96 protein-coding genes and 1 tRNA gene (2 of these 97 running past the window's edge) are annotated in these 115,343 nt (G+C 62.8%); 26 read left to right on the top strand and 71 right to left on the bottom strand.

Translation table 11 applies throughout. The annotated features are described in order from the left end of the window. Positions 1 to 613: the beginning of a S9 family peptidase gene (locus KY494_RS25625; protein WP_219888664.1), read on the bottom strand. The gene continues 1,400 nt to the left of window position 1, outside the view; only the first 613 of its 2,013 coding nucleotides appear in the window; its start codon is at positions 611 to 613; its stop codon lies off the left edge, out of view. A gap of 276 nt (positions 614 to 889) precedes the next feature. Here KY494_RS25625 and KY494_RS25620 point away from each other — a divergent pair, with 276 nt between their 5' ends. Continuing rightward, the gene (locus tag KY494_RS25620; protein ID WP_219888663.1) at positions 890 to 1,651 is read left to right on the top strand and encodes a tyrosine-type recombinase/integrase; all 762 of its coding nucleotides are present in this window, start codon (positions 890 to 892) and stop codon (positions 1,649 to 1,651) included. A 564-nt stretch (positions 1,652 to 2,215) separates the two neighbouring features. Here KY494_RS25620 and KY494_RS25615 read toward each other — a convergent pair. The 6 genes from KY494_RS25615 to KY494_RS25590 all read right to left on the bottom strand — a co-directional run bounded on the left by KY494_RS25615 (position 2,216) and on the right by KY494_RS25590 (position 9,425). Then, a complete protein-coding gene (locus tag KY494_RS25615) occupies positions 2,216 to 2,527 on the bottom strand; it encodes a hypothetical protein (protein ID WP_219888662.1) in 312 nt (103 codons plus the stop codon). 196 nt (positions 2,528 to 2,723) lie between these two features. Then, positions 2,724 to 2,800 (bottom strand) — tRNA-Pro (locus KY494_RS25610). A gap of 103 nt (positions 2,801 to 2,903) precedes the next feature. Continuing rightward, entirely contained in the window at positions 2,904 to 3,518 is a 615-nt protein-coding gene (locus KY494_RS25605; RefSeq protein WP_219888661.1) for a TetR/AcrR family transcriptional regulator, read from the bottom strand. 68 nt (positions 3,519 to 3,586) lie between these two features. Continuing rightward, positions 3,587 to 5,035, bottom strand: a complete 1,449-nt coding sequence (gene adeC / locus KY494_RS25600; RefSeq protein WP_219888660.1) for an AdeC/AdeK/OprM family multidrug efflux complex outer membrane factor — start codon at positions 5,033 to 5,035, stop codon at positions 3,587 to 3,589. Position 5,036: 1 nt separating this feature from the next. Next, a complete protein-coding gene (locus tag KY494_RS25595; protein ID WP_219133756.1) occupies positions 5,037 to 8,201 on the bottom strand; it encodes an efflux RND transporter permease subunit in 3,165 nt (1,054 codons plus the stop codon). A gap of 15 nt (positions 8,202 to 8,216) precedes the next feature. Further along, entirely contained in the window at positions 8,217 to 9,425 is a 1,209-nt protein-coding gene (locus tag KY494_RS25590; protein ID WP_308836401.1) for an efflux RND transporter periplasmic adaptor subunit, read from the bottom strand. Positions 9,426 to 9,847: 422 nt separating this feature from the next. Here KY494_RS25590 and KY494_RS25585 point away from each other — a divergent pair, with 422 nt between their 5' ends. Together KY494_RS25585 and KY494_RS25580 are read left to right on the top strand one after the other, a co-directional pair. Continuing rightward, positions 9,848 to 11,371 carry an ATPase domain-containing protein gene (locus KY494_RS25585; RefSeq protein ID WP_219891743.1) on the top strand — a complete coding sequence of 508 codons (1,524 nt, stop codon included), beginning with the start codon at positions 9,848 to 9,850 and terminating at the stop codon, positions 11,369 to 11,371. An 8-nt stretch (positions 11,372 to 11,379) separates the two neighbouring features. Beyond that, complete coding sequence (locus KY494_RS25580; protein ID WP_219888659.1) at positions 11,380 to 12,906, top strand: ATP-binding protein; 1,527 nt, start codon at positions 11,380 to 11,382, stop codon at positions 12,904 to 12,906. A 9-nt stretch (positions 12,907 to 12,915) separates the two neighbouring features. Here the strand turns inward: KY494_RS25580 and KY494_RS25575 are convergent, their stop codons facing one another. Next, the gene (locus tag KY494_RS25575) at positions 12,916 to 14,802 is read right to left on the bottom strand and encodes an MFS transporter (protein WP_219133761.1); all 1,887 of its coding nucleotides are present in this window, start codon (positions 14,800 to 14,802) and stop codon (positions 12,916 to 12,918) included. Positions 14,803 to 15,047: 245 nt separating this feature from the next. Between KY494_RS25575 and KY494_RS25570 the strand changes: the two genes are divergently transcribed. Together KY494_RS25570 and KY494_RS25565 are read left to right on the top strand one after the other, a co-directional pair. Further along, positions 15,048 to 18,254: a DUF2339 domain-containing protein gene (locus tag KY494_RS25570; protein ID WP_219888658.1), complete on the top strand. Its 3,207-nt coding sequence runs from the start codon at positions 15,048 to 15,050 to the stop codon at positions 18,252 to 18,254. Further along, positions 18,251 to 19,693, top strand: coding sequence for a DUF3999 family protein (locus tag KY494_RS25565; protein WP_219888657.1), 1,443 nt, complete (start codon positions 18,251 to 18,253; stop codon positions 19,691 to 19,693). Before KY494_RS25570 ends, KY494_RS25565 begins: the two co-directional genes overlap by 4 nt. Before the next feature lie 4 nt (positions 19,694 to 19,697). Here KY494_RS25565 and KY494_RS25560 read toward each other — a convergent pair whose 3' ends face one another. Further along, positions 19,698 to 20,441: a helix-turn-helix transcriptional regulator gene (locus KY494_RS25560; RefSeq protein WP_258194462.1), complete on the bottom strand. Its 744-nt coding sequence runs from the start codon at positions 20,439 to 20,441 to the stop codon at positions 19,698 to 19,700. 160 nt (positions 20,442 to 20,601) lie between these two features. Between KY494_RS25560 and KY494_RS25555 the strand changes: the two genes are divergently transcribed. From KY494_RS25555 to KY494_RS25545, 3 genes are read left to right on the top strand one after another with little or no spacing between them, the layout of a single operon-like run. Next, positions 20,602 to 21,024 carry a hypothetical protein gene (locus KY494_RS25555; protein WP_219133767.1) on the top strand — a complete coding sequence of 141 codons (423 nt, stop codon included), beginning with the start codon at positions 20,602 to 20,604 and terminating at the stop codon, positions 21,022 to 21,024. Positions 21,025 to 21,049: 25 nt separating this feature from the next. Then, positions 21,050 to 21,460, top strand: a complete 411-nt coding sequence (locus tag KY494_RS25550; RefSeq protein WP_219888656.1) for a hypothetical protein — start codon at positions 21,050 to 21,052, stop codon at positions 21,458 to 21,460. Positions 21,461 to 21,465: 5 nt separating this feature from the next. Continuing rightward, positions 21,466 to 22,251 carry a DUF2145 domain-containing protein gene (locus KY494_RS25545; protein ID WP_219888655.1) on the top strand — a complete coding sequence of 262 codons (786 nt, stop codon included), beginning with the start codon at positions 21,466 to 21,468 and terminating at the stop codon, positions 22,249 to 22,251. On the opposite strand, the gene KY494_RS25540 is transcribed toward KY494_RS25545, so the two are convergent. The 27 genes from KY494_RS25540 to KY494_RS25410 all read right to left on the bottom strand — a co-directional run bounded on the left by KY494_RS25540 (position 22,248) and on the right by KY494_RS25410 (position 48,970). Next, positions 22,248 to 22,871: a 4'-phosphopantetheinyl transferase superfamily protein gene (locus KY494_RS25540; RefSeq protein WP_219888654.1), complete on the bottom strand. Its 624-nt coding sequence runs from the start codon at positions 22,869 to 22,871 to the stop codon at positions 22,248 to 22,250. The genes KY494_RS25545 and KY494_RS25540 overlap by 4 nt on opposite strands. 145 nt (positions 22,872 to 23,016) lie before the next feature. After that, complete coding sequence (locus tag KY494_RS25535; RefSeq protein WP_219888653.1) at positions 23,017 to 23,466, bottom strand: excinuclease ATPase subunit; 450 nt, start codon at positions 23,464 to 23,466, stop codon at positions 23,017 to 23,019. A gap of 393 nt (positions 23,467 to 23,859) precedes the next feature. After that, on the bottom strand, positions 23,860 to 24,501 hold the full coding sequence (locus KY494_RS25530; protein ID WP_219888652.1) for a hypothetical protein: 642 nt from the start codon (positions 24,499 to 24,501) through the stop codon (positions 23,860 to 23,862). 37 nt (positions 24,502 to 24,538) lie between these two features. Beyond that, a complete protein-coding gene (locus tag KY494_RS25525) occupies positions 24,539 to 25,699 on the bottom strand; it encodes a serine hydrolase (protein WP_219888651.1) in 1,161 nt (386 codons plus the stop codon). Positions 25,700 to 25,743: 44 nt separating this feature from the next. After that, positions 25,744 to 26,976, bottom strand: a complete 1,233-nt coding sequence (locus KY494_RS25520) for a beta-ketoacyl-ACP synthase (protein ID WP_219888650.1) — start codon at positions 26,974 to 26,976, stop codon at positions 25,744 to 25,746. Next, positions 26,973 to 27,698 carry a 3-oxoacyl-ACP reductase FabG gene (fabG, locus tag KY494_RS25515; RefSeq protein ID WP_375143408.1) on the bottom strand — a complete coding sequence of 242 codons (726 nt, stop codon included), beginning with the start codon at positions 27,696 to 27,698 and terminating at the stop codon, positions 26,973 to 26,975. The genes KY494_RS25520 and fabG overlap by 4 nt, the downstream gene beginning before the upstream one ends. Beyond that, the gene (locus KY494_RS25510; RefSeq protein WP_219888648.1) at positions 27,691 to 28,164 is read right to left on the bottom strand and encodes a hotdog family protein; all 474 of its coding nucleotides are present in this window, start codon (positions 28,162 to 28,164) and stop codon (positions 27,691 to 27,693) included. The genes fabG and KY494_RS25510 overlap by 8 nt, the downstream gene beginning before the upstream one ends. Continuing rightward, the gene (locus tag KY494_RS25505) at positions 28,161 to 29,351 is read right to left on the bottom strand and encodes a beta-ketoacyl-ACP synthase (RefSeq protein ID WP_219888647.1); all 1,191 of its coding nucleotides are present in this window, start codon (positions 29,349 to 29,351) and stop codon (positions 28,161 to 28,163) included. The genes KY494_RS25510 and KY494_RS25505 overlap by 4 nt, the downstream gene beginning before the upstream one ends. Continuing rightward, the gene (locus KY494_RS25500; RefSeq protein ID WP_219888646.1) at positions 29,352 to 29,906 is read right to left on the bottom strand and encodes a DUF3261 domain-containing protein; all 555 of its coding nucleotides are present in this window, start codon (positions 29,904 to 29,906) and stop codon (positions 29,352 to 29,354) included. It abuts the gene before it with no gap. Further along, entirely contained in the window at positions 29,906 to 32,290 is a 2,385-nt protein-coding gene (locus KY494_RS25495) for an MMPL family transporter (protein ID WP_219891741.1), read from the bottom strand. The genes KY494_RS25500 and KY494_RS25495 overlap by 1 nt, the downstream gene beginning before the upstream one ends. Positions 32,291 to 32,295: 5 nt before the next feature. Next, positions 32,296 to 32,907, bottom strand: a complete 612-nt coding sequence (locus KY494_RS25490) for an outer membrane lipoprotein carrier protein LolA (protein WP_099762893.1) — start codon at positions 32,905 to 32,907, stop codon at positions 32,296 to 32,298. Continuing rightward, positions 32,904 to 33,359, bottom strand: coding sequence for a thioesterase family protein (locus KY494_RS25485; RefSeq protein ID WP_034750379.1), 456 nt, complete (start codon positions 33,357 to 33,359; stop codon positions 32,904 to 32,906). Before KY494_RS25485 ends, KY494_RS25490 begins: the two co-directional genes overlap by 4 nt. Then, positions 33,352 to 34,920, bottom strand: a complete 1,569-nt coding sequence (hutH, locus tag KY494_RS25480; RefSeq protein ID WP_219888645.1) for a histidine ammonia-lyase — start codon at positions 34,918 to 34,920, stop codon at positions 33,352 to 33,354. Before hutH ends, KY494_RS25485 begins: the two co-directional genes overlap by 8 nt. Continuing rightward, entirely contained in the window at positions 34,907 to 35,878 is a 972-nt protein-coding gene (locus KY494_RS25475) for an acyltransferase (protein ID WP_219888644.1), read from the bottom strand. Before KY494_RS25475 ends, hutH begins: the two co-directional genes overlap by 14 nt. Then, positions 35,875 to 36,630: a glycosyltransferase family 2 protein gene (locus KY494_RS25470; RefSeq protein WP_258194461.1), complete on the bottom strand. Its 756-nt coding sequence runs from the start codon at positions 36,628 to 36,630 to the stop codon at positions 35,875 to 35,877. The genes KY494_RS25475 and KY494_RS25470 overlap by 4 nt, the downstream gene beginning before the upstream one ends. Beyond that, positions 36,623 to 37,711 (bottom strand): class I SAM-dependent methyltransferase, encoded by a 1,089-nt coding sequence (locus KY494_RS25465; protein ID WP_219888643.1) that lies wholly within the window; start codon positions 37,709 to 37,711, stop codon positions 36,623 to 36,625. Before KY494_RS25465 ends, KY494_RS25470 begins: the two co-directional genes overlap by 8 nt. Beyond that, positions 37,705 to 39,534, bottom strand: coding sequence for an AMP-binding protein (locus KY494_RS25460; RefSeq protein WP_258194459.1), 1,830 nt, complete (start codon positions 39,532 to 39,534; stop codon positions 37,705 to 37,707). The genes KY494_RS25465 and KY494_RS25460 overlap by 7 nt, the downstream gene beginning before the upstream one ends. After that, on the bottom strand, positions 39,527 to 40,072 hold the full coding sequence (locus tag KY494_RS25455; protein ID WP_219888642.1) for a hypothetical protein: 546 nt from the start codon (positions 40,070 to 40,072) through the stop codon (positions 39,527 to 39,529). Before KY494_RS25455 ends, KY494_RS25460 begins: the two co-directional genes overlap by 8 nt. A 3-nt stretch (positions 40,073 to 40,075) precedes the next feature. Beyond that, complete coding sequence (locus KY494_RS25450) at positions 40,076 to 40,333, bottom strand: acyl carrier protein (protein WP_034750398.1); 258 nt, start codon at positions 40,331 to 40,333, stop codon at positions 40,076 to 40,078. Positions 40,334 to 40,362: 29 nt separating this feature from the next. Beyond that, positions 40,363 to 40,617 (bottom strand): phosphopantetheine-binding protein, encoded by a 255-nt coding sequence (locus KY494_RS25445; RefSeq protein WP_071322591.1) that lies wholly within the window; start codon positions 40,615 to 40,617, stop codon positions 40,363 to 40,365. Then, a complete protein-coding gene (locus KY494_RS25440; protein WP_219888641.1) occupies positions 40,610 to 41,401 on the bottom strand; it encodes a 1-acyl-sn-glycerol-3-phosphate acyltransferase in 792 nt (263 codons plus the stop codon). The genes KY494_RS25445 and KY494_RS25440 overlap by 8 nt, the downstream gene beginning before the upstream one ends. Beyond that, positions 41,394 to 42,155 carry a beta-ketoacyl synthase chain length factor gene (locus tag KY494_RS25435; protein WP_219888640.1) on the bottom strand — a complete coding sequence of 254 codons (762 nt, stop codon included), beginning with the start codon at positions 42,153 to 42,155 and terminating at the stop codon, positions 41,394 to 41,396. Before KY494_RS25435 ends, KY494_RS25440 begins: the two co-directional genes overlap by 8 nt. A gap of 657 nt (positions 42,156 to 42,812) precedes the next feature. Beyond that, the gene (locus KY494_RS25430) at positions 42,813 to 43,886 is read right to left on the bottom strand and encodes an ABC transporter ATP-binding protein (protein WP_219888639.1); all 1,074 of its coding nucleotides are present in this window, start codon (positions 43,884 to 43,886) and stop codon (positions 42,813 to 42,815) included. A gap of 22 nt (positions 43,887 to 43,908) precedes the next feature. Beyond that, positions 43,909 to 45,699 carry an iron ABC transporter permease gene (locus tag KY494_RS25425; RefSeq protein ID WP_096237142.1) on the bottom strand — a complete coding sequence of 597 codons (1,791 nt, stop codon included), beginning with the start codon at positions 45,697 to 45,699 and terminating at the stop codon, positions 43,909 to 43,911. A 69-nt stretch (positions 45,700 to 45,768) separates the two neighbouring features. Then, positions 45,769 to 46,866, bottom strand: a complete 1,098-nt coding sequence (locus KY494_RS25420; protein ID WP_219133786.1) for an ABC transporter substrate-binding protein — start codon at positions 46,864 to 46,866, stop codon at positions 45,769 to 45,771. Between the two features lie 46 nt (positions 46,867 to 46,912). Next, positions 46,913 to 47,893: a tripartite tricarboxylate transporter substrate binding protein gene (locus KY494_RS25415; protein WP_219133787.1), complete on the bottom strand. Its 981-nt coding sequence runs from the start codon at positions 47,891 to 47,893 to the stop codon at positions 46,913 to 46,915. Positions 47,894 to 47,902: 9 nt separating this feature from the next. Then, positions 47,903 to 48,970: a porin gene (locus KY494_RS25410; RefSeq protein WP_219888638.1), complete on the bottom strand. Its 1,068-nt coding sequence runs from the start codon at positions 48,968 to 48,970 to the stop codon at positions 47,903 to 47,905. A gap of 200 nt (positions 48,971 to 49,170) precedes the next feature. Here KY494_RS25410 and KY494_RS25405 point away from each other — a divergent pair, with 200 nt between their 5' ends. Genes KY494_RS25405 through KY494_RS25395 form a run of 3 tightly spaced genes read left to right on the top strand, consistent with a single transcriptional unit; the run spans position 49,171 to position 51,781 of the window. Then, a complete protein-coding gene (locus KY494_RS25405; RefSeq protein WP_219888637.1) occupies positions 49,171 to 49,893 on the top strand; it encodes a response regulator in 723 nt (240 codons plus the stop codon). After that, positions 49,890 to 51,404 (top strand): sensor histidine kinase, encoded by a 1,515-nt coding sequence (locus KY494_RS25400; RefSeq protein WP_258194458.1) that lies wholly within the window; start codon positions 49,890 to 49,892, stop codon positions 51,402 to 51,404. Before KY494_RS25405 ends, KY494_RS25400 begins: the two co-directional genes overlap by 4 nt. A 23-nt stretch (positions 51,405 to 51,427) precedes the next feature. Further along, positions 51,428 to 51,781 carry a ribonuclease E inhibitor RraB gene (locus tag KY494_RS25395; protein WP_219888636.1) on the top strand — a complete coding sequence of 118 codons (354 nt, stop codon included), beginning with the start codon at positions 51,428 to 51,430 and terminating at the stop codon, positions 51,779 to 51,781. A gap of 156 nt (positions 51,782 to 51,937) precedes the next feature. Here KY494_RS25395 and KY494_RS25390 read toward each other — a convergent pair whose 3' ends face one another. Next, positions 51,938 to 53,260: a homoserine dehydrogenase gene (locus tag KY494_RS25390; RefSeq protein ID WP_219133791.1), complete on the bottom strand. Its 1,323-nt coding sequence runs from the start codon at positions 53,258 to 53,260 to the stop codon at positions 51,938 to 51,940. Positions 53,261 to 53,346: 86 nt separating this feature from the next. Further along, positions 53,347 to 54,576 (bottom strand): pyridoxal phosphate-dependent aminotransferase, encoded by a 1,230-nt coding sequence (locus KY494_RS25385; RefSeq protein WP_219133792.1) that lies wholly within the window; start codon positions 54,574 to 54,576, stop codon positions 53,347 to 53,349. Positions 54,577 to 54,996: 420 nt separating this feature from the next. Here KY494_RS25385 and KY494_RS25380 point away from each other — a divergent pair, with 420 nt between their 5' ends. The 10 genes from KY494_RS25380 (at position 54,997) to KY494_RS25335 (ending at position 65,757) form a co-directional block, all read left to right on the top strand. Beyond that, positions 54,997 to 55,389 (top strand): Mth938-like domain-containing protein, encoded by a 393-nt coding sequence (locus KY494_RS25380; RefSeq protein ID WP_071076138.1) that lies wholly within the window; start codon positions 54,997 to 54,999, stop codon positions 55,387 to 55,389. After that, entirely contained in the window at positions 55,386 to 57,059 is a 1,674-nt protein-coding gene (locus tag KY494_RS25375) for a glycosyltransferase family 39 protein (protein WP_219888635.1), read from the top strand. The genes KY494_RS25380 and KY494_RS25375 overlap by 4 nt, the downstream gene beginning before the upstream one ends. Before the next feature lie 127 nt (positions 57,060 to 57,186). Next, complete coding sequence (locus KY494_RS25370) at positions 57,187 to 58,323, top strand: DegT/DnrJ/EryC1/StrS aminotransferase family protein (RefSeq protein WP_219888634.1); 1,137 nt, start codon at positions 57,187 to 57,189, stop codon at positions 58,321 to 58,323. Between the two features lie 11 nt (positions 58,324 to 58,334). Further along, positions 58,335 to 59,330 (top strand): glycosyltransferase, encoded by a 996-nt coding sequence (locus KY494_RS25365; RefSeq protein WP_219133796.1) that lies wholly within the window; start codon positions 58,335 to 58,337, stop codon positions 59,328 to 59,330. After that, positions 59,330 to 60,247, top strand: a complete 918-nt coding sequence (locus KY494_RS25360) for a formyltransferase (protein WP_219888633.1) — start codon at positions 59,330 to 59,332, stop codon at positions 60,245 to 60,247. The genes KY494_RS25365 and KY494_RS25360 overlap by 1 nt, the downstream gene beginning before the upstream one ends. 21 nt (positions 60,248 to 60,268) lie before the next feature. Continuing rightward, on the top strand, positions 60,269 to 61,321 hold the full coding sequence (locus KY494_RS25355; RefSeq protein ID WP_099762873.1) for a bifunctional UDP-4-keto-pentose/UDP-xylose synthase: 1,053 nt from the start codon (positions 60,269 to 60,271) through the stop codon (positions 61,319 to 61,321). Then, a complete protein-coding gene (locus KY494_RS25350) occupies positions 61,321 to 62,280 on the top strand; it encodes a polysaccharide deacetylase family protein (RefSeq protein ID WP_219888632.1) in 960 nt (319 codons plus the stop codon). The genes KY494_RS25355 and KY494_RS25350 overlap by 1 nt, the downstream gene beginning before the upstream one ends. A gap of 124 nt (positions 62,281 to 62,404) precedes the next feature. Beyond that, complete coding sequence (locus tag KY494_RS25345; RefSeq protein ID WP_258194989.1) at positions 62,405 to 62,827, top strand: peroxiredoxin; 423 nt, start codon at positions 62,405 to 62,407, stop codon at positions 62,825 to 62,827. A gap of 301 nt (positions 62,828 to 63,128) precedes the next feature. Then, on the top strand, positions 63,129 to 64,946 hold the full coding sequence (locus KY494_RS25340) for a PhoH family protein (RefSeq protein WP_219888631.1): 1,818 nt from the start codon (positions 63,129 to 63,131) through the stop codon (positions 64,944 to 64,946). A 136-nt stretch (positions 64,947 to 65,082) separates the two neighbouring features. After that, positions 65,083 to 65,757 carry a site-2 protease family protein gene (locus tag KY494_RS25335; protein WP_219888630.1) on the top strand — a complete coding sequence of 225 codons (675 nt, stop codon included), beginning with the start codon at positions 65,083 to 65,085 and terminating at the stop codon, positions 65,755 to 65,757. Between the two features lie 25 nt (positions 65,758 to 65,782). On the opposite strand, the gene KY494_RS25330 is transcribed toward KY494_RS25335, so the two are convergent. Both KY494_RS25330 and KY494_RS25325 read right to left on the bottom strand, forming a co-directional pair. Further along, positions 65,783 to 68,194: a TonB-dependent siderophore receptor gene (locus KY494_RS25330; protein ID WP_258194457.1), complete on the bottom strand. Its 2,412-nt coding sequence runs from the start codon at positions 68,192 to 68,194 to the stop codon at positions 65,783 to 65,785. A gap of 146 nt (positions 68,195 to 68,340) precedes the next feature. After that, a complete protein-coding gene (locus tag KY494_RS25325; protein WP_219888629.1) occupies positions 68,341 to 70,023 on the bottom strand; it encodes a serine hydrolase in 1,683 nt (560 codons plus the stop codon). 452 nt (positions 70,024 to 70,475) lie between these two features. On the opposite strand from KY494_RS25325, the gene KY494_RS25320 reads away from it, so the two are divergent. Together KY494_RS25320 and KY494_RS25315 are read left to right on the top strand one after the other, a co-directional pair. Further along, positions 70,476 to 71,417, top strand: a complete 942-nt coding sequence (locus tag KY494_RS25320; protein ID WP_219888628.1) for a bestrophin family protein — start codon at positions 70,476 to 70,478, stop codon at positions 71,415 to 71,417. An 82-nt stretch (positions 71,418 to 71,499) separates the two neighbouring features. Then, positions 71,500 to 71,700, top strand: a complete 201-nt coding sequence (locus tag KY494_RS25315; protein WP_077407505.1) for a heavy-metal-associated domain-containing protein — start codon at positions 71,500 to 71,502, stop codon at positions 71,698 to 71,700. A 46-nt stretch (positions 71,701 to 71,746) separates the two neighbouring features. On the opposite strand, the gene KY494_RS25310 is transcribed toward KY494_RS25315, so the two are convergent. From KY494_RS25310 to KY494_RS25275, 8 genes are all read right to left on the bottom strand, one after another. Then, positions 71,747 to 72,469, bottom strand: a complete 723-nt coding sequence (locus KY494_RS25310; protein ID WP_219888627.1) for a glutathione S-transferase — start codon at positions 72,467 to 72,469, stop codon at positions 71,747 to 71,749. Positions 72,470 to 72,489: 20 nt separating this feature from the next. Continuing rightward, positions 72,490 to 72,909, bottom strand: a complete 420-nt coding sequence (cueR, locus tag KY494_RS25305) for a Cu(I)-responsive transcriptional regulator (RefSeq protein WP_219133806.1) — start codon at positions 72,907 to 72,909, stop codon at positions 72,490 to 72,492. Between the two features lies 1 nt (position 72,910). Next, a complete protein-coding gene (locus tag KY494_RS25300) occupies positions 72,911 to 75,304 on the bottom strand; it encodes a heavy metal translocating P-type ATPase (protein WP_219888626.1) in 2,394 nt (797 codons plus the stop codon). A gap of 72 nt (positions 75,305 to 75,376) precedes the next feature. Then, positions 75,377 to 76,096 carry a FecR family protein gene (locus KY494_RS25295; RefSeq protein ID WP_258194455.1) on the bottom strand — a complete coding sequence of 240 codons (720 nt, stop codon included), beginning with the start codon at positions 76,094 to 76,096 and terminating at the stop codon, positions 75,377 to 75,379. Between the two features lie 19 nt (positions 76,097 to 76,115). Continuing rightward, on the bottom strand, positions 76,116 to 84,068 hold the full coding sequence (locus KY494_RS25290; RefSeq protein ID WP_219888624.1) for a YDG domain-containing protein: 7,953 nt from the start codon (positions 84,066 to 84,068) through the stop codon (positions 76,116 to 76,118). Between the two features lie 27 nt (positions 84,069 to 84,095). After that, positions 84,096 to 85,682: a ShlB/FhaC/HecB family hemolysin secretion/activation protein gene (locus tag KY494_RS25285; protein ID WP_219888623.1), complete on the bottom strand. Its 1,587-nt coding sequence runs from the start codon at positions 85,680 to 85,682 to the stop codon at positions 84,096 to 84,098. 116 nt (positions 85,683 to 85,798) lie between these two features. Then, positions 85,799 to 88,030: a CHASE2 domain-containing protein gene (locus tag KY494_RS25280; RefSeq protein ID WP_258194454.1), complete on the bottom strand. Its 2,232-nt coding sequence runs from the start codon at positions 88,028 to 88,030 to the stop codon at positions 85,799 to 85,801. Between the two features lie 17 nt (positions 88,031 to 88,047). Then, positions 88,048 to 89,670, bottom strand: a complete 1,623-nt coding sequence (locus KY494_RS25275) for an HD family phosphohydrolase (protein WP_219888621.1) — start codon at positions 89,668 to 89,670, stop codon at positions 88,048 to 88,050. Positions 89,671 to 89,868: 198 nt separating this feature from the next. Here KY494_RS25275 and KY494_RS25270 point away from each other — a divergent pair, with 198 nt between their 5' ends. Beyond that, positions 89,869 to 90,765, top strand: coding sequence for an MBL fold metallo-hydrolase (locus KY494_RS25270; protein WP_219888620.1), 897 nt, complete (start codon positions 89,869 to 89,871; stop codon positions 90,763 to 90,765). Between the two features lie 59 nt (positions 90,766 to 90,824). Here KY494_RS25270 and KY494_RS25265 read toward each other — a convergent pair whose 3' ends face one another. The 7 genes from KY494_RS25265 to rpsF all read right to left on the bottom strand — a co-directional run bounded on the left by KY494_RS25265 (position 90,825) and on the right by rpsF (position 95,627). Further along, positions 90,825 to 91,835, bottom strand: a complete 1,011-nt coding sequence (locus KY494_RS25265; protein WP_219133816.1) for an inorganic phosphate transporter — start codon at positions 91,833 to 91,835, stop codon at positions 90,825 to 90,827. A 42-nt stretch (positions 91,836 to 91,877) separates the two neighbouring features. After that, positions 91,878 to 92,504, bottom strand: a complete 627-nt coding sequence (locus KY494_RS25260; protein ID WP_010400015.1) for a DUF47 domain-containing protein — start codon at positions 92,502 to 92,504, stop codon at positions 91,878 to 91,880. 93 nt (positions 92,505 to 92,597) lie between these two features. Then, the gene (locus KY494_RS25255) at positions 92,598 to 93,983 is read right to left on the bottom strand and encodes a replicative DNA helicase (RefSeq protein WP_071076107.1); all 1,386 of its coding nucleotides are present in this window, start codon (positions 93,981 to 93,983) and stop codon (positions 92,598 to 92,600) included. Positions 93,984 to 94,118: 135 nt separating this feature from the next. After that, a complete protein-coding gene (gene rplI, locus KY494_RS25250; RefSeq protein WP_034783456.1) occupies positions 94,119 to 94,574 on the bottom strand; it encodes a 50S ribosomal protein L9 in 456 nt (151 codons plus the stop codon). Positions 94,575 to 94,601: 27 nt separating this feature from the next. Beyond that, entirely contained in the window at positions 94,602 to 94,892 is a 291-nt protein-coding gene (rpsR, locus tag KY494_RS25245; RefSeq protein WP_010400024.1) for a 30S ribosomal protein S18, read from the bottom strand. A 25-nt stretch (positions 94,893 to 94,917) separates the two neighbouring features. Then, complete coding sequence (gene priB / locus KY494_RS25240; RefSeq protein WP_034783455.1) at positions 94,918 to 95,217, bottom strand: primosomal replication protein N; 300 nt, start codon at positions 95,215 to 95,217, stop codon at positions 94,918 to 94,920. 20 nt (positions 95,218 to 95,237) lie between these two features. Then, on the bottom strand, positions 95,238 to 95,627 hold the full coding sequence (rpsF, locus tag KY494_RS25235) for a 30S ribosomal protein S6 (RefSeq protein WP_116745195.1): 390 nt from the start codon (positions 95,625 to 95,627) through the stop codon (positions 95,238 to 95,240). Between the two features lie 276 nt (positions 95,628 to 95,903). Here rpsF and lexA point away from each other — a divergent pair, with 276 nt between their 5' ends. Continuing rightward, on the top strand, positions 95,904 to 96,539 hold the full coding sequence (gene lexA / locus KY494_RS25230; RefSeq protein WP_219133915.1) for a transcriptional repressor LexA: 636 nt from the start codon (positions 95,904 to 95,906) through the stop codon (positions 96,537 to 96,539). A 66-nt stretch (positions 96,540 to 96,605) separates the two neighbouring features. On the opposite strand, the gene KY494_RS25225 is transcribed toward lexA, so the two are convergent. From KY494_RS25225 to leuC, 16 genes are all read right to left on the bottom strand, one after another. Then, positions 96,606 to 97,847 carry a cystathionine gamma-synthase family protein gene (locus tag KY494_RS25225; protein ID WP_219888619.1) on the bottom strand — a complete coding sequence of 414 codons (1,242 nt, stop codon included), beginning with the start codon at positions 97,845 to 97,847 and terminating at the stop codon, positions 96,606 to 96,608. A gap of 109 nt (positions 97,848 to 97,956) precedes the next feature. Further along, the gene (purF, locus tag KY494_RS25220; RefSeq protein WP_219133818.1) at positions 97,957 to 99,480 is read right to left on the bottom strand and encodes an amidophosphoribosyltransferase; all 1,524 of its coding nucleotides are present in this window, start codon (positions 99,478 to 99,480) and stop codon (positions 97,957 to 97,959) included. 38 nt (positions 99,481 to 99,518) lie between these two features. Continuing rightward, positions 99,519 to 100,007 carry a CvpA family protein gene (locus tag KY494_RS25215; RefSeq protein WP_219888618.1) on the bottom strand — a complete coding sequence of 163 codons (489 nt, stop codon included), beginning with the start codon at positions 100,005 to 100,007 and terminating at the stop codon, positions 99,519 to 99,521. 20 nt (positions 100,008 to 100,027) lie between these two features. Continuing rightward, positions 100,028 to 101,038 (bottom strand): SPOR domain-containing protein, encoded by a 1,011-nt coding sequence (locus KY494_RS25210; RefSeq protein ID WP_219888617.1) that lies wholly within the window; start codon positions 101,036 to 101,038, stop codon positions 100,028 to 100,030. Positions 101,039 to 101,062: 24 nt separating this feature from the next. Then, complete coding sequence (folC, locus tag KY494_RS25205; protein WP_219888616.1) at positions 101,063 to 102,361, bottom strand: bifunctional tetrahydrofolate synthase/dihydrofolate synthase; 1,299 nt, start codon at positions 102,359 to 102,361, stop codon at positions 101,063 to 101,065. A gap of 108 nt (positions 102,362 to 102,469) precedes the next feature. Next, positions 102,470 to 103,342 (bottom strand): acetyl-CoA carboxylase, carboxyltransferase subunit beta, encoded by an 873-nt coding sequence (gene accD / locus KY494_RS25200; RefSeq protein ID WP_010400390.1) that lies wholly within the window; start codon positions 103,340 to 103,342, stop codon positions 102,470 to 102,472. Between the two features lie 195 nt (positions 103,343 to 103,537). After that, complete coding sequence (trpA, locus tag KY494_RS25195) at positions 103,538 to 104,335, bottom strand: tryptophan synthase subunit alpha (protein WP_219888615.1); 798 nt, start codon at positions 104,333 to 104,335, stop codon at positions 103,538 to 103,540. 86 nt (positions 104,336 to 104,421) lie between these two features. Then, positions 104,422 to 105,672, bottom strand: a complete 1,251-nt coding sequence (trpB, locus tag KY494_RS25190) for a tryptophan synthase subunit beta (protein WP_219888614.1) — start codon at positions 105,670 to 105,672, stop codon at positions 104,422 to 104,424. Beyond that, positions 105,665 to 106,348 (bottom strand): phosphoribosylanthranilate isomerase, encoded by a 684-nt coding sequence (locus KY494_RS25185; RefSeq protein WP_219888613.1) that lies wholly within the window; start codon positions 106,346 to 106,348, stop codon positions 105,665 to 105,667. Before KY494_RS25185 ends, trpB begins: the two co-directional genes overlap by 8 nt. 22 nt (positions 106,349 to 106,370) lie before the next feature. Continuing rightward, on the bottom strand, positions 106,371 to 107,201 hold the full coding sequence (gene truA, locus KY494_RS25180; RefSeq protein WP_219888612.1) for a tRNA pseudouridine(38-40) synthase TruA: 831 nt from the start codon (positions 107,199 to 107,201) through the stop codon (positions 106,371 to 106,373). Between the two features lie 46 nt (positions 107,202 to 107,247). Next, complete coding sequence (locus KY494_RS25175; protein WP_308836400.1) at positions 107,248 to 109,650, bottom strand: FimV/HubP family polar landmark protein; 2,403 nt, start codon at positions 109,648 to 109,650, stop codon at positions 107,248 to 107,250. 303 nt (positions 109,651 to 109,953) lie between these two features. After that, positions 109,954 to 111,081, bottom strand: coding sequence for an aspartate-semialdehyde dehydrogenase (gene asd / locus KY494_RS25170; protein WP_219888610.1), 1,128 nt, complete (start codon positions 111,079 to 111,081; stop codon positions 109,954 to 109,956). 45 nt (positions 111,082 to 111,126) lie between these two features. Continuing rightward, on the bottom strand, positions 111,127 to 112,197 hold the full coding sequence (gene leuB, locus KY494_RS25165; protein WP_219888609.1) for a 3-isopropylmalate dehydrogenase: 1,071 nt from the start codon (positions 112,195 to 112,197) through the stop codon (positions 111,127 to 111,129). A gap of 11 nt (positions 112,198 to 112,208) precedes the next feature. Continuing rightward, complete coding sequence (gene leuD / locus KY494_RS25160) at positions 112,209 to 112,856, bottom strand: 3-isopropylmalate dehydratase small subunit (protein ID WP_096237214.1); 648 nt, start codon at positions 112,854 to 112,856, stop codon at positions 112,209 to 112,211. A gap of 51 nt (positions 112,857 to 112,907) precedes the next feature. Further along, complete coding sequence (locus KY494_RS25155; protein ID WP_010400408.1) at positions 112,908 to 113,030, bottom strand: lipoprotein; 123 nt, start codon at positions 113,028 to 113,030, stop codon at positions 112,908 to 112,910. A 94-nt stretch (positions 113,031 to 113,124) separates the two neighbouring features. Next, the gene (gene leuC / locus KY494_RS25150; protein WP_219888608.1) at positions 113,125 to 114,528 is read right to left on the bottom strand and encodes a 3-isopropylmalate dehydratase large subunit; all 1,404 of its coding nucleotides are present in this window, start codon (positions 114,526 to 114,528) and stop codon (positions 113,125 to 113,127) included. 329 nt (positions 114,529 to 114,857) lie between these two features. Here leuC and KY494_RS25145 point away from each other — a divergent pair, with 329 nt between their 5' ends. Then, positions 114,858 to 115,343, top strand: partial view of a S41 family peptidase gene (locus tag KY494_RS25145; RefSeq protein WP_219888607.1) — the 5' portion only. It continues 651 nt past the right edge of the window; only the first 486 of its 1,137 coding nucleotides appear in the window; the start codon lies at positions 114,858 to 114,860; the stop codon falls past the right edge of the window.

Genomic DNA, 115,343 nt, shown 5'->3' with positions numbered 1-115,343 from the left:
AATACTGCATGCCGCCATCGGCGCGCGCCTTGCTGGCCATACGCAAATTGAGCAATTCATCGGCCAGGTAGCCGCCATAGCCATCGTTCTGCTGCACCAGGGTCAGCTTGCCGCTGGCCAGCTCCAGGCTGTACACGTCGTGCCAGCGCGCATCGCGGTTATTGATGCCCACCAGGATGCGGTCCTTGACCTTGCTGCTGATCTGGACGATCCGCACGCGCGTCTTCTCGAACGGCGTGTAATTGATCTGCTTGCCCGTTGCCACGTTCACGCCATACAGCAGGAAGTTTTCATCGCCGCCCTTGTCCTGGATGAACAGCAGGGTTGTCGAGTCGGGCGACCAGAAGCTGCCGCGGATGGGCCGCACCTTCTCTTGCGTCAGCGGGCGCGCCTGCGCCGGGTCGCTGGCCGGCGCCACCCACACATTGAGCACGCCATCGCGCGGCGCGATCCACGACAGCCACTTGCCATCCGGGCTGATGCGCCCGCCGGACTTGCTGGGATTACCAAAGATCTTCGCCCGCTCGATCAGCGGCGTGTGATTGACAGGGGCTTGGGCGTGCGCCGGCAGCGCGGCGGCAAACAACAGGGCAGGCAGGGCATAGCGAATCATGGACACCTCATGGTTACTGGATGAAGGGAAACATCACACGTGCATGTGCCAGCAAATCATAGGCGAAAGCCGTGTTGCCAGGTTGATGACAGCGACAGGGGACGGAAATCGGGGGATAGAATGGCGAAAACGGGGGCTGGCAGGTGCGTCAAATCACTGACGCGAGCGCGGCCAGGGGCTTGCTTAGCAAACGCCGCCAGCCTCGCTGGTGCCTGTAAGCAGGTCAAGCCCAAGCAGGCAGGTGTAGCCGTTTTCCCTGCTGTAGACGCATAGAAGATGCCCTCGGCGCCGCTCGCGGTCTTCAGGGTCGCCGCTGCAAGCATGCTCGCGCCGCACGTCAGGCCCGAGACCATTGAACAAATCCCGTGCACTCTGAGCCTGCGCCAGGACAACCCAATCGATCAACTCGACATGTCCAGCTACAAGACCGGACGGCGCGAGGTGCTGGCCACGCATACGCAAGTGCAGGCGATACGGGAAGCCGGCATGATGAGCAAGGAACGCAAGGGCACAGGTTTGAGCATCCCGACGGCCAGCGGTCCCATGTTCGCCTGCATCATCGATATGTCCTATCTGCTATGGGCGCGCGGCATTGATATCCGCATGCTAAAAGAATCACAGATTGAAGATGGGCGGATCAGAATCAAGCCAAGCAAGACACAAAAAACCAGTGGCAAGGCGGTCGATATCGTCGTTACGCCTGAGATTGCCGAAGTGATCGCCCGCGCCCGTGGACTGAAAATCAAGTATGGGCTGATCAGCCAGTTCGTGTTCCCGACGCAAAAAGGCGGCGCCTACACCCGCTCGGGCCTTAGTTCAATGTGGGATCGCGCAAAGGAGCGAATTGGAATGAAGGATGACGTGGTATTCCGCGATATCCGGGCCTTGGCGGCCACGGATGCGGCACGGCGCGGCGAGAACCGCAGCGACATTCAAAAGCGCCTGGTGCACACGTCAGGCAAGACCACGGATATCTACATCAAGGAAGTGATTGCGGATGTTTCCGAGATTCCGATGGACTTACCCTGGCTTGAGTAAAGCCCGACTTTTGCAAATAGCCGCCATCCTCTGTCAACGCTGGATGGCTGCTTTCGCCCCTTTGCGGTCGGTCAGAGTTCGGTTGTACATGCAAGGCGCTCGACCTACATGTCTTGCCTTTGAGATCGTTTAGCATTCAAAACAGTTCATCAGGTGGCTGTTCAATTGAGCCGCCTGAGCAACTAACAATGAATTGCGTAGCGCGCGCGCAAAGGGCCTCGCTAGGTGAGCGAACGACCAGAACGAGGGGGCCATGAGGGAGAAGGTCTATGCTCAATTGTTCATCTTGCCCTGCCCCGCGCAAGGCTACAGTGAGTTCTGTCCATTCGCTATCTAGGGCCGTCATACTATTTCCGTCTGAGTCATAGTCGCAACCCGCCCCCCACAAGTGTTCAGCCACAAGGTGGAACGCAGGCCTAGGACCTGGACGCCTAATATAGAGAACGTGTTCGGAGTCCATACTCATTATCCTAAGAACGTGTTATTACGATCATGCATGATATATCTCGATTGCCAATGTCGGGTTCTGGCCGATTGCAGCCGCCAAATCTTCCGGGTTGCCAGCTACGCGACCAAAAAATCATCAGTTGAGCCATCCGGCCAAATGGTTGTGTAGATATCATCAGAAAGCAATCGGTATCCAGCTTTTACATCATGTAGCAATTTGAACCTATCTAGGATGGGTTTGCTCGCTTCAAACACGGCCGTCGGATTTGTGGCCAGAATAAAAATATTTATCTCGCCACAGCCCATATCATGGCCGTCGACGTCAACAATGTCATTCAACTCAATGGAAAGTTCCTTTTCCAAATTCATCATTACGTCGAAGTCACCTAGAGAGTCGCCACGTACCTGCAGTACCAACTGATAGCTCATATCACCTCGTAAATCCCATCACACTGAAAATTTTCGGCCGTTCGAAGGGCTGCTTCTGGCCGATAGGGGACATCAGCATGCGGCACTGAAAATCATACGTCATGTAAACGGGAAAACCCAGCACCGATATTATACAAACGTATAATATACAGTACTGGGTTTCTATACAGCTTGCGCTGTAACTCCTTGAATCTAATGGTCGGGACGGGAAGATTCGAACTTCCGACCCCATGCACCCCATGCATGTACGCTACCAGGCTGCGCTACGCCCCGACGAGGTGGGAATTATAGCAGAGGCTTTTAGGTTTTTGCCATGCTTTGCGCTTGATTCATATCGAACTGCGCAAAGTTTTTTTCAGCCTGGGGGCAAAGCGTTCTACTCGCCCAGCAGCAATGCGGTCAGGACGATGCGGAAACCGGCGATCAGGGGTTCGACCTTCATGTCAGGATTGTGCACCGCTCGCACGGGCAAGCCTTGGTACATGGCGATCATGGCGTTCAGGCGCCCTTCCAGCATCCCTTCGTCGGCCGGCAAGCCGCGCTTGATGCGCGCATCGCGTATGATCGAAAGAAACAGCTTGCGCGAACGCACATCCGCGCAGTGCAACATTTCCGCGATGGCGGGGTTGCGCGACGCTTCGGCAAAAATTTCCAGCGGCATCACCCAGGTTTTCGGGTCCAGGCTTTCCAGCACATGCTCGCCAGCATTATCGACCACGGCCTGCAGCGGGTCTTCGCGCTGCGCCAGGTCCTGCATCAGGTTGGTGACCCGCTCCATGTTCTGCATGACGAAGGCGGCGATGATCGCATCCTTGCTGTCAAAATAATTATAGATGTGGCCCGCGCTCATGCCGGCCGCCTTGGAGATCTCGGCCATGCTGGCGCCGTGGAAGCCGCGGCGGCTGAAACAGCTTTCGGCCGCATCGAGCACCTGCTTGCGCCGCGTGTTGGCGCGCTCGGGATCCGGATGCTTCTTTTCAACTTGGTTCATGATTTTCCAGTAGCGCGCCGGCCCTGCCCCTGCGGACAAGGGCAAGGCCGGCGTCGGCGTCCCCGTGATTATTGGACGCCGCCAGCCGCCGCGACGGCTGTCTGCTCAGGCTGCCAACCGCCGCCCAGCACCTTGTACAAGGTCACCAGGTTGGTCGACTTGGCCAGGCGCGCCGTGATCAGGCTTTGCTGCGCCGTGTACAGCGCGCGCTGGGCCACCAGGGCGTTCAGGTAGGACTCGGCGCCCTGCTTGTAGCGCGCATCGTGGATGGTGTAGCTCTTCGTCGACGCTTCGACCAGCGAGACCTGCGATTGCAGGCGCTCGTCGATGGTGCCGCGCTGGGCCAGCGCATCGGACACTTCACGGAAGGCGACCTGGATCGCCTTTTCGTATTGTGCCACAGAGATTTCACGCTGCACCTTGGCGATATCGAGGTTGGCGCGGTTCACGCCGCCATCGAAGATCGGCAAGCTGATCTGCGGCAGGAAACTCCACGTGCCGCTGCCGCCCTTGAACAGGCCCGACAGGTTGTCGCTGACCGAACCGGCCGTGGCCGTCAGCGAAATGCGCGGGAAGAAGGCCGCGCGCGCCGCGCCGATGTTGGCGTTGGCGGCGCGCAGGGTGCGCTCCGCCGCCAGCACGTCGGGACGGCGTTGCAGCACGTCCGACGGCACGCCGGACGGAATGTCCGTCAGCGCCGTCACGGTGCCGAACTCGGCTGGCGGCAGCATATCGGCCGGCACGGGGCCGCCCACCAGCAAGACCAGCGCGTTCTGATCCAGCGCCACCTGGCTCGTGAACACAGCCACGTCGGAACGGGCCGATTCGACACTGGTCTGGGCATCGTACTTGTCCAGGCCGGAAGTAGCACCGGCACTGAAGCGGCGCACGGCCAGGTCATACGACGACTGCTGGCTCTTCAGGGTATCTTGCGCCACGCGCAGGCGCTGCTGGTCGGCCACCAGGTTCAGATAGGTGCTGGCCACTTCGGCCACCAGGCTGATCTGCTGTGCACGGCGTGCTTCTTCCGTGCCCAGATACTGTTCCAGCGCGCTGTCGGACAGGCTGCGCACGCGGCCGAAGAAGTCCAGCTCGTAGGCCGACACGCCCAGGTTCGCCGTGTACTGGCGATTGATCGACGCTTCGCCCGTCGGGCTGGCGTTTTTCGAAATGCGCGTGGCCGACTGGCCACCCGACGCCGACAGGGTCGGGATCAGCGCGGCGCGTTCGATGCCATACGTGGCGCGCGCCTTCTCGATGTTCAGGATCGAGACGCGCAGGTCACGGTTGTTGGCCAGCGCCAGTTCCAGTACCTGGCGCAGGCGCGCATCGGCAAAGAACTCGCGCCAGGCGACGTCCGCCACCGGCTTGGCGTCGGCGGCGGCCGCGTCGGCCTTGTAGGAAGGACCGGTCGGCCACGCCGTGGGCGCCGGCGCTGCCGGACGCTCGTACGTGGGAGCCAGGCTGCAACCGGCCAGCAAGGCCAGTGCCGCCATGGAGAGTAGTGATTTTTTCATATTAATGTGCATCCTTGGAAAGCGTGACGGCTGGCGCGCCAGGCGTCGCCGGCGTGGTTGGCGCGTCCGACTTCGAGAAGAAGCCGCGCACCAGCACGAAGAACACCGGCACGAAGAAGATACCGAGGAACGTGGCCGTCAACATACCGCCCAGCACGCCGATACCGATGGCGTTCTGGCTGCCGGAACCGGCGCCGCTGGAAATAGCCAGTGGCAACACACCGAGGCCGAAGGCAATCGAGGTCATCAGGATCGGACGCAGACGCAGACGCACCGCATGCAAGGTCGCGTCCAGCAGCGACATGCCCGATTCCTGCATTTCCTTGGCAAACTCGACGATCAGAATCGCGTTCTTCGCCGACAGGCCCACCACCGTGAGCAAGCCCACCTGGAAGTACACGTCGTTCGACAGGCCGAACATCCACGTCCCGAGCACGGCGCCGATCACGCCCAGCGGCACGACCAGCAGCACCGAGAACGGAATCGACCAGCTCTCATACAGCGCGGCCAGGCACAGGAAGACGATCAGCAGCGACAGCGCATACAGCTGCGGCGTCTGCGAACCGGATTCGCGCTCTTCCAGCGACACGCCGGTCCAGCTGAAGCCGATGCCAGGCGGCAGCTTGGCCACCATCTCTTCCATCGCGTTCATGGCGGCGCCCGTGCTTTGGCCCGGCGCCGGCGTACCCAGGATTTCTACCGACGGCAAGCCGTTGTAGCGTTCCAGGCGTGGCGATGCGTAAATCCATTTGCCGGTGGCAAAGGCGGAGAACGGCACCATCTGGCCAGCCGTGTTGCGCACGAACCACTTGTTCAAGTCTTCCGGCAGCATGCGCGATTCGGCATTACCTTGCATGAACACTTTCTTCACGCGACCACGGTCGAGGAAGTCGTTCACATACGAACTACCCCAGCCGACGCTCAGCACGCGGTTGATTTCCGAGAGCTGCAAGCCCAGCGCGGTGGCTTTCTGCTGGTCGATGTCGATCTTGTACTGCGGCGTGTCTTCCTGGCCGTTCGGGCGCACGCCCACCATGGCCGGATTCTGCGACGCCATGCCCAGCAACTGGTTACGCGCCGCCATCAGGGCGTCATGCCCGACACCGCCGATATCCTGCAACTGCATGTCGAAACCGGTGGCGTTACCCAGTTCCAGCACGGCAGGCGGGGCGAACGTAAACACCATCGCATCCTTGATCTGCAACAGCTTGCCCATGGCGCGACCGGCCACGGCAGGCGCTTTTTGCGCCACGTCCTTGCGCAGCGACCAGTCTTTCAGGCGCACGAAGGCGATACCCGTGTTCTGACCGTTACCACCGAAGCTGAAACCGGCGACGGCAAACACGGAAGCGACGTTGTCTTTCTCGCTGTTCATGAAGTGGTCTTCGACCTGTTCGATCACTTTCAGGGTGCGCTCTTGCGTGGCGCCCGTCGGCAATTGAATCTGCGTAAACAGGATGCCCTGGTCTTCTTCCGGCAGGAAGGAGGTCGGCAGGCGCATGAAGACAAATACCAGGCCGGCCAGCAGGATGACATACAACAGCATCGAACGGCCGCGGTGGCGGATCATGCTGCCAACCAGGCCCTGGTACTTGTTGCTGCTGCTGTCGAAACTGCGGTTGAACCAGCCGAAGAAACCCTTGTTCGTCGCGTGATGGCCTTTTTCGACCGGTTTGAGCAGGGTGGCGCACAAGGCTGGCGTAAACACCAGCGCGACGATGACGGACAGCACCATCGACGAGACGATGGTGATCGAGAACTGGCGGTAAATCACGCCCGTCGAACCGCCGAAGAAGGCCATCGGCACGAACACGGCCGACAGCACCATGGCGATACCGACCAGCGCGCCCGTGATCTGCGTCATGGACTTGCGCGTCGCTTCCAGCGGCGACAAGCCCTCTTCGCTCATCACGCGCTCGACGTTTTCCACCACCACGATGGCATCATCAACCAGCAGACCGATGGCCAGCACCATGGCGAACATGGTGAGCGTATTGATCGAATAGCCGAACGCGTTCAGGATGCCGAAGGTACCGAGCAGCACGACCGGCACGGCCATGGTCGGGATCAGCGTGGCGCGGAAGTTTTGCAGGAACAGATACATCACCAGGAACACCAGGATGACCGCTTCGACCAGCGTCTTGACCACTTCTTCGATCGACAGTTTCACGAACGGGGTGGTATCGAACGCCACCTGGTAGCTCATGCCTTCAGGGAATTGCTTGCTCAGGTTGCCCAGCATGGCTTTCGCCGCATTGGCCGTATCGAGCGCGTTCGCGCCCGTCGCCAGCTTGATCGCCACGCCGGTGGCCGCATGGCCGTTGTAGCGGGCCACGGTGTTGTAGTTCTCGCGGCCCAGTTCCATGCTGGCCACGTCCTTCAGGTACACCATGGCACCGTTGGTCGTGGTTTTCAGCAAGATGGCGCCGAACTGCTCCACCGTTTGCAAGCGGCTTTGCGCCGACACGGTCGCGTTCAGCTGCTGGCCCTTGACGGACGGCGTGCCGCCCAGCTCACCGGCCGACACTTCGGCATTCTGCGCCTGCACGGCCGTGATCACGTCCGCCGGGGTCAGATTAAAACTTTGCAGCTTGGCCGGGTCGAGCCAGATACGCATGGCGTACTGCGAACCGAACAGGGTCACATCGCCCACGCCGGCAACACGGCTGAGCGGATCGACGACGTTGGCGGCCACATAGTCGCTCAAGTCGGTCTGGTCCATCTTGCCGTTTTCGGAAATGAAGCCGAACACCATCAGGAAGTTCTTCGTGGCTTTCGACACGACCAGGCCTTGCTGCGTGACAGCCGTCGGCAGCAGTGGCGTGGCCAGCTGCAGCTTGTTCTGTACCTGCACCTGGGCGATGTCCGGGTTGGTGCCGCTGCTAAACGTCAGCGTGATGCTGATGCCGCCAGTGGCATCGCTCGACGAGGCCATGTAGCGCAAGCCGTCGATACCCTTCATCTTTTGTTCGATGACCTGGGTGACCGCATCTTCCACGGTCTTGGCGGAGGCGCCAGGGTAGGAGCCGCTGATCGAAATCGACGGCGGGGCGATGCTCGGGTACTGCGCGATCGGCAGGCTGAGGATCGAAATCACGCCGGCAAGCATGATGACGATCGCGACCACCCAGGCAAAAATCGGGCGGTCAATGAAAAAACGGGCCATTAATATTCTCCTGAATTAGTGGGCGCTGGCGGCCGATGCGGCGGCGGAAGCGGCAGCGGCAGGAGCAGCGTCGGCCTTGGCCGGCACGGTGACGGCTGGCGCGCCTGGCTTGACTTTTTGCAAGCCTTCCACGATCACGCGGTCGCCTGCGGCCAGACCGGACGTCACCAGCCAGTTGGTGCCGACGGTGCCGCTGGTGGTCAGCACGCGCTGCTCGACCTTGTTTTCCTTGTTCAGGATCAAGGCGGTCGCCTGGCCCTTCTGGTTGCGCGTCACGCCCACTTGCGGCACGGTGATGGCTTTTTCATCGACGCCCGTTTCCAGCTGCGCGCGTACGTACATGCCTGGCAGTAATTCACCTTTCGGGTTCGGGAACAGCGCGCGCAGGATCACGTTGCCGGTGGTCGGATCGACCGTCACGCCGGCGAACTGCAGCTTGCCCGACTCGCCGTACTTGCTGCCGTCCGGCAAGATCAAGTCAACCTTGGCCTGGCCTTCGCCGACTTTCTTCAGCGAACCGTCGGCCATCTGGCGTTTCAGGCGCAGCAGGTCGGTGCTCGACTGGGTCACGTCGACATAGATCGGGTCGAGTTGCTGTACCGTGGTCAGCGCTTCAGCCTGGCCCGCCGTCACCAGCGCGCCGGCCGTCACGGACGAGCGGCTGGTGCGGCCGCTGATCGGCGCCGTCACGGTGCTGTATTTCAGGTTGATGTTGGCCGATTCCAGCGCCGCGGTGGCGGACTCGACGTCTGCCTTGGCTTGCTCGAACGCGGCGACGGCATCATCGTATTCCTGTCGGCTCACGCCTTCGATGGCAACCAGTTCCTTGTAGCGCGACGCTTTCGGGCCGGCCGTCAGCAGGTTGGCCTTGGCTTTCGACAGCGCGGCCTTGGCCGAGTTGTATGCCGCCTGGTAGGTGGCCGAGTCGATCTGGTACAGGGCCGTGCCTGCTTTCACATCGCTACCCTCGACAAACAGGCGCTTCTGGATCAAACCGCCGACTTGCGGACGCACATCGGCGACCTGGTAGGCATTCGTACGGCCGGGCAATTCGGCGCTCATCGGCAACGCGGCCGGATTAACAGTAAACACGACCACCTGTGGCGCTTGCTGCGCGCGAGGTGCTTCCTGTTTTTTACTGCAGCCGGCCATGATTACAGTGGCGCACAGAACGGCAATAGCGCCGCTCGTACGCGGCGACGTCAATGAAAAGGTTGGTTGCATCTTGGACTTTCTGAAAAAGAAGCTGGCTAGTGTCGTTAGAAATGACTAAATTTATTAACGCAGATCAAAGAATGAACGATCATTCTAAAATCGTCAAGCATCGTTACAATTGAAACAAAGCAACTATCAAGTGAATTAAATTATCAATGAGGCAATAAAATGAGGACAGCAACAGCGGCGGCACACCAGCAAAGTTGAGCAGGAACCTGGCGGACGGTGGCAAAAACGGCACGGCGGAAAAGGTGGATTGCGTGATTACTTTAGCAGGGTCAAGATTTCTTTGCTGAACTGGCCGACAAGGACGCAACACTGGCCCTCATGCGAGGCGTGGCAAATAATTATTTACCAATGGTATCGAAAAGACATGCGGAGGCAGACGCGCTACTATGCTGTCCACGGCGTGGCGAAGCGGGGGCGCGATGATGACAGCACAGGCGCAAGGGCAGGTGCAAGGAACGGCGCAACACGGGGGCGTGAGCGGCCCGGACGCGGCCCCACTGCTGTCGACGGGCGTTCCCGGCCTCGACACCGTACTCACGGGCGGCTTGCTGGCCGAGCGCCTGTACCTGCTCGAAGGCGTGCCCGGCACAGGCAAGACCACGCTGGCGCTGCAATTTCTGGCCGAAGGGGCACGCAATGGCGTACCCGTGCTGTATCTCGCCCTGGCCGAATCCGAGGTCGAGCTGCGCGGCGCCGCGCTGTCGCACGGCTGGGACCTGGCCGGCATCGCCATCGAAGAGGTGGCGCCCAGCGACGACATGCTCGACCCCGGGCGCCAGTACACCATCTTCCATCCGTCCGAAATCGAGCTGGCCTCGACCAACCAGCGCATCCTGGCCGCCATCGACAAGCACCGCCCGGCGCGCCTGGTGCTCGACTCGCTGTCCGAACTGCAACTACTGGCGGAAAACCCCCTGCGCTACCGGCGCCAGGTGCTGGCGTTGAAGCGCTACCTGGCCAGCCGGCACTGCACCACCGTGCTGATCGATGACCGTTCCGCGCTCGACGACGGCTTGCAGGTGCGTAGCGTGGCCCATTGCGTGATCTCGCTGGAACTGCAAAACCAGGCGTATGGCAATGACCGGCGCCGCGTGCGCGTGGTGAAATACCGGGGCGTGCCGTTTCGCAGCGGCACGCACGACTACAAGATCGCCCGTGACGGCCTGGTCGTCTATCCGCGCCTGGTGGCGGCCGACACGCGCCGCGATGGCGACCATCGGCGCCTGTCGAGCGGCGTGCCCGAACTCGACACCATGACAGGCGGCGGCCTGGAAGAAGGCATGAGCACGCTCATTTCCGGCCCCGCCGGCAGCGGCAAGTCCACCCTGGCGGCGCAATTCGTGCACGCGGCAACAAAGCGCGGCGAACAGTGCGCCATGTTCCTGTTCGAAGAAGCGCGCAGCAAGCTGCTGAAACGGGCCGACAACGTGGGCATGCACCTGCAGGCGGCGCTCGACACGGGCTTGCTGAGCGCACAGCAGATCGATCCGGCCGAGCTGACACCGGGAGAATTTGCCCAGGCCGTGGTCGACGCGGCGGAGCAAGGCGCCCGCGTGATCGTCATCGATAGCCTGAACGGCTACATGCATGCGGTGCCCGACGAACGCTTCCAGAGCACCTACCTGCATGAACTGCTCAATTATCTGAGCCAGCGCGGCGTGTCCACCCTGCTGGTCGGCGTGCAGCAAAACATGCTGGGCACCGCGATGACCACCTCGGCCGACGCCAGCTACTTGGCCGACGGCGTCATCATGCTGCGCTATTACGAAACGGAAGGCGAGGTGCGGCAAGCCATTTCCGTCTTCAAGAAACGCGGCAGTGCGCACGAACGCAGCATCCGCCGTTTCGAAATCAGCGCGCAGGGCATCCGCATCGGCCCGGCCCTGGCCGGCTTTCACGGCATCCTGTCGGGCTTGCCCACCGTCGGCGGCACGCCCTTCCCCTAGGAAACGCCATGGAGCAGCGCATCCTGATCTACGCGCCTGCCGGCCAGGATGCCGCCCTGGCCGGCACCGTCTTGGCGGGCAGCGCCATCGCCAGCCATGCCTGCCGCTCCGCCGACGAGCTGGCCGAGCAGCTGGCGTTGGGTGCCGGCGGCGTGCTGACGGTGGACGAGGCGCTGCATGCGGGCGTGTATGCCGTGCTCGACGCATATGCCCGGCAGCAGCCGGACTGGTCCGACTTGCCCATCATCCTGCTGACGCACGCGGGGCTCGATTCCCTGCCCTTGCGGCAAGCCATTGCCACCCTGGGCAACCTGACCCTGCTGGAACGCCCCGTGCACATCCTGACCCTGATCACGTCGGCGCACGCCATGCTGCGCGCGCGCCAGCGCCAGTACCAGGTGCGCGAGACGCAGCGGCGCAAGGATGAATTCCTTGCCAGCCTCGGGCATGAACTGCGCAACCCGCTGGCGCCCATCAAGTCCTCCGTGGCCCTGCTCAAGCACCTGTTCCCTGCATCGGAACAGGTCGGCAAGGTGAGCGACGTGATCGAACGCCAGGTGACGCACCTGACGCGGCTGGTGGATGACTTGCTCGACGTGGCGCGCATCACTAGCGGCAAAGTAGTGCTCCAACGCAAGGACATTGCGCTACAACAAGTCCTCAGCCATGTAATCGAGCTGTGCCAGCCGGCCGCCAGCAGCCGCAACATCAGCATCGCGCTGGACTTGCCGCCGCACACGGTGATGCTGCACGCCGACTATGCGCGCCTGGTGCAGATCTTTGCGAATATCGTCTCGAACGCCGTCAAATTCACGCCGAGCGGCGGGCACATCCACATTACGGCCCGGCTGGCCGACGGTCAGCTGCAGGTGGCAGTGGAAGACAATGGCATCGGCATCGAGCCGGACGCCATCGCGCGCATCTTTTCCATGTTCGAACAGGGACGCACGGTGGCGGGCGAAATGACCAGCGGCCTGGGCATCGGCCTGAGCCTGGCGCGCCAGTTTGCTGAAATGCATGATGGCAAGATCGAAGCGCATAGCGCCGGACCCGGGCAAGGCAGCCGCTTCGTCGTCACCCTGCCCGCCAGCATGCCCGCAGGGCCGGCCGCCACGCCGGCCAGCGATGTGCCGGCCGGGCCGGCCCAGGCCGTGCAAGTGCTGGTGGTGGACGACAACCACGATGCGGCAGATTCACTGCAGACGCTGCTCCAGCTGGAAGGCCACGCCGTGCGGGTCGCCTACGACGGCGCACAGGCGCTGGCCGCCGTCGATGCCCTGTGGCCGCAACTGATCGTGATGGACCTGGGCATGCCGGGCATGGACGGCTACGAAACGGCGCGCCAGATCCGCCTGAAAGCACGGGGGCGCGACGTGCTGATGCTCGCGTTGACGGGCTGGGGCGATGCAGGAGGGCGCACGGCGCAAGCGGGGTTCGACCATCACCTGACCAAACCCGTCGATTTCGACGCCATCGCCGCCCTGCTGCAGCAGCACCTGGCGCAGCGGGCGGCGGCCACTACGCAGGCGGAGTGACTGATTTCCTTACTTCCACTTGCCGCGCAATTCCTGCACCTTTTGCTGCAGCAATTCCGGCGTGGCGGCCTCGGGCGCCACAGGCATGCCCACGGCCAGCGACAGACGCGAGCGCAAGCCCGCCTTGAAGGCGCGCTCGAACAAATGGCCATTGCGGTGGCTCAACAGATGGCCCCACAAGCCGCGCAGCGCCAGCGGAATCACGGGCACCTTGCTGCGCTCGAGGATTTTGGCGATGCCACCCTTGAATTCGCTGATCTGGCCCGTGCGCGTCAGTTTGCCTTCAGGGAAGATGCAGACGAGTTCGCCTTGATGCAGCGCTTGCGCGATATCGATGAAGGCCTTTTCCATCAGGAAAGGGTCTTCCTTGGCCGGCGCGATGGGAATCGCCTTGGCCGTGCGGAAGATCCAGCCCATCAGCGGCATCTTGAAGATGCGGTGGTCCATGACGAAGCGGATCGGGCGCGGGCTGGCCGCCATGATGACGATGGCGTCCACATAGCTGACGTGATTGCACACCAGCACCGCCGCGCCTTCCGCGGGGATGCGCTCGCCATCGACGACTTTCACGCGGTGCACGGTCTGGATCAAAATCCACGCCAGGAAGCGCATGAGGAATTCCGGTACCAGCGAGAAGATGTAAGCGGCCACCAGCGCGTTCAGAATCGCCGTGACGAGGAACAGCTGCGGTATGGTAAAGCCCTGGCCCAGCAGCACGATGGCGACACCGGCCGCCGCCACCATGAACAGGGCATTCAGGATATTCATGCCGGCAATCGTGCGCGAAATGTGTTTCGGGTCGCAGCGCGTCTGGATCAGGGCAAACAGGGGCACGATGAAGAAGCCGCCGAATACGCCGATCATGACGATGTCGAGCAGAATGCGCGGCACGCCCGCCTGGCCCACAAAAGCCAGCGCGTCGACCACTTGCGTGTTCACATACGCATTGCTGGCGAAATACAGGTCGATGCCGAACAGCGACAAGCCGATGGAGCCGAACGGCACCAGGCCGATCTCGATCTTGTGGCCGGACAGCCGCTCGCACAGCAAGGAACCCGTGCCGATGCCGACGGAAAACACGGTCAGCAACAGCACGAAGACGCTGTGGTCGCCATGCAGGAAATCCTTCGAATACACGGGAAACTGGGCCAGGATCAGGGCGCCGTAAAACCAGAACCAGGAATTGCCCAGCATGGCCAGGAAAACGGGACGGTTCTTGCGCGAAAAATTCAGGTTGCGGAACGATTCAGCGACAAAGTTCAGGCTCACCTTCAAGTCCGGCTCGGGGGCGGGGGTGCGCGGCACGCGGTAGCTGGCGATCAGGCCAAACACGGCCACGGCGATCGTCGCGCCGGCCACCAGTTCCACGCCCAGCGGCTTGTGCACGATCAAGACGGCGCCGAGGATTTCGCCCAATAAAATGCCGACAAAGGTACCCATCTCGATCAGGCCATTGCCGCCGACCAATTCCTCCGGTTTCAGCTGCTGCGGCAGATACGCATACTTGACGGGGCCGAACAGGGTCGAATGCACGCCCATGCCCACCACGGCCGCTACCAGCAGCCACAGGGTATGCGTCATCCAGCCGGTGGCGGCCACGGCCATGATGGCCAGCTCCATCCATTTGACGAAACGCGCCAGGCCCGCCTTTTCGAACTTGTCGGCCAGCTGGCCCGCCGTGGCCGAAAACACGACGTAGGGCAGGATGAACAGGCCAGGGATCAGGTTGGTGATGGTGGACGGGTCGAGCGTGGTCCAGCTCAGCGCGTCATAGGCGAGAATCACCATCAGCGCTGTCTTGAACAGATTGTCGTTGAAGGCGCCAAAGAACTGGGTCCAGAAGAACGGCCCGAAACGGCGCTGCGACAATAAGGAAAACTGGCTGCTTTGACTCATGGCATGGGGAACTGGCAATTAAGGAATTGCTAAAATACAGCACTATCCTGCGCACGACAATCTGAATGTCGTCATCTTGCTTGGCATCAATACGGAAAACAGCCTGCCGCGTCATGCTCGCCTTGCCGCTGCACGCACTGCCTGGCTCTTACTCTGACACAACAGAAATCGCTTGTTTCTTAATAATAAGGTAATGTGCGCATACCGCTGGCGCCCCTGCCTGCCCCTCCCGGAAAGCTGCCTCCATGTTTGGATTGATATCGCTGATCATCTTTGGCTTGCTGATCACCGCCTTTGTGCAGGTGCTGCAGTACCGCAGGAAAGTGGCGGATCTGGAATTGCTGACGGCGCGCTTGCGCAAGGAAGTCGACGGCATCGGGCAGCGCCTGCGAGCGCTGGAAGGCCAGGCCGAAGCGCCTGCGGCCACGCCCGTCGTGCCCATCGCACCCGCCGTACCCGCCAGCGTGGCGCCAGTGGCAGTGCCGACGCCTTTGCCGACACCCGCCCCCGTGCCGCAAGCGGCCACGATCAAGCTGGCCGAGCTGGCGAAGGTCGCGCCGGCTGCGGTCCCCGCTCCTGCCACGCCCGTGCCACCGAAACCAGCGCCACCGCCCCCCTCCAGGCCCGCCCCTGCCGTCCCCAACACCCCGTCCTGGATCGCCCACCCGGATGGCCTCGTTGCCAAGGCGAAGAACTGGTTATTTACCGGCAACCTGGTTGCCAAGCTGGGCTTGCTGATCCTCTTCCTCGGCGTCAGCTTCCTGCTCAAATACGTGTCGGCGCAAGTCACGCTGCCCATCGAGCTGCGCCTGGCCGGCATCGCGCTGGCCGACATCGCCCTGCTGGCCTGGGCCTGGCGCATCCGCCTCAGCCGTCCCGGCATCAGCTTGCCGCTGCAGGGCACGGCGCTGGCGATATTGATGCTGGTGACGTTTGGCGCCTTCCGTCTGTATGAACTGATCCCGGCTGGCCTGGCGTTTGCCGTGCTGTTCGTGCTGACGGCGTTCACGTGTTTGCTGGCCGTGCTGCAAAACGCCGTCTGGCTGGCTGTCTTCGGCATCGTCGGCGGTTTTGCCGTGCCCTTACTCGTGTCGACGGGCAGCGGCAACCATATCGGCCTGTTCAGCTATTACGCGCTGCTCAATGCGGGCGTCTTCGCCATCGCCCTGAAACGCGCCTGGCGCGTCCTGAATGTGCTGAGCTTTGGCTTCACCTTCGTCGTCGCCACCACCTGGGGCCTGCTGCGCTACACCCCGGACAACTACCTGTCGACGCAGCTGTTTCTGATCCTGTTCGTACTGTTCTATATCGGCATCGCGATCGCCTACTGCGCGCGCCAGGCGCCGCGCCTCAAGCATTACGTGGATGGCACGCTCGTGTTCGGCACGCCGCTGGCGGCCATGGGCCTGCAATACGGGCTGGTGCGGCACTTTGAATTTGGCCTGGCGTTTTCCGCGCTGCTTGCCGGTTTGACCTACACGGGACTGGCCGTGGCGCTCTGGCGCCGCGTTGGCTTCCGCCTGCTGGCCGAAGCCTTCCTGGCGCTGGGCATCGTCTTCGGCACGCTGGCCATCCCGTTCGCCCTCGACGGCCGCTGGACGTCGGCCGCCTGGGCGCTGGAAGGCGCGGGCATCGTCTGGGTCGGCTTGCGCCAGCGCCAGACGCTGGCCTGGGCCTTCGGCTTGCTGGTGCAGGGGGCCGCCTGGCTTGCCTTCCTCGGCGCCATGCAGGAACTCAACATGGCAGCGGCGCTGGACGCCAACATCTGGCTCGGCTGCGCTCTGCTGGCCGCCGCCGCGCTGGTGATGGCCTACAATTTCCGCCGCCATGCCAGCCACCTGTATCCGGAATTCATGAGCAGCCTGTCCGTGCTGTTCCTGACGGCCGCCACGGCCTGGCTGCTGGGCGGCCTCTGGAGCGAAATCCTGCTGCGCACGGATGCCACCACGCAACTGAACCTGCTCACCGTCAGCGCCCTGGGCGTGGCCGCCCTGCTGGCGGCGCTGGCGCGGCGCGAACAATGGCATGCGCCGCGCGCCCTGCTGCTGGCCGTGCAGGTGCTGGCCGGCATGGTCATGCTCAGCCGCGCCAGCTGGATCTGGGACCAGCACCCGGCCAGCCTGTTCGACGGTTCCTTCCTCAGCGCCCTGCTGCTGGGCGCCGCCGCCTTTGCCAGCGCCCGTTTCCTGGCGCTGCGCGCGCGCGGCGGCGACGAACTGCTGGCCCTGGTCGCACGGCCCCTGCTGGTCTGGAGCGGCTTGCTGTGGTTTGCCGCCATCCTCGTGCCCTTCACCAGCTGGTTGCTGCGCCTGATCGACGGCGACCTGAGCATGCAGCCGCACGCGGGCGAGCACTGGCTGGCGCTGTACCTGATCGCCGTGTGCGTCACGACGCCCGCGTTCGCCATCCTGGCGCGGCGCCTCGATTGGCCGCAACTGCGCTGGTTCACTGTTGCCGCCTGGCTTGGTTTGGGCTTGTGGAGCGCCAACCTGCTGCTGGCGCTGTACCTGCGCGATTACCTGCCGACGGGTTTGAGCTGGCTGGCGCTGGCCTGCGCCCTGGCCGCCGGCGAATACCTGCTGCGTGCCTGGCCGCAAGCGGGCTGGCAACTCGACGGGCGGGCGCTGCGTTTCTTGCATACGCTGCGCACGGCCGCGCCCTGGCTGATGCTGTGGCCCGTGGGCGCCATGCACGTCAGCGCCTGGCTGGCACAGCATGAAGACAGCGTCAGCCCCGCCTGGGCCCGTTACTTGCCCGCCTGGGCCATGATGCTGGCACTGGCCTGGCTGATCCGCCGCTGCCGCGCGGGCGCCTGGCCGGTGGCGCCGGTTGCCGCGTGGTACCAACGCACCCTGATACCGCTGGGCGCGCTGTGGTCGCTGCTGCTGATCGCCGCGTGGAACGTCTTTGACGACGGCGCCATGGCACCGCTGCCGTACTTGCCGGTACTCAATCCACTGGGCCTGAGCACGGGCTTTGCCGTGCTGCTGGCCATTGCCAGCTACCGTTTATTCCCGGCCGGCCAGATCCCGCTGCCCGCCTTGTGGCAAGCGCGCTTGCCCGTTGTGGCCGCGTGCTTGCTGTATGGCTGGTTCAACCTGATGCTGCTGCGCACGGTCTCGCACTATCTGGGCGTGCCATACACCTTTGACGCCATGCTGGCCTCGCAGTTCGTGCAAGCCATGCTGTCGCTGGTGTGGAGCGTCACGGCCCTGCTGCTGATGCGCCACGCGGCGCGCCAGCAGCGGCGCCAGCAATGGAGCATGGGTGCCGTGCTGCTGGGGCTGGTTGTCGTGAAGCTGTTCCTGATCGACCTGTCGAACGTGGGCGGCATCGAACGCATCATCTCCTTTGTCGGTGTCGGCTTGCTGATGGTCTCGATCGGCTACCTGGCGCCCTTCCCCAAGGCTGCCGCGCCAGCGCCAGCCGAACCTCAGCAAGGAGCCGCATGAAAGCCTCATTGATCTGCTGCGGCCTGCTGGTGGCAGGCGCCGCGCTGGCCGCGCCTGGCCAGGACCGGCCACAGGACTATGCCTGGAGCATGCCGGTGACCGTGCCGGCCGGCGCCGGCATCGTGCAGCTAACATTGCCCAGGGACGTCTACCTGCACGCCAGCTCGGCCAGCCTGGCCGACCTGCGCCTGTTCGACGCCGACGGCAAGCGCCTGGCCTACGCCATCGGCGCGCCACCCGCGCAATCGGCCACGCAACGGACAGCCATTCCAGCCCGCATTTTCCCCGTGACGGGCGCGCCGGCAACTGGCGATGGCATGCAAGGCATCGACATCCGCACGGCCGACGATGGCCGCCTGCTGTCGGTCAGCACGCGCGCCGGCACGGCAGCGAGCACGGCGGCGCTGCAAGCGCTGATACTCGACCTGGGCAAGCAGACGCAAGACAAGCGCATCGCCGCTTTGCGCTTCACGCCACCGGCCCGCACGGACAATTACAGTGCGCAAGTGCTGCTGGAAGTAAGCGATGACCTGAAGCAATGGGACGCCATCGGCACCACCACCCTGAATTGGCTTAGCAACAGCGACACGCAAACCCTGGCCAACGACAGCATCGCCTTTGCGCCGCGCGCCTTCCGCTATGCGCGCCTGAGCTGGCAAGCGGGCGAACCGCTGGCCTTTGCGGCGATTACGGCGCAAGCCGTCAGCGAAACGGACATCGCCCCACCGCGCGCCTCCATCGTGCTGCAAGGCTTGCCCGGCAAGCAGGCGAATGAATGGCGCTACGCCACGCCCCTCGCCATTCCCGCCGACAGCATTGCCCTGCAATTGACGCACAACAATGTGGTACTGCCCGCGACTCTGGGCGTGTATCGCCAGAACAGCTATGTTCCCCGGCACCGGCTGCACCTGCGCCAGCAGGAACGTCCCGCGCAAGGTGCCTATTTCGATCCCCTGCTGCGTACGACGTTTTACCGCATCGGCCTCGATGGCAAGGAGCGCATCTCGGGCGACCTGGCCATGCCCGTGACGCAGACGGGCGAATGGGTGCTGCAGACGACCACAGAACACCCGTTCTCCGCCAGCGATGCGCCGGCCTTGCGCCTGGGCTGGACACCGGCCACCGTGATCTTCCTGGCCAGCGGCAAGCCGCCCTATCAGTTGGCGTTCGGCAACAGCAGCGCCGCCGCCGTGGCGCAACCGCTGTCGCAGGTGGCGCCCGGCTTCAGAGCGGACGAATTGCTGGCGCTCAAGACGGCCAGCGCCGGCGCACTCAAACCCAACGGGGGCGTGGCGGCGCCCGCACGCGTCACCAAGGATGGGGCAACATGGCGCCTGGCCGCGCTGTGGGCCGCACTGCTGCTGGGCGTGGCCGTGCTGGGCTTTTTTGCCTGGCGCTTGCTGTCGCAGATCAAGGACGAGCAGCCGCCCGCGCAGTAAGCTGCTACTGACGCAGCAGCGCCTTGAACGTCTGCGGCATCCACGGCCGCGCCGCCAGCATGAAGCTGATGGCCAGGCGCTCATCGCCGGGCAGGCGCGCGTCTTCCTGGTGTTGCTGCGAGAATTCCACCGTCACTTGCTTCAAACGCTCCAGCAAAGCCGCCGTGGATTTTTTCGACAGCATCACGTTCACCAGGCGCAGCAATTCCGTTTCACCATCGAACTGCGAATTCAAATAGTCGCCATACGCTTCCTTTTTGAAATACGTGTGGATGGGGCCGTTTGGTATCCACGCAAACGTGCGTGCCACCAGCAGTTTGACCCGGTTATTCGGCAGCAGTTCCAGGAAACCGATCTTGTCGAGGCGCAGCAAATATTTGACGGCTTGCGCCTCGCTGATGTCGTAAGTGGCAACGATCTGTTCCAGCGGCAACAGGTTCAGGGCGGACACGGCCACCACGAACAAGCGGGTGTCGTCGATGATTTCCTTTTCCTGCGCATACGTCAGCCCCGTGATCAGGGTCGGCGCGGCCTGCGCCGTCTGCACGGCCAGCGCCAGCTGCTGGAAATCGCTGCCGATGGCGACCAGTATCTGGTCCAGGCGCTGCAGGGTAAACTGCTTCTGCGAAAACATCCGCTTGACGCTGGCTTCGGACACGCCGATGCGCTGGGCCAGCTCGGCATACGTGACGGAACGCGCTTTCAACAGGCGTTTCAAGGCTTCGATCAAGGCGTGGGTTTGCGGCATGCACTTCCTTTATAAAAATAGCATCGGTTCCAGCGGCAAGAAAGTAGCGCAATACGCTACCTGCGGTATGCCTGCCCGCTACGAGTAGCGTTTTCATTGACCAATTGCCCTCAGTCTACAATGATGGCGTTGCCACTTGGCACACTTGAAGGAGAAACACATGAAACGCCTGCTGCCCCTCTGCCTGTCCCTGTCGCTGTTGACGCTCTCCGTGGCCGCTCCCGGCCTGGTCCATGCCGCCGCCTCGGAGAACCTGTCGAAAGGCTCGCAAAACCTCAGCCAGGGCTCCGCCATCGTCGTCGCCGGTTCCATGTCGATGCTGGTCGCTTCCGGCCAGGTGGTCGTCGCCAGCGTGGAAACGGTGGGCGAAGGCATCGTCATCGTGCTGAAAGGCGCGTCCGAAGCGGGCGGCGCTTCCATCCAGATGAGCACGCAAGCGGCCAAGGGCCTGTCGCTGGCGGCCGGCACCATGGTCAACGTGGTGGCGCTGTCCACCGGCCACATGCTGGTTCTTTCCGGCAAGGCCATCGCCTTTATCCCGAACGAACTGGGCAAGGCCCTGCTGCACCACTCCAAAGTGTAAGTCACCGATGAAAAGCCACTATTCCATGCAACATCTGCTCGCCACCGCCGTGCTGTGCGCCGCCACGCTGCATGTCCAGGCCGCCAACTCCGACACCACCAACGCCTCCGACAACGCCAGCATGGCCTCGGCCATCGTGCTGGTCGGCTCCATGTCGGTGCTGGCCGCCGCCGGTGAAGTCGTCATCGATAAGGTGGAAGACGTGGCCGACGGCAGCGTCCTCGTGCTGAAAAGCGCGGCCAGGGGCGCGTCCACCGCCGCCACGGCCTCCGTCAAGCTGAGCCAGAAGGCCACGCAAGGGCTGTCGCTGGCAGCCGGCACGGTGATCAAGGTGGTGGCCGTCTCGACGGGCCACATGCTGCTGCTGTCGGGCAAGGCCATCGCCTATGTGCCGAACGCGGCCGGCAATGCCATCCTCCACCATTCGAAAGCGTGAACCCCATGAAACGCCTGACCGTGATGATCATCAGCCTGGCCCTGGCCGGCGCCGCCCATGCGGGGCGCTCGTGCGAGGAAAAACCAACGGACGCGAGCACCCTCGTCAAATCGATGGACCTGGCGCAAAAGACCCTGCAGGCGCTCGATGCCTCCGGCGCGCAAGTGGCGCTGGTGGCGCGCGCGGGCCAGGACCTGTCGAAGTACAATTTGCGCTATTCGCACATGGCGGTGGCCTGGCGCGACCACCCGAAAGGGCGCTGGCTGGTGGTGCATGAACTCAATGAGTGCGGCACGGCGGAATCGTCGCTGTACAACGAAGGCTTGGGCAATTTCTTCATGGATGATGTGTTCATGTATGAAACCCTGATCCTGATTCCCGGCCAGGATACGCAGCAGCAACTGGCGCGCCTGCTGACCAGCAACACGCCCAAGCGCCTGCATGAGCCGCACTACAACATGCTGGCCTATCCGTTTTCGACCAAGTACCAGAACTCGAACCAATGGGTGCTGGAAACCCTGGCCGCGGCCAGCAACGAGCCTGGCAAGATCGAGACGCGCGCCGAAGCGCAAGGCTGGCTGCGCAGCGCCAGCTACGCGCCGCAAACGCTGAGCATCCCCGCCGCCACGCGCCTGGGCGCGCGCATGTTCCGCGCGAATATCGCTTTTGACGATCACCCGTTCGAGCGCCGCATGACGCGCCAGATCGACGTCGTCACCGTCGACTCCATCGTGCGCTTCGTGCGCCAGCGCGAACCGAAGGCGCAGGAGATCGTCGTGCGGGGAAATTAGTCTGGCGCCAGGCCGGACAATAGCAAGGCGGGCGCCTGTGCCAGCGGCGCCGCGCTGCACAGCACGATGGACAGCTCCGCATGTGCGATCGTCACACAAACGGCGGCATCCATGCCCAGCTTGTAGCGCGCCTCGGCCTCGCTCCAGCGCTGGTAGAACTGCGCCAGCCGCAGATCCTCCGGCAAGCCTTGCAGCTCGGCGACCACAGCAGCGCCAAACGCCTGGCGCGCCAGCGCCAGCACGTCTCGGCCAGAATCGCGCAGCTCAATATCGAGTCCCAGCCGCGTAGTACCGCTCAGCGCGCAGGCGACCCAGTGGCCGCTGTGCGAAATGCTGAAATGCCCACCATCGACAGGCGACAGCAGCAGCGGCGCCTGGCCCGGTCGCTCTTCCAGTGCGATGGATTCCGGCGCCACTTCCAGCATTTCCCCCATCGCCGCGCGCAGCAGGGCGCGCCCCAGCAGGAACTGGCGCTGGCGCAGCGGCCGCGCAAAGCGCGCGTAGCGGACCGCTTCCGCTGGCCCGAGCCACGTTTCATACTGAGTCAGCTGCGCGAGATCAAGGCTGCGGGAATCGAGCAGCCAGATGCTGGCGCCGGTGCTGGGCAGGGCTGAGGACATGAAAGCGAATCGATAGACAAAGGCGCAGTCTGCCACAAATGACCAGCATGCATGCAGCAAAAAAATGGCAGCGCGGTTGCCCGTCGCTGCCTATGCGTTGACCGCCTTGCAGACGCTTGCGCGCCGCGCCAGCATTCCCTGCTGCTTACTTCGCTGCTTTTAACTTCACGAACTCGCCCTTCAAGGCCACGCCCGACATTATGTTGCCTTCATGGCATTCGAATTCCGTAGCACTGGAATTTTCAATATTTTTGTAATTGCTGACAATATTAACGACCGCATCGGCACCTACCGAATGGGCGCGTTTTTGCAGCGCAAGCATGGCCGACAGGAAGGCCCAGTTGCATGACGTTTCAGCGGACTTGCCGACGGCATTGGTTTTCTGGCTGGTCTTGTCACTGCTGATGCGATTGGCGATCGGCGGCGTTGGCTGATCACCAAAGAAGAACTGCACGCTATCGCCAAGGCGAGCCTGGGCGTCGTTGGCGGCCATGGCGCCAGCGATCGGCATCATATGTTTGGTATCGGCTGCCTGCGCAGGCAGAACCACCGCCAGAGTTGCCGTCATTGCCGCCAGGATCATCGTTTTTTTCATGCTGTTTTCCTCAATAAGATAGAGATAGTACAAAAGAAGCCACACTTGCCGCTTGCGCCAACGGGCATTACGGTCGGTACCGATTGAAAATCAGCGACATGTTGATACCGTCAAAGGCAAAGTTATTCGACCTCACGTACTCGCATTCGATCGCCCTGCCTTCACCCGCGATATAGGCATGTGGCGCGCATTACGGGGGGCGACCTGCTGTAAGTTTATGGTGGGCGCAAACCAACTTTCGGCGCACCATCAGGAACTGGACTGCGACAGCGGCCACACAAAGCCTGCATGACGGGCTATTTCCGCCTAAAGGCAGCCAGAAGAGAACCAGGGCTAGCTGAGCCGCGTCGATAATCTGCACATTGGCAAGAAAGATCACGACGCAGCCGCACTTCAATCAAATCCTGCCAGGACTTTATAGCTAATTTCAGTATTACTCGCGTGCAGCACTTCCAACCTTGCTCCTTTGTAACCCAGGATCATGGACTCGGACAAATCGTAAGTCACATCATTACTAAACGCCGGCCGTGCCATGTTGCGATCGAATTCACGATAACCCAGGGTGATCCTGTCGCCGATACGACCACTGTAAATCAAAGTGCTCTGGAAACTCGCCTGTTGGTAGTTCGTCGTGACGCCCATCACGTAATCGACCTTTGCACACGGCGCACGTCCAATACATACGGAGCCATCCTTGCTAAACAGATGCAGCTTATTATGCTTGGCAACGGTACCCTGCGCATTCGCGATCACCACGCCGCCGAAGGTTTGATATTCTTCCTTGTCTGCAATTTGCGGATACGTTCCCTTACGCACAACAAACTCGCCGAGAGGCTGGTCCTGCGCAAGAATCAGCGCCCGCGTTTCCGACGCATCGCTCTTGGTCAACATTCTTTCACCAATGCCGATGGTCACCACCGTGCCCACTTGCGGCAAGGTCGTCTGGTAAGCGGAACGCGGCACCGGCCGGCTCTTGCATCCTGCAATGGCGAGACTACACATCATCACGAATAACAGCTTAAAAACATGTTTCACAATTACTCCATTAGTTATCTGAACTGTAATTTTACATTTAAATGGATTTCCGCTTGGAAATTCTCAACAACAAACGGTGGCCGATGCTATTGGTCCAGTTGAAACTGTTTTGCAATACCACCACGCCCGTGCGATTCTTTACATCGAGACCGATATAGCTTGAGTAGCCCGCCACAAAACCCACCTGATAGGTGATCTTAATGCCATCAATATCATCCACCAGCCAGGCCAGTGCCGCCGCCTCGACTGGCCGGTCGACACGCACGCTCAAAGTGTCTTGCAAGGCACGGTCCAGCACGGGATCGTCGCTACCCCGGATATTCGCCCGTGCATAGCGCAACAAATCATTCGCCGTCGAATACAAGGCAGCCGAGCCCGTCAACACATCGGTGAACTCCCAATCCGGCGCTTCGCTCCCGCGCCGCATGAATTTAGGCTGATCGCCCACATGACCATGGGCTCGTGCGGCAAAGCCAGGCAAGCCCTGCGGGCGGTAACCGGTGCTATCGAGTGCCAGTGGTTGCAATATGGTTTCCTGCACCAGCGCATCCATCTTTTTTCCGGTACGCAGTTCAAGCACATGTCCCAGCAAGCCATAGCCGATATTCGAATAATTGGGCGCCGTCGTTGCGGGCGCATCAAAATCGGCAAGGTAGGCCAGCAGGTAGTCACGGTCAAAATGCCGGTAAAAGCTGGCCCCCGTAAACAGATACTCCACGAAGTACAGCAAGGTTTGCGGCGTAAATGGCTGCCGCGGCAAGCCCGATGTATGCGTGACCAGTTGCAGCAAGGTGATCTTGCGTGCAGAGTCGCTCAGTGACGTACCAGGTGGCAGCAACTGTTCGAGAGTGTCGTTCCATGCAAACACGCCCTGCTGTACCAATACCGCCGTCGTTGCGCTCAAGAAACCCTTGCTGACCGAGCCAACGGCAAACAGGGTGTCGCCGTCGGGTCGATGGCCGCTCACCGCATGTTCGGTCGTACCGTATCCAAAGCTCTGCGTGCTGCCATCTGGCAGCACAACACCGACCACCAGCCCTGGCGTGGCGCCGCTGTCGATCAATGGCTGTGCCAACGAATCGACTTCCTTGCGCAGATCGCCGCTGATGGCGTAGCGCTCGCTCGATGCATTGTCAGAATCGATTTCCATCCGTGACAGCGTGCCACATGCCGTCAGCGCTGCCAGCGTCGCCACCATGCATGCACAGCGAGCATATCGCCGGCAAATTATCGCCAGCGAAGTCACGGCCGGTAACGCCTGAAAATCAACGACGTATTGATGCCGCCAAAGGCAAAATTGTTCGACATCACGTATTCGCATTCGATGGCCCGGCCTTCGCCGGTGATGTAATCGAGCGGCGCGCATTGCGCGTCGACTTGCCGCAAGTTGATGGTGGGGGCAAACCAGCCTTCGCGCATCATCTCGATGCTGATCCACGCTTCCAGCGCGCCGCAGGCACCCAGGGTGTGGCCCATGTAGCTTTTAAGCGAACTGATAGGGGTGCTGTCGCCAAACACTTCGAACGTGGCTTGCGACTCGGCGATATCACCCTGCTGCGTGCCGGTGCCGTGCGCATTGATGTAGCCGATATCGGACGGCTGCAAGCCCGCGTCGGCCAGCGCCAGCAGCATCGCCTGGCGCATGGTGGCGGCGTTCGGCTGGGTCACGTGGCAGCCATCGCTGTTCGTGCCGAAGCCCACCAGCTCCGCATGGATGGTGGCGCCGCGCGCCTGCGCGTGTTCGAACTCTTCCAGGATCAGGCAACCGGCGCCCTCGCCGATCACCAGGCCATCGCGGCTGGCGTCGAACGGACGCGGCGTCGTGTGGCCCGCGTCGTTGCGCGTGCTGGTGGCGAACAGGGTGTCGAAGACGGCCGCCTCGGTGGCGCACAGCTCCTCGGCGCCGCCGGCGATCATCGCCAGCTGCTTGCCGCCGGCGATCGCCTCGTAGGCATAGCCGATGCCCTGGCTGCCCGAGGTGCAGGCGCTCGATGTGGTGATGACCCGTCCCGTGACGCCGAAAAACACGCCGATATTCACGGGCGCCGTGTGCGCCATCATCTTGATGTAGGTGGTGGCGTTGATGCCCTTGGTGGTGCGCTCTTCCATCATGCGGCCAAAGTCGCCGATGGCGCTGGGCGTGCCGGCGGACGAACCGAAGGAAATGCCCATCTGCCCGCTCTTGACCACGGGATGTTCCGCCAGGCCCGCGTGTTCCAGCGCCAGTTCGCTGGCGCGCGTGGCCATCAGCGCGATGCGCCCCATGCTGCGCACGGCCTTGCGGTTGTAACGGTCCGTCAGCGCGAACGGCGCGGCCGGCGCGCCCAGCTGCGTGTTCAAGCCTTCGTAATCGGCCCATTCGTCCATGCGCACGATGGCGTTGCGGTACTCGCCCAGGCGCTGGCGGATGGCCGGCCAGTCATTGCCGATCGGGCTGATGCCGGCCATGCCGGTCACGACTACCCGGCGGCTCATGCCATGCCTCCATTCACGGAAATGACCTGGCGCGTGATGTAGCCCGCCTCCTCGCCGACAAGGAAACTCACGGCGGCGGCCACCTCTTCCGGCGTGCCGACCCGGCGCGCGGGGATCATCTTCAGCGCTTCGTCGAGCGGCACCTCGCTGATCATGTCCGTCTCGATCAGGCCCGGCGCCACGCAGTTCACGGTGATGGCGCGCTTGGCCAGTTCCAGCGCCAGCGCCTTGGTCGCGCCGATGATGCCGGCCTTGGCCGCGCTGTAATTGACTTGCCCCCGGTTGCCGATCAGGCCAGAAACGGACGCCATGGTGACGATGCGCCCCGGTTTGCGGCGCTGTACCATCGGCATCACCAGCGGGTTCAGCACATTGTAGAAACCATCGAGGTTGGTCTGCAGGACGATGTCCCAGTCCTCGCCCGACATGGCGGGAAACGCATTGTCGCGCGCCACGCCGGCGTTGCACACGACGCCGTAATAGCAGCCATGTTCGGCGATGTCCGCTTCCAGCGCGCTAGCCGCCGCGGCACGGTCGCCGATATCGAACTGCAGCACGCGCGCCGCGCGTCCCAGCGCCCGCACCTGCTGCGCCACCGCGTCGGCTTCGCCGCGCGCGCTGCGGCAATGCAGCACCACGTCAAAACCGTCGCGCGCCAGTCGCAAGGCGATGGCCTTGCCGATGCCGCGCGACGACCCCGTCACCAATACACTTTTACTCATGCTGCGCTCCATTCATACTCTCCTGCAGAAATTGCTTTGCATCCTCGGGCTGGTATACCGTGATCGTCGCCTGCGCCAGCACGGCGCCCGCCATCTCGATACGGCACTCGAACGCACCCAGTCCATTCTCGCCTTGCAAGGCCTGCTGCACATGCACCAGCAGCACGCTGCCATCGACAAACAAGGGCACTTGCGCTTCGTAGCGCCGCGCCCCCAGCAAAAAACCGATCTTCACGGGCGCGCCGGCCAGCCGCGCCAGGTAGCCCGCATGCGCGGCGATCGCCTGCGCCATGTATTCGATGCCGACCCAGCTGCCGACGCCGGCCGACGGCGCGTCATAAAACACGCTGCCGGCATGGATGGCCACTTCGGCGCACAGGTTTTCCGCATCGGCCGAGAGCACCCGGTCGAGCAGCACCATGGCGCCGGAATGGGGCACCAACTCGCCGATATCCGGAAAACTCATGCTCCCCTCCCGAACAGCAAGGCGGCGTTCGAGCCGCCGAAGGCAAACGAATTGCTCAAGGCCCAGTCGAGCGGACGCCCCAGGCGCGCGCCGGGCAAGGCCAGGCGCAACGGCGGCAGGGATTCATCGGGCACGCCATCCCACAGGTGCGGCGGCAGCAAGCCCTCGGCGTTATCGTCCTGCATCGCCAGCCAGCAAAGCGCGGCCTCGATGGCCGCCGCCGCGCCCAGCGCATGGCCTGTCAGCGGCTTGGTGGAGCTGCTCATCGCCGTGGCGCCGAACAGCTCGGACACCACGCGCGCTTCCATCGCATCGTTTTGCGGCGTGGCCGTGCCGTGCAGGTTCACATAGTCGACTTGCGACGCCGCGATGCCGGCGCGCGCCAGTGCCTGGGCGATGGCCAGCCGCGCGCCGCCGCCTGCGGGATCGGGCGCCGACATATGGTGGCCGTCGGACGACTCGCCCCAGCCGCGCAAGGCCACTGCGGCCGGTTGCGCCGTCATCAGGAACAGGGCCGCGCCCTCGCCGATATTGATGCCGTCGCGGTTCGCGCCGAACGGATTGCAGCGCCGCGCACTGACAGACGCCAGCGCGGAAAAACCGGCCACGGTAAAGCCGCACAGGGTATCGACGCCGCCCGTCAGCACGGCGTCGCACAGGCCCATGCGGATCAGGCGCGCCGCGCTGGCCATCGCCTTGGCGCTCGACGAACAGGCGCTCGAATGCACCAGGGCCGGGCCGTCGATGCCCAGTTCCCCGGCCAGCATCAGCGCCGGCGACGCCATCTCCTGCTGGCCGTAGTGGAAGGCAGCCGGCAAGCCGTCGCCCGCCACATGCTGGCCGATCGCGCCTTCCGTCTCGGCGATGCCCGACGTGCTGGTGCCGATCACCACGGCCACGCGGTCCGCGCCGTAATGGGCGATGGCCTGCTCCACGGCGGGGCGGATCTGCGCCAGCGCCGCCAGCGCCATCCGGTTGTTGCGGCTGCGCGCGGCGATGCCGTGATGCGCCACCGATGGCAAGGCCGCGTCGACCACGCCCAGCGGCAGCATGCGCCCCGGCGTGTAGGTATCGACGGACACCACGCCGCTGTGCGCGGCAAACTGGCGCGCGCGCACTTCTTCGCGGCCGGCGCCCAGCGCGCAGACGATGCCGCAGTCATTCAGATACACAGTCAAGCCGGTCATTCAGCTTCCTTCCGGGGCGTTCTGTATCGTCAGGCGATAGCGGTAGCGCAGGTTGTCGAGCACCACCGTGCCGCTCCAGCGCGGCATGCCGCTGTAGTCGATCACCGTCACCGCCTCGTCATGCAGGAACAGGGTACGGCGTAAGCCGCTGTCCTCGATGCGCCAGCCGGCCGGCAGGGCTTGCGCGATCGCCTCGCGCGGCCACAGGGTCAGCTGCATGTCTTCCAGCACGTCCTCGGCGCGCACCTGCGCCGGCAGCATCAGGTGGCGCCACGAGGTCATGTCCTTGCCGTCGTAATGCAGCGACAGCACGCGCTGGCCGAACGCCAGTCCCACCAGGTCGAGATGCGACGGCTCCACTTCCAGCGCCGCATCGAGTTCGTCGATGCGGCCCGCCCGTTCGACGACCAGGTGCTGCTGCACGCTGACCGTGGCGCCCAGCGCTTGCGGCGCCAGTTTCAGGCCCAGGCGCGCGGGTGCCGAAGGCGGCACGCTGGCGCAGCCGGCCAGTGCCAGCAGCAGTGCCGGCGCCCATCGTTGACATTGCAAAAACATCAGATTTCTCCTGCGGCATCGGCCGCGCTACGATGATCGGCTTCGGCAAAGCACGGCGACAGCAGCCATACCAGCGCCGTGCCGATCAGCATGGTCAGGCCGAATGCCTGCAATGCGGCCGTCTTGCTCAGCGCCAGCAAGCCGAAAGACAGAATGGTATTGGCCGCCGACAGACCCACGGCCAGCCATGGCGTGTCGTTGCGGCGGTCAGGGTGCTCCTGCATGAAGATGCCGTAATCGACGCCCACGCCCAGCAGCAGCATCAGCGCCAGCACGTGGAACAGCTGCAGCGGCAGGTTCAAATAGCCCAGCAAGGCCAGGGCCGCCACGCTGGCCAGCGCCGTGGGCGCCAGCACGCGCCAGGTGCGGCGCCGGTAGCGTGGCAGCAGCAAGCCGAAGACCACCAGATAGGCACCCAGCACCACGGCGCCCATGTAGACGCGGTAGCGGCCCAGCACCGAGGAAATTTCACTCACCTTGTCGACCCACTGCACCCCTGGCATACCCTCGCCCGCCTGCGCCAGCAGGGGAATGGCCGCGTACCGCATGCCGCGCAAGGCGACGATGGAGGCATAGCCGCCTTCCACCTTGCCCAGCCACAGATGGCGCCATGGCTCGCTGGCCGGCACCTTCAGGAAGGCATCGATCGACAGCGGCGCACCGGCTTGCGCCAACTGCGCGCGTACCTTGCCGGCCCACTCGGGACCTTCATCGACGGACTGCGCCAGCAAGTCGAGCGCGGCGCCCGGCTGCAGGATGGCCGTGTCGAGCAAAGCCCGGCGCGCCGCCTGCGTCCGCAGCGACGGCACCCAGTTCGACATGGCCTGGACGCCGCTGATGTGCTTTTGCGCGATCAGCGGCAGCAGGCGCTGTTTCAACGTTTCCTCGCGCCGCAGCACGGCTTCCGCGCTATCGCCGCGCACCAGGTAGAACTGCACCGGCGTGGGCCCATCGAGCAATTTGCTCAATTTGATCTGGTCGCGTATCAGGTGCGCGGGCGGCGTTTGCAGCAGGCGGATATCGTCGTTGACGCCCAGGCGGCTGATGCCGAAGAGCGCAAACAGGGCAAACAGCACGCCGCCAAACAGGGTGGCGCGGTTGGCCCGCAACTGCGGCCAGCGCGCGCGCGCCGCGCCATACTGTTTGACCAGCGCGCCGCTCTTCAATGTGCCGCCACCGATCAGCGCGGGGAACCAGCACACCACCGTCAGCCAGGCAAACACCAGGCCCAGGGCGGAAAATACGGCCATATGGCGCAAGCCGGGGAATGGCGTCAGCGCCAGACCCATGTAGCCGATGACGGCGGCCAGCAGGGTCAGGCACAGGCCCGGCAGCAGACGGCGCAGCAAGGTGCGTGAATCGAGCGCCGGATCGGCGCCCAGGCGGTTGCATAGAAAATAAATGCCGTAATCCTGCGCCACGCCGATCAGGCTGGCGCCAAAGACAAATGTCATCAGGTGTATTTTGCCAAACAGCAGCCAGCACACGGACAGGGAACCGAGGCAGCCGATGCCGATCGACAGCAGGATCAGCGAGATCGGCTTGAACGAGCGGAAGGTGAACCACGTCAGCAGGATGATGCCGGCCAGGGAGCCCAGGCCGATGGTCGACATTTCGCCCGCCGCCTGGCTGCTGGCCGCCGCCGCATGCAGGATCACGCCGGCGCTGATGATTTCCACGCCGGGCACGGCTTGCCGCGCCGCCGCTTCGGCTTGCGCCAGCGCAGGCATCACGCTTTCCTGCGCGCCCAGCGAAAAGGCGGGCAGGCTCAAGGTCATCGGCAGCAGCACATACTGGCGCTCGCCGTCGGCGACGAACAAATGGCCGTCGCGCGGACGCACGGGCGTTTCCTGCGCGCGTTCCTGCACCCAGCCGCCAAACAGGCCAAAGGGATCGTCCTGCCAGGCGCCCAGCTTCGGACCACCAAACGGGCTGTAAAGCTGACTGAGCGCCGAATCGCGCCAGAATTGTGGCGTCTCCTGGCGCAGCTGCGTTTCCTGCGGCGCCGTCAGCAAGGTCAGGCGATGCTGCTGGAACAGCGCCAGCCAGTCGTTCTGCGCCTGCTCGTCGAGCGGCGTGGACTGGAACAGGCCCGCATGGCGCGCCAGCACGGCGCCGTAGGCGTCCGCCGCGCGCTTCGCATCGCTCCATTCGGCGGCGCCGACCAGCACCACCAGACGCTGCTGCGCCGCGTCGACCATGTGTGTAAACGACGCCTGCAGCACCGGATCGCGCTCCTGCACCGGCAGCAAGGCGAGAATGTCGGTTTCCGGCGCGATGCGCTTGCCCAGCCACAGATAGGCGTTATGCGCCAACAGCAGCGCCACCACCAGCGCCCAGGCGATGGCCAGCAGGCGCCCGGCGTTGCGGCCGCGCTTCGTCAGTGCATTCAAAACAGGGCCGCCTCTTGCGCCGTGATGGCGGACGGTCCCGTCTCAATCGCCGAGAACACGATGCTCGTGCGGTCGCCGCTCGCCTCGCTGATGCTGATGTTTTTCACGAAGGCGCCGCCATCGAGGCGGATGCTGCCGATGGCCTTGGCCAGCGCCGGCTGGCGCGCCTTCAGCGCCACCTGCCAGGTGCCGCCATCGATGCTGCCGTCCACTTCAAACAGCGTATCGAGTTGCGCCAGGTCGCCGGCCAGCAGCGAAAACAGCACGCTGTTGATCATCTTGACCACCGGCTCCGTCTTCGCGTCGAGGCGCATGGCCACGCGCTCGCCCTGGAAATGCACGATCTCGTCGCGCGTCAGGCGCAGGGTATTCGGAAACGGCTGCAAGGTGCGCCACAAGACGCCTTTGCCGGCCACCACGCAAAAGCGGCCATTCGACGCCAGCGCCTTCTTCATGCCGGCCAGCTGCTTGCTCTGGTCGAAACGGCCGCACAGCTGCTGCGGCTTGGCCAGCATGGCCTCGATCTTCGCCACCGGTGCGGCCGCGTGCAGCGGCGCCATCGCCATCAGGCACAGGCCCGCCAGCAGGATTTTGAATTGTTTTTTCATACGGCCTTCAATCCCAATTTTTCAAACAAGATGGGCGGCGAGGCAAAACACATCTCGCCGCTGGCGATATCGACAGCCACCTGCGTCGTGCTGGCGCGGTTCAGGCGCTTGCCCGTCGCGCTGTCGCTGACCAGGTACTCGATCTTCAAGCGGTCTTCCCACTCCACCAGGTCGGCGCGCAAGGTCAGGCGCTGGCCAAAGGTGGCCGGCGCCACATAGCGCAAGTGCATGTCGATCACGGGCCAGGCATAGCCGGACGCCTTCATGTCGACGTAGTTGTAGCCGATGCTGTCGAGCAGTGCGCAGCGCACCACTTCGAGGTATTTCACGTAGCGGCCGTGCCAGACGATCTCCATCGGATCCAGGTCGAAGAACTGCACCTGCATCTCCACTTCGGCATGCCAGCGGCTGGGCGTGGCTTTCTTGCCGCGCACTTTATGCGTCTCAGTCATTCCCCGCTCCGTACAGTGGCCAGGCTTGTGCGCGCATGCGTTCGAGCAGCACGCGCAGTTCAGGGTCGAGCCGGCGGTCTTCCTCGACGGGCGCGATATCGGCGGCCAGCGCCGCCATCATCGCCGCCAGCGCCGCTTGCGGCGGCACGTCAGGACTGACCTTGCAACGCAGCCAGACGCCCTGGCGCACGGTAATGAGCAGGGCCGCGGCGACCTGCTCGCACAGTTCCAGCACGCGCAGGCAGTCGCGCGCGGCGATGGTGCCCATGCTGACCTTGTCCTGGTTGTGGCATTCGGTCGAGCGCGAAAACACCGAGGCGGGCATGGTCAGCTTCAGCGCTTCGGCGGTCCAGGCGGAGGCGCTGATCTGCAATGCCTTCAGGCCGTGGTTGATGGCCACGCGCGGGCCGGTGGCGCCCGACAGGTTGGCCGGCAAGCCCTGGTTGTAGCGGCTGTCGACCAGCAAGGCCATCTGGCGGTCCAGCAAGTCGGCCAGGTTGGCCACCGTGTTCTTCATGCTGTCCATGGCGAAGGCGATATGGCCGCCGTAGAAATGCCCGCCATGCAGCACGCGCTCGCCTTCGGCGTCGATGATGGGATTGTCGTTGGCGCTATTGAGCTCATTCTCGATCGACGAACGCAGCCACGGCAAGGCATCGGCCAGCACGCCGATCACGTGCGGCGCGCAGCGGATCGAATAGCGGTCTTGCAGCCGCTTGCCGTTGCGTTCCCAGGAATCGGTGGGCAGATCCTCGCGCAGCCAGGCCGCCACTTGCTGCATGCCGGGATGGGGTTTGACGGAAAACAGGGTTGCATCGAAGTGGTGCGCGTTGCCATCGAGCGCAAACGAGGCCATGGCCGTGATGCGCGTCGTCAGGCGCATCAGATACTCGGCGCGCTCATACGCCAGGCAGGCCAGCGCCGTCATGACGGCCGTGCCGTTCATGATCGCCAGGCCTTCCTTCGGACGCAGGCGCAGCGGCGTGATGCCCGCTTCGCGCAGCGCCTGTTCCGCCGGCACCTGTATCCCGTCGCGCCAGACTTCGCGTTCGCCGCACAGCACCGCCGCCAGGTAGGACAGCGGCGTCAGGTCGCCGCTGGCGCCGACCGAACCTTCCGACGGGATCAACGGCAGCAGGCCCGCATCGAGCAGGCGCGCGATCTGCGCCAGCAGTTCCACGCTGACGCCGGAAAAACCTTTGGAGAGCGACGCCAGGCGCGTGGCCATGATCGCGCGCGTCTGCGCCGGCGTGAAGAATTCGCCCAGGCCGCAGCCATGATAGGTGTACAGGTGGTGCGGCAGTTCGGCCACCAGTTCCGGCGGCACGGTCACGGTGCACGAATCGCCGTAGCCGGTGGTCACGCCATAGATGGTACCGTCCTCGCGCAGCAGGCGGTCGAGGAAATCGGCGCCGCGCGCGATCGCCGCCAGAAAGACGGGATCGCTGGACAGTTCGGCGCTGGCCCGGCCATGCGCGATGTCGGTAATGTCTTCGATGCGCAGGCGTTCGCGGTCGAAGCGGACGGCGCGCCGGGTGTTTTTCAGGTCAGCGAGGTGCATCGGGAGTATCCAGTCTTGAAGTATCGGGGAGTTGCCAAAAATCGTAGAAGTTGAACCATTCGAGCGGCGCGCGCAGGCAGTGGTGCTGCAGGCGCGCCGCATAGGCGGCCGCCAGTTCGGCCAGCATCGGCTCGCGTGCCTTGCGCGGCAGGTGCAGCGACTGGCGGAACAGTTCGAAATGGATTTCGGAGCGCTGGCCGATGCGCATGGAAAACAGCAAATACACGGGGCATTGCAGCACGCTGGCCAGCACATACGGACCGACGGGAAAGGCGGCTGGCTGGCCCAGGAACGGCGCCACGGCCACGCGCGGCTGGGGCGAGACGGGAACGCGGTCGCCGGCGATCACCACGAACTCGCCTTGCGCCACCTTTTCCGCCAGCAGCATGGCCGTGGCAGGCGTGATTTCCGTCACCTGCATCAGATTGAGCTGGCTGTCGGGATTGAGGCGCTCCAGCATGCGGTTGAACGCCTGCGCATGGCGCGTGTGCACGAGCACCGTCAGCTTCAGGCGCGCATTGCGCTGCGACAGCACGCGGCACAAATCCAGGTTGCCCAGGTGGGCGCAGATCAGCAAGGCGCCGCGCCCCTCGTCCAGGCAGCGGTTGACGCCCTCATCGCCGTCGACGCCGTGCAGGCTCACGCCGCGCGTGTCGTACAGCCCGCCCCATAGCAGCATTTTATCAAGGATGGTTTCGGCAAACGCGGCGAAGTGCCGCAGCACGCTCAGGTTTGCCGGACCGCCGCAGGCCGCGACGCAACGCAGGTAGCTGCGCGACACGCGGCGCGCGCGCGGCTTGGTCAGCACGTACCAGGCCAGCACCGGATACAGCACGATGCGGAAAGGCCAGCGGCCGAAGACGCGGCAGATCCAGAACAGCAGGCGCATGCCGGCCACGAAGCTGACTTCATTGAAGCCGGACCAGTGTCCGCGCGGCTGGTTCGACGCCGCCGTCATCGCACGCGCCAGTGGCGGGCCAGCAGGCGCGGTGCGCGCCACAGCATGCCGAAAAACAGGCGCGCATGCATGCGCGAAATGAGCACGTTGTCGCGCCACAGCTGAAAATGCGAGACGCCGTCGCTGGGATAACCCACGCGCGTGGGCAGATTCGCCATCGACAAGCCATCCCAGTACAGGCGCACCAGCACATCGGTGTCGAAATTCATGCGCTGCCCCAGCACGCCACGCTGCGCCAGCGCCGTCAGCGGCGCCAGCGGATAGACGCGAAAACCGCACATGGAATCGCGGATCTGCAGCGACAGGGTATTGATCCATACCCAGACGTGCGTCGCATAGCGGCCGTAGTAGCGCGCCTTCGGTACCGATTCATCGTACACGGGATAGCCGATCACCACGGCCGCCGGCGTGGCTTGCGCCTGCGCCAGGAAGCGCGGCACATCATCCGTTTCATGCTGGCCGTCGGCGTCGATCTGCAACGCATGGCTGTAGCCGTGCGCATGCGCGTGGCGGCAGCCCGTCAGCACCGCCCCGCCCTTGCCCTGGTTGTGCGCATGGCGCAGCAGGGTCACGCGCGACGGGTGCGCGGCGGCCAGCGCATCGAGGGTGCGCGCGCCGGCGCCGGCGCTGCCGTCGTCGACGAGGATCAGCGGCACGCCATGCGGCAGCAGGCGCTGCACCACGGCGCCGATCGCGTGTTCATGGTTGAACACGGGGATCACGATGCAGGGGCGAAAATGCACTTCAGTCACTGCCGGCTCCGGCGCGGCCAAAGCGCAGCAGTGAATGACAATAGCCGATGCCGTCGCGCGTGGTCAGCAACTCCAGGCCGGCCTCCTGCGCCAGGCGGATATAGTCGGCGCTCTGGTAAATCTTGCTGTTACCGCTGGCCATGGCCGTGAAGTACGGCGAAGTGTTGATCAGGCAGTAGGCGGCGATATCGTATTGCTGGCGGTCCCAGAAGGTATCCATGATCAGCACCTGGCCGTTCGGCCCCAGCGCCTGCGCCACGCGGCGCAGGATGCTGGCGATGGCCGGCTCGGAAAAGCAGCTGAGGAATTGGCTCATCCAGATCAGGTCCATGCCGGCCGGCAGCGGCGCAGCATCGTCGAGCAGGTCGCAGGCGTGCAAATGGGCCCGCTCGCGCACCCCCGCGTCGGTCAATGTGCGGTCGGCCACCGCCAGCTGGCGCTCTAGGTCGACCAGGTGCAGTTCCACGCCCGCACGGTAGGCCAGCGCCGCGCTGGCGAACTTGCCCGTATTGGCGCCGATATCCATGATGCGGCGCGGTGCCGTGGCGAAGACGTCCGGGAAAATCTCGGGGAACGAGGTGTCGGAATAATGGTGGTCGAAGGCGAACCAGCTGCCCTTGGCCGGTTCCGACAGCGCCGACAGACCCTGGTACAGGGTGGGCCAGTCACCCAGCGCGGCCAGTCCCAATGGCTGCTCGGTGTCAAGCGAACGGTCCAGGTCAAACAAGCCCTGGTAGCAGACGTCATGCATGAAGTCCAGGTTGACCTGGGTGATACTGTCCGTCAGCATGCAAAAACCGACTTTATCGAGCACGTACGCGCCATCGCGCAGCGAGACGACACCGGCCGACAGGCACGATTCGAGCGCCACCTTCAGCGCATATTCCGTCCAGCGGCCGCTGGCGGCCATGTCGGAAACCGTCAGGCCGCTGTGGCCCGTGTCGGCCAGCGCCTGCAGCATGCCGCGCTTCCATGCATAGCGCACGCATTGAAAGACGACGGGACCGAAAGCGATTTTTTGCGCCTCGTAACGGGCGGCAAAGGCGGTCTGGCGTTCGGGTGAGAATTTTTTATCTAACATGCGCTCGCTGCTGGAATGGGTGTATCGGCGCCGCTACCGGGAACGGCAGCGGCATTCGGGTGAAACAGGATGCGGCCGCTGGCATGCTGGCCGGCGTCCGACAGATAACGAAACTGCAGGCTGGCCTTGAGCGCGTCATACTCGAGCGCCAGCCGCACCGGCCGGTCCGGCAGCACCGGCTGCTGGAATTTCAGCGCATGCATGGCGCGGAACCGCGCAGGCAGCGCCAGGTGCTGGCGCGCAAAGTGCAGCGCCCACTCCACTTGCACCACGCCGGGCAGCAAGGGCGCGCCCGTGAAATGGCCATCGAAATAGAACAGGTTCGCGGGTATGCGCAGCTCGAACAGCAGCCGCGGCGTTTCGCCTTCGGCCGAACGTTCGATCAGCTGCACCTGCGGCAAGCGGGGCGGCTGGTCCACCTGCGCCAGCAAGGCCAGCAGCAGCGCCTGCGTCGTCTTGCCCTGCGCATTGATGGGCAGTTGTTCCAGGTAGCGCCAGCGGCGCGGCAAGGCAACGGCGTCGACCTGGCCGCCCAGCGCCGTTTGCAGCTGGCGGTTCAGCGCCAGCTTGCCTTCCGCGTCGAGCAGAGCCCGGCCGGCAGCGCTGCAGACGATAAAGGCGGCCACTTTCTGACGCTCGCCAGCCGGCGCATCGCACAGCAGTACGCGCGCGTCCAGCACCAGCGGTGTGGCCAGCAATGCCGCTTCGATGGCATTGAGAGAAATACGTTTTTCTTCGATCTTCACGATGCGGTCACTGCGGCCCAGCAACTGGAAGCGTCCTGGCGCCGTTTGCCGCGCGCGGTCGGCCAGGCATAGCCAGCCGTCATCGGCCAGGTGCGCCGAACGCACTTCCAGCGCGCCGTCGTCCAGCAAGCGCCAGTCCACGCCGGGAAAGCCTTGCCAGCTCTCGTCGTCAGAACGCTCTGGAGCACGCTGGCGCCAGGCCACGCCGCCCGTCTCCGAGCTGCCATAGATTTCGCGCGGCACGCGGCCAAGCAGATTGCCCGCCGCCAGCGCACTGTCCAGGGCCAGCGGCCCACCCGAGGAAAACACGGCGCGCAGATGCGCACGGGCGCCAGACCAGTCCAGGTGTTCCGGCAGGCGCTTCAGGTGCGCGGGACTGGCGGCCAGCACGCATGGACCGCGTGCCAGCAAGGCTGCCAGCTGCTCAGGATAGTCCACGCTGTGCGCATGCACGGCACGTCCCGCACACAATGGCCACAGGACCTTGAACAGCAAGCCGTAGATATGCTGGTGCGTGACGGTGGCGACGACGGCTGCGCCATCGGCGTGCTCGCCAAACAGCTGCTCCAGCGTGGCTACCTCGCTGGCCAGCTGCGAGATTTTTTTCGGCATGGCTTGCGCCGCGCCCGTGCTGCCGGAGGTATGCACCACCAGCGCCGGAAAATCGTCAGCGAGCACTGTCCATGCGCGCTCGGCCAGGCTGTCGGCAGGCAGGGGCAACGGCGCATGCGCGACCGGGAACTGCCCCAGGAAACCATCCACGGACGCAGCCAGCGAGGCGCAGCTGGCCGGCAGCGTATCGGCCGTCAGCCAGATGGTCTTGCCGACCTGCCAGGCGCCCAGCAAGGCGGCGCCAAACTCGACGCTGTCATCCAGGTACAAGGCAAAATGGCGGCCTGCCTGGCGCTCCAGCAAGCCGGCCCACGCCTCCATGCGCGCGGCAAAATGCGCGTGATCGAGCACGTCGCCATCGCGCCAGCCGACCGGCATGGCTGGCGTACGGCCACGCATGGCCAGCGCAAGGCGGGCAAGGGAATCAATCGGAGAATGGGTTTCCGGCATGAGGACTTCAGGCATGATGCAAACGCTTAAAACGCAGGCGGACGAGATACTCGCCGCCAAATAACAGGGCCATCAGGATATACGCGATGACGCCCGTATACAGCGACCAGACGGCTTCGCTGGCCCACAGTGCCGTGCCCAGCGCGATGCCGCCATTGACGATGAAAAAGCCGCACCAGACCTGCGTCACGCGGCGCGTATAGCGCACGGCCGAGGGGGGGAAATCTTTCTCGCGCAGACGCGCCATGCGTTCCACCACCGACGGCGGCACCCACAGGCTGTAGCCGAAAGTGGCCAGCAAGACGGCGTTAACGAGTACCGGATACAGTTTCAGCGGCAGCAGCAGGTTGCTCCACAGGGCGACGGCGACCAGCAGCAGCGCGGCGGCCACCGACCAGCGCGCGGCGCGCTGCAACTTCAGCGCCGGCAGGCGGCAGCCGACGGCCAGCAGCAGCAACAACGCCAGCCAGCGCGGCTCGACCTGTCCATGCGCGAACCAGATCGCCAGCGGATACAGTACTGTCAGCAGTAGCGCGACGGCATTGAGCAGCACGCTTTATGCCGCCTGTTCCGACACCGACATCGCACGCAGCGCCTCGACCACGTCGTCGATCGTGCGGATGGTCTTGAACACTTCCGGCTGCAGGCGCTTGCCCGTCAGCTGCTTCAGCTTGACCGCCAGGTCGACCGCGTCGATGCTGTCGATATCGAGTTCGGCATACAGATTCGACTGCGGCGTCAGCGCCGCCGGATCAAGCTCGAACATTTCGGCCAGCAGCTGCACTACCCATGCGTACAGTTCATCGCGGCTCATTGCGCTCATATCTACCATTTTGCTGCTCCTTACTTCTTTCTGTGAGTGTCAACCATGGCCGCCAGCGCCCGTACCGAGGCAAAGTGGCGGCGCGTATCGGCCGAATCGGCCGACAGGGAAATGCCGTATTTTTTTTGCAGGGCGACGCCCAGTTCCAGCGCATCGATCGAATCGAGTCCCAGGCCCTCGACAAACAGGGGCGCATCCGTATCGATATCGGCAGCGCTCATGTCTTCCAGTTGCAGCGCCTCGATGATCAGTTCCTTCACTTCTTGTTCAAGCATGTTGTTCCTGTTTCCCGCTAAAGTAATGTTGCAGATGAGTGGTCAAGGTACGCGCCGCCATGACGTCGCTGGCGCCACCGCCGGTAAACTCGTCGATCGCCAGGTCGTCCTGCACGGCGATCTCGAAATGCGCGCGGCGAGCCGGCACGCGCCACCACGGTTCGCCCTTGCCCAGGGTTCTGGGCAGGCAACGTATCAGCACGGGCGTCACGTCGCGGCGGCCGCGCACGGCGATATTCGCCGCGCCCCGCTTCAGCACGACCTCGCCGCTGCATGGCGTGCGCGTGCCTTCCGGAAAAATGATCAGGTTATTGCCGCGTGCCAGCGATGCCAGGCAGGCGTCCACCAGTTCGGCGCCGCCCGTGTTGTTGATATAGCCGGCCGCGCGCACGGGACCGCCCGTAAACGGGTTATTCCACAAATCGGACTTGACGATGCAATCGGCCTGCCTGACATACGCCATCAGGAAAATCGTGTCGATCAGGGTCGGATGATTGGCCAGGATCAGCAAGCCGCCCCGCTCCAGCTTATCCAGACCGCGCAAGTCATAGCGCAACACGCCGAGAAAACGCATCAGGCCGATATACAAGCGAAAACTCCAGCGGATGATGGCGCGCGCGCAGGCAATGCGCGTCTCGCGCCGCCACACCAGCACCTGCAGCACGGGGAACACCAGCACGCGCAGCAGCAAGCCACCGAGGCCGAAGGCGACAAAACTGAGCGCGGTCGCGATGGTACGCCAGCCTATCGATAGGCCGGCGCGAACAACCTCCAGCTTATGCATGGCGGCTCCAGCACCATGTCTGGCGGTTGGCCGCATGCTCGAACGTGCTGACCTCACCGAGCATGAATCGCAACACGGCCAGACTGCCCGGCATGGCGCCGGCGGCTGCCGCCAACGCATCATCGCTGCCGCGGGCGCGCCACGTCAGGCTGAACGCCGTGCCCGGGGAATCCTCGGCCTGCAGCAGCCAGGCAAACGCATGCGGCTGCTCATGACAGTCTTCAAAGGCCTCGAATGGCACTGGCAAGGGACACTCCGCCAGCACCAGCAATACCTGCGCCGCGCCATCGGCCAGCAAGCCGCACGCTTCGATCACCGCAGCCTCGAGGCTGGCCGCACCGGCGGCGACGGCCAGCTGATTGGCCGTATCGGCGCGGGCGATGGAAAACAGGCCTGCGCTGGCATTGTGCACGGCCATGCCGAACGCCGTCGGCGACAAGGGTTCGCCCTGGGCCAGCGCCGACAACAGTTCGACGGCGCGCGCCACCTCGCCATGGCGAGAACAAAAGACGAGCGCAATATCGCGCTGTTCGCCGAGGCAGGCGTACGCCACTTCGAGCGCCATCTTGCCCAACTGACCGGCGCGGCGGCGCTGCATCGGCGCCATCGCACGCACGCCTGGCTCGCCAGCGGCAGCAATCGGCGCGACGGGCAAGGCGCTTTGCGCCCACGCCTGCCATTGCTGCGGCGTTTCCAGGCCTGGCGCCCAGGCGGCATGTCTGACAATTGAAAAACGGACACCATCGGTGCGCATATGCATTTTCCTGAGCTCAAAAAAAGGGCGAACTCACGTCAAAACTGCGCAAAAAGCCCCGCCGGCGTTCTTTTCAAATTATAAACGAAGGAAGTAAAAATAACTAAAATAAATGGCCGTGAGGCAACTTTTTAAATGCAAATACAAAACGTTTTTAAAAAGGATGTACCGCTTTAGTTACTATTTGTAACACCTTCATCCATTGTCTTCGATGGAAAGTCGGCATTCTCAGAAATAGTATTTTTTATCAATAATCAAAATAAGCTGCACATGCCGCCCATACGAGCGTTGTTTTTAGATAACACACGCAGCATGGCGCAGCGGCGCGGCAAACGCAGCCAACGGGTATGACTGGCCAGCAGGCGGCCGAGAAGGAAAGCCCAAAAAACGGGGACGCACATATTGCCCACCCGTGGCGGCCGCGAGGATTAATGGGGTGTGCAGCAAGGACAATACAGAGCGTTTGCTTTATGCCAGTTCCAGCCGGCCAATTCAACTGTGGCGGCCTTGCCTGGTCAGCGGAGAAAAGAATGGAGCGGTCAGCAATGCCAGCGGCATCAAGAAGCGGCACAGGGCAACGCCGACCAGGCGGCCAGGCGGCCAGCGCCGCGCAGCAAGAACACTACACTGCGCGCCAGCGTGGCCACCTCGGCACCGTTAAAACACCCAGAGTTTATCGGCCGGCATGTGCAGCCAGTACTTGCCCGCTTCGAGCTTGTGGCGCGAATACGCGCGCAGGCTGATATTCTCGGCACCGCCGCGCTCGAACAGGCATTCCCAGCGGTCGCCCAGGTACATGCAGGTCAGCAGCGGCAGTTCGATGGCGTTGTCCACCTGCGTGGCGCTGATCTTCACCTCCTCGACGCGGATCATGGTCGTCACTTCCGTGCCCACGTTGGCGCCGCGCGCCACGCCCTGCATCGAGGCGCCGTCGATCAGCAACCGCACCTGATTGCCGTCGCGCTGCACCACCTTGCCGGGCAGGCGGTTGTTACTGCCCATGAATTCGGCCGTAAACAGGGTGTCGGGCGTTTCATACATGCTTTGCGGCGTGCCTTGCTGCTCGATCTTGCCGTTATTGAGCAGCAAAATACGGTCGGAAATGGCCATCGCCTCACCCTGGTCATGCGTCACCATCAGGGCCGACAGGCCCAGGCGCACGATCAGTTCGCGCAGGAAGGCGCGCGCTTCCTCGCGCAGCTTGGCATCGAGGTTCGACAGCGGTTCGTCGAGCAGGATCACGGGCGGGTTGTACACCAGCGCCCTGGCGATCGCCACGCGCTGCTGCTGGCCGCCGGACAGCTGATGCGGATAGCGCTCGCCCAGGTGCCCCAGGCCCAGCTGCGTCAGCACTTCCTTGATGCGCGCGGCGATCTCCGTGCTGCCCATCTTGCGCAACTTGAGGCCGTAGGCGACGTTGTCGAACACGGTCTTGTGCGGCCACAGCGCATACGACTGGAACACCAGGCCCAGGTTGCGATGTTCGGCCGGCATCTCGAAGTGTTTCGCGCCATCGTAGACATTGCGCTCGCCGATCTGGATCGTGCCCGCCTTCGGACTTTCCAGCCCGGCGACGGCGCGCAGCAAGGTGGTCTTGCCGCTGCCCGAAGGCCCCAGCAAGGCGACCACTTCGCCTCTTTGCAGGTGCATCGAGACACCTTTCAGGATCTGGTTGGCGGCAGCGCCGGTGCCGTAGTCCAGGTACAGCTCATTGACGGTCAGTTCATTCATGATGTGGTCTCAGTCTTTGTATTTAGTTATGCAGCTTGACGCCGAAGCGCAGCGCGATGCCCAGGCCGATGGCCACCAGGGTGATATTGATGAAGGACAGCGCCGCCACCAGGTCGGTCGAGCCGCCGGCCCACAGCGATACCAGCATGGCGCCAATCACTTCCGTGCCCGGCGAGAGCAGGTACACGCCCGTCGAATATTCGCGCTCGAAGATCAGGAACACCATCAGCCAGGCGCCCAGCAAGCCGTATTTGATCAGCGGCAGGGTGACGTCGCGCGTCACCTGGCCGCGATTGGCGCCGACGGCGCGCGCCGCCTCTTCCAGTTCCGGCCCCACCTGCAGCAGCGCGGTGGAAATGAGGCGCATGCCATAGGCCATCCACACCACCGAATACGCCAGCCACAGGGCGAAGATGGTCGAACGCACTTCGCGCAGCACGGGGATCACATGGCCGCTCAGCCACAGGGCCACGCCGTTGTCCATGCCTTTCAACATGCCGTCCAGCCAGGCCGGCACGAACAGGAACACCCACAGGAAGGACAGGCCGGCCAGGAGACCCGGCACGGCGCGCGGCACCAGCACGCTGTAATCGAGCAGGCGCGTGATGCCATCCTGCTTGCGGTGCATGGCCAGCGCGATGAAGCTGTAGCAACCCACGGCCAGCGCGCCGCCGACGACGCCGATCAGGATGGTGTTGACGATGCCGCGCACCAGCGACGGCTGGTCGAAAATATCGCGGAAATGCTGCAGGGTCAGCACGTCGGCCAGGTGCACGCCTTCGCCCCAGTACTGCACGAAGGAGCGCAGCACGATGCCCGTCAACGGCAGGATGATGGTAAAAATCAGCCAGCCCGCCAGCAAGGCAAAGGCCAGCCACTTCCAGCGGCCCAGCGGCATGGCCTTGCTGCGCGCGCCCTTGCCCTTGATCGACACATACTTGTTGGCGGACTTGAGCAGCCAGCGCTGTATCATCACCAGCGGCATGGTCACCATCACCAGGCAGACGGCGACGGCGGCCATCAGGTGGTACGACGGCGTGCCCAGTTTGTTCGTCAGCTTGTACAGATAGGTCGGCAGCACCAGATGGCCTTCCGGATCACCGAGCACCAGCACCAGGCCGAATACTTCGAAGCCGAGGAAGAACACCAGCACGCCCGCATACGCCAGCGCCGGCATGATCATCGGCAGCGATACATTCAGCATCACCTGGATCGGCGAGGCGCCCGCCACGCGGGCCGCTTCCTCGACATCGGAACCGAGGCTTTTCAGTGCCGACGAGGCATACAGGTAGACGTGCGGCACGTGCGTCAGGCCGGCGATGATGACGATGCTGGTGAAGGAATAGATATTCCAGGGCACGAAGCCGAGCAGTTCCTTGGCCCAGATCGAGTAAAAGCCCACAGGCCCCATCGAGACGACATAGCCAAAGCCCATCACCATCGGCGACACAAAAATGGGCACCAGCAGCATAGGGGCGACCCAGCCGCGTCCCGGCAAATCGGTGCGCACCATCAGGAAGGCCAGCATGCCGCCCAGCGGCACGGCGATGACGGTCAGGCCGAAGGCCAGCATCAGGCCATTCTTGAAGGCCATGGCGAAATCGGGATCATCGAAGATGAAACGGTAAGAGTCAAAGCCGAATTCGCGCACCGGCATGAAAAACGGCGCGTTCAAAAAGCTCTGGTAAAAAATCAGGAACAGCGGCAGGAAAATGGCGATCAGCGTGATCGTCACGACCACGCCGCGCGACCAGTTCAGGCGCGACAAGGGAGAGCGCGACCGTGCAGGCAGCGGCAAGATGGCAGTTTGCATGATGAATCCAATGAATGAAGGGTGCGGCATCCGTCCGCAGGCATGCGCCTGCGGACGGCCAGGACGGCATTATTTTTTGCCGGCTGTCTCTTTCCACTGCTTCAAGAAGGCCATGCGCTTGGCAGGTCCCAGAAATTGCAGGATGATCGGGTGCACGGGAATCGGCTTGACGTTGGATGCGCCGATTTGCTTGATCAGGTCAGCCGACGTGGTTTCGCCCGTGACGTCGGCGCGGATGGCGAACAGCTTGGCGCCGTTGGCAATGATGGTCTGGCCGCGGTGCGACAAGATGTAATCGAGCCACAGCTTGCCGGCGTTGACGTTCTTCGCGTTCTTGTTGATGAACTGCACGCGCGACAAAATCAGGGTGTAATCCTTGGGCAGCACCACGCCGATCGACGGATCGGTCTTGGCGCGCACCAGGGCATAAGAGCCCAGCACGTTGTAGCCGATCAGGTTTTCACCCGACGAGATGCGCTCCATCATGGTGCCCGTCGACGATTGCACGCGTACCTTGGCGGCACCGAACGCGTTTTGCAGCGCCAGGAATTGCGGGTACTCCTTGGCATCCTGCGCCATGAACATGAAGCCCACGCCCGATTTTTCGATGTCGTAGGTGGTGACCTTGTCCTTGAATTTCGGCGTGGCGATCAGCTTGACGAAGTCGTCGTGATTCTTCGGCACTTCCTTCGGATCGAGCAGGCGCTTGTTGTAGACGATGGCGGCCGGCTCGAACGTGGTGCCGTAAGCCTGGTCATCCCACATGGCCCAGCCGGGAATCTTCGCCGCTTCGACGGATTTGTACTTGAGCGCATAGCCATCGGAGGCCAGGCGCATCTGCAAGTCCATCGCCGACGACCACATCACGTCGGCCGTGTTGCCACCCGCCGCCACTTCGGAAATGAAGCGGTTGTACACTTCGGTGGAATTCATGTCGTTGTATTCGACCGAGATGCCCGGATACAGGGCGCTGAAATCCTTGATCAGCGGCGCGGCGGCCTTGCTGTCGGTGGCGCTGTAGATCACCACCTTGCCTTCCTTCTTGGCCGCGTCGATGATCTTCTGGTAGTCGGCCGGATAGCCGGCCGGTACTTGCGCGAAAGCGGCGCCGGCCAGGCTGGCAAACGCGGCGGCAATGGCGACTTGAAGCAGGGTCTTGTTTTGCATGGGGTTGTCTCCGTCTGTGAAATAGTTTTTTTAAATGGGATGCCGTTCAGCGCATTAATCCGAGTTCGGTGGCCTGCCGCGCATACTCGTCGACCGCCTTCCTGACATACGCGGTCAGCTTCGGCCCCGTCAGGGCGAACGGGTACAGGCCGGCCTGGGCGCGCCATTCGGCGAACTGCGGCGTGGCCATCGCACGCTCAAAGGTGGCCACCCAGCGCTGGTAGTCCGCCTCGGGCACCTGCGGCCCCATCCACACGCCGCGGATGATGGGCCAGACCACGTCGACGCCCTGCTCGCGCGCCGTCGGCACGCCGGCCAGCACGCCGGGCAGGCGTTTTTCCGACAGCACCGCCAGCACGCGCGCATGGTTGGCGCTGGCGTTCAGGGTGGCCTCCGACGTGTCGCCCGAGACCACCTGCACATAATCGGCCTGCATCGCCGTAAACACTTCGCCGCCGCCTTCGAGGGCGACGAAACGCAGCACTTTCGGGTCGATGCCGGCATGCCGCGCCACCAGCGCCATCTTCAGCCAGTCCTGGCTGCCGATGGTGCCGGAGACGCCGATCAGCACCTTGTCAGGATGCTGGCGCAATGCCGCGATCAGGTCGCCCAGCGTCTTGTAGGGCGAATCGCTGCGCACGGCGATCATGCCGTAGTCGGCGCCCAGCGCAGCCACCCAGCGCACGTCGCCCGCCTTGGCATTGCCGAACTTGCCCTGCGCCAGATTGAGCAGCGAGCCGCCCGAAAAGGCCACCAGGGTGTTCGCTTCCGCGCGGCGGCGCTGCGAGCCCATCGAATGCCAGGCCACCGCGCCGATACCGCCCGGCAGGTAGCTGATGCGCATGGGACCTGCCGCTGCTGCCGCGCCCTCCTGCGCCAGGCCTTTTTTCGCCAGCTTGCACGTCAGATCCATGGCGCCGCCCGGCTTGGACGGCACCACGCATTCGACCGGCGCTGGCGTAGCCACCTGTGCCCCGGCAAAAACGGGCAGCAGGCATGGCAGCAACAGGAACAGGGAGCGCGGCATGGTCATGGCTTAGAAGCGGTGCTGCATGCCGGCGATCACGCCACGCTGCGTGTTGCCGAAACCGGCATCGTCGCGCGACAGGCTGACCAGCTGGTTGTTCTTGGCCTTGGCATAGGCGCCAGCCACGTACAGGTCGGTGCGCTTGGACAGCGCATAGCGCACGCGCGCCACGTACATGATCGGATCGGCATCCGTATTGGCGGCCACGTTCTTCACGTCCTGGTAGTAGATGACGCCCGTCAGCGTGACTTGCGGCGTGGTCAGGTAGCTGACGCCACCCCAGTACAGGGTACCGCGCAGGTCAGGCTTGCCGGAGGCGGCCGGATCGAGCTTGTAGTCGCGCGCCACGGCCTGCACCTTCCATGGGCCTTCGTTGTACATCGCGCCCAGGTGATAGGAGGTGGTCTTGTCGCGCGCGCCGCCGACAATTGAATTGCCGTTGACACGCTCATAGGTGGCCAGCAGGCTGACCGGACCGGCCGTGTAGGTCACGCCGGAAGAAAACTTGGCGCTGTCCTGGGCGCCCGTGGCTTGCTCGCCGAAACCATAAGAGGCGCCGAACTTGAAGTCGCCCGCCGTGCCCGAGTACTTGACCAGGTTGTCGAAACCGGTCGTCATGCCGTACTGACCTTGCACAGCCTTGCCGGCCGCCGTCGCCCACGAATAGAAAGGCGCGTAGCCCATCGGATCGAACGGCAGCACGAAGTCGTACACGGTGGTGAACGAGCGGCCCAGCACGAGTCGGCCGTAGCTGCCTTCCAGGCCCACATAGGCCTGGCGCTTGAACAGCACGCCACCATCGATGGCGCCCGTATCCATCAGGATGCCGCCTTCGAGGTTGAAAACAGCTTTCAGGCCGCCGCCCAGGTCTTCATTGCCGCGGATGCCCCAGCGCGAGGTATTCATGCCGCCGGAGCTGACGCGGCTGACCGAACCTTTCGATGCAGATGCGTTGCTGGTGTTGTCGAAGCCGACGTCGAGCAAGCCATACACGGTGACGTTCGACTGTGCCTGGGCAGCGCCGGCTGCGGCGGCGAGAACGGCCATGGCGGCCAGCGAGAATGCGGTTTTTTTCATATTGGGTCTCCCTTAGATATAGTTATTAGTGATATGCCTGATCCATTTCATGAATCAGGATCACACTATATGAGCGCGATCCTTTCAATTGGCTTTCAGCATGACAGGTGTCGCCGGCCAGCCACAAGGGGCGCAAACATATTCATCGCCGCCCCTGCCGCCAGGCTTACACTGCATCATTTCAACGAATGGCGGAGACCATGCGCATATTATTAGTGGAAGACCATCTGGAGCTGTCGCACTGGCTGGCAAAGGCCCTGCGCGACGCGCACCTGACGGTGGAGACCGCCCACAACGGCGCCGATGCCGACGCCCTGCTGCACACGCAGGAATACTCACTGGTGCTGCTCGACCTGACCCTGCCGAAGATGGACGGCCTGGACGTGCTGCGCCGCCTGCGCGCGCGCGGCGGCACGCGAGGCAAGACGCCCGTCATGATACTCACGGCGCGCGGCGGCCTCGATGACAAGGTACAGGGCCTGAACCTGGGCGCCGACGATTACATGGCCAAGCCGTTCGAGCTGGCCGAACTGGAAGCGCGCGTCAAAGCGCTGCTGCGCCGCAGCCAGGGCAACGAGGCGCTGGTGCACACCTGCGGCGCGCTCAGTTTCGACACCGTCACGCGCATGTTCAGCTACGCCGGCGCCCCTTTTCCCCTGACGCCGCGCGAACACGCGGTGCTCGAGGCGCTGATCACGCGCTCCGGGCGCGCCGTATCGAAGGAAAAGCTGTTCGACGAAGTCTTCGCGCTGGCCGACGACGTCAACCTGGACGCCATCGAACTGTACATCCACAGGGTACGTAAAAAACTTGAAAACGGCGTGGAAGCCGGTTCGCCCGACGGCGCCGCCATCACCACCTTGCGCGGCATCGGCTACCTGCTGCAGCCGCGCAGCGCCATGGCGCCGGCCACGCCCAAATGAAGGCGCACGCCCCACGCCGGCCCCTGTCCGAGCGCCTGCGCGGGCGCTGGGCGCAGGGCCGGCCGCTGGGCAGCCTGCGCAGCCAGCTGCTGCGCTGGCTGCTCATCCCGCTGGTGATGCTGGTGTTGCTCGACGCTTTTTTTGTTTACCGCAATGCGCTCGACGCGGCCGACATGGCCTACGACCGCTCGTTGCTGGCGTCGACGCGGGCGCTGGCCGAGCGCGTCTCCATCGTCGGCGGCAAGGTCGTGGCCGAAGTGCCCTACGTGGCGCTCGACAGCTTCGAGACCGACACCCTGGGCCGCATCTATTACAAGGTCACGGGCATCAACGGCGAACTGGTCTCGGGCTATGGCGACTTGCCGCCCGTGCCGAAAAACGTGCCCCGCTCGCAGAACTACCCGGCCCTGGTGCGCTTCTACCATGCCGACTACCACGGCAAGCCGATCCGCATCGCCGCCCTGCTGCAACCCGTGTATGACGACTCGATGCGCGGCATTGCCCTGATCCAGGTGGCTGAAACGCTCGATGCGCGGCGCGGCCTGTCGAACCAGATCCTGTTCGATACCCTGAGCTGGCAGGCGGCGATGATACTGGTGATGGGCGCGCTCGTATGGTTTGCCGTGCGCCTGGTGCTGCGGCCGCTGATGCGCTTGAAAACGGAAGTCGAGACGCGCATCCTGTCCGACCTGTCCGATGTCGATCCCGCGCTGGTGCACAAGGAAATGCGCCCGCTGGTCAGCGCCATGAACGGCTCCATGTCGCGCCTGCAGCAACTGATCGCCAGCCAGCGCCGTTTCATCGCCGATGCCTCGCACCAGCTGCGCACGCCGTTGACGGTGCTGAAAACCCAGGCCGAACTGGCCATGCGCGAATGCGACCGCCAGGCCGGCACGCCATCCGACATGGCCGCCCTGCGCGACATCGTGCGCTCGATCGCCGCCACCACCGATTCGACCGTGCTGCTGGCCAACCGCCTGCTGACCCTGGCGCGCATCGAGCATGGCAGCGACAGCCTGGCCATGCATACCGTCCCGCTGCGCGACGTGGCGCAGCAGGTAGGGCTGGAAATGGCCATGGCCGCCGTCGGCAAGAATATCGATTTATCGCTGGAAGCGCCCGACGACGCGCCGGTGCATGGTCAGGCCGTGCTGCTGCACGAACTGCTGGCCAACCTGGTCGACAATGCCTTGCGCTACACGCCGCAGGGCGGCAGCGTGATCCTGCGCGTGCGCGCTGCACAAGCGGGGCACGGCGCGGTACTGGAAGTGGAGGACAGCGGCGCCGGCATCCCGCCCGCGGAACGCGAACGGGTATTTACGCCGTTCTACCGGGTCGGCACGGCACTCGAGAGCAACCCGGGCGGCGCCGGGCTGGGCCTGGCCATCGTGCGCGACATCGCCGCCCTGCATGGCGCCAGCCTGGAACTGGCCACGGCGGCGAATGGGCATGGATTGAAAGTCGGCGTGTATTTCGCCGCAGCGCCAGTCGATGCTAAGATCGCGCCCTGAGATTTTAATGAAGGCCCACTGCCATGATGACCAAAGAAGACGTAACCGAACTGTTTGCCAATATCGCCGAAAACGCGCCGTGGGACTTGTCCCAGCCGCTGCTGTGGGGCTATTACTTCACCAACCCCACTTCCGAGTCGCTGGAGCAGGCCGCCACCTTGCTGGCGCTGCAGGGCTACCGCCCGGTGGAACTGTATCAGCCCGAACTGGACGACCCGGCCGCCGCACCCGTGTGGGTGCTGCACGTGGAAAAAGCGGAAGTGCACAGCGTCGACAGCCTGCATGCGCGCAATGGCGAACTGATGGCGTTTGCCCAGGAAAACCAGCTGGCCAGCTATGACGGCATGGATGTGGGCCCGGTCGTTACCGCAGCGTAGGTCGGATGAGGTCCGAAGGACCGTAATCCGACAGCACCATCGGCCACGCCAACAATGTTGTCGGATTACGTGCGGCCTTGCCGCACTAATCCGACCTACATCACAAACGAAAAACGGCGCCCGCGGGCGCCGTTTTGCGTGGATCGCTGAAAACGCTCAGCTGAGGTTTTCCAGGCGGATCTTGGTGACCGTGCCCACCACGCTATTGAGCGCTTCCATCTTTTCGATGGCGGCCGTGACGTTCTTTTCCTGCGTCTGGTGCGTCAGCATGATGATGTCCGTATGCGTCTCGCCCTCGGCCGGCTCTTTTTGCAGCATGGCGTCGATCGAGATGCTCCGTTCGGCCAGGATGCGCGTCAGGTCGGCCAGCACGCCCGGCTGGTCGGCCACGTGCATGCGCAGGTAGTAGCTGGTGGTGATTTCCGACATCGGCAGGATGTCGATGTTGGTCATCGCGTTCGGCTGGAACGCCAGGTGCGGCACGCGGTGTTCCGGATCGGCCGTGGCCAGGCGCGTGATGTCGACCAGGTCGGCGATCACCGACGAGGCGGTCGGCTCGGCGCCCGCGCCGCGGCCCGAGTACAGGCTGGCGCCGACGGCGTCGCCGTGCACCAGCACCGCATTCATGGCGCCTTCCACATTGGCGATCAGGCGCTTGGCCGGGATCAGGGTCGGATGCACGCGCAGCTCGATGCCTTCCACGCCATTGACGGTGGCGCGCTTGGTGATGCCCAGCAGCTTGATGCGGTAGCCCAGCTGCTCGGCGTAGCGGATGTCGACGGCGTTAAGGTTGCTGATGCCTTCCACGTAGGCCTTGTCGAACTGCACCGGGATGCCGAAGGCGATGGCCGACATGATGGTGGCCTTGTGCGCGGCATCGACGCCTTCGATGTCGAAGGTGGGATCGGCTTCCGCGTAACCGAGTTCCTGCGCCTGTTTCAGCACGGTGGCGAAATCGAGGCCCTTGTCGCGCATTTCGGACAGGATGAAATTGGTGGTGCCGTTGATGATGCCGGCGATCCATTCGATGCGGTTGGCCGTCAAGCCTTCGCGCAGCGCCTTGATGATGGGGATGCCGCCCGCGACGGCCGCTTCGAAGGCCACCATCACGCCCTTGTCCTGGGCGGCGGCGAAGATTTCGTTGCCATGCACGGCCAGCAAGGCCTTGTTGGCCGTCACCACGTGCTTGCCGTTGGCGATGGCCTGCAGCACCAGGGTTTTCGACAGGTCGTAGCCGCCGATCAGTTCGACGACGATGTCGATCTCGGGATCGTTGACGATCAGGGACGGGTCATTGACGACCTTGCAGGCACCGGCGACCAGCGCTTCGGCGCGCGCCACGTCGCGCACGGCGACGGCGACGACTTCAATGCCGCGGCCCGCGCGGCGCTTGATTTCTTCCTGGTTGCGTTTCAGGACACTGAACGTGCCGTAACCGACATTGCCCAGGCCCAGCAGGCCGATCTTGATGGATTTCATAGTTGTGCTTGACTGCTCATAAGTGGCGCCCCCTTGGGCGGCGCCAGGTTGATCGGTATGGTTGATCGAGATTGCTGCTGGCCGGTTCAGCCCCGGCCGTGACGCTTGCGGTAACCCTCGAGGAAGCGCGCGATGCGCCCCATGGCCTCGGTCAGGTCATCGGAATTGGGCAGGAAGACGACGCGGAAATGGTCGGGCGCGATCCAGTTGAACCCCGTGCCCTGCACGATCAGGACCTTGGCCTCGGCCAGTAATTCATAGGCAAACTGCTGGTCGTCGGCGATCGGGTAGACCTCCGGGTCCAGGCGCGGGAACATGTACAGCGCGGCCTTCGGCTTGACACAGGTGACGCCCGGAATATCGGTCAGCAGCTTGTGCGCCAGGTCGCGCTGTTTCAACAGGCGCCCGCCGGGCCCCACCAGGTCTTGTATGCTCTGGTAGCCGCCTAGCGCCGTCTGGATGGCAAACTGCCCCGGCGCGTTGGCGCATAGCCGCATCGAGGCCAGCATGTTGAGGCCCTCGATGTAATCTTTTGCATGGCGCTTTTCGCCCGAGACCACCATCCAGCCGGAACGGTAGCCGCAGGAGCGGTAATTCTTCGACAGGCCGTTCATGGTGATGAACAACACGTCGTCGGCCAGCGAGGCGATCGACACGTGCTCGGCTTCGTCGTACAGCACCTTGTCGTAGATTTCGTCGGCGAAAATGATCAACTGGTGCTGGCGCGCCAGGTCGACGATCTGCTGCAGCACGGAAACCGGATACAGCGCGCCGGTGGGATTGTTCGGGTTGATGACGACGATGGCTTTCGTTTGCGGCGTGATCTTGCGGCGCATGTCCTCGATATCGGGATACCATTCGTTCTGTTCGTCGCACACATAATGCACGGGATTGCCGCCCGACAGGCTGACGGCGGCCGTCCACAGCGGATAGTCGGGCGCCGGCACCAGCACTTCGTCGCCACTGTTGAGCAGGGCGTTCATCGACATGACGATCAGTTCGGAAGCGCCATTGCCCAGGTAAATGTCATCGATGGTCACGCCGGCGATATTCTTGCCCTGCGTGTAATGCATGACGGCCTTGCGCGGCGCGAACATGCCTTTCGAATCCGTATAGCCGGCCGCATTTTGCAGATTGAGCATCATGTCGCGCACGATTTCGTCGGGCGGATCGAAGCCGAATACGGCCAGATTGCCGATATTGAGCTTGGTGATCTTGTGGCCCTCTTCTTCCATTTGCCTGGATTTTTCCAGGACCGGGCCGCGGATGTCATAGCAGACGTCCGCCAATTTATTCGATTTCTGAATCGGTCGCAAAATAAATCCCTGTCGTGATGCGGCGCGGCCGACCTACGCTTGCAGCATGAACGCCGCGCCAGAACTGTGAACCCGTGAGACTGCAATGCGAAAACAACCATTCTCGCCGAAAGCAGGCCATTTTATCAAATTAAACATGGCAAATTGCAGCATTTCTCGCCGTTTATGCCACGCTGCCCGGCACGCGCGTGCTTTTCCCGGCGGACCCTCTTCATCTTCTCTTAATCTTTGCCTACTACTATGGCAAGCGCCGCCGGCCACTGTTGCGCCAAAAATTTGCCCATAAATTGCAAATTGGAAAGGATGTTGCTTTTTAGTCGCTCTTTTCTGTCATTTATGGCATGCTTACGCCCTTGGCCGCAGCGCGCATCCGCACAGCGCGCGCACCGATCAACCGACACGAACAGCCCCGACATCGCCATGAAACTGCATGCCAGCAGCACCCAACAATACCAAACCGTCACAGGCTACGATGAAAATGGCGTGGAGATCAATGCCCAGCCGTACAACTACAGCCTGATCGTCATGCCGGAAACGCCGCCACGCGCGTGGGAGGTGGACAGTTTCGAACAGCTGAGCGAGGCGCATTTCGCGCAAATCCTGGCCGACGCGCCCGACGTGGTCATCCTCGGCACGGGCGAGCGCCAGCGTTTCGTGCATCCGAAGCTGACGGCCGCGCTGACCATGCGCCGCATCGGCGTCGAGTGCATGGATAGCCAGGCAGCCTGCCGCACCTACAACATCCTGATGGGCGAAGGCCGCAAAGTCACCCTGGCCCTGATCCTGGCTCCCGGCGCAGGCAGCGCCACATGAAAATCAATGTCAACGAACTGCACTCGTCGCGACTGCTGATGTGGTCCCTGCTGGGCATCTTCATCGTCGTCACCCTGTATGCGCTGGGCGTGCGTACCCTGGTGCCGCCCGACGAGGGCCGCTACGCCGAGATGGCGCGCGAGATGTTCGTCACCGGCGACTGGGTCACCACGCGCCTGAACGGCATCAAGTATTTTGAAAAGCCGCCCCTGCAAACGTGGATGAATGCACTCAGCTTCGCCGCCTTCGGCCTGGGCGAATGGCAGGCGCGCCTGTGGACGGGCCTGTGCGGCATCATCGGCGTGTGCATGACGGCCTATGCAGGCAAGAAAGTCTTTGGTCCGCGCGTGGGCTTGTATGCCGGCCTGGTGCTGGCGTCGAGCCTGTTCTGGCTCGCTTCCGGCCAGATCAATTCGCTGGACATGGGCCTGTCGGGCATGATGACCATCGTGCTGACCAGCCTGCTGGTGGCCCAGCGCGACGAGGCCTCCCCCGCCGAGCGGCGCAACTGGATGCTGCTGTGCTGGGCAGGCATGGCGCTGGCCGTGCTGGCCAAGGGGCTGATCGGCATCGTGCTGCCGGGCGCCGTGCTGGTGCTGTATTCGCTGTGCGCGCGCGACTGGCGCATCTGGACCCGCTTGCATCTGATCAAGGGCTTGCTGGTGTTTTTCGCCATCGCCACGCCATGGTTCGTGCTGGTGGCCCTGCGCAATCCGGAGCAACCGCATTTCTTCTTCATCCACGAGCACTTCCAGCGTTTCCTGATGAAGGGTCACAAGCGCGAAGGCGCCTGGTACTACTTCCTGGTCCTGCTCATTCCCGGCATCCTGCCATGGATAGGCGTGCTGCCGCAAAGCCTGGCTGCCGCCTTCAAGCGCCAGGAAGGCACCTTCCAGCCCCGTTTGATGCTGCTGATCTGGGTCCTGTTCATCACTTTCTTCTTCAGCTACTCGACCTCGAAGCTGCCCGGCTACATCGTGCCCATCTTCCCCGCTCTGGCGCTGCTGATTGCGCTATTCCTGGAGTCGGCCTCGCGCCGCCAGCGCCTGTTCGCCGCCGGCCTGCTGTGCGTGCTGGGCGTCGCCATCCTGATCGGTGCGCCGATCGGCTTCAATCACGCCAGCGAACGCGATCCGGCGGAGCTGGCGGCGCTGAAAGGTTACCAGCCGTGGCTGATGGCGGCCGGCTTCTTCGTCCTGGCTGGCGGCGCCCTGGCCTTGCTGCATGCGCGCCAGCTGCGCCGCGACATGACCGTGCTGACGATCGCCGGCGCCGGCTTCCTGGCCACGCACTGCATCCTGGCCGGCTCCGAACTGTATGGCCAGAACCGCGCGGGTACCGACATGCTGCCGCAGATCCAGGCTGAACTGACGGCCGATACCAAGCTCTATTCGGTCGGTATTTATGAACAGTCGCTGACCTATTATCTGCAGCGGCCCGTGATCCTCGTCGATTACTGGGATGAGTTCACGTTTGGCCTGAAACAGCAGCCGGAACTGTCCATTCCGACCATCGAGCCTTTCATCACGCAGTGGACGAACGATGCCAACGCCGGCGTGCACGACATGGCCATTATCAGCCTGTACCGTTACAAGGAATTGCAACAACGTGGCGTGCCCATGCGTGTCATTGCCGAAGATGCACGCCGCATTGTCGTTGCCAATAAATAAATGCTTAACGGGGGCGAGGCGGCATGCATCGCACCCCGGCTGGCCCCGCCCCGCATCAGCAGGATTTTTCACCGCTGAACCGACGATGCCGATATCCTGACAGAATACAGAACCAAAAACCACGCCCATGACCTCTACCCTGCCCTTTTTGCCTTTTTCCAAACCCACCATCGATGAAGCGACCATCGCCGCCGTCGGCGAGGTGCTGCGCTCGGGCTGGATCACCAGCGGCCCGAAAGTACAAGCCTTCGAAGCCCAGCTGTCCGAATATTTCGGCGGACGCCCCGTGCGTACCTTCAATTCGGGTACCTGCACCATGGAAATCGCGCTGCGCATCGCCGGCACAGGCCCCGGCGACGAAGTCATCACGACGCCCGTGTCGTGGGTGGCGACGGCCAACGTCATCATCGAAGTGGGCGCCACGCCCGTGTTTGCCGATATCGACCCGGTCACACGGAATATCGACCTCGACAAGCTGGAAGCGGCCATCACGCCCCGCACGAAAGCGATCATCCCCGTTTATCTGTCCGGCTTGCCTGTCGACATGGACCGCCTGTACGCGATTGCTGAAAAGTACAATTTAAGAGTCGTGGAAGACGCGGCGCAAGCATTCGGCTCGACCTGGAAGGGCAAGCGCATCGGGTCCTTTGGCGACTTCGTCTCGTTCAGCTTCCAGGCCAACAAGAACATCACCACGGGCGAAGGCGGCTGCCTCGTCCTCAACAACCTGGAAGAAGCGAAGCTGGCCGAGAAATACCGGCTGCAGGGCGTGACGCGCAGCGGCGTCGACGGCATCGATGTTGATGTGCTGGGCGGAAAATACAACATGAGCGACATCATGGCTGCCATCGGCCTGGGCCAGTTCGCCAATATCGACGCCATCACGGCCCACCGCCGCGCGCTGGCACGCCATTACTTTGAGCAATTCGGCAGCGATTTTGAAGCGCAGAGCGGCGCCCAGTTGCCCGTGCAAGACTTTGAAAACAGCAACTGGCATTTGTTCCAGATCATCCTGCCCGACAATGGCCCCGGCACGCGCGCCGCGTTCATGCAGCAAATGGCGCAGCAAAACGTGGGAACGGGCTATCATTACGCACCGATCCACTTGTTTACCATGTACCGTGAACGCGGCTTTACCGAGGGCATGTTCCCCGTCTCGGAAAAGATCGGCCGCCTGACCGTGACCTTGCCGATGTTCTACGCCATGACGACACAGGACGTGGAACGCGCCGTCGCCACCGTCAAATCCATTCTCATCAAGTGAGCAGCGCGCCGATGAAACCTGAACTGTCCATTATCATTCCAATCTACAACGAGCAGGATGGCCTGGCCAGCCTGTTCGCGCGCCTGTATCCAGCGCTGGACGCCTTGCAGACGAGCTACGAGATCATCTTCGTCAACGATGGCAGCCGCGACAATTCGGTGGCGATCCTGGCGGAACAATTCCGCCAGCGCCCCGACGTCACGCGCGTCGTCTTGTTCAACGGCAATTACGGCCAGCACATGGCCATCCTGGCCGGTTTTGAAGCCTCGCGCGGGCAAATCATGATCACGCTCGACGCAGACCTGCAAAACCCGCCCGAAGAAATCGGCAACCTGGTGGCGAAGATGCGCGAAGGCTACGATTACGTGGGCTCGATCCGGCGCAAGCGGCAAGATTCCGCCTGGCGCACCCTGGCGTCGAAAATGATGAACCGCCTGCGTGAAAAGATCACGAATATCAAAATTACCGACCAGGGCAACATGCTGCGCGCGTATGGCCGCAATGTGATCGACCTGGTCAACCAGTGCGCCGAAGTCAACACCTTCGTACCCGCCCTGGCCTACACGTTCGCGCGCAAGCCGACGGAAATCACCGTCGAGCACGAGGAACGGGCCGCCGGTGAATCGAAATATTCGCTGTACAGCCTGATCCGCCTCAATTTCGACCTCGTCACGGGCTTTTCGCTGATTCCCCTGCAAATCTTTTCCATGCTGGGCATGCTGCTGTCGGTCAGCTCCGCCCTGCTGGTGATCTATTTGCTGGTGCGCCGCTTCCTGCTGGGCGCGGAGGCCGAAGGCGTGTTCACCCTGTTCGCCATCGCCTTCTTCCTGATGGGCGTGATCCTGTTCGGCATCGGCCTGGTGGGAGAATACGTGGGACGCATCTTCCAGCAAGTGCGTGCCCGTCCCCGCTATGTGGTGCAAACCATCTTGCAGGATGGCATGGTCCAGGCGGAAGCCGAGGCGCCATCGTATGTGCGCCTGGAAAAGCGCCAGGTGGGCCGCTGATGGGCGCCCCACGCGCCGTCGTCTTCGGCTACCACAATGTGGGCGTGCGCTGCATCAAGGTGCTGCTCGCTGGCGGCGTCGATATCGCCCTCGTCGTCACGCACGAAGACAGCCCCACGGAAAACCTGTGGTTCGAATCCGTCGCCAGCCTGTGCCAGGCCGAAGGCATCCCGTACATCACACCTCTGGACGCGCGCGCGCCCGAGTTGCTGGCGCAGGTGCAGGCGGCGGCACCGGACATGCTATTCAGCTTTTACTACCGCCACATGCTGCCCGCCAGCATCCTGGATGTCGCACCCGCCTACAATATGCATGGCTCGCTGCTGCCGCAGTTCCGCGGCCGCGCGCCCGTCAACTGGGCCGTGCTGCATGGCGCCACGCAGACGGGCGCCACCCTGCATGAAATGACGGTCAAGCCCGACGCCGGCGCCATCGTGGCGCAAACGGCCGTACCCATCCTGCCCGACGACACGGCCTTCGAAGTGTTCGGCAAGGTCACCGTGGCGGCGGAACAAACGCTGTGGGGTGTGCTGCCGGCCTTGCTGGACGGTACGGCGCCGCGCCAGTTGAACGATTTGCGCCAGGGCGGCTATTTTGGCGGGCGCAAGCCGGAAGACGGCCGCATCGACTGGAAGTTACCTGCGCAACAGGTATACAACCTGCACCGGGCCGTCGCCCCGCCCTATCCCGGCGCGTTCACCGAAGTCAACGATGTCATTTACATCATCGAAACCGCCCGTTTGAGCAAGCGTTCCGCAGGAAGTTTGCCAGCGGGCTTGGCGGTAGTGGATAATTGCATCTTTGGCGTCTGCGGAGACGGCCGCATGCTGGCCATTTCCGCCCTGAGGGCTGCCGGGGAGCCGATTTCGGCTCAGCAATTGCAAGCAAGTCTGACCGCCCGCGTCAGCACACACTGATATCACTCAAGAGAATCTCACATGAAAAAAGTCCTCATCTTAGGCGTCAACGGCTTCATCGGCCACCACCTGTCCAAGCGCATCCTGGAAACCACCGACTGGCATGTCTATGGCATGGACATGAACACGGACCGCATCACGGAATTGCTGGAAGATGACAACTACAAGTCGCGCATGCACTTCTTCGAAGGCGACATCACGATCAACAAGGAATGGGTCGAGTACCACGTCAAGAAATGCGACGTGATCCTGCCGCTGGTCGCCATCGCCACGCCGTCGACCTACGTCAAGCAGCCGCTGCGCGTGTTCGAACTGGACTTCGAAGCCAACCTGCCTATCGTGCGTTCGGCCGCCAAGTACGGCAAGCACCTGGTGTTCCCGTCGACCTCGGAAGTGTATGGCATGTGCCACGACGAGGAATTCGATCCGGAAAACTCGGAACTGATCTGCGGCCCGATCAACAAGCCGCGCTGGATCTATTCGAACGCCAAGCAGCTGATGGACCGCGTGATCTGGGGCTACGGCATGGAAGGCTTGAACTTCACGCTGTTCCGTCCATTCAACTGGATCGGCGCCGGCCTGGACTCGATCCACACGCCAAAAGAAGGTTCCTCGCGGGTGGTGACGCAATTCTTCGGCCACATCGTGCGCGGCGAGAACATCTCGCTGGTCGACGGCGGCGCGCAAAAACGCGCGTTCACCTACATCGACGACGGCATCGATGCGCTGATGCGCATCATCGCCAACAAGAATGGCATCGCCAGCGGCAAGATCTACAACATTGGCAATCCGGTCAACAATTACTCGATTCGCGACCTGGCCGGCATGATGCTGACCCTGGCTGCCGAATATCCTGAATACGCCGAAGGCGCAAAACACGTGAACATCGTGGAAACGACTTCGGGCGCCTACTACGGTGCCGGCTACCAGGACGTGCAAAACCGCGTGCCGAAAATCACGAATACCTGCGAAGAACTGGGCTGGGCGCCAAGCACCACCATGGCCGATTCCCTGCGCAATATCTTCGACGCCTACCGCAGCCAGGTAGCCCAAGCCAAAGCCTTGATGGATTAATGTTGAGCAAGCCGTTCCTGACCCTGAAAATCGACGTCGATACCTATCGCGGCACCCGTGAAGGCATGGGCAATCTGGTGCGCATGCTGGCCGCGCACCAGGCCAAGGCCACCTTTCTGTTCTCGCTGGGCCCCGACCACACGGGCTGGGCCCTGCGGCGCGCCTTGAGGCCCGGCTTTTTCAGCAAGGTGTCGCGCACCTCGGTGGTCGAGCACTACGGCTTGAAAACATTGATGTACGGCACCTTGCTGCCGGGCCCCGATATCGGCAAGCAATGCGCGGCGCAATTGCGCGCCGTGCGCGATGCCGGTTTCGAGTGCGGCATCCACACCTGGGATCACACCCTGTGGCAAGACAACGTGGCCAAGCGCAACGCCGCGTGGACCATCAACATGATGCGCAAGGCCGCCAACCGCTACGAACAGGTGTTTGGCGCCAAGCCGCACACGCACGGCGCGGCCGGCTGGCAAATGAATGTCAGCGCCTTTGTCGAACACGACACGGCCGGCTACCGCTTTGCCTCCGACGGTCGCGCCATGCTCGACGCGCGCGGCGCCATGGCGCAGCCGTCGCAAGGCCCGCACCGCGTGCGCAACGGCAACACCATCCTGCAATGCGTGCAATTGCCCACCACCCTGCCCACCCTGGATGAATTGCTGGGCTGCGAAATCGACGGCAAGCTGATCACGACCGGCAATGTTGCTGCGCACATATTGTCGCTGACGGCGGACAATCCGCGCGACCACGTGTATACCTTGCATGCGGAACTTGAAGGACAGAAACTCGCCCCCATTTTCGAACAACTGCTGGCGGGCTGGAAAGCCCAGGGCTACCAGTTTGCAGCGATGGGCGATTATTATGAAAAGATAAAAGAGTCGGACTTGCCCGTTTGCCCCATCACCTGGGATGAGTTGCCCGGGCGTTCGGGACGCCTGATTGTGCAGGGCAAAGCGGCCTGAATGCTGTATTGTTGCACCTGGATGCGTTGCCAGATTAAAAAAACAGCGCTGATGATCACCGTTCAGGAGAGAACCTGTGGCTGATAGCCAATCCCTCGTTAGCATACCCGACTTTAGTGCCGCCATGACCAGCGGCAAGACCTTTCAGTTGCTGGGCCGTCCGGCCAAGGCCACGGTGCTGTTTTTCTATCCGAAGGACAACACCCCTGGCTGCACCACGGAAAACATCGCCTTCCGTGACGCGTATCCGCAATTTGTCGCCGCCGGCGTGGAAATCTACGGCATCAGCCGCGATTCCCTGCGCTCGCACGAAAGCTTCAAAGCCAAGCTGGAACTGCCATTCGAACTCATTTCCGACCCGGACGAAGCCGTTTGCCTGCTGTTTAACGTCATGAAGATGAAACAGATGTATGGCAAGACGGTCCGTGGCGTCGAACGCAGCACGTTTGTGATTGACGCCCAGGGCCGATTGGTGAAAGAATGGAGAGGCGTGAAGGTCGCAACTCACGTGGAAGAAGTGCTGGAATTCGTGGCGCGTCTGAATTGATCATCTGTTCTGATCGCATGCGCGTTGTCGGCATCCAGCCAGCTTGGTTCGACATTAGCTCAACCGCAGTTCAGTTCACGGTACCTATCGCCATTTTGAGTCAACGAAGCGCCTCCACCCACTCCGCCAGGCGGGCCTGCAGCCCGCCGATGGCGTCCATGACCAGCCATGTTGCCGGCCTTCCGGCAGTCTCTCGTCCTGTAGCATTGTTGTTCCCCCCGCATCCACCCCATGAGAAGTGCCGCCAGAAGCTGGCTGCCCATGGGCGATTCATTCCAGAAATTTTTTGATTGAGATCCTGATGCCACTGCCAAAATTACCGAGCAAGCCAGCCACCATCCTGGCCACCCAAGATTATCCAACCGCAGGCGCAGCGCGCCCGGCCACCAAAACCCCGGCAGCCAAGAAAGTGGCTGCACCGATCATTGAAGCGGCGATAGCCGAAGTTGCCAAGCCGGTCCGCAATGCGGCCACGAAGATCAAGCAAGTGGCGGCCCTGATGGTCGCCAAGCCGGCGCCTGCGCCAGCCGTTGCCGCGCCTGTTGCCGCCCCCGCTGCCGCACCAGCGGCGCCGGTAAAAGCCGCGCCTGCGGCGAAAGGCAAGGTCACGCCGATCAAGTCCGTCAAGCAGGCCGAGCAGCCGCATCCGGCCAAGCACAAGGCCGTCGAAGTCCAGCTCAAGTCGTCCGCCAGCCGCGCCGCCGACCAGCGCGGCATCCGCAAGCTGTTCGTGCTCGACACCAACGTGCTGATGCACGATCCATCGTCGCTGTTCCGCTTCGAGGAACACGATGTGTACCTGCCGATGATGACGCTGGAAGAGCTGGACAACCACAAGAAGGGCATGACCGAAGTGGCGCGCAACGCCCGCCAGGTGTCGCGCACGCTCGACGCCCTGATCAGCAACACGGACGACGACGCCATCGAGCAAGGCATCCTGCTGTCCAAGCTGGGCAACAAGGACGCCAAGGGCCGCCTGTTCTTCCAGACGCGATTGCAAAACGCCGACCTGCCCGCCGGTTTGCCAGTCGGCAAAGCCGACAACCAGATCCTCGCCGTCGTGCGTTCGCTGGAGTCGGAACAGGATGGCCGCCCCGTCGTGCTGGTGTCGAAAGACATCAACATGCGCATCAAGGCGCGCGCCCTGGGCTTGCCGGCCGAAGATTACTTCAACGACCATGTGCTGGAAGACACGGACTTGTTGTATTCGGGCATCGTGCAGCTGCCGGACGACTTCTGGAACAAGCACGGCAAGGACATGGAATCGTGGCAGGAAAGCAAGAACGGCTACAGCTCGACGTTCTATCGCGTGACGGGCCCGTTCATTCCATCGCTGCTGGTCAACCAGTTCATCTACCTGGAACCGAAAAACGGCGAAACGCCGTTCTACGGCCAGGTGAAACAGATCAATGGCAAGACGGCCGTGCTGCAAACCCTGCGCGACTTCAGCCACACGAAGAACAATGTGTGGGGCGTGACGGCGCGCAACCGCGAACAGAATTTCGCGCTGAACTTGCTGATGAACCCGGAATGCGACTTCGTCACCCTGCTGGGCCAGGCCGGTACCGGCAAGACCCTGCTGGCCCTGGCCGCCGGCCTGGCGCAAGTGCTGGAAACCAAGCTCTACAATGAAATCATCGTCACCCGCGTGACGGTGCCCGTCGGCGAAGACATCGGTTTCCTGCCCGGCACGGAAGAAGAAAAGATGTCACCATGGATGGGCGCCTTCGACGACAACCTGGAAGTGCTGAACAAGTCCGACTCCGATGGCGGCGAATGGGGCCGTGCGGCAACGCAAGACCTGATCCGCTCGCGCATCAAGATCAAGTCGCTCAACTTCATGCGCGGCCGCACCTTCGTCAACAAGTTCCTCATCATCGATGAAGCACAGAACCTGACGCCGAAACAGGTCAAGACCCTGGTCACGCGCGCCGGTCCCGGCACGAAGATCCTGTGCCTGGGCAACATCGCGCAGATCGACACACCGTACCTGACGGAAGGTTCGAGCGGCCTGACCTACGTGGTCGACCGCTTCAAGGGCTGGACCCACAGCGGCCACGTCACCCTGGCGCGCGGCGAGCGTTCGCGCCTGGCCGACCACGCCAGCGAAGTGCTGTAAGTTATAGGGCGGCGCAAGCTGTCCCATTCATTCGAAGCCCCGGCTGCAGCGATGCAGGCGGGGCTTTTTCATGTGCGCGACTTTTTCCTGCGACATGGTCTAATACCGCTCTCTTTCCTCCAGGACACCGTATCCGATGCCTCCCGCCTTCCAGTTGCTGCTTTGCCTCTTCATCTTCATGTTGATCCACATTTCCGTCATGGCGGCCTGCGCCAGGCTGTTCGGCATCACGGTCCGCAGCATCAGCTACGGCGTGGGCCCGACCTTGCTGAGCTGGGGCAAAGTGCGCGTCAAACTGCTGCCGCTGGCCGGCAATGTAGTGCTGAAAGATACGCGTGAAGAAACCTTGTATGACGACGATCCCTGCCTTGACGCGTATAACTTCCAGCCGCTGTGGAAGCAGGTGCTGCTGCCATTGAGCGGCGTGGCCGTCTTGCTGGCCTTGTCGCTGGGCATCATGGGAACCTCGGGCTGGGAGCGCTTTATCGCCGCCTTCGGGCAGATCGTCCACGGTGCGCTGGCACCGTTGTCGACGGCGCAGGAATTGCTGGGTGAAGGGGAAACGTTTGCCCGCACGCACGGCTTTGCGCTGGTGTTCGCCCTGTTCGCATTGAAACTGTGCGCCTTCAACCTGCTGCCGTTCGCCGGCTTGAACGGCGGACAGGCGCTGCTGGCCATCGCCCGCGGCGGCAAGCCGTATGTGGAGTGGGAAGAGACGGCAGCAAAATGGCTGTTGCTGCCGGGGTTGGCGATCTTGCTGGCGTGGGCGGCGGCGCTGGCCGTGTATTGCTGGCGCGCGCTGGGGCTGTAATCGCACGGCCCCGGCTGGCTACCGCCTAGAAATTCACCTTCAGGCTCAACAGGGCTTCGCGTTCGGCGCCACGGAAGATGCCGCCAAAGTATTTTTTGTCGAAGACATTGCCGATATTCAGGGCCAGGCGGTAACGTGCCGTTTCGTAGGCCACGGCGATATCGGCCAGGGTGTACGGATCATTCATGTACTGCGCATTGACCGCGCCATTGTAGGGTGAACTGCCACGGTAGCGCAGGCCGCCGGCGAGCATCAGACCAGGCACGGCCATGGGCCTGTAGTCGAGCCAGACGCTGGCCGCATGGCGTGTCGTCTGCAGGGTCTGGCGGCCGATTTCATAGGCGTGGTTGCTCTTCGTCGTGCGCGGGTCGAGATAGGTGTAGCCGGCCAGCACGCTCAGCTCGGGCAAGGGTTTGAACGTGCCTTCCAGTTCCACGCCCGTCGAACGCACCTCGCCCGTCTGTATCGACGAACGTGGGTGCAGCGGGTCTGGTGTCGTGACATTCGTCTGCGTCAGATCAAACAACGATGCCGTCAGCATGGTCGATGTGCCCGCAGGCTGGTACTTGATACCCAGCTCCACCTGCTTGCCCTTGCGTGGCTGAAAAGCCTTGCCGTCAAAGTCGCGGCCCGTGGCCGGGTCGAACGAAGTGGCATAGCTGGCATACGGCGCCACGCCATTGTCGAACAGATACAGCACGCCGGCACTGCCCGTGGTGGCATTGTCGTCGATGCGCGTCGTCGCGGCATTGACCTGCGTGCTGCGCGCACGGTCGTGGCGCAGGCTGGCGTTCGCCACCCACGGTCCCAGTTTGAACTGATTCAAGGTATAGATGCCCGTCTGCTTGAGGTCAGTATCCGTATGGTCAAGTTCAGGCGCGGCGATCGCCTGATGGTACACCGGCAAATAAATATCCAGGTCCGGTACGTCCCAGCCAAAGCCCAGGCCGTCATTTTCCTTGTATTTCAGGTAGTCGATGCCCGCCACGAACCGGTGTTCGATCTCGCCCCAGCGAAAGTCCTTCTGCGCACGGCTGTCCACCGTCCAGGTCTTGCCATCCACTTTTTCAGCCAGGCTGCCGCGCGTGGCAGTACGCCCGTCCGCCAGCAAAGCCTGGGCGTAGATATGCTGGTAATCGACCTTGATGGTGGCATAGCGCAAGTTTTGCGTCAGCTTCCAGCCATTCCCTGTTGCATGCTCGAACATATAGCCGAGGGCACGCGTATCGCGGTCGAAATAGTCGAAGGACGGATCGCCCGCCGTGCGGCTGACGGGCAAGTCCTTGATTTGCGGATAGGCAAACAGGCTGGGCCACCATGGTTTCGGTGTGCCCCGCTCTTGCGAATACGTGCCCAGCACGGTCAGGCTGGTGCGCGCCGAGATGTCCCAGCGCAACGAGGGCGAGATGGAAACGCGGTTATTCTTCGACGCGATGGGACGGTCGTCGGCATCGCGGCCCGTCAGCGTGACGCGGTACAGCAAGTCATCGTTGCCCGCGACGGTGCCGCCCAGGTCGGCATTCATCTGATAGCGGTGGTAGCGCCCTGCCGAAAAACCCACGCTATTGACGTGGTCGGCGCTCGGCAGCTTGGAAGTGACATTGATCATGCCGCCCGGGCGGCCCTGGCCGTAAAAGACGGACGCGGGACCCTTGATGACTTCGACGCTGTCCAGGTCTTCCATTTCGCTGTTCCAGGAACCATAACTGCCCGCCGACAACAGCTTCAAGCCATCCTGGTAGTACGAACTGCCATCGCTGAAGCCGCGGATGGTGGCGCCCGACATGCGCACGTCAGCGCCCGTCACGTCCGTCAGCACGCCCGCCGTATAGGCCAGCGCCTGCTCGATGCTTTTCGGTGCCTGCGTCTTGATCTGTTCACGCGTGACGACGGAAATGGCGCGCGGCGTCTCGATCAATGGCGTGCCCATCTTGGTGGCGACCACGCTGATGGGCACATAAGCGCGCGACACCGTGCCCTCGCCTGCGTCAGCCGCTGCCTTGACGGTAATCAATGGCATGACGGCGTCGGGCGCCTTGCTGGCCACGGCAGGCGCGGCGCGCAGCACGTAGCTGCCCGCCTCCAGTTCGACTGCCTGCAAACCCGTGCCCTCCAGCAACACAGCCAGGGCAGCCTGCGGCGTGTACTGGCCTTGCAAGCCGGCCGTACTTTTGCCACTGGCCTGGTCGGGCGTGTAGCTGAGCAAGACATTCGCGGCGCTGGCCAGGCTACGCAGCGCGGGTGCCAGCGGACCGGCCGGTATGCTGTAGGCCAGGCGCGTAACGCCAGCCTGCTGGACATTGGCCACTTGCGCCTGCGCCAGGGCTGGCATGGCCGTGTACAGCGCGAGGCTGCACACGGCCAGCGACACGGCACGGGCGATGGGAAGGATTTTCGGTGTGGAAATATGGTGGTGCTGCTTGCGACTGACGGACATGGTGTAAAGCCTCTCAAATGGACTGCTGAAATGATTCCCCTACTTAGCAGGTGCCTTGAGAATGCGAATCGGTCAGGCTAGACACGAAAAAATAATGCCTGCCGGCAGTATCGACTGGCCGGCAGGCATGCGCTGTACTGCGGCGATCAGTTCACGCGCTTGGCCGGCATATCCTGCCCTTCCTGACGCAGCACCAGTTGTTGCGTCTTGCCATCGGCATCCTTGCTGAAGCGCACTTCCGCATCGACTTCATTCGAGAAGAAAGCCGTCTCGCTCATCGGCAGCATGGCCAGCTTGCGGAAACCCGTCACCTGGGCGAAGAATTTATCGCCCTCGCGCGTCACTTCCAGGTAGACCTCGGGCGCCAGCGCATACTTGCCCACGTAGGCATCGAATTGCGCCGTCGTCATGGCAACCACCGTACGCGCCGGCTTGGCGGCGCTGGCGCGCTCGTGCACCGACTTCGATTCGCCGCCATCGTTGAGGATCAGCTGTGCTTCGCCCTTCGGTCCCCGCTCGAATTCGGCTGTGGTGAGCGTATTTTCAATCAAGAAACCATTTGGCGAATATGCCATCATGCGTTGCGCCGGGCCGCCCGTGCGCTGCAGCAGCAAGTTGCCCTCGAAGTTGCGGATCGTATAGCCGGCCTTGTCGTTGATGGCGTACACGCCCGCATAGGCGTCCAGGATGGCGGGCTTGAGCGTAATGACCTTGATCTCGGGATACGGCCGGCCCACGGCGACGGCGGCCGCTTTGCGCGCCACCACGTCCGGGTCGACCAGGCCCGTGTCCGAATTTTCCAGCACGGCCACGTAGACTTTTTCCTTGGGCAAGCGCATCGCATACGTGGCAAAGCCATTGATGCCGCCGCCATGGTGGATGACGGGCGTGTTTTGCCAAGTGCCCAGCATCCAGCCATAGCCGTAGCGGGTGGCCTTGCCATCGTTCAGTTTTACCGGCGTGAACGCCTGCTGCCAGGTGGCGGCCTTGAGCAGCTTGCCGTCCGAAATGGCCGCATCCCAGCGCGCCAGGTCGTCCACGGTGGAGACGAGCGCGCCAGCCGCATACGGCTGCGTCATGCTCAGGGGCAGGTTCGGCACATACGCCTCACCCGAACGGATATGTCCGGCCGCGCGCTTGCCAGGCTGGCGCTCGTGGCCTTCATAGGCTGTGTCGTTCATGCCCAGTGGTACAAAGATCTGCTGTTCCATGAAAGTGGCATACGGCTGGCCCGAAGCCTTTTCAATGATGGCGCCCAGCAGGAAATAGCCGGAGCTGCTGTAGCGCCACTGCGTGCCCGGCTCAAAATCGAGCGGATCGTTCTTGAAGAAATCGATCATCTGCGCCACGCTCAAGTCTTTCGTGCTGTTGGGCACGAATTCAGGCTTGACCGTATAGTCGTGGATGCCGGAGGTGTGCGCGAGCAGCTGCGCGATCGTGATTTTCTTGCCGTGGGTCGGATAGTCGGGCAGGAATGTCGTGATGTCATCGGTGACGGCCAGCTTGCCCTGGTCCGCCAGCAGCAGGATGGCGACGGCCGTGAACTGCTTGGAAATGGAGCCCAGGCGCAGCGACATGTCGGGCGTCAGCGGCTGGCCATCCTGCACGCTGGCCAGGCCATACGCCTTGCGCAACAGGGGCTGTCCCTCCTTGACGACGATGACCACGGCACCGGGTTCGGCAGATTTGTAATACGGCGCGATGCTGGCATCGATTTGCGCTGCCAGCGCCTGCTGCCGGGCACTCAGTGGAGCGGGCTGGCCGGCCCAGCTGGCAGGTGTTTGCAACAGGATCAGGGTGGCAAGGCACAGACTGGAGACTTTAAACATGCAAATCACTTTCACAGGAGGGATAAACAAGCTGACCATGCCCCTGGCGGCGGCTATCGGGATAATGGATTTACTATAGGAAATATTTCCATTTAGCTCAGCCAGCCTAACAGACGCCCCTGCCGCAAATCTCTCTCTTTGTCACGTGTCGCAATGCACGCCAGCTTGCCGCCATGATTTTTTGGCTACCTATCGTATGCTCGACTCAGTGCCGCGCTGAAATTCACACAAATACTTACAAATGAAATATTCATTCATGAAATGAATAACACCTATCGCCACTGTGAATTGGCTGGAAACGGGTCTGCGGCCTATACTCAAACCGTCTCCCCTACATTGTTTCCCATGCACACCCTGCTCAGCCCGCACACACAGCGGGCTTTTTGTTCCCGGCATTTGCCATTCTGTCTTTCCCCCCTTACCGATCACCAGCCCCAAACCGGGAGCACAGCATGATCGTGCGCGAGCGTCCTTCGGCGCTACGGCTGTTCCTGGTGGTGCGCGGCTCCGTCCTGCCGCGCATCCGCACCACCCTCATCGTCAATACCCTGATCGCCACCCTGGTCACCTGGTGCCACGGCACCCTGTTCGATCACAAGGTCATCCTCACGACCATCCCGTTTACCCTGATCGGCTTGCCGCTGGCCATCTTCCTGGGCTTTCGCAACACGGCCGCCTACGACCGCTACTGGGAAGCGCGCAAGCTGTGGGGCGAACTGGTGTTGCGTAGCCGTAATTTCTCGCGCCAGTGCCAGACCATGATCCGCAGCGCTACGCCAGCCCACGCCCGGCTGGGCCTGGACGATGTGCGCGTGCGCATGATCTACCGCACCATCGCCTTTTGCCACGCCCTGCGCCACCAGTTGCGCGACACGCGCGGACCGGACGACTTGCAGCCGCTGCTGCGCCCGGCCGAATGGGAAGCGGCCTGCAAGGCCTCGAACCCGTCCGACTACCTGATGCTGCAGATGGGCCACGACCTGGCCGACTGCATCCAGCAGGGGCGTATCGACAGCATCCTCACCGCACAGATCGATAACACGGTCTCGGCCATGGTAGCGGCGGGCGCCTCGTGCGAACGCATCCGCAGCACGCCGATTCCGTTTTCGTATTCGCTGCTGCTGCACCGCACGGCGTATCTGTACTGTTTCCTGCTGCCTTTCGGCCTGGTCGACTCGCTCGGTTTCATGACGCCGTTCGTCGTCGCCATCGTCGCCTACACCTTCTTTGGCCTCGATGCCCTGGGCGACGAGATTGAGGAACCATTCGGCGAAGATGCCAACGATTTACCGCTGTCGGCCATGTGCCGCGCCATCGAAATCAGCTTGCGCGAATCCGTGCAGGACGAGAACGTGCCGCCGCCCATGCAAGCCGACGATTTCCTGCTGAATTGATCCACACGCCAGCTTTTCCCTTGACCTTCCCATCGGGGGAAGGCTTACAGTGGACGCACTTAATCATTCAAGGAGTGCTTGCATGTATCAGTTACAAGTTGAAAACATGAGCTGCGGCCATTGCGTCGGCTCGGTCACGAAAGCGGTGCAAGGCGTCGATCCGCAAGCGCAGGTGCAGATCGACCTGGCCAGCAAGCGCGTCACGGTGGAATCGCCCGCCGAACTGGGCGCCATCAGCGCCGCGATCGTCGAGGCCGGTTATCCCGTTACCAGCGCGCAATAACAACCACGCAGCAACAAGACAGCCGGCCTATGCGCCGGCTGTTTTTTTATCCGTCCAGCTCGGGATAATGGCGGAAGATGCCTTCCTCATTGAACGCAATTCTGCGCTTCGACCGCAGGTAGCGGGCGATATTCGGCCGCGCCGCCACCGTATCGTGCAGCGCAAACAAGGCAGGATACTGCGGCGCCAGGCGTGCCATGGCTTGCGGAAACGCATAGCGCAGGCCGGCCAGCATCTGGAACAGCGACAGGTCTCCATACGTGAGTCTGGCCCCCACCAGATAACGGCCGCGGCTGTTCAGCAACACGTGCGTGAAATAATCGAGGAACTTGGGCAGGCGCGAGGCGCGGAAATCCGCGCTGCGCAGTATGGCTGCCTGTTTTTGCTCTTCATAATATTGATTCATCGACAGCGGATGGTGCGTATCGTGCACTTCCGTCAGCCAGTCGGCCAGCGTCAGTTGCAGCTGGTTCAGCCACAGGCGGCCGCTTTCCGCGCGCGGCGCCAGGCCCAGGCGCCGGCCCAGGTACAGCAGGATATTCGTGGTCTGGCCGATCAGCACGTCACCATCGCGCAGCACGGGCGGCGCGTAGGCGGCGTGTGGCGTGCAGTCGCCGTCGAGGCAGGCCAGCATGGCGGGCATGCCCTGCCCATGGCGTTCAGGCAAACGGGCGATATCGCGGTACTCGGCGCCCGCCTCTTCCAGTGCCAGGCGGATGAATTCGCCGCGCCCCTGTATCGTGGGCCAATAATACAGTTCATACGCCATACCACCTCCGTTGATTTACCTCAATGGCAGCAAGCCTTCGCTTCCGTTTCACCGGCCAGACCCAGGCTTTGCAGGATGGGGCAATCGGGCTTGTCGTCGCCATGGCACGATTGGGCCAGGTGGGCCAGGGTATCGCGCATTTCCGTCAGTTCCGCGATGCGCTTGTTGAGCTCGGCGACGTGGGCCAGGGCGATGCCTTTCACGTCCGCGCTGGCGCGCTGGTCGTTTTGCCACAGCGACAGCAACTCGCGGATCTGTTCCAGCGAAAAACCCAGTCCCCGCCCGCGCTTGATAAAACGCAAGGCGTGCAAGTCGTTCGGCGTGTAGATGCGGTAACCGGCATCGCTGCGCGCGCTGGGTTTTAGTAAGGTAATGCTTTCGTAGTAGCGTATCATTTTTGCCGATACGCCCGTTTCACTGGCTGCCTGGCCGATATTCATGCTATGACTCCTTGGTATGCGCACTGCGGGCTTTCCAGCGGCGCAGCAACAGGGCATTGCTGATCACGCTGACGGAACTGAAGGCCATCGCAGCGCCCGCCACCATGGGGTTGAGCAGGCCGAAGGCGGCCAGCGGAATGCCGATCATATTGTAGATAAATGCCCAGAACAGATTCTGCCGTATCTTGCTGTAGGTGCGGCGCGAGATATCGATGGCGTCCGCCACCAGGGCCGGATCGCCACGCATCAGCGTGATGCCGGCCGCATGCATGGCCACATCGGTCCCCGTCGACATGGCGATGCCTACGTCGGCGGCCGCCAGCGCGGGGGCATCGTTGATGCCGTCGCCCACCATGGCCACCCTGGCGCCCGCGCCTTTCAGTGCGGTGATTTTAGCGGTTTTATCGGCCGGCAGCATTTTCGCCGCCACCGTGTCGATGCCCAGCAGCTTGCCGACGGCGTCGGCGCTGCCCTGGTTGTCTCCCGTCAACATCACCGTGCGGATGCCCAGGCTGTGCAGATGGGCAATGGCCGCCTGCGCATTCGGCTTGACCTGGTCGCTGAAGGCGAACAAGCCCAGCAGTTCCGATCCCGAGGCCAGCCAGGAAATCGTGTTGCCTGTATTTTCCAGCGACAAGGCTTGCGCCGCCAACGGCGCCATGTCCACGTTTAACTCCTGCATCAGCCGCGTGCTGCCCAATTTCAGTTCCAGGCCATCGACCTGGGCCGCCAGGCCACGGCCCGGCAAGGCCGACAGGCCTGTGGCGGGCAAGGGTTCGATATGGCGCGCGCCGGCCGCATCCAGCACGGCGGTGGCCAGGCTGTGCTCGCTACCACGCTGGATGCTGGCCGCCAGCTGCAACAGCCGTGCATCGTCGATGCCGTGCGCATGCAGGGCCGCCAGGGCGGGCTTTCCTACCGTCAGAGTGCCCGTCTTGTCGAACACGACGGTATCGACGGCGTGCGCCACTTCCAGCGCTTCCGCATCCTTGATCAGGATGCCGTAGCGGGCGGCCACGCCCGTGCCGGCCATGATGGCCGTCGGCGTAGCCAGGCCCAGCGCGCATGGGCAGGCGATGACCAACACGGCCACGGCATTGATGATGGCATTTTCCAGCTCGCCGGTCGCAAACCACCAGCCCAGCATGGTCAGCAGCGCCAGCACCAGCACCACGGGAACAAAGATCGCGCTGACCTTGTCGACCAGGTGCTGGATGGGCGCCTTGGCCGCCTGCGCGTCTTCCACCAGGCGAATGATGCGCGACAAGGTCGTCTCGCCGCCCACGGCTTGCGTGCGCACCAGCAACAAACCATCGGCATTGATGGCGCCGCCCGTGACCTTGTCGCCCGGATGCTTATCCACGGGCAAACTTTCGCCCGTGATCAGCGACTCGTTGACCTGGCTGGCGCCTTCCACCACCACGCCGTCGACAGCCACCCGTTCACCGGGGCGGATGACCACCAGGTCACCCACCTTCACCTGTTCCACGGGCAAATCGATCTCGACGCCGTCGCGGCGCACGCGGGCCGATTCCGGACGCAAGACTTGCAGTGCACGGATGGCCGAAGCCGTCTGGCGCTTGGCGCGGCTTTCCAGCCATTTGCCCAGCAACACCAGCGTGATGACGACGGCTGACGCTTCAAAGTACAGGTGCGGCAAGATCTCGCCCGCCGTCAGCCATTGATAGACGGACAAGCCATACGCGGCGCTCGTGCCCAGCGCCACCAGCAAATCCATATTGCCGCTGCCCGCGCGGGCCGCCTTCCAGCCCGCCTTGTAGAAGCGCGCGCCAAAGTAAAACTGCACGGGCGTGGCCAGCGCGAATTGCAGCCAGCCAGGCAGCATCAGGTGGATGCCGGCCCACTCGAGCAGCATGGGCAGCATCAGGGGGAAAGCCAGCACGGCCGCGAACGCCACTTTCATGCCGTCGCGGTTGGGCACGGCGGCAGGTGCGCTGGCCTGGCTGGCGGCGGGAACTTTGGCTTCATAGCCGGCCTTGTCGATGGCGGCGATCAGGACGCCCGCATTGGCGTCGCCCGTCACCTTGACGCGCGCGCTTTCCGTGGCCAGGTTGACGCTGGCGGCAAGCACGCCCGGCACTTTCAGCAAGGCTTTTTCCACCCGACCCACACACGAGGCGCACGTCATGCCGGCGATGTTCAGGTCGATCTCGCGCTGCGCCACCGCATAGCCGGCCTTGTCCACCGCCGCCTGCAAGATGGCCAGCGGAACGTTCTGGCTGGACGCCACCCTGGCCGTATCGGTGGCCAGGTTGATGCTGGCGCTGGTCACGCCCGGCACGGCCGCCAGCGCTTTTTCAACGCGGGCCACGCACGAGGCGCAGGTCATGCCTTCGACCGTGAACGATTGCAAATAAGGGGAAGCTGGCTGCATGGCGCTGATCCTGTAGATAAGAGGTGATGTCTACAGGATCGTCCCTACCATGATGGGAAGGTCAAGCGAAACTTAGCGTACTTCGCAGTCGACATTGTTCGACTTGCCCGGCGTGCCGTTGCTGGCGGTCGGACCCGTGCTGGAATTGAACACGGGCGGCGGCGCAAACGAAATCCCAGGATTGGCCGGCAGCAGCACCGGTGGCTGCCGGAAATTCGGCGTATAGCCGAACTGGCCAGCGGAAAAATTACTCGTACCCGCTGGATTCGTCACATGAATCAGGCCATCGAGCACTTGCACATACAGCCCTGGCGGCCTGGCCGGCGTCGGTACGGTGGGTGCAACCGACGTTGGCACGTGCGTCGAGGGCGCCAAGTACTCGACAATAAAAAACGTGCCGCGGATGCCGATGGTGGCGACCGGCGTTTTCAGGGAAAACTTTTCCTTGTTGCGCTTGCCCAGCAAGCCCGACAGCGAACGCAAGCCTCCCTTGACCAGGTTGAACGAGGCCCGGTCACCGTCCGGCTGGTCGGCCTGGTAGGCGAACTGCTCGACCACAAAGGTGGTACTTGGCTTCAGGGTGATCTCGCTGTTGTCGATGAATTTCACCAGGGCATAGGTGTTTTTCTCCGTCACCAGCGTATCGCCAGCCTCCACCTCGGACTTGAGCGACAGCACCTTGATCTTGCCGTCGGCCTTTTTCGCCATCATCGGCCCGCTCAGCTGCGTCACCGTGCCGGCCACCTGGGCGAACGCATGCAGGCTGATGCTCATCAGCACTAGCCACAGCATGGCGCCCGCCAGCATCGACCTAGTTGCAATAGGTCTTCTTGATACTTTTTTGAAGTTCATCTGGTGCTTCCTTCGTCGATTCTTTGGATGGGGCGGCCAGCAGCGGCGTGGCCACGTTGTTGGGCGTAGTGAGCTGGTTGAGCGGGTTGTATTGCTCGCTGAACGCCGGCAAGGTATTGACGGCGCGGATGATGGTGCTTGGCGGCACCACGGGCGTCGTCACCGGCTGGGCCACCAGCACCGAGGCCGGCACGTTGACCCGGCCATTCGGCGCCAGCAGCGACACGGGCGCGCCGCGGCTGTTGATGCGCACGGTCTCGGCGGCGGTCAGGTCGCCGTTTTTCGCCAGCACGGCGATGCCGCCCGTGGCCTGCACATCGAGCGTGGCCGCGCCGGCAAAAGTGACGCCGGTACCGGCCGTGACCGCGATGGCGCGCGCCGCATTGACGCGCGCGCCGTCTCCGAAGGCCACGTCCGTACTGGAATCGACGGTGATGTTGTTGCCTTTGACTACGCCCTGCACATTGACGGGGCTGTGTGCGATCAGGCTCACATTGCCGCTATTGGCATCGATCGCATGGCTCTCGATGCCGCCCGTGCTTTCGATGCGCACGTCGCCGGAACCGGTCGACAGGGCGCCCAGCACCAGCACATCAGGCGCACTGGTATTGCTCAGCGCAATGCCACCGGCGCCGCTGTTGCCAGCGCTGAAGTTCTTGACACGGTTGCCGGCGTCGTTCAGCACGGTGCCAGTTTGCGATTGCGTGGCCAGGCTGCCGGCAACCACGGCGCCGCTCTGGCTGATGGCGCCGGCGCCAGCGTTCAGGCTGATGCTATTGGCGGTCAATGCCGCGAAACGCAGGTCGCCGGCGGCCTGGGTCACGGCCAGGTTGCCGCCGATATGGATGGCGCCGGCGCTCTGGCTGAAGCTGTTGCTGACCGTAACATTGCCCAGGCCGCCCAGCAAGCCGCCGGTCTGCGCATAGTTGGCCACCGTCAGCGCATTATTGACCAGCAGGCTGCCGCCGGTGAGGTTCAGGCCGCCGCGCGAGCTCAAGCGATCAAGCACGGTGTCGCCGGCCGCCGCCGTGTACACCACGTTGCCGGTGCTGGCCGCGAAATCGGCCGCCAGCACATTGGCGCCGCTTGGCGCCACGCCGCCTTCCCAGTTGGCGGCGTCGCTCCACAAGCCACCGGCCGCGCCGATCCAGGTCGACAAGGCGCGCTGGGCGATGCTGGCCTGGGCCACGCCGCCGGTCGAGGTCAAAGCGTAGTTGCCGGCATCCGCGCCCGACAGGCCAAAGCCGCTGACATTGACCGTCTTGCCGCTGCCATAGTTGCGGTCGGCAAACGTGCCGCTGCCGCCCGCCAGGCTGACGGCATCCTGGCCGATCACGCCCACCACGGTGCCGCTGACATTGGCCACTTGCGTGCCGTCGTACACCTTGTCGCTGGCGCTGACGCTGGCCAGGGTCAGCGCGGCGCGGGCAATCGTGGCCGTGGTCGCGCCAGTCGTGTCGGCCAGGCGGTAGTTGCCAGCATCGTTACCGGACAGGCTGGCATTCTGTACCGTTACCGTCTTGCCGCCGCCGGCATTCTTGTTGGCGAAGGCCGCGCTGGCCGATGCGCTCAGCACATCGCCGGCGATGCGGTCGTCGCTGATCGCCACCTGCGCGCCGGTCATGCCGTCATACACCTTGTCGACACCCGTATAGCCCAGGTTCAGCGTACGCTGCGCGATGCTGGCCGTTGCCGTGCCACCGGTCGTGCCCAAGGTGTAATTGCTTGCGTCAAGGCCGGACAGGCTGGCGTTTTGCACCGTCACGACTTTGTTGCTGCCGGCATTCTTGTCAGCGAATGCACCGCTGGCCGTTGCCGTCAGCACATCGTTGGCGATACGGTTGTCGGTAATCGTCAATGACGCGGCGCTGTTGCCGTCATAGGTCTTGCCCGCAGCCGCAAAGCCCAGCGCCAGTTCACGCTGGGTGATGGTGGCGCTGGTGGCGCCGGTGGCCGAGGTGAGTACATAGTTGGCGGCATCGGTACCGGACAGGCTGGCGTTTTGCACCGTCACCACTTTGTTGCTGCCGGCATTCTTGTCAGCGAATGCGCCGCTGGCCGTTGCCGTCAGCACGTCGTTGGCGATACGGTTGTCGGTAATCGTCAATGACGCGGCGCTGTTGCCGTCATAGGTCTTGCCTGCGGCCGCAAAGCCCAGCGCCAGTTCGCGCTGCGTGATGGTGGCGCTGGTGGCGCCGGTGGTCGAGGCCAGCACATAGTTGGCCGCATCGGTACCGGACAGGCTGGCGTTTTGCACGGTCACCACTTTGTTGCTGCCGGCATTCTTGTCAGCGAATGCGCCGCTGGCCGTTGCCGTCAGCACGTCGTTGGCGATACGGTTGTCGGTAATCGTCAATGACGCGGCGCTGTTGCCGTCATAGGTCTTGCCTGCGGCCGCAAAGCCCAGCGCCAGTTCGCGCTGCGTGATGGTGGCGCTGGTGGCGCCGGTGGTCGAGGTCAGCACATAGTTGGCGGCATCGGTGCCGGACAGGCTGGCGTTTTGCACCGTCACGACTTTGTTGCTGCCAGCATTCTTGTCGGCGAATGCGCCGCTGGCCGTTGTTGTCAGGATGTCACCGGCGATACGGTTGTCGGTAATCGTCAATGACGCGGCGCTGTTGCCGTCGTAGGTCTTGCCCGCGGCCGCAAAGCCCAGCGCCAGTTCGCGCTGGGTGATGGTGGCGCTGGTGGCGCCGGTGGTCGAGGTCAACACATAGTTGGCCGCATCGGTGCCGGACAGGCTGGCGTTTTGCACGGTCACCACTTTGTTGCTGCCGGCATTCTTGTCAGCGAATGCGCCGCTGGCCGTTGCCGTCAGCACGTCGTTGGCGATACGGTTGTCGGTAATCGTCAATGACGCGGCGCTGTTGCCGTCGTAGGTCTTGCCCGCGGCCGCAAAGCCCAGCGCCAGTTCGCGCTGGGTGATGGTGGCGCTGGTGGCGCCGGTGGTCGAGGCCAGCACATAGTTCGTGGCATCGGTACCGGACAGGCTGGCGTTGCGCACCGTCACGACTTTGTTGCTGCCCGCATTTTTGTCCGCAAATGCGCCGGACGCTGTTGCCGTCAGCACGTCGTTGGCGATACGGTTGTCGGTAATCGTCAATGACGCGGCGCTGTTGCCGTCATAGGTCTTGCCTGCGGCAGTGTAGCCCAGCGCCAGTTCGCGTTGCGTAATGGTGGCGCTGCTGGCGCCGGTGGTCGAGGCGAGCACATAGTTGGCGGCATCCACGCCAGACAGGCTGGCGTTCTGCACCGTCACGACTTTGTTGCTGCCGGCATTCTTGTCAGCGAATGCGCCGGACGCTGTTGCCGTCAGCACGTCGTTGGCGATACGGTTGTCGGTAATCGTCAATGACGCGGCGCTGTTGCCGTCATAGGTCTTGCCTGCGGCCGCAAAGCCCAGCGCCAGTTCGCGCTGCGTGATGGTGGCGCTGGTGGCGCCGGTGGTCGAGGCCAGCACATAGTTGGCCGCATCGGTACCGGACAGGCTGGCGTTTTGCACCGTCACCACTTTGTTGCTGCCGGCATTCTTGTCAGCGAATGCGCCGGACGCTGTTGCCGTCAGCACGTCGTTGGCGATACGGTTGTCGGTAATCGTCAATGACGCGGCGCTGTTGCCGTCATAGGTCTTGCCTGCGGCCGCAAAGCCCAGCGCCAGTTCGCGCTGCGTGATGGTGGCGCTGGTGGCGCCGGTGGTCGAGGTCAGCACATAGTTGGCGGCGTCGGTGCCGGACAGGCTGGCGTTTTGCACCGTCACGACTTTGTTGCTGCCGGCATTCTTGTCAGCGAATGCGCCGCTGGCCGTTGCCGTCAGCACGTCGTTGGCGATACGGTTGTCGGTAATCGTCAATGACGCGGCGCTGTTGCCGTCGTAAGTCTTGCCTGCGGCCGCAAAGCCCAGCGCCAGTTCGCGCTGGGTGATGGTGGCGCTGGTGGCGCCGGTGGTCGAGGTCAACACATAGTTGGCGGCATCGGTGCCGGACAGGCTGGCGTTTTGCACCGTCACCACTTTGTTGCTGCCGGCATTCTTGTCAGCGAATGCGCCGCTGGCCGTTGCCGTCAGCACGTCGTTGGCGATACGGTTGTCGGTAATCGTCAATGACGCGGCAGTGCCACCATCGTAGACTTTATTGGCGCCGGCAAAGGCCAGATTCAAGGTGCGTTGCGTGATCTCTGCCGTGCCGCTGGCGGTGGCAGCCAGGCTGTAGTTGCCCATCGCGCTGCCGGTCAAGGTCAGTTCGCTGAGATTGACGGCCTTGACGCTGCCGGCGTTCTTGTCGACAAATTGCGCGCTGCCGGTCACGCCCACGGTATCGCTGCTGACCGTGTTGCCCAGGCTGAGGGCCGCGTTGGCAAAGCCGAGCTGACCGTCATACACCTTGCTGCCGCCGAGGATCACGCTCAGGGCGCGCGGCGTGATGGCCACGGTGGAGGTACCGGCATAGCTGATATCGTATTGGGTCGACCACAGGCCGCCCAGCGCATAGTTGCCGACATTGCGCGCGTTGCCATAGCTGGCCGTACCGCTGGCTGCCAGGTCGCCATTGAGCAGGCCAATATAGCTGAGCTGGCCGACGCTGGCCACCTGGCCATCATAAACCCGGCTGGCCGCGCCGTCGGCGGTGACCGTCAAGGATGTCAGGAAAGCCTTCAACAGTGGCGTGGTATGGCCGTCGTAGATGCGCCAGATGGCATTCTCGCCGAAATTGAAGCCGCCGAAGCTGCTTTGCTGCTTCATTTCGGCCGTAGTGCGCCCGGCAGAGCCGCCCTGGTCGAAAATGGTGCCGGCGGTAGTGTAGTCAAAGAAAGCCGGCCCCACAGCCGCGCCCGCATCTGCGCGTCCGACCACGGCGCCCACCGTGCCCGACGCAAAACCGCTGCCCGATACGATGCCTGAGAAATACAGGCGGCTAGCGCTGCTGCCCGCCACGCTCCAGCCAATCACACCACCCAGATTCTGCTGGCTCACCGCGCTGTTGGCGGACAAGCCGATGGCGCCGGTCGCATAGGCGTCTGCGATAGTGCCGCCATTGCGTCCGACCAGGCCGCCGACACTGGCGCCGCCGCCCACGGCACCGGTGGCATACGCTTGCGAGATGGCGCCATCGTTATCGCCCACCAGGCCGCCGACCCGTTCGCCGGAAGCCGTGACGGCGCCGCTGGCGCGCGCCACGGTGATCGTGCCGCCGCTGTTGTTGACGCCCACCAGGCCACCGACGCCAGCCTGGCCGGTCACGCTCATGCTGCTTTGCACCTGCTCTATCGTGCCGCCCGCAGCGACCACGCCGGCCACGGCGCCCACATTGTTGTTGCCGCTGGCATTGCCACCCAGCAGGTTCAACTGGCGCACCGTGCCTGTCGTGCCGTTCCCCAGCTTGCCGAAAAGACCGGTGTTCAGGTTGCCGTTCGGCGCGCTCTCGCCGTGGATTTGCAAGCCGCTGACGGCATAGCCGGCGCCGTCCAGCACCCCGGAAAAACCGCCCGAATCGCTATGCGCGATGGGACGAAAACCGGCGCCGTCATTCCAGGCGCCCGTGCCGCTGGCGTCGATATTGCCGGCCAGGCGATAACTATTACTCAGGTCCAGGCTGGCGATGCCTTGCAAGCCATACACGTCGGCGATGACATACGGTGCGCCCGCGCTGCCGTCGCCGTTTGTAGCGCGCAAGAAACTGGCACCGGGAGCGATGATGAAATTGCCTGCTGAAAAGGCTGGCAGACCGGTCGTATTTTGCGTCCAGGTGCCGCTGGCCAACCTGAAGGTCCCCCCCACATTGACGGCGCCCGCGGCACTCACTGTCGATCCCGCAGTGAGGCTCAGGCTGCCGGCCACAGCTAGCGCATGATCGATCGCGATGGCGCCGCCCGTCACCAGCTGCAAGGTAGCCGGCCCCGTGGCGCCGCTCGCCACCGTCACCGCCTGGTCGACGCCGATGGCGCCTGTCATGGCGGCATGGCCGAGCGTGAGGTTCGCTGCGGAAATGGCATTCAGGTCGGCGCTGGACAGGCTGAGTTTGCCAACCGCCTTGCTGCCGAGATTGATTTCACGGTTGGCCGACTCCGCGCGCAAGGTCACCGCAGCGCCGCCTGCCTCACCGCCGTAGGCCACGCCGCCCTGCAAATTCATGTTATCGGCCTGCAACAGCAATGTCTGCCCCACCGCCGTGCCGACGATCTGTCCGCCGCTGCCATTGAGGACGATGCGTCCGTCGAATTTGTTGGCGCGCAGTTCCGCATTGCCGCCGCCGACATTCAAGCTGCCCGCCACGCCGAAGACGATATCGGCGCCCGTCAGGGCAACCCCGCCGCCCTGGCTGGAGAGGGCCGCATCGACATGCAAGACGGCCGAGCTGCCTTGTGCCGTGGCGCCGCCATTGTCGTTGGCCGACAGAGTCAGCGCGCCGCCATTGGTGGTAATGGCCTGGTTGACGTTGATGCTGTTGCCAGCCTGCGCCGTGAGTCCCACGCTGGCCTGGGTGATGGCGACGGCTGCGTTGAAGTTGATGTCGTGCTGTGCCTGCAGCACCACATTGCTGGTGGCCGCCGAAATCAGGCCGGCGCCGATAGTGGTCGTGCCCGTCGTCGGCGCATCCGTAAAATCGTTGACGCCGCTCAGCGCGCCGCCATTGCCGGCGACCACGTCGATGTCATACGGATCGAGCAGCCAGTCGCCCGTCTTGCCGCGCGCCGCGCGGGCGCGCGTATCGACCCTGGCGCCGTCGACGGCCAGGTAATGGCCCGACGTTTCCACCAGCCCGCCGTTGCCCGAAGCACTGCCGCCGCGCGCCGAAATGCTGCCGAACACGCGCGCCGTCTCGTTGCCCCAGACGATGACCTTGCCGCCGTCGCCGCTTTGAATCGCGTCGGCGGCGATGGTGGCGTCCTTGCCGACGGCGACCTGGCGCGCATTGGCAATCGCCGCGTTCTTGCCCTGATAGTCGCCGCCCAGCAGCACCGTGCCGCCGCCCGTGGCGCCGCTGGCGTCCACTTTGGCGTTGCCTTGCATGCCGACCTGGTCGCCCAGCACGGTAATCTCGCCACCCTTGCCCAGCGCACTGGTGGCGCTGGTGACGCTGCCGTTTTCCAGCAGCGTCTTGCCGCTGGCTTTCAACACGATCTTGCCGTTCTCGCCGACCACCGCGCTATTGGCGTTGAGCACGCCACGCTGGTTCAGCAGCGCGCCGACCATGCCGATGCGCCCGCCCTGCGCCACGATCTGGCCCACATTGATGGCCTGATCCGCGGGGGCCGACAGCACCACGCGCAAGTCCGGGTTGGCGGCGTCGGCCAGTTGCACGCTGTGGCCGGCGGCCAGCAGCACGTCGCCGTTCGGCGCGGTGATGATGCCGCTGTTTTCCACGTTCGGCGCGATCAGCAGAATCTGCCCGCCGCTGCCGGCATGGATGGTTCCCTGGTTGATGACGGCGCCGGCCTGCTCGCCGGCATTGAAATTCATCTTGCCAGCCAGGAAATCCTGGTTCGACAGCGCCAGGCTGGACGCCACCAGCCCCGCCACGTCGACCCGCGCATCGCGGCCGAACAGCACGCCGTTCGGATTGATCAGGAAAACTTTGCCGTTCGATTGCAGGGAGCCGAGGATCTTGCTGGGGTCTTGCCCCGTAATGCGGTTGAGCACGCTGCTGCCGGCGTTTTGCTGGAGAAAGCGCGTGATTTCGCCCGGATTGACGGAAAAGCTCTGCCAGTTGATGATGGTATTGGGCGTATTGGTGATCGTAAACAGATTGCCCTGCTGGTTGAAGGTGGCCTGGCCATGCACCACTTGCGGCAAGACCGGATTGGCGTGGGCGGCGCTGAAACAGGCGGCAATCAAGAGCGCCAGCGCGGTGCGGCGCAGCGGCGGCTCGACAGGGCCGCCAGCAGGCACGCTGCGCAATGGTTTTTGTTCGGTCATGGTGTTTTATCCTTGGGGCTCAGTACATCAGTACGACAGCGCAACTCTGAAATGCAGGCGGTTGGCGTCGCGGCGCCCCGTCTGGCCGGGGTTGACCACATGCGCATAGTCCAATTGCAGGTTGGCGTAGCGGTTCAGCAGGATGCGCAGGCCCAGGCCGGTTGAACCGATCGCCATGCTGTCGATTTCGCCGGGCAAGGCATGATTGCGGCGCACCCAGCCCGTGTCATAAAACGCCAGCGCGCGGCACTGGTAGCCGCCATCGCCGCACCAGTTCGGCGTGTACAGTTCCAGATTCAGATTGGCGCCGGAATCGTTCGCCACTTCGCGTTCCAGGAAGCCGCGCACGGTGGCCGCGCCGCCGACGCCGAACTGCTCGCCCGGCACCAGCGCGTCGGGCGTGTACTGGCCGTTGAACAACGCGCGCCATTGCCAGTCGTTGTCCAGCACCTGGGTATGACTGGCGCTCAGGCGCAAGGTGCTGTAGCCGGCCTTGGCGCCGAAACGTGCCCGCGTAAAATCCTGCTGGCTGCCATTCTTGCCGCCGGGAATATTGCGCGCCAGGGTCATGCCCACGCTGGCCTCGCCACGTGGCAAGCTCCAGGCGCCGATATAGGCGATGCTGACGGGGTGCACCGTCACGTCGGTGCCCAGCTCCATGCCGAAGAACTGCAGGCTGTTGCGGTAGGCCTTGAAGTCCAGGCCATACACCAGCTTGGGTTCATAGTTGTCGCGCTTGCCGAAGTTCTGGTTGTAGCGCGCGCCGGCGGTGGTGCCGCGGCCACTGACGGCCAGGTCGAAGATACCGGCCGCGACGCTGCCCGAATCGACGTTCGAATAACTGGCAAAAAAGTCCAGCGAATCGCCCAGCGCATACAGCGGCACGTGGTAGCCGAAGCCGTACACGGCGACCTGGTTGGCATGCTCGAGCGAGGTCGTGTATTGCAGGCTGGCCACATGATCGCGGCCCCACAGGTTGGCATGCTGCAGCACCACGCTGGCGTGGGTCTTGCCGGAGTCCTTGCTGCCGGTATTGTCGAGGTTGAGCGTGGCTTTCCAGGCGCGTTCGTCCGCCACCGCGATGCTGGCGTCGACCGTGCCGTCGACCTCGCCGGTAGCCAGCTTGACCTCCATCTTGCGGGCCGGATTTTCATTCGCCAGCTTCAGGCTTTGCCCCAGGGCCGACAGATTCGGCGTCTGCCCTTCGACCAGGGCCGGCAAGGCGCGCCGTACATTGGCGTCATCGACATACTGGTTGCCGGTGATGGCCACCTTGCCAACCTGCGTCTGCACCACTTCCAGGCGCACGGCGCCATGCGCCAGCTCCTGTTCCGGCAAGGCCACCAGCACCATGGTGTAGCCGCGCGCGCGGTAGGCGTTTTCCAGTGCCTCGACGGCTTGCTGGATGGCGCCAAAGTTGCGCTGCCGGCCGGCGAACGGCGCCACCAGCGATTGCACCAGTTGCGGTCCCAGCAAGGTGTCGCCGCTGACTTCGTAGCTGGCGATATCAAACAGCGGGACGGCACTGTCGGCGGCGGGGGTTTGGGCGTTTGCGCATGCCGCGCAGAACAACAGCGCGGAACCTGCAAGCAGGCGCACCAGACGATAATTCATGTGTGAGAGTTCTTGTGGTTGCATGGCCAGCCAGGCGCGGCTGGGCCATCAATTAATGAAAAGCAAAGTGTAGACGGATTTTGATTTCCAGTCAGAAATTTCTCTGCTGGCGACGGTTACTTGGTCTGGAAGTTGGTCACACCATCCCAGTCTTCGCCAGGCGGCGTTTCACGATACTGGCGCAGGCGTCCGGCGTACAGCCGGCGCAGCCCATCATCTGGCAATTCCGACAAAATTGCCTCTGCGCCATCCCAGTCGCGCGCACGCCACAGTTCCAGCACGCGCGACCAACGCGCCAGCAGCGCCAGTTCACCGGCATCGGCTTCGGCCAGCAGGCAGCGCGGCTCGAAAATCGCCACCGCTTCGGTCTTGCCCTTGACCCGCACGCGGTCCAGTTCGCGGTAGGCGAATTGCGGCGCCTGCGCACGCGTAAAATCGCTCACGGCGATGCCCACGCCATACACCTTGGTCATGCCTTCCAGGCGCGCGGCCAGGTTGACGGCGTCGCCCATCACGGTATACGCGCGGCGGATGCGCGAGCCCATGTCGCCCACATGCATCAAGCCGCTGTTGATGCCGATGCCGATCCGCAGCGGCGGCCAGCCGCGCGCCTGGAATTGCTGGTTCAATCGACCTGCGCTGCGCTGCATCAGCAGGGCGCTGGCCACGGCACGGCCCGCATGGTCGGGAAACGCCACCGGCGCGCCCCAGAACGCCATCACGGCGTCGCCGATATATTTGTCCAGCGTGCCGCCGTGGCTGTCGCGGATGTCTTCCGACATGGCCGTCAGGTACAGGTTGATATATTCGCGCAACTGCTGCGGCGTCATCTGTTCCGAAATGGCCGTAAAGCCGCGCACGTCGGCAAACAGCACCGTCAGCTCGCGGCTTTCGCCATCCATGCTGTAGCGGTCGGGATTGTCGGCCATCTGCGCCACCAGTTCCGGCGCCACGTACTGGCCGAAGCGCGACACCAGCGCCCTGCCCTTGCGCACCTCGAAAAAATAGCCCCAGGCCAGATTGGCGACGAACAGCGCCGCAATCAACAGCAGCAACACGGCGACATCGAGCGCCGCGTCGAAGTGGTGATACAAGCACCAGTTCAGGCCCAGCGCGCCAGCCAGCGCCGCGCCGGCCAGCAAGACGGCCGTCGCCGGCGCGGCCAGCGCCAGTGCGCCGCCGAGCAGCAAGCCCACCAGCACCACCTGGCCGAACTCGATCGCCAGCGCATAGTCGGGTCGCGACTTGAAATGGCCGTCAAGGATGGATTTGATCAGGTTGGCGTGCACTTCCACACCGGGAAACTCGGCATTGACGGGCGTGGCGCGAATATCGTTCAGGCCGGCGGCTGTGGTGCCCACCAGCACGATGGCGCCGTGCAGCACGTCCGTCGGCACCGCCCCCATCAGCACGTCGGCCGCCGACACATAGCGGAAGGCGCCGCCGTCCGGGCCGCCCTTGCCGCGAAACTCGATGGTGGTGGTCAAGGCTTCGCCGACCGGGATATCGAGGCGTCCGCGCGGCGTAAAGACGGCGATGCGGTCCAGGCCGCCGTGCTCGCGCTCGGCCTCGGACAACTTGTCGGCGGTCTGGCCGAACACGGGCGCGATCGCGCGCGCTTTCAGGTACACGCTGGCCGTGGCCAGCGACAGCGACGGGTAATACGCGTCGCCGATGCGCTGCAGCAGGGTCGATGAGCGCAGCACGCCGTCGCTGTCGGTCAGGGCCGTGAAGATGCCGGCCCCTTGCGCCGCCTGTTGCAGCTGCGCCAGGTTGGCTTCATAGCCGGGCGACGTAAACGCCGTCACCGTGCGCCCATTCAGGTCGGCTAGCGTAAAGGCAGGCTTGGGCAGCACGCCTTTCTTTTGCCGCTCCGACACGCTATAGCCCAGCACCACCGGCTGGCCGCGCATCGCCTCGGCAAACAGGGCGTCGTAATCCATCCGCGGTTTCAGGCGTTCCAGCTGCTCGCTGAAGCCCGGCACGCCAGCCAGTTCGCCCTTGGCCAGGTCGGCCAGCACGCCATAGCCGGAACTGCTGTCGGGTTCGGGAAACGAGATATCGAAGCCGACCGCGGCCACGCCATAGTGGCCCGTCAATTGCGTCACCAGCCGCGCCTGCACGTCGCGGCCCCACGGATAGCGGCCGATCTGGTTCAGGCTTTTTTCATCGATATCGACGATCACGATGCGCTTGTCGAGCTGCGGCGCTTCGGCACGCATGCGCATGTCGCCCAGCATGGCGTCCAGCCGGCCCAAGGTATCGACGCCGAACAGGCCGATGCTGGCGCAGGCGGCCAGCAGCGTCAACAGCGCGCCCAGCAGCAGCCGCGCGCCATGCTTTTTCATGACCGCAAGCCAGCGCATCAGGGCACGTAACCGGGAATGGCCGCCTCGTCGACGGCATCGATCTGGCTCGGATGCATGTGCTTTTCAGCGAAGGTCAGATAGACTTTGCTGCGGATGAAAACGTCGAACAGTTCCGGGTCGATATGCCCGTTCAGGCTGAAATTGCCGAGGATGCGCAGCGACTCGGACAGCGACTTGCCCTTTTTATAGGGACGGTCGCGCGCGGTCAGCGCCTCGAAAATGTCGGCGATCGCCATCAGGCGCGCCGGCACCGACATCTGCTCTTTCGTCAGCCCGCGCGGATAGCCCTTGCCATCCATGCGCTCGTGATGGCCACCCGCATATTCGGGCACCTTCTGCAGGTGCTTGGGCCACGGCAGCGCTTCGAGCATGCGGATCGAGACGCTGATATGGTTGTTGACGATGGCCCGCTCGGCCGCCGTCAGGGTGCCGGCGCGGATGGTCAGGTTTTCCGTCTCGTCGGCGTCGAGAAAATCGCGCAGTTCGCCGTCGGCCGCGCGCCAGCGCCGTCTGGCGATCCGCCGCACTCTTTCCTGGTCGGCTGGCGCCATGCTCTCGCCGCCGATGTTCACCGTGCGGATGAAGTCGCGCTCTTCGCGCAGCGCGGCCTGCTCCTGCGCCAGCGCGCGGGCGATCGCATCCTTGCGTTCCGGCTGCGCCGCCTGCTGGCGCAGGGCGGCGATCTCGGCGTCGCGCAGCAGCACTTCGTAGCGCGTGTCGATCAGGGCGATGCGGTCGAAAATCGTTTCCAGCTTGGTGGCCTTGTCGACCACGTGCACGGGCGTGGTGATCTTGCCGCAATCGTGCAGCAGGCCGGCCAGCCACAGCTGCTTGCGCTCGTTGTCGCTGAGCCGGAAATCGGCCAGCGGCCCCGTTTGCGTGGCGTGCGCGGCGTCGGCCAGCAGCATCGTCAGCTCGGGCACGAACTGGCAATGGCGCCCCGTGTACGGCGACTTTTCATCGATGCCGATATTGATCAGGGTAACCAGCGATTCGAGCAGCTCTTCCAGTTGTGAAATGAGCAGCTGATTCGTCAGCGCCACGCCCGCCTGCGCAGCCAGCGCCTCGATGAAGCGCTGGTCGGTGGAGGAAAAGGCGCGCACCTGGCCTGTGTCGCCATCCTTGGCATTGACCAACTGCAGCACGCCGATCAGATCGCCCTCGTGGTCACTCATGGGCACCGTCAGGATCGATTGCGTGTGGTAGCCATGGTGACGGTCAAAGTCGCGCATGCCGGAAAAATTGAAGCCCTCGTCGCGGTAGACATCGGCGATATTCACGCTGCGGCGCATGTTCGCCGCATACGCGGCCACCGAGGCCAGGTTGGGCTGGCCCGCGCCATCGAACAGGGGCACGCCCGGCAAGCCCATGTCGCCCCCCTGCGCGATGCCCAGGCTGTCATTGACGCTGATGTCGAACGCCAGTTGGCGACCCTCGGCCATGGGCCGGTACAGGGTGGCGCCATCGGCACCGCTCATGCTTTTTGCCAGCAGCACGATGCGCTGCAACAGCGGCCCGATATCGCGCCCCTGGCCACCGAGGCCATGGCCGAGCGCGACACTGAGTTCGGTCAATTGCTCCAGTCTGTGGGCGATTTTCTCAGGGTGCAACTGAGGCATGTTGATGGCAATCAGGTAATGGGCAAGCAAAAAAAGGGAAGTCGGCAAGCGCCAGTGTAACGGTCACCCAGCGCACTGTACATTACTTAGTTGCAACAAAACGAAATAACTTTCCGTATTGCAACATACATAAATGTTGCCGCCAATTCCATTAATTAGAATAGAATCAACAATAATTACACCGTAACAAGGTACTGAATGAAATTCACGTTCAGGGGCGTGCGCGGCTCCATACCCTCCCCCGGCCCGCGCACGGCGCGCTATGGCGGCAATACCACGTGCATCGAAGTACGCACCGACAACGACAGCCTGATCATTCTCGATGCGGGCAGCGGCATCTTCTCGCTGGCGCAGCAATTGCCGCCCGGCCTGCCGGTTGACGCGCACGTTTTCATCACGCACAGCCACTGGGACCACATCCATGGCCTGCCCATGTTCAGCCCCCTGTTCGTGACCGGCAACCGCATGCGCCTGCACGGCGCGTACGATGCCGTCGCCGGACAGGGCATCGAGCACGTGATGGCGGTACAACTGCAAGGCAGCTATTTTCCCGTCAGCGAAGCGGCCATGGCGGCCAGCATCGAATACCGCACCCTGGCGCCCGGCGAAACCGTCGAGGTGGGAGGTGCATGCGTGCGCGGCGCGGAAATGAACCATCCGGTGGTCAACCTGGGCTACCGCATCGACTGCGGCGGCGCTTCGCTGTTTTTCAGCGGCGACCATGAACCGTTCTACAACCTGCATCCGCCGGGCCATGCCGAGCATGCGGCCTGCGCCGAGCGCAATGTGCGGCGCCAGGCCGGCATCGACGCGGTCGTCGCCGGCGTCGATGCGCTGATCATGGATTGCTCGTACACGCGCGACGAATACCCGGCCAAGCAGGGCTGGGGCCACGGCACCTTCGACGCCGCCTTCGACCTGGCCCTGCGCTGCGGCGCGCGGCGCCTGTACTGCACCCACCACGAGCCGACCCGCAGCGACGAGCAGCTCGAAGCCGTGTTTGCCGACGTGATGGGCCGCTATGCGCGCCGCCTGAATGGCTTGCAAGTGTTCCTCGCCTGCGAGGGGCTGACGGTGGAACTGGCCGGGGCATAAAAAAAGGGAACCTTTTGGTTCCCTTTTTCACACATGCGTCCAGTTGGCCCAAGGCCGCCTTACATGATGTGGTGACCAATCCACCAGGCGACTGCGGCAACAAACGCGGAAGCGGGAATCGTGAAGATCCAGGCCCAGACGATGTTACCCGCGACACCCCAGCGCACGGCCGACATTTTTTGTGCCGAGCCGACGCCGACGATGGCGCCCGTGATGGTGTGCGTGGTCGACACGGGAATGCCCAGCGCCGTCGAGACGAACAGGGTGATGGCGCCGCCCGTTTCGGCGCAGAAGCCGCCGACGGGTTTCAACTTGGTGATCTTCTGGCCCATGGTCTTGACGATGCGCCAGCCGCCGAACAGCGTACCGAAGCTGATCGCCGTGTAGCACGAGATGATGACCCACAGCGGCGGCATCTCGTCGGCCACGTTCGAGTAGCCGGCGGCGATCAGCAGCATCCAGATGATGCCGATGGTCTTTTGCGCATCATTGCCGCCGTGGCCCAGGCTGTAGGCCGCCGCCGATGCCAGTTGCAAACGGCGGAACCATTTATCGACCTTGCGCGGCGTGGAGCGCACGAAGATCCACGACACCAGCAGCATCATGATGGAGCCGAACACAAAGCCCAGCACGGGTGCGATGACGATGAAGGCCACGGTTTTCCACAGGCCGGCCGCGACCAGCGCGCCCGTGCCCGACTTGGCGACGGCGGCGCCCACCAGGCCGCCGATCAGGGCGTGCGAGGACGACGATGGAATGCCGTAGTACCAGGTAAACAAATTCCAGAAGATGGCGCCCATCAGCGCGCCGAAGATCACGTACTGGTCGATCACCGTCGGGTCAATGGTTCCTTTTCCCACCGTGGCGGCCACGGTCAGCTGGTGGAACACGAAGATGGCGACGAAGTTGAACGTGGCGGCCATGGCAACCGCGGTCTGCGGTTTCAATACGCCCGTCGAGACCACCGTGGCGATCGCGTTGGCGGCATCGTGGAAGCCGTTCATGAAGTCAAACAGCAGCGCGAGGGCGATCAACAGGCCTAGCACGTAGATGCTGATTTGTATGGTCATTGTAGTTTCTTTTCTGATTCTGGTTCAGGACGGGCCCAACGCTTACGCGTTTTCGACGATGATGCCTTCGATAATATTGGACACATCTTCGCAACGGTCGGTCACGGTTTCCAGAATTTCGTAGATCGCTTTCAGCTTGATCAGGTTGCGCACGTCCGGTTCGTCGCGGAACAGTTTGGACATGGCGGCGCGCATCACGTGATCGGCGTCCGATTCCAGGCGGTCGATCTCTTCGCAGATGGCGACGATCTTGCGCGAGTTATCCATGTTGTGCAGCATGGCGACGGCGTCGCGCACTTTTTCGGTACAGGCCAGCACCAGTTCGGCCAGGCGCTTGGCTTCCGGCGTGACGGCTTTCAGGTCGTACAGCGAAACGGTTTGCGCCGCGTCTTCCAGCAGGTCGAGGATGTCGTCCTGGCGCGTGATCAGCTGATGGATGTCGTCGCGGTCGATCGGCGTGATGAAGGTCTTGTGCAGCATTTCCACGGTGGCGTAGGTGACTTTGTCCGCCTGTTTCTCGATGCTTTCGATCGCATGCACGCGGTTTTCCAGGTCATCGAAATTGGTCATCAGGCCGAGCATTTCTTTAGCGCCCTTGACGCACAGTTCCGCGTGCTGGTTAAACAATTCAAAAAACTTGCCCTCAGTGGGCATCAAGCGTCCAAACATGTCATTCTCCGTTAAGCATTGAGTCGTGTTATTTACTACAGAAAGCCGCCCCGTATGAGGGGGCGGCCAATGGAATATCAGTGCTGCTGAGTCTTAGTCGCCTTGGTAAAGCGCCAGGCCACCACTGTAATTGCCAAATTTGGTGTACTGCCCCATGAAGGTGAGGCGGATGCTGCCGATCGGACCGTTACGTTGTTTACCGATGATGATTTCGGCCGTTCCCTTGTCTGGCGAGTCGGGGTTATACACCTCGTCACGGTAAATGAACAGGATCACGTCGGCATCCTGCTCAATAGCGCCCGATTCGCGCAAGTCCGACATCACGGGACGCTTGTTCGGGCGCTGTTCCAGCGAGCGGTTCAGCTGCGACAACGCAATCACGGGGCAACCGAGTTCTTTCGCCAGGCCTTTCAAGCCGCGCGAAATCTCGGAAATCTCCGTGGCGCGGTTGTCGCCCGGGCTATTGGCCGACATCAGTTGCAAGTAATCGACGATGATCAGGCCCAGCTTGCCGCATTGACGCGACAAACGGCGCGAGCGGGCGCGCAATTCGATCGAGTTCAAGGCCGGCGTTTCATCGATGTACAACTGGGCGTCGTTCATCTTTTGAATCGCATTCGTCAGGCGTGGCCAGTCTTCGTCGTTCAGGCGGCCCGTGCGCAGACGGTGCTGGTCGAGCTGGCCGACGGAACCGAGCATACGCATGGCCAGCTGGGCGCCGCCCATCTCCATCGAGAACACGGCCACGGGCAAGCCGCTGTCGATGGCCACGTTTTCGCCGATGTTGACGGAAAACGCCGTCTTGCCCATCGAAGGACGGCCCGCCACGATCACCAGGTCGCCCGGCTGCAGACCGGAGGTCATGCGGTCGAGGTCGATGAAACCGGTGGGCACGCCCGTGATTTCACTCTGGTTGTCGCGGCTGTACAACTCGTCGATACGCTCGACCACCTGCGTCAGCAGGGGCTGGATGGCGGTCCAGCCCTGGGCGCCGCGCGCGCCTTCTTCGGCGATGGCGAAAATCTTCGATTCGGCCTCGTCAAGCATCTGCTTGACTTCCTTGCCTTGCGGGCTGAAGGCCGTGCCGGAGATATCGTCGGCGACGGTGATGAGTTTGCGCAGCACGCCGCGGTCGCGCACGATCTCGGCATAACGCCGGATGTTCGCGGCCGATGGCGTGTTTTGCGCCATGGCGTTCAGGTAAGCGAGTCCGCCCACATCATCGGCCTTGCCGAGCTGGGTCAGGGTTTCAAAAACAGTAATGACATCGGCGGGCCTGGAGCCGTTAATCATCTTGACGATTTGCTCGAAGATGATGCGATGGTCATAGCGATAGAAATCCTCCGCATGCATGAAGTCGGCGATGCGGTCATACGCTGCATTGTCGCGCAACAGACCACCGATAACGGATTGTTCTGCTTCGATCGAATGCGGCGGAATACGGAGGGAATCCAGTTGCGGATCAGAGGGAGCGTTCATGGCGCGAATTATACCCGCTTCGGCGTGCTGGCAAAAATAAAGGGCTGAAATTGAGCGAAAAAAAGGCCACAAAAAAGCCGGGCGAACCCGGCTTTTCATAGTGCGGCAATGCTTGCGGGCCAGGCCCGCAGACGATTACGCGTTCGCGTCTGGTACGACAGCGATAACAACTTCCACGACCACGTCGGTGTGCAGAGCAACCGAAACGTTGTGCTCGCCAACGATCTTCAGCGGGCCGGTAGGCATGCGGATTTGTGCTTTTTCAACAGCAAAACCTTGCTTGGTCAGCGCTTCAGCGATGTCGAAGTTGGTGACGGAACCGAACAGACGGCCATCAACACCAGCTTTTTGAGCAACTTGAACGGTCAGGCCGCTCAGTTTTTCGCCCTGGGCTTGCGATGCGGCCAGTTTGGCGGCAGCAGCTTTTTCCAGTTCGGCGCGCTTGACTTCGAATTCAGCCACAGCGGTTGCCGTGGCACGACGTGCCAGGCGTTGCGGGATCAGGAAGTTACGTGCGTAACCGTCTTTGACTTTGACGACTTCGCCGAGGTTACCGACGTTAACAACTTTTTCTAACAGAATGATTTGCATAGTTCTTCTCCAGGAATATCTGACCGATTAAGCGTGGTGCAGATCGGTGTATGGCAGCAGCGCGAGGAAGCGAGCGCGCTTGATTGCGGTGTCGACTTGGCGCTGGTAGTGCGCTTTGGTACCGGTCAGGCGTGCTGGCATGATCTTGCCGTTTTCCTGGACGAAGTCTTTCAGCGTGTCGACGTCTTTGTAGTCGACTTGCTCAACGTGAGCTGCGGTGAAGCGGCAGAACTTCTTGCGTTTGAACAAAGGGTTTTGCTGTTTGCGTTTTTCTTTAAGCTTGAGCTTATTTTTGTCGAACTTTTTACCGAATGCCATGTCAGGCTCCTGTATCTAAAATGCGCTAGTCAGAATTGACTGCACTAAAATCAATGATGTGAAACACCAAACTCTTGCTGTTGCGGCTCTTCCTGGCCAGGAAACCCGTGAACTGATACACCCCACCCAAGCTTGCCTGGCTGAACCGGCCTGAGATTTCGCCAGCGGCTAGCGCGGCAACATCAAACTCGGTCAAACGGGCAATTCCTGCTTCCATCTGCTGCGAACTGTGTTGCAATACTGCATTCACAATCGGCAGCCCTGCCGGGGTATAGCGCAATATTTCGCGCTCGGCAATGATGGCGGTAACTTGTAGCTGGTTCAGCGCACGATCCTGGTCAAGAATTAAGCTGCGGCTGCGACTGGAGCGGCTGCTGGTGCTTCGGTGCGGTGGCTTTTGGCCGCGTCTTCGCGTTGTACCGATTTCATCATCGGCGAAGGAGCTGTTTCAGCTTTCTTCATTTTAACGGTCAGGTGACGCAACACGGCATCATTGAATTTGAATGCTGTTTCCAACTCGACCAGGGTCTCGTTGTCGCATTCGATGTTCAGGCAGATGTAGTGTGCTTTAGGCAGCTTTTGGATCGAGTAAGCCATTTGACGGCGACCCCAATCTTCCACGCGGTGAACCGAACCGCCGCGGGTGGTTACGCTGGCTTTGTAGCGTTCGATCATCGCGGGCACTTGCTCGCTTTGGTCCGGATGGACGATAAAGACTATTTCATAATGACGCATGCAAACTCCTTCAGGTCGGATTAATAATCGCCCACCCCGGCGTCAAGACGGGTGTGGGAAGGTCAGCCGAAGATTATAACCGCCTTTTGCAAACGTTTCAATCATTCCTTCAACAAGCGGCCCGCGCACGGGGCAGGTCAGGCGTTTTTTCCTGCCCATTCCGGTATTTCGCACGAAATTCGCGCAAATGACGGAAATCCCCTTGCATAGTGGGCGATACTGTACAAAAATACAGACTGTTCATATAGACAGCATTTTAGTATGCACCCACCGCTCATGATCAAGCTGACAGCACGACAAGAACAAATCCTGAACCTGATCAAGGACGCGATTGAAAACACGGGTTTTCCTCCCACCCGTGCCGAAATCGCCAATGAACTGGGTTTCAAATCGGCCAATGCGGCCGAAGAGCATTTGCAGGCCCTGGCCCGCAAGGGCGCGATCGAGATTTCGCCCGGCACCTCGCGCGGCATCCGCCTGATCGGCGCGGCGGCCGAAGCGCAGGCATCGAAAGTGCCGGCGGCGCTGCTGATGTCGCTGCCCCTGATCGGCCGGGTGGCGGCAGGCTCGCCCATCCTGGCACAGGAAAACCTGGAGGCAAGCTACAACGTCGACCCGGCCCTGTTCTCGGCCAAGCCCGACTTCCTGCTGAAGGTGCGCGGCTGGTCCATGCGCGACGCCGGTATCATGGATGGCGACTTATTGGCCGTGAAGAAGGTCGACAGCGCCAAGAATGGCCAGATCGTCGTCGCCCGCATCGGCGACGAAGTCACCGTCAAGCGCTACAAGAAGACGGGTTCCGTCATCGAACTGCTGCCGGAAAACCCCGACTTCAAGGTCATCACCGTGTCGCCGGAAGATGAGTTTGCCCTGGAAGGTTTAGCGGTAGGCTTGATGCGCAGCTGGCATTAAGTTTTACGCGCAAAAAAAGGGCCGCGACAGCATGACTGTCGCGGCCCTTTTCATTTATCCGGATACTTATACATCGAGTGCCTGGCGGAAATCCTCAAGCAGATCCGCCTCATCCTCGATGCCCACGGACACGCGGATCAGGGACTCTGCGATGCCCATGCTGGCACGGCGCTCCGCACCCATCTCGTAGAAGATCGTGTGGGCGACGGGAATGACCAGGGTGCGCGTGTCACCAAGGTTGCTTGCCGGAATCGCCAGATTCAAACGATTGAGGAAATCGAAGCAATCGATGCCCTCTTTTAATTCAAAGCTGAACAGCGAGCCATAGCTGCGGAACAAGTCCTTCGCCAGCGCGTGCTGCGGGTGCGACGCCAAGCCCGGGTAATGCACTGCCGCCACGCGCGGGTCGGCGGCAAGCATCGTGGCCAGCGCCAGGGCGTTGGAACAGGTGCGGTCCATGCGCAAGGCCATGGTTTCCGCGCCGACGGCGATATGGTGCGCCGCTTCCGGGCCCAGCGATGCGCCGAAGTCGCGCAAGGCCTTGGCGCGGATTTGCGCGATGCCCCACTGGGCTGGCGCCGCTTTCTTATAATTATCGAAAATGTTCGGGTAGCGCGTCCAGTCGAACACGCCCGTGTCCGTCAAGCTGCCGCCCAGCGCATTGCCGTGGCCGCCGATGGATTTCGTCAATGCATTGACCACCAGGCCCGCGCCCACCGCTTTCGGGCGGAACAGGTAAGGCGTCGTCATCGTGTTGTCGACGATGTACAAAATGCCACGTTCCTTGCACAGCGCGCCGATCTTTGCCAGGTCGGCGATCTGCGTGCGCGGATTGGCGATGGTTTCCACGAACACAATGCGCGTGGCCGGCGTGATGGCGGCCGCCACGTTGGCCACCTCGGTGGCGTCGACGAAGGACACGGCGATGCCCTGCCCCGTCACCGTTTGCCACAGGCTGTTGGTATTACCAAACAGAAAGGCCGACGACACGACATGGTCGCCCGCGCGCAGCAGCGACTGCACCACGGCGCCGATGGCGCCCATGCCAGTGGCGAAGCACAGGGTCGCCACGCCGTCTTCCATCTGGTTGACCTTGTCTTCCAGCGCGGACACGGTCGGGTTGCCCTGGCGGCCGTAGCGGAAACCGGGCTCCTTGCCCTGGAACACGGAAGCGAGCTGGCGTGCGTCGCTGTAGCCGAACGCGACGGAGGTGTGCACAGGCTTGTGCAGCGAGCCATGCTCGATACCCTTGCGGCGGTCGTTATGCAGGATGGTGGTGGTAAAGCCGTAGTTTTTTTTGGTGGTCATGGTGGAAGTTCCGGATATTCGATTTGCCGCTTAACCCCAAGGCAAATGCTGGGGTCAGACCTGAAGGTCTGACCCCGAAAAAAAGCCCGGCATCGGCCGGGCAGGTTACTTATGCTTCTGTCGTCGCCAGGTTCAGGTTCAGCTGGGAACGTGGCGTATCTTCGGGCGCTGCCGCCTTCGGATGGTGGCGCGCATATTCCAGGCGGTCCAGATATTCCTGCGACACGTCGCCCGTCACGTACACGCCATCGAAGCACGACGCCTCGAAATTGACCAGGGCAGGATTGACGTCGGCGATCGCCTGCTTCAACGCGCCGATATCCTGGTACACCAGATAGTCGGCCGTGATTTCGCGGCACACTTCCTCCGTCGTGCGGCCATAGGCGATCAGCTCATCGCGCGTCGGCATGTCGATGCCGTACACGTTCGGGTAAATCACCGGTGGCGCGGCCGAGGCGAAGATGACTTTCGTCGCGCCCGCTTCGCGTGCCATCTGCACGATTTCACGGCTGGTGGTCCCGCGCACGATGGAATCGTCGACCAGCAACACCACTTTATCCTTGAATTCGGACGGAATAGCGTTGAGCTTCTGGCGCACGGATTTCTTGCGCGCCGCCTGGCCCGGCATGATGAAGGTGCGGCCGATGTAGCGGTTCTTGATGAAGCCTTCGCGGTATTCCAGGTTCAGCGCCAGTGCCAGCTGGATGGCGGCAGGACGCGAGGAATCGGGAATCGGCATGACCACGTCAATATGCACGTCCGGCAATTCGGCACGGATCTTTTCAGCAAGGTATTCGCCCATTTTCAGGCGCGTGGCGTACACGGAGGCGCCGTCGATGACGGAGTCGGGACGGGCCAGGTAGACGAATTCGAACACGCAGGGATTCAGGCTGGCGTTGTCGGCGCACTGGGCGCTGTGCAATTTCTTGTCGGCATCGATGAAGACGGCTTCGCCGGGACCGATGTCGCGCACGAAGCGGAAGCCCATGCCTTCCAGCGCCACGGATTCGGAGGCGATCAGGTATTCGGGGCCTTGCTCCGTTTCATTGATGCCCAGGCACAACGGACGGATGCCGTGCGGGTCGCGGAAGGCCAGCAAGCCCACGCCGGCGATTTGCGCCACGGCGGCGTAGCCGCCCTTGACGCGGCGATTCAGCACGGTGATGGCCTTGAAGATGGCTTCCGGGTCCAGATTCAGGCCCGTCGTCGCTTCCTGGATTTCATGCGCCAGCACATTGAGCAGCACTTCCGAATCGGAATCGGTATTGATGTGGCGGCGGTCATTTTTGAACATTTCCTGCTTCAACTGTTCCCAGTTGGTCAGGTTGCCATTGTGCGCCAGGGTAATGCCGAACGGCGCATTCACATAAAACGGTTGTGCTTCCTCTTCGCTCGACGAACCGGCCGTCGGATAGCGGCAATGGCCGATGCCCGTCGTGCCTTGCAGCGAACGCATGTTGCGCGTACGGAAGACGTCACGCACGAGGCCATTGGCTTTGTGCATGGAAAACATACTGCTGTGATTGGTCGCAATCCCTGCCGCGTCCTGACCGCGATGTTGCAAGAGCAACAATGCATCATAGAGCAATTGATTGACAGGTTGATGGGAAACGACGCCGACGATGCCACACATGGTGTGCTCCTAAACTGTGCTACTGATTTTAAAAAAATTCAAAATTTCACATGCTGCGCGTAAGCGGCAGGCAGATAAGGCTTGATGGCGCGCGCGCCCTGCTCCGCGAACGGACTGAGCAGCGCGTTTTTCCAGAATGGCTGCTGCGGTATGGACGTCATGCCGCACAAGATGACGGCGGTCAGCACGATCACAAGCCCCCGCGCCACGCCGAACAGGCTGCCCAGGGTGCGGTCGGCCAGGCTCAGGCCCGTCACCTTGACCAGTGCGTCGACCGTCATGGACAGCAACCCCATCAAAATGCGCACGCCGATGAACAGCACCACGAAGGCCAGCAACAGGCGGACGGCTTCGCCCGGCACGGCTTCCGGCAGGAATTTCGCCAGGGTGGCGCCATACGCGTTGGCGATGACGAAAGCCACGATCCAGCTGACCAATGACAGTATTTCCTTGACCAGGCCACGCATCATGCTGATCAGCACGGACGTCATCAGCACGAACAGCACCAGGTAATCGAAGATCGTCACGCCCGTTCAGCCTTGCAACATCAAGCCGGCACCAGGCTGCCGCCCAGGCCCAGCTTTTGCAGCTTGGCGCGGGTCTTTTCGGCGTCTTCGCGACTGCCGAACGGGCCCACGCGCACGCGGATGCGCTCGCCCGACGGGCTGGAGACTTTCTGCGTATAGGACTTGATGCCAGCTTCGCGCAGCTTGTCCTGCAATTCATCGACCTTGTCCTGCGTCGCCAGAGCCGCCACCTGCACCACGAACTTGCCGCTGCCGGCGTCGTGTGCCTTGTCTTGCGCTTTCTCTTGCGGCTTGTCGATTGGCTTGCCTTCCAGAATCGCCATGGCGCGCGCGGCATCGTCGGCCGATTGCGCCGGCTTGGCAGGCTTCGCTTCAGGCTTGGCTTCCGGTTTTACCTCATGCTTGGGTTCAGGCTTCGATTCCACCTTGACCTCGTGCTTCGGTTCCGGCTTGGCTTCATGTTTCGGCTCAGGCTTCGGCTCCACCTTGACCGGCTTGGGCTCAGGCTTGGGCTCGGGTTTCGGTTCCACATAGGCCGGCTTGACCGGCGCAGGCTGGACGGCGGCCAGCACGGGGGCCGGTGCCGCTGCTGGTGCCGGCGTGGGCCTGGCCGCAGGCGGCAGCGGTGCGTCGATGATTTCCTCGGACTGGTCCAGGCCATTGTGCGCAGCCGCCTGCGCGGGCACGGCCGGCACGGGTGCAGGCGCAGGCGCGGCGGCCTTTTCTTTCGACGGAATGTCGATGGCGATATCGTTGAATGGCGCTTTCGGTTCGGAATCGAGCAGCATCGGCAAGCCGACAGCCACACCCAGGGCCAGGGCGATGGCACCGACCAGGCGGCGGCGGGCGCGCTTTTTTTCAGGCAAGACCGGATCCGGCGCTTCCTTGCCGCCACGGCGCGATCCGCCGCCACCGGAGGTGTTGGCGGCGCGTTTGCGGCTCGGCGACTGTGCTTCGCCAGGAACATAAAAGCCGCTGTCTTCGCCAGAGGATTCTTGCTTGTTTTTAAACAGTTTCGAGAACAAGCCCATGCGTGATTTTCAGTCGAGTGCGTTTCAGTGAAGTGAGGATTTTCGGGCCTTCATCACGCCGGCGACGGTGAGGAAAGAACCAAAGACCACGATTCTATCATTCTCACCGGCCCGGCTCATTGCATTTGCAAAAGCTTGTGCCGGATCATCGAAAATAGACACAGTATGCTCACTGCTGTCGGGCTTATCTTCGAGCATGATCTGCACCTTGGCGGCCAGCTCGGAAGCCGTTGCCGCGCGCGGCGACGGCAGGCCCGTCAGGCACCAGTGGTCGACGTGTTCGCTCATCGCGGCCAGCACGCCATCGATATCCTTGTCGTGCATGGAACCGAACACGGCATAGGTGTATGGGTGATAGCCCATATTGCCCAGGTTCTGGTTCAGCGCCGACGCCGCGTGCGGGTTGTGCGCCACATCGAGGATCACGCTGGGGCGGCCAGGCAAGACCTGGAAGCGGCCCGGCAGTTCCACCGTCACCAGACCCGTGCGCACTTCCTGCGCGCCCACGGGCAGTGTCAGCCTCAGCACTTCCAGCGCGGCCAGCACGGCCGTCGCATTCAGGATCTGGTTGGCGCCGCGCAAGCTTGGATACGCGAGAGAATTGCGGCGCTGCTCGCGTCCGCCATAGTTCCACTGCTGCTTGTCGCCCGAATAATTGAAATCGCGGCCCATCAGCCACAGGTCGGCGCCGATGGCCTCGGCATGGTCGATCAGCGACTGCGGCGGCACGGGGTCGCTGCAGATGGCCACCTTGCCCGGGCGGAAGATGCCGGCCTTTTCAAAGCCGATCGCTTCGCGCGTGTCGCCCAGGTAATCCGTGTGGTCGATGTCGACGCTGGTGACGATGGCCACATCGGCGTCGATCACGTTGACGGCATCGAGACGCCCGCCCAGGCCCACTTCCAGGATGACCACATCCAGCTTGGCCTGCGACAGCAGGTGCAGGATGGCCAGGGTGGTGAATTCAAAATATGTGAGCGGCGTGTCGCCGCGCACGGCTTCGACGGCATTGAAGCTGGCAACGAGCTGTTCGTCGCTGGCCATCTCGCCCAGCACGCGCGCGCGCTCGTTAAAATCGAGGAAGTGCGGCTTGATGTACAGCCCCACTTTGTAGCCGGCACGCAACAGCACGGATTCCAGCATGGCGCAGGTGGAACCCTTGCCATTCGTGCCCGCCACCATGATCACGGGGCAAGTAAACGCCAGTTGCATGCGCGCCTTGACGGCTTGCACGCGGTCCAGGCCCATGTTGATCTGGGTTTCCGAATGGCGGGTTTCCAGCATGGCGAGCCAGTCCGGCAATGACGTAGGGAGGTTTTGCATGGGAGACTTCTTGAAGGATGCGATGCGCAAGGCGCAGAAGAGATATAACGAGGCAGGACGATGTAGGTCGGGTTAGGCCAAAGGCCGTAACCCGACGCCAGCGGCAAATTAAGCCAACACTTCCACAGCCTGGTTCTGCAACAAGGCCAGCAGACGGGCGATTTCTTCGCGCATCTTGCGGCGGTCGACGATCATGTCGACGGCGCCCTTGGTGACGAGGAACTCGGCGCGCTGGAAGCCTTCCGGCAGTTTTTCGCGCACGGTGTTTTCAATCACGCGCGGACCGGCAAAGCCGATCAGCGCTTTCGGCTCGGCGATCACCACGTCGCCCATGAAGGCGAACGAGGCGGACACGCCACCCATGGTCGGGTCGGTAAGCACGCTGATGAATGGCAATTTCTTTTCCGACAGCTTGGTCAGCATGGCCGTGGTTTTCGCCATCTGCATCAGCGACAGCAAGCCTTCCTGCATGCGCGCGCCACCGGTGGCGGTGATGCAAATGAACGGCACTTTCTGTTCCAGCGCGATCTGTGCGCCGCGCACGAAGCGCTCGCCCACGACGGAGCCCATGGAGCCGCCCATGAATTCGAATTCGAAGCACGCCACGACCACTGGCAGGCTCATGATGGCGCCGCCCATGACGACCATCGCATCCGTCTCGCCCGTCGCTTCCATGGCGGACTTCAGGCGGTCCGGGTATTTCTTGCTATCCTTGAATTTCAAGGTATCGACAGGCAGGATTTCCTGGCCGATTTCATAGCGGCCACCCGCGTCGAGCAGGCTGTCGAGGCGTTCGCGCGCGCGGATGCGCATGTGGTGATCGCATTTCGGGCACACGTGCAAATTCGATTCCAGGTCCGTACGGTACAGCACGGCTTCGCACGACGGGCACTTGACCCACAGGCCTTCCGGCATGGTCTTGCGCGCGGCAGCATCAGAACGCTGTATGCGCGGTGGCAGCAGTTTTTCCAACCAACTCATATTTTCTCCTTGGGCCCTTGTAGGGTAGCGTCGGTGGACGCCCCCGGCAGACGGTCAACGGCGACGCCCCGCAGGGCGCCACCAAAAATTTTATCTATTGCACAATAACGGGCATTCAGTGGCCGAAGTGTAGCCGTTTATCGCCGGGCTGTCGAACTTTGCCGCCAACGCATCTTGCGTAAACGGCAAGCTTGCTCAGGCGTCCAGAGCGGCGCGGATGCCTGCCGTAAAGCTGCGCACGGCATCGACGGCGCCACCTGCCGGCGCGTTTTCTATCTCCTGGATGATGCGGCTGCCGATCACGACGGCATCGGCCACCTTGGCCACGGCCTTGGCCGTCGCGCCATCGCGGATGCCGAAGCCCACGCCGATGGGTAATTTTACATGCTGGCGGATGGCCGCGAGGCGTTCCGCCACCTGTTCCGTATCAATGTTTCCCGCTCCCGTCACGCCTTTCAGCGACACGTAATAGCTGAAGCCGCCGCCAACCTTGGCCACTTGCGCGATGCGCTCTTCGGTCGAGGTGGGCGCCAGCAGGAAGATCAGGTCGAGGCCCGCTTCGCGCATGGCGGCACCAAACTCCTCACACTCTTCCGGCGGATAGTCGACGACGATGGCGCCATCGGCGCCGGACGCTTGCGCGGCGGCAATGAAGGCGGCGCTGCCGATACGCTCGATAGGGTTGGCATAACCCATCAGCACCACGGGCGTCGTCTGGTTCGTCTCACGGAACTGGCGCACATAGCCGAACACATCGTGGATGCCCACATTGAATGCCAGGGCGCGCTCGCAGGCGCGCTGGATGACAGGGCCTTCGGCCATGGGGTCGGAAAACGGCACGCCCAGTTCCAGTATGTCGGCGCCGCCCTCGACGAGCGCGTGCATCAGGGGCACGGTGGCGTCAGGGCCAGGGTCGCCGGCGGTGATGAAGGTGACCAGGCCGGTCTTGTTGTTGGATTTTAAGTTGGCAAAGGTGGTGGCGATACGGGACATGGGGAGCTTTCTTTATCGATGGAGGATGTCGGATTACGCGCTTGCGCGCTAATCCGACCTACGCGTTATTAAGAATTGACAGTTGTTTAACTGAAATTCAATCCCATGCGCTCCGCCACGGTATGCATGTCCTTGTCGCCACGGCCCGACAGGTTGGCCAGTACGATCTGGTCTTTCGGCAAGGTGGCCGCCAGCTTGGCCGCGTAGGCCAGCGCGTGCGACGATTCCAGCGCCGGGATGATGCCTTCGATATGGCAGCAGTCGTGGAAAGCCTGCAGCGCCTCGTCATCCGTGATGGACACATATTGCGCGCGGCCCAAGTCTTTCAACCAGGCATGTTCCGGACCCACGCCGGGATAGTCGAGGCCGGCCGAGACGGAATGCGTCTCGATGATCTGACCGTTTTCATCCTGCAGCAGATAGGTGCGGTTGCCGTGCAGCACGCCCGGGAAGCCGGCCGTCAGCGAAGCCGAGTGCTTGCCCGTATCGAGTCCTTCGCCGGCCGCTTCCACGCCGATCAGTTTCACATCCTTCTGGTCGATATACGGGTAAAAGATACCCATGGCGTTCGAGCCGCCGCCGATGCAGGCGACCACATAGTCGGGCTGGCGGCCCGTCATTTCCGGCATCTGCACCAGGCATTCCTCGCCGATCACGGACTGGAAGTCGCGCACCATCATCGGGTAAGGATGGGGGCCGGCCACGGTGCCGATGATATAAAAGGTGTTTTCGATGTTGGTGACCCAGTCGCGCATGGCTTCGTTCAGCGCATCCTTGAGGGTCTTCGAGCCCGATTCAACCGGTACGACGGTGGCGCCCAGCAATTTCATGCGGTACACGTTCTGCGCCTGGCGCTTGACGTCTTCGCTGCCCATGTAGACCACGCATTCGAGGCCGAAGCGGGCACAGATGGTGGCCGTGGCCACGCCATGCTGGCCCGCGCCCGTCTCGGCGATGATGCGCGGCTTGCCCATGCGCTTGGCCAGCAAGGCCTGGCCGATGACGTTATTGATCTTGTGCGCGCCCGTGTGGTTCAAGTCTTCGCGCTTGAAATAGATTTGCGCGCCACCGGCCATCTCGGACCAGCGCTTGGCGTGGTAGATCGGCGACGGACGGCCGACGAAGTGCTTGAGCTCGTAGCGGAATTCTTCGAGGAATTCCGGGTCGACGCTGTAGCGCGCATAGGCGTCTTTCAGCTCGGCCAGCGCATGCGTGAGGGTTTCGGCAACAAACGCGCCGCCATACGGGCCGAAGTGGCCGCGCAGGTCAGGGAATGGGTAATCGGTGGCGTGGAACAATGCGGCGGCTGCGCCGGGCGCGTTGGTATGGTCATTCATGGTGGTTTCCTCTGGCAATGATGGCATCGGCATCCTGCACCGCGGCGATGAACGCGCGGACTCTGGATGCGTCCTTGATGCCCTTGGTCGCTTCGACACCACTGCTGATGTCGACGGCGTAAGGGCGCACGCGCACCACTGCGTCAGTCGCGTTTTGTACGCTCAAGCCACCACTTAAAACGACCCGAGGCGCGAGTTCTTCTGGAATGAGGGACCAATCGAATACCTTTCCTGCACCGCCGTAGGCATCCACATAGGTATCGAGCAAGAGGCTCGAGAACAAGGGACTGGCGGCGCGATAGCGCTGCTCGTATTCTAGCAAATCTTCACGGGAGGTGTCAGGTTTGACGCGGAACACTTGCGTAAACGGCGTATTCACGGCGCCGGCGAGCGCGGCGCTGTGTTCCGGCGTCTCGTCGCCATGAAACTGCAGCAGAGATAACGGCGCCACGGCCCTGGTGGCCCGCACCTCGTCCACGCTGGCATTGACGAACAGGCCCACCGTCGTCACGTAGGGCGGCATGGCCGCGATCAGGGCCGCCGCCTGCTCGGGCGTCACGTAACGGGGACTTTTCGGATAAAACACGAAGCCGATGGCGTCGGCGCCCGCCGCCACGACGGCCTGGATGTCTTCGGCGCGGGTCAGGCCGCAGATCTTGATGCGTGTGCGTGGCATGGTATTCCTTTATTGATGCAGCTCAAAACCAGGGCAAGGCGCTGCTGCTGTCTTGCGGCAACTCCCACTTGGGATCGTAATCGATCTGCGCCAGGTACAAGCCGTCGGGCATGAAGGTGGGCGCGGCAGCATGGCGATCCTTGCTTTCCAGCAAGTGACCCAGCCAGTCCGGCTTTTCCCGCCCCGTGCCGATGTAGACGAGCGAACCGACCAGGTTGCGCACCATGTGGTGCAGGAAGGCATTCGCAGTAATCGTAAAAATCACGCAATCGCCGCGCCGCTCGATGCGGATGTCGTGCATCAGCTTGACGGGCGACTTGGCCTGACATTGCGCGGCGCGGAAGGCCGTGAAGTCGTGCCAGCCCAGGAGCGGCTGCACGGCCTGGCGCATCAGTTCCACGTCCAGCGGACGGAAAAAGAAGCCGGCGCGCCCTTCCACCAGCGGCGAACGGGTGGCGTTGTTGTACAACACATAATGATAGGTGCGCGCGCGGGCACTGAAACGGGCGTGGAAGAAATCGTTGACGGTGGGGTCGCCGGACAGCTCCCTGGCCCAGCGCACGGCGATCGATTTCGGCAGGAAGGCGTTGACGCCGCGCACCCACGAGTGCACGTCGCGGTTCAGTTCCGTATCGAAATGCACCACTTGCTCAAGCGCATGCACGCCCGTGTCCGTGCGGCCGGCGCAGGTGGTGGCCAGGCGCACGCGGGCAAACTGCTCCAGCGCGTTTTCCAGCTGGTCCTGCACCGTCTGCCCATCTTCCTGTTTCTGGTATCCATGCCAGGCCGTGCCGTCGTACTGCAGGCCGAGGACGATACGCTTGAGTGGCGTTGCTGTCGTAATATTTTGCATCCAAGCATTATACCGGCGCGGCAGCCTGCCGCGCCGGCGGGCATTGCTAGCTGAGGAGTGCCTTCATTGTGTTCGCCTTGGCGACCTGCTCTTCGCTGCCGCCTTTGATGACCTCATCGATCAGCTCGCGCGCGCCTTCCTTGTCGCCGATTTCCTGGTAAGCGATCGCCAGGTCCAGCTTGGTATCCATTTCCATGTGGATGGCCGACAGCGGGTCGTCCACGCCCACGCTGGCCGTCTTGCCATCGTTGAGGTCCAGGTCGATGCCGGACAGGTCGAATTCTTGCGCGGGCGGTATGGCTTCCGGCAAGGTCGCTGGCGTTTGCGCGTCGTCAAACAGGCTGTCGATGGAAGGCTCGGTGGCCGCCACCGGTGCGGCAGCCGGCGCCACCGGCTCGTCGAGGTCGAAATGGCCCAGGTCCACATCCTTCAACGGGTCAGGCAACGGCGTCAAACCGGCGCCCACGCCATTCACGGGGCCGGCTGGCGGCTCCAGGTCGAGGCCGAAATCCATGCTGGCGTCATACTGACTATCGTGCGCGGCCGTCTGCGGCTTGCTGTCCGGCCCCGGCATGATGATCGGGTCGCTGGTGGAGACGGGTTCGAAATCGAGGCTGTCGAGATCAAAATCGAGGGGCGCGCGCGTATCGCGGACGGGAATGCTGGCCGGCTCGGCCGGCGCTGCGGGCGCAGCCAGATCGTCGGGCAAGTCCATGCTCTGGCCATGCAAGTCGTCGCCGGCGCCCTTGCTCAGGCTGACAACGGCGTCGTCTTCCGTATCGCCATACAGGGGATTGGTGGGATCGAGCGCCAGGCCCAGCGCGGCCGCCTGCGGCCACTCTTCACCCTGGCCGCGCGTCAGGCTGTACAGCTCGCTGGCCTGGTCTTCGAACGCGCGCACATCGTTGCGGGCCGAATAGATTTCCAGCAACTTCAGACGGGCCGCATGGCGCTCCGGGTGGATGCGCAAGGCTTCCTTGAGGATATCTTCCGCCTGGCCATCGCGGCCGTAGGCGATATACACGTCCGCTTCGGCGACGGGGTCCGTTTCATTCGCGTCGAGCATGCTGGCGCCCGCAGCGGCAGCCACGCCGGCAGCGGCGGCGCCCGTGCCGAACAGGTGGTTGCTCGCTTCGGACTGCTGGTCTTCCGGCGCCAGGCCGGCCGACGGCGCCACCGGTGCTTCCGGTTCAAGCACGGGAGCCACGCTCTCTGGCGCGGGTGGCGCATCCTTGCGGCGCCGCGCGACCACCAGTGCGGCCACGGCCGCCAGCAGCGCGGCAATGCCGATGCCGATGGCGCCCAGGTGGTCGCTGATCTTGTCGGTAATCGTCGGTTCCAGCGGCGAGGGTTTTTTCACCAGCGGCACCGGTTTGGCCTTGGGTGCGGCCGGCTGCGCTTCGGCTGGCGCGCTGGCGACGGCGCTGGCCGCTGCACTGGCCGCAGCCTCGGCCGGTTTGGCGGGCGCCGGGGCGCTCTTGTCGGCCATGGCCTTGCTCTTGACCGCCATCAACTTTTCCAGGTCGCTGACGTTCTTTTCCAGCTCCTTGACACGCGCGGCCGCTTCATCGACCTGCTTGGCCTTGGCGATCTTGTCTTCCTCGCTGGCGACGGCGCTCTTGCCGGCCGACTTGGCCGCCGGCTCCGCCTTCGACAGTTTCAGCTTGTCTTGCGACTCGCTCACGGCCGTCGGCTTTTCCTGCACCTTGGTTGCGCCGATCTTGCCAGCCGTGCTTTGCGTCGCCTGCGCCGCCTTGGCCGGCTTGCTTTGCGATACCTGCCCCGCCAGCTTGTTGCGGTAGGCTTCGAAATCGATGGCGTGCGCCGTCACGACGCCCTTCGCTTCGGCCGCGTCGGTGGCGCGCACGGCGTCCGCGCCCGGCATGGCCAGGATGCGCCCGGCCTGCATACGGTTCATGTTCTCGCCTCTGAAGGCATCGGGATTGGCACGGTACAGGGCGACGAGCATCATGTCGAGCGACACGCCCGATGGCTTGAGTTTGCTGGCGATACGGCTCAGGGTGTCGCCCGCCTTGACCTTGTATTCGCCCGCCGCCTTTTTCGCCGGTGCAGTATCAGCTGCGGCCGGCTTGCCCTTGCCTGGCTGCACGGGCGCCGTCACTTGCGCGCCGCGCGTCTGGCGCACCTCGGGTGTGTCGAGCACGAACGCATATTCGCGTACCTGGCGCCCGCTCTTGCTGCTCAGTTCCAGCAGCAAATCGACCATGGGCTCGGCCACCGCTTGCGCCGAGCTGATGCGGATGAAGGATTTGCCGTCGCGGTTTTCCACGGCAAACGTCAGCGCGTTCAGGGCCGGATTGAATTCCACGTTGGCCTGCCGATACGCATCCGGCGGCGCCAGCTTGGCCAGCAGGCTGGAGGCCTCGCCTGGCTTGACGGCCGATAATTCGACCTCGGCGCGCAGCGGCTGGCCGGCGGCGGACAACACGGTAATCTTGCCGAGCTCGGCTGCGGATACCGCCGGTGACAATAACACCGCACAGGCGACAGCGCTGCTGAGTGTTTTAATGGCAAGGGAGGCGACCCGGGGACGAGTATGTACAGGCATAGTTGGCGGCATCTTAGTTGACATGGGAAAACTGTTACTTTTCCAGAGGTAACAACATATCATCATGCCCAGAGCTATGCAAGCTCCGCATGGTTGAGCCTTGACGGGCTCAGGGCGAAAAAAAAGCCGGGAAAACAGCCCCGGCTTGATCTGCATCAGCAATTGATTGCTGATTTATTGCTGTTACGCATCGAGCAGGATGCGCAGCATGCGGCGCAGCGGCTCGGCCGCGCCCCACAGCAATTGATCGCCCACGGTGAAGGCGGACAGGTATTCGCCGCCCATGCTCATCTTGCGCACGCGGCCGACGGGAATCGTCAGGCTGCCCGTGACGGCTGCCGGCGACAGGTCGCGCACGGATGCTTCGCGCGTGTTCGGGACCAGCTTGACCCATTGATTGTTGCTGGCGATGATGTCGTTGATTTCATCGAGCGGCACGTCTTTTTTCAGCTTGATGGTCAGCGCCTGGGAATGGCAGCGCATGGCGCCGATGCGCACGCACAGGCCGTCGACAGGAATTTCCCTGGTGCCGAAATCGATGCCGCGACCGAGGATCTTGTTCGTTTCCGCGCCCGCCTTCCACTCTTCCTTCGACTGGCCGTTGCCCAGGTCCTTGTCGATCCACGGGATCAGGTTGCCGGCCAGCGGCGCGCCGAATTGCTTGATTTCATCCGGGGAATAGCCATGCTGGGTGACCAGCACCTGGCGGTCGATTTCCAGGATGGCGGAAGCGGGGTTTTCCAGCAGTGCCTTGACGGAGCTGTTGATGGTGCCAAATTGCGTCAGCAGTTCGCGCATGTGCTGCGCGCCGCCGCCCGAGGCCGCCTGGTAGGTCATCGACGTCATCCAGTCGATCAGGTCGTGCTGGAACAAGCCGCCCAGGCCCATCATCATGCACGACACGGTGCAATTGCCGCCGATGTAATTCTTGACGCCCTTGCCCAGCGCATCCTTGATGACGTGCAGGTTGACGGGGTCGAGCACGATGACGGCGTCTTTTTCCATGCGCAAGGTCGAGGCCGCATCGATCCAGTAGCCATTCCAGCCGCTGGCGCGCAATTGCGGAAAGACGGCGCTCGTGTAGTCGCCGCCCTGGCAGGAAATGATGATGTCGCACTTGGACAGTTCGGCGATGTTGTTGGCATCCTTGAGGATGGTTTCATTCTTCGCCATGGCCGGCGCCGCGCCGCCCGTGTTCGACGTCGTGAAAAACACCGGTTCGATGTGGGCGAAATCGCCCTCTTCCTGCATGCGTTGCATCAGGACCGAACCGACCATACCGCGCCAACCTACCAAGCCAACTAATTTCATTACCATTCCTCAAGATGAGACGGCGACTGCCGTCATTAGACTATTTTATCCCAGCGCTTTTACAACTGCATCACCCATCGCCTCGGTACCGACCAAAGTCGTGCCCGCTTCATGGATGTCGGCCGTGCGCAGGCCCTGCGCCAGCACCTTCTTGACGGCAGCCTCGATGCGGTTTGCCTGCTCTTCGCGGTTCAGCGAATAGCGCAGCATCATGGCGGCCGACAAAATCGTCGCCAGCGGATTGGCGATGCCCTTGCCCGCGATATCGGGCGCCGAGCCGTGCGACGGCTCGTACAAGCCCTTGTTGTTGGCGTCCAGCGAAGCGGACGGCAACATGCCGATCGAGCCCGTCAGCATGGCGGCCGCATCCGACAGGATGTCGCCGAACATATTGCCCGTCACCATGACGTCGAATTTCTTCGGCGCCCGCACCAGTTGCATGGCCGCGTTATCGACGTACATATGATCGAGCGCCACATCCGGGTATTCCTTGTGCACGTCGGTGACGATGTCTTTCCAGAACTGGAAGGTTTCCAGCACGTTCGCCTTGTCCACGCTGGTCAAACGCTTGTCGCGCTTTTGCGCGGCCTGGAAGGCCACGTGGGCGATGCGGCGGATTTCACCTTCCGCATAGCGCATGGTGTCAAAACCTTCGCGCTGGCCCTTGAACGGACCGTCCGGGCACTCGCGCACGCCGCGCGGCTGGCCGAAATAAATGTCGCCCGTCAATTCGCGGATGATCAGGATATCCAGGCCGGACACCACCTCCGGCTTCAGGGTCGAAGCGCCCGCCAGTTCCGGGTACAAAATGGCCGGACGCAGGTTGGCGAACAGGCCCAGGTTCTTGCGCAAGCCCAAAATCGCCTGCTCAGGACGGAACTGACGCTCCAGATTATCGTACTGGTAGTCGCCCACGGCGCCGAACAGCACGGCATCGGCCGCTTTTGCCAGCGCCAGGGTGCCTTCCGGCAGCGGGTGGCCATGGGCCGCATAGCCGGCGCCGCCCACGGGTGCCGTTTCCAGCTCGAACGATTCGCCCAGCACATTCAACACCTTGACGGCTTGCGCGACGATTTCAGGACCGATGCCGTCGCCGGGTAAGATTGCAATTTTCATATTTTTATCGATTAGATGACGTTGGCGAGCCAGGGCTGACTATTTAAGTGACGCTCTTCAAAGGCGCGGATATCGTCGGCATGGCGCAGGGTCAGGCCGATGTCGTCGAGGCCATTCATCAGGCAATACTTGCGAAAGGCGTCGATCTCGAACGGATACGAGACGGAACCATTGCTGGTGCGCACGCACTGCTGTTCCAGGTCCACCACCAGCTTGTAGCCGGGGAAGGCCTTGACTTCATTGAACAGGTGCTCGACCTGGCTTTCCGACAGCACGATGGGCAGCAAGCCGTTCTTGTAGCAGTTGTTGAAGAAGATATCGGCAAACGAAGGCGCGATGATGGCGCGGAAGCCATATTGATCGAGCGCCCACGGCGCGTGTTCGCGCGAGGAACCGCAGCCGAAATTCTTGCGCGTGAGCAAGATCGAGGCGCCCTGGTAACGCGCCTCGTTGAGCACGAACTCGGGGTTCAGCGGGCGGCGGCTGTTGTCCTGGCCCGGTTCGCCATGGTCCAGATAACGCCATTCGTCGAACAGGTTGGGGCCGAAACCGCTGCGGTGGATCGATTTCAGGAATTGCTTCGGGATAATCGCGTCGGTGTCGACGTTGGCGCGGTCCAGCGGGGCCACCAGGCCTTCGTAAATCGTAAATTTATCCATGCTGTTTCTACTCGGTAGGACGCGCGACGCGGGGCGCCGGCACGTCACGGTTTATTTTCCGCCGGCGCCAGTGACGACCTGGCCGACTTTCTGCACATCGCGGCCGATGCCGGAGACGGTGTTGCAGCCGGACAAGATGACGGTGGCGATGAGCAGGGCGAAGAGTTTTTTCATGATGATTTCAGTCTATGTGCTAATGGTTGCAAATCCCGTTAGTGTAAACCACCGGCAAATGCTGGGGTCAGACCCAACGGGTCTGACCCCAAATTCATCGCAATCCCCGCACGTCGACAAAGTGGCCGGCGATGCCCGCCGCCGCCGCCATCGCGGGCGACACCAGGTGCGTGCGTCCGCCCTGCCCTTGCCGGCCCTCGAAGTTGCGGTTCGAGGTCGAGGCGCAGCGTTCGCCCGGTTCCAGGCGGTCCGCATTCATGGCCAGGCACATGGAACAGCCAGGCTCGCGCCACTCGAAGCCGGCATCCTTGAAGATGCGGTCCAGACCCTCGCGCTCGGCCTGGTCTTTCACCAGCCCCGAACCGGGCACGACCAGCGCCAGGGTGACGTTCGAGGCGCGGTACTTGCCGCGCACCACGGCGGCCGCCGCGCGCAAATCCTCGATGCGCGAATTGGTGCAGGAACCGATGAAGACCTTGTCGATGCGGATGTCTTCGATGGCGGTGTTGGGCTTGAGATTCATGTAGACCAGCGCCTTTTCCATCGCATCGCGCTTGACGCCGTCTTTTTCCTGGTCAGGATCGGGCACGCGGCCATCGATACCGACCACCATCTCAGGCGAGGTGCCCCAGGTCACTTGCGGCACGATCTCTTGCGCGTTGAGAGTGACGACGAAGTCGAAGCGGGCGCCCGTGTCCGAATGCAGGGTGCGCCAATAGGCCACGGCGCGTTCCCAGTGCGGACCGGCCGGCGAAAACGGGCGGCCCTTGACGTAGTTGATGGTGGTGTCGTCCACGCCGATGATGCCGGCGCGCGCGCCCGCCTCGATGGCCATGTTGCACACCGTCATGCGGCCTTCCATCGACAGGGCGCGGATGGCCGAGCCGCCGAATTCGATACAGTAGCCCGTGCCGCCGGCCGTGCCGATCTTGCCGATGATGGCCAGCACGATATCTTTCGCCGTCACGCCGGCCGGCAAGGCGCCGTCGACCTGCACCAGCATGGACTTCGATTTCTTTTGCAGCAAGGTCTGCGTGGCCAGCACGTGTTCCACTTCGGACGTGCCGATGCCGTGCGCCAGCGCGCCGAACGCGCCGTGCGTGGACGTGTGCGAATCGCCGCACACGACCGTCATGCCGGGCAGGGTCGCGCCCTGTTCAGGGCCGATCACATGCACGATGCCCTGGCGCTTGTCGTTCATGTTGAAGTAGGTCAAGCCGTAATGCTTGGCGTTCTTGTCCAGGGTTTCCACCTGCAGGCGCGAGACCGGGTCGGCAATGCCGTCGATGCGGCTGGTGGTGGGCACGTTATGGTCGGCCACGGCCAGGTTGGCGGAAATGCGCCACGGCTGGCGGCCCGCCACGCTGAGACCATCGAAGGCTTGCGGGCTGGTGACTTCGTGCAGCAGGTGCCGGTCGATATACAAAATTGTCGTGCCATCATCTTCGGCCCGAACAACGTGGGATTCCCAGAGTTTGTCGTAAAGCGTCTTCATCATGATTTATGCAGCGTTGCCACAGCCTGTTTAAGTGATCAAGTGATACCAAGTCGTACGGTGATCCACAAGGATTATGCCATATATTGACCAACACAGAACCGAAACAGGCAAAAGCGTGGGATTGGCGATACAAAGTTTGGCCACATTGTTGGATATGAGCTGGAAATTGCCGATATCGGCACATTGGCGGCATGCCGGCCTCATCCGCAGGCGGGCTGCCGAACGAGTCACGGCGCGACCATAAATTGATATTTTTTCCTCAATCTTTCGTGTATTGTATTGCAACAACAATAACCGGCACATACGCGCCACCCGACTTGGGAACCTCGATGAAACTGAACTTGTTGGCGCTGGCCGCCCTGACCCTGGCCGCGCTGCCCTTGGCCGGCGCCCATGCGGCGGCGGCCACGCCGGGAGAAACCTGCGTGCAGGACTTGCGCGCGATTGCGCCTTTCCTGCTGGAAAACGACACGGGCGCGCGCCAGCACCTGAAGCAAAAGGGACAGGTATATTTCGACCTGACGCTGGCAAGCGCAAGCGATGCCGCAAAAAACACTAACGATGAGCCTGCTTGTGATGTAGTACTGGCCAATTACCTGAGTAATTGGCGCACAGGCCATCTGCAAATCGTGCCCAGCACAGCATTGAAGCACAGCAAACCGGCGCCGCCCTCCACGCCAACAGCATATACTGATCAAAGAGAGCCGTCGCTGCAGCTCCTGTCACCTCGGACCGCGTTACTGACACTGCCCAGTTTTTTTCCTCGGTACAGCAAGGCAATCGCCGATCTACTGACAAGCAAGCGCCACGATCTT

Source organism: Janthinobacterium sp. PAMC25594 (assembly GCF_019443505.1).
Lineage (GTDB): Bacteria > Pseudomonadota > Gammaproteobacteria > Burkholderiales > Burkholderiaceae_D > Janthinobacterium.
The sequence above is the reverse complement of the archived record's forward strand: the minus strand, read 5'-3'. Positions and strand labels throughout refer to the sequence as shown.

What these genes read in the sequence shown, in the direction of transcription:
- truA (WP_219888612.1), bottom strand. Translation starts at nt 107,201, where the DNA reads ATGCAAAATATTACGACAGCAACGCCACTCAAGCGTATCGTCCTCGGC.
- KY494_RS25315 (WP_077407505.1), top strand. Translation starts at nt 71,500, where the DNA reads ATGTATCAGTTACAAGTTGAAAACATGAGCTGCGGCCATTGCGTCGGC.
- leuB (WP_219888609.1), bottom strand. Translation starts at nt 112,197, where the DNA reads ATGAAAATTGCAATCTTACCCGGCGACGGCATCGGTCCTGAAATCGTC.
- KY494_RS25265 (WP_219133816.1), bottom strand. Translation starts at nt 91,835, where the DNA reads ATGACCATACAAATCAGCATCTACGTGCTAGGCCTGTTGATCGCCCTC.
- KY494_RS25185 (WP_219888613.1), bottom strand. Translation starts at nt 106,348, where the DNA reads ATGCCACGCACACGCATCAAGATCTGCGGCCTGACCCGCGCCGAAGAC.
- KY494_RS25620 (WP_219888663.1), top strand. Translation starts at nt 890, where the DNA reads ATGCCCTCGGCGCCGCTCGCGGTCTTCAGGGTCGCCGCTGCAAGCATG.
- trpA (WP_219888615.1), bottom strand. Translation starts at nt 104,335, where the DNA reads ATGTCCCGTATCGCCACCACCTTTGCCAACTTAAAATCCAACAACAAG.
- KY494_RS25280 (WP_258194454.1), bottom strand. Translation starts at nt 88,030, where the DNA reads ATGAAAAAGCATGGCGCGCGGCTGCTGCTGGGCGCGCTGTTGACGCTG.
- KY494_RS25435 (WP_219888640.1), bottom strand. Translation starts at nt 42,155, where the DNA reads ATGCGCACCGATGGTGTCCGTTTTTCAATTGTCAGACATGCCGCCTGG.
- KY494_RS25320 (WP_219888628.1), top strand. Translation starts at nt 70,476, where the DNA reads ATGATCGTGCGCGAGCGTCCTTCGGCGCTACGGCTGTTCCTGGTGGTG.
- KY494_RS25565 (WP_219888657.1), top strand. Translation starts at nt 18,251, where the DNA reads ATGAAAGCCTCATTGATCTGCTGCGGCCTGCTGGTGGCAGGCGCCGCG.
- KY494_RS25440 (WP_219888641.1), bottom strand. Translation starts at nt 41,401, where the DNA reads ATGCATAAGCTGGAGGTTGTTCGCGCCGGCCTATCGATAGGCTGGCGT.
- KY494_RS25510 (WP_219888648.1), bottom strand. Translation starts at nt 28,164, where the DNA reads ATGAGTTTTCCGGATATCGGCGAGTTGGTGCCCCATTCCGGCGCCATG.
- KY494_RS25590 (WP_308836401.1), bottom strand. Translation starts at nt 9,425, where the DNA reads ATGCAACCAACCTTTTCATTGACGTCGCCGCGTACGAGCGGCGCTATT.
- KY494_RS25300 (WP_219888626.1), bottom strand. Translation starts at nt 75,304, where the DNA reads ATGCAGCCAGCTTCCCCTTATTTGCAATCGTTCACGGTCGAAGGCATG.
- KY494_RS25270 (WP_219888620.1), top strand. Translation starts at nt 89,869, where the DNA reads ATGAAATTCACGTTCAGGGGCGTGCGCGGCTCCATACCCTCCCCCGGC.
- KY494_RS25460 (WP_258194459.1), bottom strand. Translation starts at nt 39,534, where the DNA reads ATGCCTGAAGTCCTCATGCCGGAAACCCATTCTCCGATTGATTCCCTT.
- KY494_RS25310 (WP_219888627.1), bottom strand. Translation starts at nt 72,469, where the DNA reads ATGGCGTATGAACTGTATTATTGGCCCACGATACAGGGGCGCGGCGAA.
- KY494_RS25255 (WP_071076107.1), bottom strand. Translation starts at nt 93,983, where the DNA reads ATGAACGCTCCCTCTGATCCGCAACTGGATTCCCTCCGTATTCCGCCG.
- KY494_RS25370 (WP_219888634.1), top strand. Translation starts at nt 57,187, where the DNA reads ATGACCTCTACCCTGCCCTTTTTGCCTTTTTCCAAACCCACCATCGAT.
- adeC (WP_219888660.1), bottom strand. Translation starts at nt 5,035, where the DNA reads ATGAAAAAATCACTACTCTCCATGGCGGCACTGGCCTTGCTGGCCGGT.
- KY494_RS25520 (WP_219888650.1), bottom strand. Translation starts at nt 26,976, where the DNA reads ATGAGCCGCCGGGTAGTCGTGACCGGCATGGCCGGCATCAGCCCGATC.
- KY494_RS25505 (WP_219888647.1), bottom strand. Translation starts at nt 29,351, where the DNA reads ATGACCGGCTTGACTGTGTATCTGAATGACTGCGGCATCGTCTGCGCG.
- KY494_RS25490 (WP_099762893.1), bottom strand. Translation starts at nt 32,907, where the DNA reads ATGAAAAAACAATTCAAAATCCTGCTGGCGGGCCTGTGCCTGATGGCG.
- KY494_RS25585 (WP_219891743.1), top strand. Translation starts at nt 9,848, where the DNA reads ATGACAGCACAGGCGCAAGGGCAGGTGCAAGGAACGGCGCAACACGGG.
- KY494_RS25415 (WP_219133787.1), bottom strand. Translation starts at nt 47,893, where the DNA reads ATGCCGCGCTCCCTGTTCCTGTTGCTGCCATGCCTGCTGCCCGTTTTT.
- KY494_RS25340 (WP_219888631.1), top strand. Translation starts at nt 63,129, where the DNA reads ATGCCACTGCCAAAATTACCGAGCAAGCCAGCCACCATCCTGGCCACC.
- KY494_RS25410 (WP_219888638.1), bottom strand. Translation starts at nt 48,970, where the DNA reads ATGAAAAAAACCGCATTCTCGCTGGCCGCCATGGCCGTTCTCGCCGCC.
- KY494_RS25290 (WP_219888624.1), bottom strand. Translation starts at nt 84,068, where the DNA reads ATGACCGAACAAAAACCATTGCGCAGCGTGCCTGCTGGCGGCCCTGTC.
- lexA (WP_219133915.1), top strand. Translation starts at nt 95,904, where the DNA reads ATGATCAAGCTGACAGCACGACAAGAACAAATCCTGAACCTGATCAAG.
- rpsF (WP_116745195.1), bottom strand. Translation starts at nt 95,627, where the DNA reads ATGCGTCATTATGAAATAGTCTTTATCGTCCATCCGGACCAAAGCGAG.
- KY494_RS25425 (WP_096237142.1), bottom strand. Translation starts at nt 45,699, where the DNA reads ATGCAAACTGCCATCTTGCCGCTGCCTGCACGGTCGCGCTCTCCCTTG.
- cueR (WP_219133806.1), bottom strand. Translation starts at nt 72,909, where the DNA reads ATGAATATCGGCCAGGCAGCCAGTGAAACGGGCGTATCGGCAAAAATG.
- rpsR (WP_010400024.1), bottom strand. Translation starts at nt 94,892, where the DNA reads ATGGCATTCGGTAAAAAGTTCGACAAAAATAAGCTCAAGCTTAAAGAA.
- KY494_RS25535 (WP_219888653.1), bottom strand. Translation starts at nt 23,466, where the DNA reads ATGAAAAAAACGATGATCCTGGCGGCAATGACGGCAACTCTGGCGGTG.
- KY494_RS25545 (WP_219888655.1), top strand. Translation starts at nt 21,466, where the DNA reads ATGAAACGCCTGACCGTGATGATCATCAGCCTGGCCCTGGCCGGCGCC.
- KY494_RS25525 (WP_219888651.1), bottom strand. Translation starts at nt 25,699, where the DNA reads ATGGTGGCGACGCTGGCAGCGCTGACGGCATGTGGCACGCTGTCACGG.
- KY494_RS25335 (WP_219888630.1), top strand. Translation starts at nt 65,083, where the DNA reads ATGCCTCCCGCCTTCCAGTTGCTGCTTTGCCTCTTCATCTTCATGTTG.
- KY494_RS25360 (WP_219888633.1), top strand. Translation starts at nt 59,330, where the DNA reads ATGGGCGCCCCACGCGCCGTCGTCTTCGGCTACCACAATGTGGGCGTG.
- fabG (WP_375143408.1), bottom strand. Translation starts at nt 27,698, where the DNA reads ATGAGTAAAAGTGTATTGGTGACGGGGTCGTCGCGCGGCATCGGCAAG.
- KY494_RS25325 (WP_219888629.1), bottom strand. Translation starts at nt 70,023, where the DNA reads ATGTTTAAAGTCTCCAGTCTGTGCCTTGCCACCCTGATCCTGTTGCAA.
- KY494_RS25345 (WP_258194989.1), top strand. Translation starts at nt 62,405, where the DNA reads ATGACCAGCGGCAAGACCTTTCAGTTGCTGGGCCGTCCGGCCAAGGCC.
- KY494_RS25365 (WP_219133796.1), top strand. Translation starts at nt 58,335, where the DNA reads ATGAAACCTGAACTGTCCATTATCATTCCAATCTACAACGAGCAGGAT.
- hutH (WP_219888645.1), bottom strand. Translation starts at nt 34,920, where the DNA reads ATGCACCTCGCTGACCTGAAAAACACCCGGCGCGCCGTCCGCTTCGAC.
- KY494_RS25390 (WP_219133791.1), bottom strand. Translation starts at nt 53,260, where the DNA reads ATGAAATCCATCAAGATCGGCCTGCTGGGCCTGGGCAATGTCGGTTAC.
- KY494_RS25275 (WP_219888621.1), bottom strand. Translation starts at nt 89,670, where the DNA reads ATGCCTCAGTTGCACCCTGAGAAAATCGCCCACAGACTGGAGCAATTG.
- KY494_RS25210 (WP_219888617.1), bottom strand. Translation starts at nt 101,038, where the DNA reads ATGGGCTTGTTCTCGAAACTGTTTAAAAACAAGCAAGAATCCTCTGGC.
- KY494_RS25295 (WP_258194455.1), bottom strand. Translation starts at nt 76,096, where the DNA reads ATGCTGTGGCTAGTGCTGATGAGCATCAGCCTGCATGCGTTCGCCCAG.
- KY494_RS25475 (WP_219888644.1), bottom strand. Translation starts at nt 35,878, where the DNA reads ATGACGGCGGCGTCGAACCAGCCGCGCGGACACTGGTCCGGCTTCAAT.
- KY494_RS25375 (WP_219888635.1), top strand. Translation starts at nt 55,386, where the DNA reads ATGAAAATCAATGTCAACGAACTGCACTCGTCGCGACTGCTGATGTGG.
- asd (WP_219888610.1), bottom strand. Translation starts at nt 111,081, where the DNA reads ATGAAATTAGTTGGCTTGGTAGGTTGGCGCGGTATGGTCGGTTCGGTC.
- KY494_RS25485 (WP_034750379.1), bottom strand. Translation starts at nt 33,359, where the DNA reads ATGACTGAGACGCATAAAGTGCGCGGCAAGAAAGCCACGCCCAGCCGC.
- KY494_RS25465 (WP_219888643.1), bottom strand. Translation starts at nt 37,711, where the DNA reads ATGTTAGATAAAAAATTCTCACCCGAACGCCAGACCGCCTTTGCCGCC.
- KY494_RS25225 (WP_219888619.1), bottom strand. Translation starts at nt 97,847, where the DNA reads ATGACCACCAAAAAAAACTACGGCTTTACCACCACCATCCTGCATAAC.
- KY494_RS25555 (WP_219133767.1), top strand. Translation starts at nt 20,602, where the DNA reads ATGAAACGCCTGCTGCCCCTCTGCCTGTCCCTGTCGCTGTTGACGCTC.
- trpB (WP_219888614.1), bottom strand. Translation starts at nt 105,672, where the DNA reads ATGAATGACCATACCAACGCGCCCGGCGCAGCCGCCGCATTGTTCCAC.
- purF (WP_219133818.1), bottom strand. Translation starts at nt 99,480, where the DNA reads ATGTGTGGCATCGTCGGCGTCGTTTCCCATCAACCTGTCAATCAATTG.
- KY494_RS25560 (WP_258194462.1), bottom strand. Translation starts at nt 20,441, where the DNA reads ATGCCGCAAACCCACGCCTTGATCGAAGCCTTGAAACGCCTGTTGAAA.
- KY494_RS25285 (WP_219888623.1), bottom strand. Translation starts at nt 85,682, where the DNA reads ATGAATTATCGTCTGGTGCGCCTGCTTGCAGGTTCCGCGCTGTTGTTC.
- KY494_RS25445 (WP_071322591.1), bottom strand. Translation starts at nt 40,617, where the DNA reads ATGCTTGAACAAGAAGTGAAGGAACTGATCATCGAGGCGCTGCAACTG.
- leuD (WP_096237214.1), bottom strand. Translation starts at nt 112,856, where the DNA reads ATGGATAAATTTACGATTTACGAAGGCCTGGTGGCCCCGCTGGACCGC.
- KY494_RS25355 (WP_099762873.1), top strand. Translation starts at nt 60,269, where the DNA reads ATGAAAAAAGTCCTCATCTTAGGCGTCAACGGCTTCATCGGCCACCAC.
- KY494_RS25330 (WP_258194457.1), bottom strand. Translation starts at nt 68,194, where the DNA reads ATGTCCGTCAGTCGCAAGCAGCACCACCATATTTCCACACCGAAAATC.
- KY494_RS25570 (WP_219888658.1), top strand. Translation starts at nt 15,048, where the DNA reads ATGTTTGGATTGATATCGCTGATCATCTTTGGCTTGCTGATCACCGCC.
- KY494_RS25430 (WP_219888639.1), bottom strand. Translation starts at nt 43,886, where the DNA reads ATGAATGAACTGACCGTCAATGAGCTGTACCTGGACTACGGCACCGGC.
- KY494_RS25400 (WP_258194458.1), top strand. Translation starts at nt 49,890, where the DNA reads ATGAAGGCGCACGCCCCACGCCGGCCCCTGTCCGAGCGCCTGCGCGGG.
- KY494_RS25155 (WP_010400408.1), bottom strand. Translation starts at nt 113,030, where the DNA reads ATGAAAAAACTCTTCGCCCTGCTCATCGCCACCGTCATCTTGTCCGGC.
- KY494_RS25380 (WP_071076138.1), top strand. Translation starts at nt 54,997, where the DNA reads ATGAAACTGCATGCCAGCAGCACCCAACAATACCAAACCGTCACAGGC.
- KY494_RS25595 (WP_219133756.1), bottom strand. Translation starts at nt 8,201, where the DNA reads ATGGCCCGTTTTTTCATTGACCGCCCGATTTTTGCCTGGGTGGTCGCG.
- KY494_RS25405 (WP_219888637.1), top strand. Translation starts at nt 49,171, where the DNA reads ATGCGCATATTATTAGTGGAAGACCATCTGGAGCTGTCGCACTGGCTG.
- rplI (WP_034783456.1), bottom strand. Translation starts at nt 94,574, where the DNA reads ATGCAAATCATTCTGTTAGAAAAAGTTGTTAACGTCGGTAACCTCGGC.
- KY494_RS25420 (WP_219133786.1), bottom strand. Translation starts at nt 46,866, where the DNA reads ATGCAAAACAAGACCCTGCTTCAAGTCGCCATTGCCGCCGCGTTTGCC.
- KY494_RS25350 (WP_219888632.1), top strand. Translation starts at nt 61,321, where the DNA reads ATGTTGAGCAAGCCGTTCCTGACCCTGAAAATCGACGTCGATACCTAT.
- KY494_RS25500 (WP_219888646.1), bottom strand. Translation starts at nt 29,906, where the DNA reads ATGTTTTTGCAATGTCAACGATGGGCGCCGGCACTGCTGCTGGCACTG.
- accD (WP_010400390.1), bottom strand. Translation starts at nt 103,342, where the DNA reads ATGAGTTGGTTGGAAAAACTGCTGCCACCGCGCATACAGCGTTCTGAT.
- KY494_RS25575 (WP_219133761.1), bottom strand. Translation starts at nt 14,802, where the DNA reads ATGAGTCAAAGCAGCCAGTTTTCCTTATTGTCGCAGCGCCGTTTCGGG.
- KY494_RS25605 (WP_219888661.1), bottom strand. Translation starts at nt 3,518, where the DNA reads ATGAACCAAGTTGAAAAGAAGCATCCGGATCCCGAGCGCGCCAACACG.
- KY494_RS25550 (WP_219888656.1), top strand. Translation starts at nt 21,050, where the DNA reads ATGCAACATCTGCTCGCCACCGCCGTGCTGTGCGCCGCCACGCTGCAT.
- KY494_RS25615 (WP_219888662.1), bottom strand. Translation starts at nt 2,527, where the DNA reads ATGAGCTATCAGTTGGTACTGCAGGTACGTGGCGACTCTCTAGGTGAC.
- KY494_RS25450 (WP_034750398.1), bottom strand. Translation starts at nt 40,333, where the DNA reads ATGAGCCGCGATGAACTGTACGCATGGGTAGTGCAGCTGCTGGCCGAA.
- KY494_RS25395 (WP_219888636.1), top strand. Translation starts at nt 51,428, where the DNA reads ATGATGACCAAAGAAGACGTAACCGAACTGTTTGCCAATATCGCCGAA.
- KY494_RS25260 (WP_010400015.1), bottom strand. Translation starts at nt 92,504, where the DNA reads ATGTTTGGACGCTTGATGCCCACTGAGGGCAAGTTTTTTGAATTGTTT.
- KY494_RS25540 (WP_219888654.1), bottom strand. Translation starts at nt 22,871, where the DNA reads ATGTCCTCAGCCCTGCCCAGCACCGGCGCCAGCATCTGGCTGCTCGAT.
- folC (WP_219888616.1), bottom strand. Translation starts at nt 102,361, where the DNA reads ATGCAAAACCTCCCTACGTCATTGCCGGACTGGCTCGCCATGCTGGAA.
- KY494_RS25580 (WP_219888659.1), top strand. Translation starts at nt 11,380, where the DNA reads ATGGAGCAGCGCATCCTGATCTACGCGCCTGCCGGCCAGGATGCCGCC.
- leuC (WP_219888608.1), bottom strand. Translation starts at nt 114,528, where the DNA reads ATGATGAAGACGCTTTACGACAAACTCTGGGAATCCCACGTTGTTCGG.